Source organism: Paraburkholderia sp. BL25I1N1, from assembly GCF_003002025.1.
Lineage (GTDB): Bacteria > Pseudomonadota > Gammaproteobacteria > Burkholderiales > Burkholderiaceae > Paraburkholderia.
Window position 1 is genome coordinate 1 of sequence record NZ_PVZB01000031.1, and the last position, 104,562, is coordinate 104,562.

The window sequence follows — 104,562 nt, forward strand, 5'->3', positions numbered from 1 at the left end:
TCTTTGAGCCCGAGTATGGAGAAGTGGAACTGTCCCTTGCGAATGCGATGCATCAGTTCGATGCCGGAAATTGTGGTCACGGCATTCCTGAATCGTTTGAAGCCGAGCATTACGTTCGTTCTTGACTTGACGTTTCGATGGTCCTGCTCGATCAGATTGTTCAGGTACTTCGAGGACCGGATCTTCGTGTCATCTGGCAGCAGGCCATCGGTCTTCATCTCACGCACCGCCCGGTGTGAGGCGGCATATCCATCGAGCGTGATCGTCTCCGGCGGCTGGCCCTGATGTTTGATTGCGTTGCTGAAAAAGGCTTTGGCCGCGGCCACGTCGCGCTTCGCTCTGAGCATGAAGTCCACCGTCTGGCCGGCTCGATCTACCGCACGGTACAGATAAACCCATTTGCCACGAACCTTCAGGTAGGTTTCATCAACACGCCATGACCGCCCTGCGGGCATGCCAAAACGATTCCAGCGCTTGACGAACTCCGGCGTGAAGCGGTTCACCCAACGCATAATCGTGGTGTGCACCAACGACAAACCGCGCTCGGCCATCATCTCAACCAGATCACGCAGGCTGAGCTTGTAGCGCAGGTACCAGCGCACGCACTGAATGATCACCTCGCGGTTGAAGTGACGACCCGAGAACAGATCGTCCACGCTTTTCAGCTTGCGCATTATCGAAGGATGAGGTTGCGAAGGCCCCAGTCTAACCGAGTCAAATTCACTATTTGCACCAGAACCCTTGTTCCCAGGCGCGAGCACCGGGATCGGCGTGTCGTCCTCGTGGAGCTTGGCAGTCGCCATCGTGTAGCGGCGCAGTGCTTCAGTCAGCAGCCGGCAGAGTTCTTCGCATTGTCCGACCCAGCGCGCCATGGTGGCCCGATCGAGACGTACGCCGTCGCGCGCCGCGATCTCGGATTGCCGATACAGCGGGGTGTGGTTTGCATACTTCGCCACGATGATCTCGGCCAGCAAACTCGGATGCGCGATGCTGCGCTCGATCGGCAGCCCCGGCATGGGAGGTTGCGCGATATGGCCGCAACCGGTGCAGATCCGCTTGCGACGGATCGTGCGGATGACCTTGAACATCGCCGTGACGCGCGCGAGCTGCTCAGACACATCCTCGCCGAGCAACTCCATGGCGTTGTTGCACTTCGGGCAGATGGAATCGGGCTCGAGCTCGTGCTCTTCGCGTGGCAGATGGGGCGCCAAGGCTTCCTTCGGAGATGCTGCAGATACGCCAGCTCGATGCACGAGCGCGCGCACGGCGAACATCGGCAACGCCGCTGCCGGCTGCCAGATCCTCGAGTTGGGTTTCGAGCCGATCGATCTGCCGCTCCAACTGCTCGGATTTACGACCGAAGTGCATGCGCCTGAGCTTGTCGATCTGCGCTTTCAGGCGTTCGATTTGCTGGTCGCGTTCGACAATCTCCCGGTCGCGTTCGGCGATCTCCTGCTGCATCTTTGCGATCGATGCCTGCTGCTCGAGCACCAGGGCGTGGAGCTCGGCAACGGTTTGCGGAAGCGGCGCGTGATCGGGCATGTGCCGCAGTTTACGAGCCTTCGATGCAGTTTACAACATCGATAATGCCGCCGTGCGACGGGGCTGTCGCCAATCGATGCCTTCCAGCAACATCGACAGCTGTGCCGACGTCAGGAAGATCTTGCCGCCCTCCGCCTGGGGCCAAATAAACCGTCCATGCGAAAGCCGCTTCGCAAGAAGCCATAGTCCGTCATCTGTTGCCCATAGAATTTTTACGAGATCGCCGCGACGTCCCCGAAAAATGAACACGTCGCCGCCGAGCGGATTGTCTTCGAGTGCCGATTGCACCTTCGCGGCAAGAGCCGGGAAACCACTACGCATGTCGGTCACGCCTGCGGCGATCCAGATGCGAGTGCCTGCCGGCAAGCCGATCATCGGGATAGCTCCCGGATCAGCAGCCGCAGCATATCCGGTGACACATTGCCGCAAACCCTCAAGCGTGCCCGGTCGAACTCGATCTCGCAAAGATTCTCTGGCGACCGTGTCGCATCAACTGCCATCGGTGACGTATGTTCTGCCGCCTCAGCGACGACATTCACAGGCAACAGCGACGGCACCTCCTGTGCCCGCTTTGGCGTCGCGCCCTCAGGCAGCGTCGGCAAACCGTACTCTCCTGCCAGATAAAGCCGTCGCCATTTGAACAACGGGTTTGCATTGATATCGTTGCTGCGCGCGATCAACGCCACCGACGCGCCCGGCTCGAGAGATTGTTCAACCAGTTGCCGTTTGAACTCGGTCGGAAAGTTCGGCCGCTTATTTGCGCCGTCTGCGGCGCCATCGCCCCATGTCTTGTCCACTTTGGTACCCACCATAATTTGGTGGATACCAAACTACCCAAAACCTCAATCAGCACGCCAGAACGGCCACGGCGAGACGCTTACTCCTTTCTCCCGCAGGACCTTCCATCTCGCGCATCAGTCCCGTTCCGGCTCAGACGCGGATTGTGCCAAACCAGCGGCGAAGATGGGCTCGAAGAGATATCCCTGAACCCAATGCGCGCCACAGGCCTGGGATACGTGCAGGTCTTCCTCGTCCTCGACACGTTCGTCCACCACATGCGAAGCGCTTGTTCGCGCCAGATGGATCAGCGCACCCAAATGCACTCGTGCGCACCCGTTCGAGCGGGCCCGATGCAGATATCCACCATCGATTTTTGCAATGTCCACGCCCAGTTCCATAAGACTCCTCACGGAACTGTAGCCTGCACCGATGTCATCGAGAGCGACGCGACATCCGAGCTGTTGCAGCGCCCGGACGAAGTCCGCGACTGCGTCGATGTCGGTCAGCGGCGCGCTTTCCGTCAACTCGATGACGAGCCGTGCCGCGACCTGAGGCTCCCCGGCAAGGGTTTCGATCACCTTCGACCGCCAGCCGCCGAGCGCTGCACTCTGAATCGACACGTTACAGCCTAGCGACATGCCCGGATGCGCACGCAACGTATCGATCACGGTCGTCACCAGGATCGACTGTTCATCGGTAACAGGACTCTGAAGCAAAGCGAATACCGAATAACAAGCCGCATGCACGCCCTCCTCCGGCCGTGCGTGACATCGAATCTTCCCGGAGGCCCATCTTCATAACCGGGTACGCGCATATCGAAACGTCAGCCGCCGATTCCGACAATAGTCGGCTCTGCGCTAACACCCTCGCCGAACACCAACGGTGAGCCCGTTTCATCAACGTTTTTCCGCGCCAATGTCTGGTGCGGAAGGGCCTGAATAGAGATAGCCCTGAAGGCACGTCGCCCCGCACTCTCGCGCCTGTTGCGCGTCGTCCTCCGTCTCGATGCCTTCGACGATGACGCTCGCCGCGTAAGTCTTCGCGAACTGGATAAGCGGACGCAGACCTAGGGGACTTCGGGTGCCGCCTTCCTCCTGTCGGAGGCAACGCAGGTCGATCTTGACGATATCGACGCCAAGCCCGATCAGGGCGATCAGATTGTTGTGGCCTTTCCCCAGGTCATCCAGTGCCATCTGGCAGCCCAGCGCCTGGAACGTCCTGACGAAATTCCGCGCCTCCTCTGTTGTCGAAGTCATTGCGGCTGTTTCCGTAATCTCGATCGTCAGCCTAGAAGCAAGGTGCCTGTCTGCATGCAACTGTGAGGCGATGGGCGTCCACCACGCATCGAGTGTGGCGCTATGCGCGGACACATTGCAGCCGAGTCGAAGCGCAGGATTGCGGCGCAATGCGGCGATCGTCGAGTCGACGACCCATTCGTCGAGCCGCCTCACCATCCCCAGGCGCTCAATGGCCCCCACGAGACTACCGATACGGATGCGCTGGCCATTCCTTATCTCGCAAAGCAGTACCTCGTAGTACGTCACATCTTGCGAATCGCCTGCCGCGCAGACGGGTTCCCGATCGAAATCAAGCCTTTTCTCCTCCAGTGCCACGAAGACGGTAGCAGCCACCACCATATCGGCCTTGTACCGCTCACACCAGTGATGGCCCGCGGTCGCCAGGTTTGCCGCATCGATGAAATCCTGAAATGGCTGGTACCCGGAGCGCATCGCTGACGCGCGTACTACAGGCATGATGGCCGCGTCTCCCAGTGGTACGACGTGCGCGCCAAGTACCTTGACTACCCGGTGCTCGATGATGGGCCCGCATAACTGCTCCGACGCGTCGCCCTTGTAGGACAGGTAGGACAGGTCGAAGATAAAAACGATATGCGCACCGGTTGTTGCAACGGTAGCCCTCCCTGATCGTGAGAGCGCCCGGGCCCGCTCATAGACGGCATGCCGCACGCCAAGTGCAGTCGTCTCGCCATACACCTGCTCGATCTCGCGCAGATTTACGATCGTGGCGACGACGCAGAGCTCCCCGACCGATCCGGCAGGCTCCGCCTGCGCGTCGGTTCGTGTGGGCATCGACCACTGGTAAGAACGTGGACGATCTTCCGTCTGTCGCTGATCATCGAAACTCTCCTTGCACGCGTCGCACTTACTATCATCGCCCTCCTGCCCGGTAGGCCGGATCGACGCGGATCTGCTCAGCTCGTAAGCAGGATTTTTGGATGCCATAATCACCTCGGTATGCTAAACGTCCACAGTACCCTTCGCTGCACGCCGCGTAGCCACGCGTGGCGCGGAACACGCATTTACCGGTTCCCGATCGACACGTGTTCGATGATCGCAGCGAACCGGCCACGCAACCACGAATCAGGACGTGGAAAAACTGATCGCCATCAACGACGCTCACCCACAGCACACGAAGAAAGTCCCTGGCGCATCGTCGGTGGCGCCGAGCATGCTCCGAGCGTTCGGCCTAACGTTTAGTTTCACCGTGAGTCTCGGGCATACGAAACTTCAGCGATGCGCATGGCAGGTCTCTCTGGATCGGGTGGGAAAATGCACCATTTTCCGATTCGGTGTCGAAAAAAGAACATCGCCTTAGACCCGCTTCCGTTGTCTGCGACGACGCACACATATCGTCCCCTGCTGGATCGTCCGTAGTGGCTGACCCGAAACCCTCTCTTCGGGTCGGGCGCCAACCAGTCCTCCACCATATTTCTCAACGACATTCCCACAATCGTCATAGCTTCCTCATCGCTTTTGAAGGTTACGGTACGGCGATCCTGACGATCGAAGGTAGTGACCGGCTCGCTGCAACGCGCAGTCGACAGATCCACGCAGGCCTCGATTTACTTCCGACTTGCCCTTTTTCGCTTCCACGGCAAATCGGTACAAACGCCCTCGTACAGCTCGGCGGCCATCCCGATCGATTCGCCGAGCGTCAGGTGCGGATGGATCGTCTTGCCGATGTCTTCCACGTCCGGGTCCATCCCGACCGCGAGGCACACTTCGCTGATGAGCTCCCCCGCATCCAGGCCCGTGATCCCGCCGCGATCACGCGATGGGTTACTCGTCGAGCATCAGCCTCGTGAAACCCTGGCCGCGGCCATTCGAGATCGCGCGGCCCGATGCCGCCCCCGGGAACACGGCCTTGGCGTACTCGATGCCATCGGCCTTGCACTGCTTTTCGGCCTTGCCGGCCACGCGACTTCCGGATCGGTGTCGGCCACCGACGGAATCTGGAGCGCGTCGAAGTAGGCCTTCTCAACGTGCGCGCTTGCGGTGCTTCTGCACGTCAATCCGCGCTGCACGGCGACTGCGGGCAGCGAACGCAAGTTCAGATCTACGTAGACAGTCATTTCTAGCATCAGAAGTGCACCTAGCAAGGCTTTCAGACAGACAACCTTATCGTGAATCCGAAGTCACCGAGAACGCGACAGTTTTTGGCCCGAGTCAGGTAGGTCATTTGGCAAGCGTTCCCGGAATACTGTGTCGACCTACTCCAAGGCGGCCTTCGCTAATTGAAGAAGATCGAAAATGGGGACGGCCGTGAATCGACGAATGACGTTGCGGAAGTCCGGTACGAGCGTGCATTCAAGTATCAGTACGTTTATGTCACTAAGCACTCCGCCCTCGCCGAACGCTTACGACAATCGCTCTGCGAGTTCGTCGGCCATGCGCTCCTGCGTCCAATCGGCAGGTTCCCGATTGGTCCATGACTTCTGCCACTCTGGTAGCTGGGCAACAGCCAGAAGGCGTACACGTTCGAGTTCGGGGGACCACTCAGCAACCTATCGAGTGCCCGAACGCCCCAGGTGATAACTCCAACGGAACGCCCGGTGATGCGCAGAGCGAGATCGAGGAACTCGAGCCCGCTAGTGATCGTTGCCGCCGACGCCGTCCGGTAAGGAAGGTTGCGCGACGCCCACATGAACCCGCAGTTACCGATGATTAGTTGAACCTTACCGTCGAGCCGCCGCACTGCATCCACGATCCCACGGCTGGCCGCGTCAGTCGGCAGCTTGTTTCCGTGAGGCTCCGCACCGGTCGCTATCGCGTTGAGGAATGGCACCCTCCAAAACGATGGTTCCCCTACGCTGAACGGCATCACAGCGTGACGCGCTTCAAGTTCGGCTGACGATTCCAATACCGCGTCCTCAGTATCAAGATGAAGAATTCCCAGCCAATTCATGTGCCAACTCCGATTCAACCCACCGCCGCCTAGGCGACGGCTCTCCTGAGATGTCTACATTTCAACGACAACTTAGCCTCCGGTATCCTGGCCGCCGAACGCATACATCAGTCACGAACGCGCATAGGTTTTCTGACCGGCTGGTCTTCGCACTCAGCGGAATTCAAAGCGCCCCGCGGCGCGGTAATCGGAATCGCCTTCGAACCGAAATGACTCCGGTCGCAGATTCACGATCGCCGCTGGTTGCATCAATCTCCATAGACATCGAAGGCAAAGTATTTCTTCTCGATTCGCTCGTAGGTTCCGTCCTTTCTCACGTCAGCGATCGCCTGGTTGATTTTCTGTCTGAGCGCTGCGTCGTCTTTGCGCAAACCGATCGCATTCCCCTTCGAGCTGGACGGATCGACAATTTTGTCGCCGACAAATCCATAGCCAGCACCACGAGGCGTTCCCAAGAAGCCGAGCTGCGCCTGGATGTCGCCAATCAGCACTCCGTCAAGGCGCCCCACCGTCAAGTCATCGTAGACGAGATTCTGATTCTGATACGGGACGACTGTCGCTCCTTTCGGCGCCCAATTCTTCTTCGCGTAAGTTTCTCCAACTGTACCTTGCTGGACGCCAACCGACTTTCCGCGCAGTGCCTCGGGCGTTGGCAATACAGTGGAACCTTTTTTTGCCACAAGGCGAAGTGAGGAGTTCCAAAGCTTATCGCTAAATGAAATCTGTTCTGCGCGTTGGGCGGTTACGGTCATTCCCGACATGATTGCATCGAACTTTCGTGCTTTGAGCCCAGGGATCATTCCATCGAAGTCATTTTCAACCCAGGCGCACTTCGCGTGGATGCGAGCGCAAATTTCGTTACCGAGGTCGATCTCGAACCCCGCCAGCTTGCCGCTTGCATCCTTGGACTCGAATGGCGGATATGTGGGATCCACCCCGAATCGAAGGGTTGACACATCATTTGCATAAGAACAAACCGAGAACACTGACGCCAGCAGGAGCAGGACAACTGCTTTCATTACCGCCTCACAATTGAATAGGCCAGATATCAGGACATTCCAAGCCAGCTTCCGGGTCAAATGGCAGACGGTCTTACCCGACGCATTGGAATTGCATCGCATGGTGCGCCAATCGACCTAGGTCAAAGCTTGCGCGTGCTTGTGTAATGCAGAATACTAGGTATATCAACCATTCGTCAACCCACGTCAACCGTATTTCCAACGCGTCATAGGTATCGCGCCACATGTTGCAGAGGATTTTTTGTTTAGCGGTCGAGGCATCAGATGGATGTTGGGAGCCGGCGAGATCGGTCCGCGAGCGATAAATAAAAATCGCTTGTGCTAACCCGCTCCGCAAGCGTTCACTTCTATGGTGGGCATTGAATGAACGGCGCGGTGATTTGCGGTACCCGAGGGGTGGCCATCGCACGCCAAATGTGGGTGGTCTGACACAACCGGTCGCGCGAAGACAGTGAGAATGGGAGGGTCAGCGAGCAGATAGTGCGGAGTTTCGCGACATTGTGATGGTGCGAAGACGGCAAAGAACGAGTCGGTTTGCGTCAGCTGCATGGGGAAGACCAACGTGCTGGGGGCTGGTGCTGATGCCGGCCAGTGTCCATGGCTGGGATCAGGTGGAGAGAGGGTGCCAGGCACACCGCCTTCGATGCGGACCATGTGGCCCTTGTCGCACACGGGGCAATCGCGCAATGACCTGCCATTCTGCGCGCGACGTAACAAAATAACTCCGCGTCGGAGCATTCCGACTTCGAGACGAAGTGATGAAGCGATTGATGCCGGGCGCTCACGCGCTGAGGTTCCGGATGCGCCGCCAGCGGGTCGACACTCTTGCGCTGGATCGGGAGCATCAACCCCCGACAATAGCCAGTCAACCCGGAGTTCACGTGGCCAAAACGCGCCCGATCATCCGCGCCGCGCTAGCAGGCTAGCTTGATCCGCCGATGGATATTTCGTTATTCTAACTGATTCATTTCACCGAATTCGTGCAAGATCGACTTCAGCTGGGCTGTGGCGATAGCTCCCGCTGCGAAGCCGGCGAAACAAATTTCAACTCAACGCATCATCAATGACCGACGCCTCACCTGTCTAACGTTTGCTCGCAGGCACGCCCGTGCTTCCGTAAGATCTCGCTCTTAGAACGGTGCTTTGGAGACTTGAGAAGTCCGGGCGAAGTCACGCGAGCCATGGCACGACGGTCAGGGCGTGACAACCTGATATTGAAAGTACTTTTTTGCGATCTTATCGAGCGTTCCATCCTTTTTCAACGAGGCAATCGCCTCATTGAGACGGACTTTCAGTACCTGATCTTGCTTGCGGACGCCGAAAGACACTCCACGGCCACTTATCTTCTCATCGAGCAGACCTGGACCAACAAAGGTAAAGCCTTTGCCTTCAGGCGTTTTCAGGAAACCATCCTCCGCGCTTTGCTGTGATTGCAAAGCAGCATCAATTCGGCCACCTGCCAAGTCCGAGAACACCGCGCTTTGACTCGGATATGTGACGATGATTGCGCCATTCGGTGCCCACTTCGCTTCTGCATAGAGTTGCTGAGTTCCGCCTTGCTGAACCCCGACGCGCTTGCCTTTGAGCGATTCTGCGTTCGGTAAGATATGACTGTCCGCGCGCGCCACCAGACGCATCGGGGTCGCGTAAATGACAGATGTAAAATCAATTGCTTTTTCGCGCTGTGGGGTATCCCACATACCCGAATTGATAGCGTCGAACTTCTTCGCCATCAAGGCCGGAATGAGCCCATCGAACGAATTTTCAACCCACATGCATTTTAGCTGCAGTCGCGCGCAAACGGCATTGCCGATATCAATATCGAAGCCTGTCAATTCCCCGCTTGGTAGCTTATATTCAAACGGCGGATAGTCTGCCTCAATGCCGAAGCGCAGAGTATCTGTGGCAAACGCAGAAGACGCCAGCAAGCAAAGCACGGCGGAGGTCACCAGATGTTTCATCTCGGCTCCTTTATGGATCGATATTTACGGTTTGGTTAAGCTGATTCACTTAAAACAGGCTGCGTTTTGGAAGTGCTTTTGGCGCAATGTGAGCCGCGCAGGGACTAGAACAGGGGTACTTCTCATATCAGTGTCTCCGCCATTTATAATAAAAGATGCTGACTGCAATATCGGCTGTGATCAAACAGCCTCTGACTCAGACGAGCTGGACCTGATCGCTGCCGACTGCGCCAGATCCTCCGTGTGAGACTACTCGAGAGCTGCTTTGGCGAAATGCAGAAGGTCGAGCACTGGAATAGAAGTCACCGCACGGATGGTCTTCCGGAAGTCCGGGACCAATGTGCATTCCAGCAGCAAAACGCCGACATCATTCAAGACCCCGTCTTTGCCGAACGCCTTGATCAAACGCTCAGCTAACTGTTGGGCCATGCGCTCCTTGCTCCATCTGCATGGTTCTTGGTTGGCCCATGGATCTAAGCCCCAGCTCGCCCAATCCGGTAGGTCGCAGATACTCACGCAGCGAAGACGTTCAAAGCCGGGCTGATCAGCGAGTAGAGGCACGAGTGGCGTGGCGTCCCAAGTGATAATTCCGACCGGCTGATTGGTTATGCGCAGGGCAAGATCGAGAAACTCAAGCGCGCTGGTTAGCAGGGGCGTCGACGTCTGTCCGTAAAGGTGTTTGCGGGAGGCCCACATATAGCCGCAATTGCCGATAATGAGGTCGGTGTGTCCATCGAGCCGCCGAGCCGCTTGAAGGATGCCACGGGCGGCCTCGGGAGTCGGAACCTTGTTGGATACGGCATCCGCACCCTCGGCGACGGTCTTGCGCAGCGGCACTGGCCACAATGTCGGGTCGTCCACCATGAACGGCATCACGACGGCGTTATAGGCGTTGTCCGACCGTTTATCGGGTAAGTCGTCGGGATCCAGCATGATGACCCCCAAAGACGGCCTCTTCTCATCGGAATTCGCTGTTTCCATCTCGCTGTTATTGGGCTCGGGTCTGGACATTTTCACTTGATCCATGCGCTGAGTCGCTGATTCGACAACCATTTTTCTCATGGCCAGAATCTAGCTATCTCAAAGTAAATTGAGCGGCGAGCTCCATGGCACCCGCCGCACTTATCTTTCGGACCACGCCGTTAAAGGCCTATTTGGCTACCGGTCTGGCCGTCACCTCGAGCAATGGCGCGATTTCGCCGTTCAGGAGACTTGCGAAAGCATGGAGCAAGTCTTCTTGCTCCCTGTGATCCAGTACATAGCGCGTTGCCATCCGGAACTTGCCCTTCAGTTCATCCACCGACATCGGCGCGTCCGGGCCATAGGGAGGCGTTACCCTGGGCGACGAGTACGTTCCTCTGGTGGTTACAACGTCTACGCTATTGAACTCAAAGTCCGGATGTGATCCTTCGTCCGGCTGCGGCAGGTGTTGATACGCGTAGGCATGTTGGGCGCTGAATTCGGCGTTCGGGACGATTTCAACCTTTTCGGCAAGCGCGCAAATATCTTCTCGACCGATCAACGACTCGTCGATTGGCATGAGCGCTTCGGCGCCCAACATAGCCATGACAGCGATGCAGAAGGGAATGCTGTACTGGATATCGGAGAGATTTTCTGGGCGCGTCTTGTTGGACAGCTTCAGCGCATATTCGAATATGTTGACCCTGATTGCGGTAATTTCAGCCGGCTTAATGTCATGTTGGGAGACCAACGTTTCAAGTGCCTTGAGCGCGCCGTGGAAATGTCGGCATGTCGCGTACGGCTTGAAATAGTTCCCGTTAATCTTCATCTCCTCCTCACCTAACCCTCTGAGGATGCGCCGGGAGTTGTAAAAGGGTAAGTGATCGAAAATGTCGGCAAAGCCGATATGCCCCAGCTTGCCCAAGATCAACGAGGAATAGCCCGCCACGGTGCTCCAAGGGAGCCCTTCCTGTACATCTCCTCCGAATTGGCGGGTGTATCCCGTAGCGATCAGATTAGGGCTATAAACGCCCGACAACGCCAGGCCGTTTGCCAGCTGTTCAGGAGAACGCTTGAGTAGCCAGCCCGCCGCAGCGGCCACACAGAAGCCGGTCCAGACGCCGGTCTGGCCGTGCTCAAGTGGCTGCCCGTGACTGCCACGTGCGGCCTTTATCCGGGTTCCGACCTCGTAGCCGACAACGATTGCAGCGAGGACGTCGTCTGCGGACGCTCCGGTCTCGGCGGCAAGAGCCAGGACCACGGGAATTACCGCTGCGGCCGGATGTCCCCAAGCCTCGATCTGCCCATCGTCCATATCGAGGAAAGCCGCAGCAGAACTGTTGGCAAAAATCGCACCGGCCGCGGTTGTACGTCTGCCGTCAAACCAGATGGCCACTTCTCCCTTCCCGAACAGATCGATGGTGGCCTCACGCGCCGCGACCACACTCGGCGAATGGAGCGCGGCGGCAGCAGCGGCCAGGGTGTCGAGGACACACAGTGCGGCGCGGTGCTTGTCCGCGCCGAAAATGTCGGCTGCCTTCAAGTTGCACACATAGCGGGCCAGGAGGCCGACTGTCGAAACCGTTGAAGCGGTTGAAGCTGTGGACATTTCGTTGATTCTCCGTTGATAACGCCTGCGCAAGAGCTTTCTTAATATGCCTAGTATGCCAACTATATCATCGACAATATTGCTGTCAATAACTGCGTTGGTGCCCAGTTAGTGAAGCGGCCGACGATGAAACAGCCACCCCGCGTCGTCGGGAAGGGCGTTGAAGGTTCCGGACCGCGCTTTTTTGGTTTCGAAGATGGCTTCCAGTCCAGACATCGAAGCGGCGAGGTAGGACGACATCGGCTAGTTACAGTAATTCGCAGAGTGCAGCAAATACTTAGTACTACAGCCGTAGATCTGGGTAAACTGGAGGCACACATCCTCGTCTTCGGTAGTGGCACTGCTGGGCGCGGTACTGGTGTCGGCGCCGCCATGCCGACCAGGACAACACGTACGCGATAGAGTGGGCGCCGCGCCACAGGATGCGACAGAGCAGCCGGCGGATCTCCTGCACGCTGAGCGGCACCAAACCTTCAGGTGTTTTTTTTGCCGTGCACCCGCAGGGTGACGAGTACCGCATGGGCCAGCAGAGCCAGCGTGATGTGGCGATACCAGCCCTGCCATCGGCGCACCTCATACTGATCGAGTCCGCATTCGCCTTTGGTCGCCTCGAAGCCGGTCTCGATTTCCCACCTGCGGCCCGCCACGTTCACCAGGGTTTGCCGTGTGGCCTTGCTGCGCGGCGCGTATACGACGTAATACGCATGTTCGCGTTCCTCGTCCAGGCTGCGTCGCACCAGCAGGTAATGCCCGAAGCGACGCTCCTCTTCGGTGATCTGCAAGCGCTACAGCGGAGTCAGCGCCCAGTCATACAGGCGCTCGCCCTTGGCGCCGGCACCCGCTGACAGGCGGCGCCATGCCCTTGCCGGCAGGGCCTCGGCGATCCGGTCTGCCCGTACGTACTCTGGACCTTTCCACCATAGGGGTTCGTTCTTCGCAACGGCCAGCACGAAAGACTGGCCGCGCGACTCGAGCCACAGCCGCAGGTGACGGTCACCGCCGTAGACTTCATCCCCCGTGACCCAGCCGCACGGCACCCCTGCGTCCAGCGCCCGCTCAAGCATACGACGCGCAAGCTGTGGCTTCGTTGCGAATTCCACCGACCCGGGAATGCCCGCTGCCTCGCAGCGCACCCGGTCATCGGTCCACACCTTGGGTACATACAGTTCGCGGTCGATGAACGCACTGCCGCCACGACCGGCATAGCAGAGGAACACGCCGATCTGGCTGTTCTCGATACGACCTGCCGTGCCACTGTACTGGCGTTGAACACCGGCCGAATGCTGTCCCTTCTTGAGGAAGCCGGTCTCGTCCACAATCAGCACCGCGTCACGCTCGCCCAGTTCTTCCACTACATAGCTACGCAGCACATCGCGAGCGGCATCCGCGTCCCATTGCGCCCGCTCCAGCAGGTGCTGTACGCCATCGGGTGTCGCTTCGCCGATCCATTCGGCGAGTTGCCAGCCGTTCTTGCGCTCGACTGTACCCAGCAGGCCCTTCAGGTATGCGAGCGACCGCTGTCGGGGCTCCGGACGCCTGAACAGTTCCCCGAGCCGCTGGTGCAGTACCTCCAGTTCACGCTCCCACGCTTTTGCAGTCGAATGCATAGCCTTAACGTGTAGTAGTCCTTATTCATATAAGTATAATGAAAAATCTACGGCTGTAGTATTAGAAGCTGTTGCGAAATTAGTTAAACAGTGGCTTGAGACGTGTCCAGCAAATTAAGGCACAAGCCAGAGACAGGAAGGCTTCATGGATATGGGCATAACGTTCGTAGCGAATTTTCAGGCGTCGAAACGAGTGAAGCCATGCAATCGAACGCTCGACTGGCCAGCGCGTTTTGCCGAGACCACTTCCACGGGGCGAGCCAATTTGCGAGCACCGGCGTGATGCCGCGTTCTCTCAAACGTTGCCGATGTGGTTCGGAACTGTAGCCCCGGTCGCCCTGAACGATTTGTGGTTTATGCAAGGGGTGCCCCCGCTTGCCTCTGATGTGCGGAATTGCCTCAACCAGCGCATTGAGTTGGGTAATGTCGTGGCGGTTCGCTGCACTCAGGATGACCGCGAGCGGGATGCCTTGCGCGTCGACGATGAGGTGGTGTTTGCTGCCGAGCTTGCGCCGGTCCGTGGGATCCAGACGCCTGCTTCCTGCCATGCGACGAGCCGTCGCCAACAGGCAGTGCCTGAGCCGCACCCCATCTCCTGCGGCAGGAGATTCCCGCGATGCCTGAGCGCAGTACGAACACGATGCCTGTCAGTACCGCGCGGTCGGGTGTTGGCTTGCGCCCCGCATATTGCCGATTGCGAGGTGCTCGCGCAGGCAGAAGTGGTTCGATGAGTGACCACAGTTCGTCGTCTATGAGTTCTTTAGGCATCGCTTCCTGTCAGGCAAAACAAGACAGAAAGTTAACACCAAGCCAGAAAAGTTAACAGCCCCAGAACTTAATTTCGCAACAGCTTCTTAATACTACTGTGTCACAAAGAAATATTTGCAGCGAAGCGATACCTGGTAGTATTGAATAATACAGACTTCGGGCGATCGCGATGAGAGAAGATGTCGACGAATTTGACGCGTATCTGAATCATCTGGGGCAATCGTTAGGGCACGCCGATCGTCATGCCGGCCTCAAGGGTTACTGTTCAGGTCTGGTGTTGCCGCTGTCGCGCAAGAGCGTCGAGCCGATGGCCGCGCACATTGACCCGCTTCACGCGAGTGCGAAGCACCAGTCACTCCACCACTTTGTGGCCAAGGCAGACTGGTCTGACCGTGCGGTCCTGCAGCAGGTACGCGAATGGGTGATGCCCGCATTAGACACACACGCTGCTGAAGAAAGCGGTTATTACTGGATTATTGACGACACCGGTTTTCCAAAGAAGGGGCGTCATTCGGTCGGGGTGGCACGTCAGTACTGTGGGCAGCTCGGAAAGCAAGACAAATGTCAGGTTGCAGTGAGCCTGTCGATCGCGACGCAACGCGGCAGCCTGCCGGTTGCCTGGCAACTGTATGTCCCCAAGGAATGGATTGGGGACCGGGAACGTGCCTGTCGCGCTGGCATTCCCGACGATCTGGCTTTTCAGACCAAGCCACAGATTGCGCTGGCCCAGCTTCGCGAGGCTGTAGCATCCGGCGTTGCGCCGGGCATCGTACTGGCCGACGCCGGGTATGGCGACGAAACCGCATTCCGGGATGGCGTAACTGAATTGGGTTTGTTGTACGCGGTAGGGATCCGGCCGGGCACCTCTGTATGGGCGCCAGGTACGGCGCCGCTTCCGCCCAAGCCCTGGAGCGGGCGCGGCAAGCCACCGAAATTGTTGCGCCGTGCGCCCGGCCATAAACCGCTCGTGGTGAAGGAACTAGCCATGCAATTACCCATGAACGCCTGGCAATCCGTAACCTGGCGGGAAGGCAGCAACGCAGCACTTTCCTCGCGCTTTGCCGCCGTACGGGTTCGTCCCGCACATCGCGACTATTGGCGAAGCACCGTTCGCGACGAAGAATGGTTGCTTGTTGAATGGCCTGATGGCGATACGGAGCCGCTCAAATATTTTCTCACTACTGCCCCCGGGGAGGCGACACTTGAGCAGCTTGTGTTCGTGACCAAAATGCGCTGGCGCATCGAGCGCGACTATCAGGACCTGAAACAGGAGTTCGGGCTCGGTCATTACGAAGGGCGAGGCTGGCGTGGCTTTCACCACCACGCCACACTGAGTATCGCCGCATATGGGTTTCTGATGGCTCAGCGACTCAGAATGCGCTCGGATGAGCGCGATAAAAAAAACTTCCCCGAACGCGCGCTGCCTGCTCTTCCCCCGGATTACATCCCCCGGGGCAGTCCAGCGCGCTCAGCGTCACGTTCCTGATTCCATTTCCACGTTGCGCATCCTGCTTGGACTAAAGCTCATGCAACGATGGCATTCTTCCTGTACGGTAACAGACCGCGCAACTACTTATATGACACAGTAGTATTAAGATGTCGAATGAGAACTGTCCCACCGCTTCGCTCGGCTCGCGCTCTTTTCGCCTTGTCCCGGGAAACCCACATCTTGATTCGACGCGCGCGGAAGCTGCCCTGTGGTTTACAGGAGCCCATGCCGTGTAGCAACGTTGCGTGGCCCCACCAAAATCTGCGTCTTTAAGCTATGCGATGGTGCGCGTCGGTAACTCCCCTAGCTCGTCCAAACCACTACCGTAGGGTACGGGGTGATTTTTTTCGATTAATCAGGACGACAAGAATGTCAACATCCGCTCAATGTCGCGCCAAAGGTCCACGGGGCTTTCTAGTCCGATGCTGATGCGCAAGTAGATCGCATCCGGATTGTCAGACCCGTAGTTGCGTAGACCATCAAGCGACATTGGCGCCAGGAGGCTACGAGTCCCCCCCCACGAGGCGCCAATGGCGAACAGCTCAAGAGAACCAAGTGCGCGGTCGACAAGAGAGGCGTCTCGCGACCGGAGCTCAATCGTAAAGACGCCCGTACTTCCATGGAAGTCTCGCCGCCAGAACTCGTGCCCCGGAGACTCGGGAAACGCGGGGTGAATGACGCGAGCGACGCTGCGGTGGCTGCTTAGCCGTTGGGCAAAGTCGAGCGCGATCGACCCTACATGTGCCAGACGCACAGGCATGGTTTCGATGCCGCGCAAGGCGAGAGAGCAGTCATCTGGCGATACGCCTACCCCCAGGTTCGCCAGTTGCTCGCGCACTTTCACGTAAACATCCATCGATGCAAAACTCAGCGCGCCAAGCAGCAAGTCCGAATGTCCGCCTACATACTTCGTTAGCGCTTCAGCGACGATGTCGACGCCAAAGGATAAAGGCTTGCAGAATAGCGAGGTTGCCCATGTGTTGTCGCAAGCTGTCAACGCGCCGCATTCCTTTGCAACTCGCACGATGGACCGCATGTCGCAGACCTCCATCGTGGTGGAACCGGGTGCCTCCATCCAAATAAGTTTGGTCTGGCCGCTTTTTACCAAATCACAAAGCGACTGCAAGTTCATGGGATCGTAAACATCAAACGCCACACCATAGCGCGCTAGTACCTCCTGCGCGAACTGCTTGACGGGCGGATAGATGTTATCGGGAATAAGAACATGGTCGCCCTGGGAAAGCAGGGTCAGCATCACTACGGTTATTGCAGCCTGCCCAGACGGTACCAGGACGGACCTAACGCCGCCCGCGAGTTGCGTGAGCTGGCCCTCGAGCGCCCGAGTTGTCGGGGTTCCCATGAGACCGTAGCTGTATCCATCTGGGAATCGAAGGCCGCGTTCACGGTAGCTTTGTGCGTCCGGGAAAACAATCGTTGACGCGCGGTACACTGGCGTGGAAAAGCTCCGGAAGCCTTCTATCTGCGCCAGTTCCCTATGCACACACATTGTCGACGGTTCAAAAACCTGGTCAGTCATTTCACTTCCTACATGCGTCAAGAGAAAATTAGTGCACCGCTCCTCGAGCGGACTGTGGAGACTAGACGAAAAACCAGGCACCTTGCGAAGACATCGAGCAGGTCGCGCACCGGTTTCTGACGGCGTGTCCACGCTCCAGGAAATCGCAATTCGCGAAATTTGTCGCCCGCAGCGGACCCGGCTTCTCAAGAGTAGTCGCGTTGCCCGCGTGCAGCGCCTGGTTGCCGCACTCGCGGGCGATCGCAATCACGATGCGACGGCCGTTAGTCTCGATCTGCAACCGGCGAACTTGCTTACTAACGTTTGCAGATCGACCACTGCTAAAGCTGGCGGAAACCGGCCACACTATCGGTAGAACTGCCCGCAGAAATCCTTCACCGTAAGGCCCTTCGGAGCCACGTCTTCCGCCGTGAGGCCATAGCTCAGCATGATCTTTTTGATGGTACCGTTGGACTCGTTCTGTGCCAGGCTTTTGTTGAACAGGTCGCGAAACTCAGTGTCTTCAGGCCGAAAGGCAATCCCGCCAGAGTCCTTCTTCTCTCGCCCATTCACGACGAGTCCTTTGAATGGCACAGCACGCTCCAGTCCACCGAGGTTGGGGTCTCTGAGGAGCCCGGCCACGGTTCCGCTGGACAGCAACAAGGCATCAATCCGGCCTCCCTGCAGAGCGGCGATACCAGCGGTATTGTCCTGATACATCTGAATGCGTTCTTTTGAAATACCCGCCGCGACTGCATCGGCCGTTGTGGAGTCGCCACGAATATCGCCTACTCGAATCTGAGGATTCTTTGCGATTCCATCAAACCCATGGATATCCAAGGGACTGTCCTTCTTCACCATAGCAGTGACGCCACTGGAGTCGACCGGATGGGAAAAGATAACTTGCTCACACCGCGCCGGCGTAATGTATAGGCCTGCGGCGACAACGTCGATCCTTCTTGCCAGAAGACTGGGGATGAGAGCGCCCCAATCCATGACGACGAAATCAACTTTCTTAACCCCCATCGTACTGACCACTGCTTCAATCACGTCAGGATAGATGCCCGAAACTTCACCTGACTTACTGTCCACTCCCCAAGGCCACGTGTTTGCAATCCCGATCGTGAGCTCGCCCTCTTCAGATACCTTTTTTTTCAGCGTCTGCGCGTTAGCAGCGGGCACCATCGTCGTTGTCGCAACTGCGAATGCCAGTCCGAGCATTACCATGCGCCGCTTCAAGTCTATCGTCTTCATGCTTATCCAACTCCTGTCGATTCCAAACAATGGAATACCTTCGGATGATCTATTGAAGTCCGCGAATTACTGACAGACATGGACTGCCGGCCGCGGCGTCCCGACCCCGGTCGCCCTTCATCAAATGGCGGTCCGGAACAAGCGTCCCCAGCCGGGTACAAGGTCCTCACACCCCGAAAGACGCAGCGCATGCCAACATAGCGCCTGATTGGATGTGACAATCGCCTTGCCGGTCTCCGTTTCCAGATCCTCGATGATGGTGGCTGCCCGCATCTGCGTGCACGAGATAACGATAGTGTCCACGTCCGAACTTCTGACAATCTGCCGCACCGCATCTGCAATGCTATCCGGCGAGATAAACGGTGCATCATCTCTGACGGTGCCATGGCCATTGTCAAATTCGCCCACGGCACTCACCTGAAATCCCGCCTCTTCAATTTTTTCAATCGCAATATTGGCGACTTCTTTCGGGTATGGCGATATAAAGCCAACCCGAGCAGAGCCAAGAGCACGCAGACCTGAAAGGATCCCGGTGAAAGGATCCGTCACCTCCGCCTTCGGGTGAATAGCGCGTACGCAACGCTTCAGGTTCTCGGGACCGATTACCACCGCTGCCGACGTACAACCAAGCGCCACGACATCTGAAGCGAGCCGAGAGTTGATTTGGCGAAGTGCCACCTCGATGCCGTCGAACGTGTCCGCCAGAAGGTCTTCCGATATCGGCTGACTCTCCTCGTCCGGCGACGACGAGATCCGGCTTTCAAAAAGCGCCACACCGGGGATTGCCAACATGGCACGTGCTTCGTGGGACAGCGTTTGATCGCAGTCGATCACAACCATGCCAATCTGCGCCCGTGCGCCGAATCCTGCGTCCGTCCGGTAGGGAATAGCGGTCCAAGACATGCCGCCGGATTTTTCGTGTGTTTCAAGCATGACGTCTGCTCACAATAGAGAACCATGTAACTGAAAGACGCAAGTGATCTTTGCTCCGCGTCGTCGTCCGCGTGGAAAGAGTTTTCGAAGGATCCATAGCGCGCCGTCGTACCGTAGCGCATCGTGCAAGCAGCCCCGACGATGCCTCGCACCGATTCGTGCCTTCTCGAACACGGTGCGTTGGCCGGACTTGCGACTCCTTCGCACTATCAGAGTGCTCCGAGCATACACTGTAAAGTGTACCTGGCATACCTAGAATGTCAACCTCAGAAAGCGAGCACATCATGGGCAGTCGCCTCCCGTCGCTCACGCGCTTCCCGGCACTCGGCCGCTAGCGCATGTCCGCACAAAGCTTCATTTTCGACTAGCCACCGCAGGCGTTCGAGAACAGCCGCGGCGGCTAACAGTCGAGCATGCGCCACATCGAGCCACGAAGACTTTTAGAACTTATGGCGTATTGCGGCGCGGACCACTAGCTGATTCTGAGTCGACGAGACACCATTCGCGCCCGGTACGTATGCAACGTCTAAGACAGAACCGGTCGTATCACCACCGACGTGCTGGTAGGCACCCTGGAGGTAGACGTCAGTCCGCTTCGAAAGAAAGTAATCAGCCATGAGACCGATTGTCTGGTAGTTGGGATTACTCTCACCGGCGGCCGTGTGCAGTGTCGCGCGGGTATAGGTGTACAACGCTCCAAGATAGAATGCGGGCGTGAACTGATACTTGGCGTTCAGCTCAATGTTTTGGAACCGCAGGCTCGATGCGCTCCCGCCGGTCGGGGCGATAGGGCCAACGTAACCCGACGACACCGGATTCTTGACATCCGTGTTTGAGTAAGCAACCCCCAGCGTTGCACTGCCGATCGTGTAGTTGATACCGACACCGAAGATGCGAACCCGGTCTGCGACGAAGTTCTCGTCTCCGCCGTTATTGACGGCGCCGTATGCCGTTGCTGAGGGATTGTTCGCCTGGGAATACGAAGCCGCGATCAGAAGGCTGTCAGTGGAATATTGGGCTCCGATACTGTACTGACGGTTGTTCGCGAAGTTAACGTCATTCGAGAAGCTGTATGTTCCGCCGAACTGGAAGCCGCCGTAGACCAGGCTAGTGTACTTGACCGTGTTGTTCACTCGGAACGTGCCATCGGCGTTGTCATTGTCGTAAGGGTGGGAGAAAAGATAGCCCGCCCATGAACCATTCGCTGTGGTGTTGGCGAAATAGTCGACTACAGAATCGTATTGACGCCCAAGCGTCAGCTTACCCAGCGTTGGACTGGAGAGCCCCACGAACGCTTGTCGCCCAAACATCAGGCCGCCCTGGCCCAGACGGCCGGTGTTCACGTCGAACCCGTTCTCTATCTGAAACACCGCCTTCAGTTGTCCTCCCAGATCCTCGACGCCTTTCAGGCCCCAGCGACTACCTTGGACATAGCCACTTTGCAACTCATACGCTTTGCTGCCGGACGAGTTGTTGGTGAAGTCAAACCCTTCGTCGACGAGCCCGTACAGGGTGACTGAGCTTTGTGCATGTGCTGATATCGCCAGACCGGCCGAAATCGATGCCGCAAGAAGTTTCTTTTTCATTTAGACCCCAAAGTAGTACTTCGCCTCTTAGTAGTTCTAAGCTCATACAACGCTGCAAACATTGTTCGGCCGAGGACGCATGGAGCGAGCCTCCCTACCTGGGCGCATCACGAGTGCGCCCATAGCAGGCTCTTCAGTGCTCAAGGATTAATGCAACTCCAGACCAAATGTCACATGCTCTCGAACCAACACAACATGGACAAACTGGAACGCTCCTTTATGCATGCGACAACTGGCTGAGAAACTTCTGCGCTCTGGCATGTTCGGGCGCGCCGAAGAACGCCTCGGGCGCCGCGCATTCGAGAATCTGGCCACTGTCCATGAAGACGACCCGGTCTGCGACCTGCCGGGCGAAACCCATTTCGTGGGTCACGCAGATCATCGTCATGCCATCGTTGGCCAGGTTGATCATGACGTCAAGAACCTCCTTGATCATCTCGGGGTCGAGTGCCGAAGTGGGCTCATCGAAAAGCATGATTCTGGGTTTCATGCACAGTGCTCGGGCAATGGCCACACGCTGCTGCTGACCTCCCGACAGCTGGCTGGGATGCTTTTTCGCCTGGTCGGCGATTCGAACGCGCGTGAGATTCATCATGGCGACGTCCTCCGCTTCCGACCGTTTCATCTTGCGTGTGCGCATCAAAGCCAGCGTGCAATTATCGATAACTGTCAGATGCGGGAACAGATTGAACTGCTGAAATACCATTCCGACTTCGCGTCGAAGGCTAGGCAGGCCCCGCATCTTCACGTGCATTTCGTTGCAATCGACGAAAATGTGGCCTTGCTGGTGCGTCTCCAACTGATTAATGCAGCGTATCAGCGTCGATTTGCCTGATCCTGAGGGGCCGCAAATGACGATTTTTTCTCCGAAGCTCACATCCAGATTGACGTCTCGTAGTACCTGGAATCTTCCGTACCACTTCGATACGCCTTGCATACGTACGGCTACGCCTTCGCTTCTTTCTGGTGCGAAAGAATGCGTTTTCGGCTGCATCACTTCAGATGCCATGTCTCTCTCCATTACGACTCTGGTCCGGCAATATGCCTGCGACCGGTTTTATCCGTGGTTCCGAACGGTAATCCCGAAATATCGCTCCACCTTCGCAACGAGCCAGACTGCGATGAATGCAAGCAACAAAAAGAGAATTCCAGCAACAAGCATGGGTTCGGCATATCGGTATGTGTCCGAGGCGACGTCCATAGCACTGCCGAGCATTTCTGGAACGGCGATGACAGCCAGGTAAGGCGTCGATTTGAGAATTGCAATGGCATACGCCCCCAACGGTGCCGCGACGTTGCGGATCATCTGCGGCGCAATCACGAAGTACAACGCGTCCAACCAGGCAAGCCCGAGACTCTTGGCTCCCTCGCTTTGTCCGATTGGCACCGCATCGATACCCGCTTTGAAAACCTCGGCCATATATCCTGAGTAGTAGAAACTCACCCCGAAGATGCCAACAAACATCGCTGGCAACACGATGCCATACGAGGGGAGCACGAAGAAAAGGAAATAGAGCTGAACTAACGCAGGCGTTGATCGGATTGCATCAATGATAAATTGCGCTGCCGGCCGAACCACTTTATGCGATCGCCTCAGCATCTCCCAGAAAAAACCGAGGAAAAGAGCGCCGATGAAGCTTAAAATGGCGACCAAAACCGTATTGCCGATACCCATTAATACTAGCGGGACGATCCGCAAAGCGAAGGCAAAATCGAAAGTCATGTCCGACTCCGTGCGGTCCCAAAAAATCTTTCGAGGTAGCGACCGAAAATTGTCACCGGATAACAAATGATCAGATAGGCTAAAAGCAGGCTCGAATAAATAAGCAGTGGGTTGTAACTCAACTGTGATATCTCCTTAGCGCGAAATGTCATGTCGCTCAGCGTAATCAGGGATACGAGTGCAGTGCCCTTCATCAATTGGATGAGGTCGTTGATGAACGTTGGAATCATTGCGCGGATAGCCTGAGGCAGTTCGACTAATCGCAGGACATCGAAGCGGTTCAATCCGAGAGCCAGACCGGCTTCGCATTGTCCCCGGCTCAGGGACTGCAACGCAGCTCTGACAGCCTGGCTGCTGTAGGCGCCAGAGTTCATTCCTAGAACAAGTGCGCCCACTGTGATACCCGATAAAAAGATGCCAAAAGCCGGCAATGAGTAATAGAACGCATAGAGAAGCACGATCACCGGTGAGCTTCTCCATAATTCAATTACCGCAGTTACAGTCTTTCGAAGAAATCCCGTGGAAAAATGCTGCAAGACTCCACCCACAAGCGCAAAGGGAATGGCGTACAGGAGCGCGAAAATCGTTACCGTCGCAGTAACGCCGAAGCCCTTGTAAATCGCGAGCATAACTTCTGGAAATGTCATTCTGGCCTCCCGTCAAAAAAGTGCGGTTTCACCGATAGCTAGCGCCGCAGATCTGTTTCGCCGTCACGTCCTCCGGCGCGACCTCAGCTTCACTGAAACCATATTTTGCAAATACATGCTTGACGGTCCCATCGACCCTTCGCTTCGTAGGTCCGCTGTTGTAGACATCGCGGAGTTGAACGTCTTCTGGTCGAAATGCGATCGCGGCATAGTTCGCCACTGGACGGCCATTTGCGACCAGCCCTGTGAACGGCGTAGCTCGCTCTAGCTTATCGCTCACCTTGGGATCCCTGAGGACGTTGATCACTGTCGCACTTAATTCGGCATCGGCATCGATTCGACCAGCGAGCAACGCACCGACCGACGATTCCAGGTCTTTGAGCAAGACAATCCGATCTTTTGGAATGCCCGCTGAAACGGCTTGCTCGGTCACTCAACTCCCGCGTCCGCCGGCCATGCAGACCGCCGGATTCTTTGCGACGTCGGCGAATTTATGAACATTTAGGAGAGTGCCCTTTCTGACCAACACCGCGTCGCCAATCGCCAGGTCTGGGTTTGAAAAAACGACCTGTTGACAGCGCTGCGGCGTGATTGCGAGACCCGAGGCGACGGCGTCGATTCGCCCGGACAGCAAGCTGGGGATAAGAGCGTCGAAGTCCACGACCACGAAATCAATCTGCTTTACCCCCATTGGGCCGAGCACAGCGCGGATGATATCCGGGCCGAGACCTGCAACGCTGCCGTCTGTATTTTTATAGCCCCACAGCGCCTGGTTGTGAATACCAATCGTAATTTTGCCGTCCCGCAGCACTTTTCGTTCGATCGACTGGGCGTTTGCGCGTGAGACGCCGTCGCACGTCAACGCCATTGCAACGGCCAGACGTACCGCCGTCCCTCTGCCAGTCCCCCCTAGATTCATGCTTGCCTCTTCTTCCTAGTTGACGGATGAAGTATACTTGGTATGCTAGGTACGTCAAGCAAACAAAAGTCGCGCGCTGGCAGTGTTTTCCCGAAGAGCTCGATGTGCAGCAATATGTTGTGCATCCTTGACGCAGCTACCGGCTGGCAGGACGAAGACTTGATCTGAGCCGTATGTGATAGCTGGGCTTCCGCCCGCCTTTTTTTCGGAGACAAAGAATGACCGCGCCGCAACTAAACATTCCCAGCGTGTTTCGTACCCCTGCCCCTGCAGTGCCCATGGACGAGCTTCGTCAGCGACTTGCCAACATCCGACGTGAAATGAGCGAGGCAAATCTCGACATCATCGTTCTGACGGACAAAAAGAACGTGGACTACTTCACGGACTACCAGGAGCTGTCCTGGGACCATAAGGCTCGTCCCATCTTTGCTGTGGTCTCGATGCAGAACATCGCCATCTTTGGCAGCCTCGGAGAAGCCAGGACGGTCGAGATGAGACCGCGCGTTTTTAGCGCCGTCTATTACAACGGCTACCTTGATGAGGCGGTGGCCTCGGTCTCGGACTGGATAAAGGCAGCGACCGGTGGCAAGCACGTCCGCATCGCCGTCGACTACGGACAGGACATGTTTGGCCGGGGTTCACTCGGTTTGCTTGAGGCGCTTAGCGCGCTGGATTCCAGCGGGACTGTTACAAGCGCCACAGGAGCGATCTGGAAGGTCAGGCTCATCAAGTCGAGGTCCGAAGCGGAGCTGAATCGGGTTGCTTACGAGATCGTTAATACCGCTTGGGACCACATCATCCAGCAGGCGTACATCGGTATGCCCGAGTATGAGCTGTATTACCTGATGCAGGCGCAGATCTATCTGAATGGCGCAGAAAGCGCTGACCCTATCGCGATGCTTTTTTCACGTGGTGACTTCGACTACACGCGCACGGCCAAACAGCGCAAGCTTCAGGAAGGCCATTACGTTTGGACCGATTTCCGCGCCACCTATGGCGGATACCCGGCCGACCGCAACCGTATCGCGCGCGCCGGTGAGCCGGCCGATTGGGAGCGTAATACCTATGCGGCGGTGCGTTCTCTCACGCTCGACCTTATTAACTCAATCCGCCCCGGCATGAGGTGCTCGGACGTTTATAAACGGTTCGAGAATATGTGGAGCGAGGCAGATCTCGGAACGGTCTATAGCGCCGTTTCCCGTATCGGCCACGGAGGCGGACTGGACGTGACCGAACCACCTTCGTTATCCAGAGCGGATACGACTCTAATTCAACCAGGCATGGTTCTCCATATTGAACCCAAGCTCGAGCGCGATGGCGCAGTTTTCCAGTTCGAGGAAGTCGTCTTCGTGACTGAATCCGGTGTCGAATTCATTTGCGCCCAGTCGCCGGAAAATCTTCCGGTGATCCGTTGATCTCCTTCCGAAGGTCGCATATGTCAGGTACTACACGCATTTGGTCTCCTGTTGACTACAGCAAGGATGGAAAGCAGGTCGACTGCCTGCGCCTTCCTATATCGACGGATACGTCCGCTTACGGATGGATTCCAATCCCGATTATTGTCCTTAAGAATGGGGACGGCCCCACCGCGGTGCTCATAGCAGGTACCCACGGTGACGAATACGAAGGCCAGGTTGCGTTGATGCGACTGTCCCGACAGCTGCAACTGCATGACCTGAGAGGCAGAGTGATCATGCTGCCTTCCCTCAATTTCCCCGCCGTACGGGCCGGCCGAAGGGTATCTCCGATCGACGAAGGCAATCTAAACCGCGTTTATCCGGGGCACGCGCACGGGACGGCGACTGAGATGATCGCTCACTACGTCACCGAAGTCTTACTTCCGATGGCCGACCTGGTCGTCGATTTGCACTCGGGCGGGCGCTCGCTCGACTACGTTCCCTGCGCCCTGGTTCGAGGCGGTAAGACGTTATCCGAAAACAGGAAACTGCATGATCTGCTCGACGTTTTTGGAGTGCCCTTCGCCGAGTTCACTGACGGCACCGGTGGCGGCGGCAATACGACCCTCCCAGCTGCTGCTGCGCAACTAGGGGTGCCCGTGATCACGGCGGAATTAGGAGGGGCCGCGACGCTAAGAAGGGCTGGGTCGGATCTTGCAGAACAGGGTGTCTTGCGTCTTTTGAAGCACCTCGGCATGTTGCCTTCTTGCGAGGTGCCAGCCCCCGGACCGGTAAGGTTGATGAACGGGGACAACATGGACCTGTTTCTCTATGCGGACAGCGACGGGATCTTCGAGCCCATGGTCGACATTGGCGACGAGGTAGATGAAGGACAGCTCGCAGGCTTGCTGCACTCTATTGAAGCGCCGCATAGCCCGCCGACAGAGATTGTGTTCGTCCGTCGCGGAATGGTTGCCTTTAAGCGCCACCTAGCTCTGACGGTTCGCGGAGACTGCCTTTATGGCCTCCTGGAAGACGTCGAACCCTCACCAGATATCCGGCGGTGAGCGGTGGAGAGCATTCTCAACGCGAACATCGGAGGCATGCAATGCATACGTTGCGATGCTTTGCATCCAGTGGCCGATTACTTTGAGGGCTGTCCCTCCTGCCTCGCGAGCGGCAATCCCGCGAGCGTGGCACCTCGGTACACGACGCTTCCGCGTGAAGTCAGGTTCGAGACTCTCGGGGACTGGCTATGCTATTCCGGCACGTCCGGCCTTGGCGAGGGCGTGACCCCTTTGTCGTCGTTGCCGCGAGTCGCCGCGGAGCTGGACATACGCGCCCTGCACTCGAAAAACGAATTCACCAATCCAACGGGCTCCCAGAAGGACCGGATGGCCGCGTTGATCGTGCAACGCGCACTCGACATAGGTGCCAAGACCATCGCAGTTGCTTCAAGCGGCAACGCCGCGGCGTCAGTTGCCGCCTACGCGTGCCGGGCCGGCCTCCGGTGCGTTGTGGTAACCACACCGGACATCAGCTTGAATTGGCGCCGCGCAATCGAGATGTACGGCGCCGAAATCGTCGCGACGAAAAGCGCGGATGACCGATGGACGCTTATCAAACGGCATGCCCGGAATGGAGACTGGTATCCGGCCACGAACTACATGACTCCACCGGTCGGCAGCAATCCGTTCGGAGTGGACGGGTACAGGACTATAGCTTTGGAACTTTATCTGCAGCTATCCGACGCGCCGCCCACCGACATTGTCGTGCCAACATCTCGTGGCGACTTGCTGTGGGGCATCACCAAAGGCTACCGCGACCTGCAGACTGCAGGACTGCTTGCGGCAACTCCCAAAGTCCATGCGGTTGAACCATACCCTCGTGTAGCGCATGCGCACCATGGACGCGGCATGGTGATAAGCAATTATTCGGGTGATACAGCAATGGGCTCCATTGGTGGCAACACGGTTACCCATCAAACGCTACGGGCGCTCGACGAGAGCGGCTCGTCCGCGATCTCAGTCAGGGACGAGGACGCGCTGGAGGATCAGCGGGCCTTGGCGCGCGAAGGGCTTTACCTTGAACTGTCGAGCGTCGCACCGCTATCTGGACTGCGTCAACTCGTTGAGAACGGCAACATTGGCGCGAGCTCGCGTGTTGTTCTCGTTTCTACATCGCATGGCTATAAGGAACCTGCCAGCTTTACAACTGCGCTGAGACCCATCACGGTTTAGGTCCAGCGAGAAAGCAAGGACTAGTCGATGCTGATCATTCGCCCACACCTGCCTTGCAGAACATGCACGCGCCGCCGCGTCGCAAGCTGAGCGCACGCGCCGACTCCGTATCAAGCATGTATACTAGGGATACCGGATACGCTGCGGCTGCTCTAGCCGCGGCGATCGAAGGCAAGAACGGAGAAAAAGTGAACAAATCCCAACTGCAGTCCTCGCTGTCTCTTCACGAAACGGTTCGGGAGGAGATTCGCAGCCGCATCACGGCGGGAACGTATGACCCGGATGTGCCAATCCCCTCGACGGCAATGTTCAGTGAAGAGTTCGGCGTTAGCACCATTACGGTCAAACGTGCGTTGCGCGATCTCCAGGCCGCCGGCGCAATCGTGTCAATACCAGGCAAAGGAACTTACGTCAAGAAGCAGCGTAGGTTAATGCGGCAGCTTGATGTAAAGCAGCCCTTTCTCGACGACACAAGCATTCGTCCAATATCAGTGACGCGAGAGAAGATACTTGACCCGACCATGGCTTCGTTGGAACCGTCCGACCGTGTCATGCTGTGCGTTCGAAAGACGATATGGGCGGACGACGCTCCGCTAGTCTACGACACTACCTATCTTTCCACCGATTTGAGTGACCAGATCATCGAAGAATTTGCTGGCCACTTCGTCGTAGACGTATTGGAGCGGCACTCGATCCACGTAGTCAAGACACACGTCGTCATCGACGCCGCTCCGGCGTCGGGTGCCGTCGAGGAATTATTCGCGGTGCCTAATGGCTACCCCACACTACGTCGGCTCTACAAGATGGTCACGAGCGATCCCAACGTCACGGTCTATGGCGTGTTGCAGGCGCCGTTTGACCGGCTTGCGTGCAGGATTGAATTCACTTGAAACGGCGTACCGACGGTCGCACGCCGTGAATCCGACCGAGCTGTAAGCGGTGCAAACTCAGCCCTTAGCGTCGCGTCTAATCCACCTCTCAATGCGCCTGTTACGGGCCTTATCGAGAGACCAGCGAACACCTGATGCTTGAACTCAGGACCTCCTTCGCAACCGGATGCGACGCCCACAGCACTATCCCCACTGTTTGGGACGTTCAAAAAAGCAGGCGCTACGTACGGCTTGGCAGGACCGCCGAACGACAACCCGTTGCGTTTGACGACACCTGTTATACCAGCTATGCTTGATATACCATCACAAGGACTACACTGAGGAGACGCTGGCATGAGACTGAGAAAGGTTTTTAATACGGTCGCGGTTGTTGCGGCGCTTTTTGGCGCACAAGCAGTGCATGCTCAGGGAGTTCTGAGTAAGGCCAAGGAGACAGGAACGATACGGGTCGGCATCTTCAATCAGGCTCCTTGGGGATACGTTGACGCAAATCGAGACGTGAAAGGACAGACCGTCGATATCCTCAAGGCGGCATTTGCTCCGCTTGGAATCACGAAGATCGACGCGGTCGTGACTGACTTCGGGGCGCTCATACCGGGCCTGTTGTCCAAGCGGTTTGACGTCATTGCTGCCGGCCTGTATATCAAGCCGGAGCGATGCAAGCTGGTTGCTTTCGGAAACCCCGACATTCAGATGAGCGACGCTTTGCTGGTTCACAAAGGGAATCCAAAATACCTGCATAGTTACGCTGACATTGCAAAGGACAAGTCCGTAACGCTGTCAACGGGCAGAGGAAACGTTGAGTATCAGCATGCAATCGACGCAGGCATCCCGAAAGAGCGAATAAGTGCCTTCACGGACAACGATACCGAACTTGCCGCGCTGACGACCGGCCGTGCAGACGCCGTCGTCGAAACCGCAGCGACCGTCAGCGTTTGGGCAAAAGCGTCCGGCAACATTGAGCGTGCGTTGCCATTCGCGCAGCCGGTAAGCGCAGACGGGAGAACGCTCTACGGTTATCCGGCGCTTGCTTTCAGGCCGGCCGATGCCGACTTCCGTGATGCGTACAACGCCGAACTCAAGAAGCTTCGGAAAAGCGGCAAGATGCTGGAAATTCTCAAGCAGTATGGCTTCTCGGAGACGGATCTCCCGCCAGAGAACCTGACTGCGGCAGATCTGTGCAAGTAAGCGTGGGCGAACAAGCACCTGATCCAAACGTTCGGAGGCTGGCCCACGGCCTCCCCTTCCAATCTATAAGGCAAGTTATGGAAGCGCCAGACCGCCAGCCCCATCAAAGCGAATCCCCGTCGCGCGTCGACCACATCCTTTTTCCCAGCAAGCCGGTTCACCACGACGCCGGTGTACTGGCGCGGTTTCTCGCAGAATTGACTTACGAAGAAATTCCCGCCGACGTCGTTCACATGGCCAAACTCATCACGCTTGATACGGTCGGGTGCATTATCGCTGGAACCCAAACCGCATTAGGCAGAGAGATATTGGCCGCCTACGACTGCGGAAGTGCAGGTGGCGGGTGCTGTGTCCCCGGAACCTCTTTGCAGTTCCATCCGTCGCTCGCCGCGAAGATTAACGGGTGGCTTTCCGACGTTCTTGACTACGAGGACACTGCGAGCGGTCATCCGAGTGCAACGGTCATTCCTGCGGCATTGGCCGTAGCTGAGCGACTGAAGGCGACGCCCAGGCAGCTGCTCGCCGGTATTGTCGCTGGCTATGAAGCGGGCCTTCGCGTTCATGATGCGACGCGCGCGAGCCCGGAAGCGTACCGACGGTTTGCCGTTTATCACGCGTGGCATGGGGTGGCGGCTGGTGCTGCCGCCATGGTGGTCTCCGGAGGAACGGAAGAGCAGTTCCGCTCTGCCTTGGGGCATGCTGCCGCGAACACTAACATACCACTCTGGTATGTCCAATACGGTCGACCGGCGCACGCCTTGAAAGCTAACTACGGCCAGATGGCGTTGGGTGGTGTCGATGCCGCGCTCTGCGCCCGTCAAGGTATCATCGGTCCGTTCGCCATGTTGAGCGATTCCGAGCGAGGCTTTGCACGCGTTATCGGATCGGACCGATTCGACCCAGCTCAGTTTTCTTTGGCTCTGGGCGAGGATTGGCGGACAAGAAAGGTAATGCTGAAGAAGTTTCCGAGTTGTGCTTTCCTTCACACGACGATCGATGCGGTGTCTCAAATAACAAAGGCCAATGACATCGATCCAGATGACGTTGAAAAGCTTGAAATTCGTTGCTTCGAAAGAATTGTCGAGTGGTTCTCTGACAGGGCGCCGAAAACTGCGCTCGATGCTCAGTTCTCGGTGGAATACGTGGCTGCTATGGCACTTCACTCCATCGAACCCGGCCGCGATTGGTATTCGCCAGACGTCTTCAATGATGCTCAAATCACTGCATCGATGTCGAAGATGGACGTAGGAATTGACCCGGTGGCTGAAGAAGCGTTCTGGGGCGAGAAAGAACAATGCATGTCGACCGTTACCGCGTATATGAAAAACGGTAAGTCCTATTCGGCGAACGTTCGTTGGGCGCCGGGCGAATGGCAGAGGCCTCTAAGCGACGCAGACGTTGTAGAAAAATTCCTTAGTAACGTGAAGGGGACGTCGCTAGATCAACGGGGATCACAGGTTGTAGAGAAAATAATGCATCTCGATGAACTGCACGCGCTCAATGACCTCACCGACCTGCTTCGCGCCTCATAGGTCGCCAGCTATCTTTGTTCGCGTTTTTCCTCGAGCAGTTGATTGACGCTTGTAGGACGATCGCAAACCATCAACTCGACGATAGGCATTGCGTCATTCCTCCGGAAACGCCGACCGGAAATCTTCAAGGAACACCACCGACAGCAACCACAACCTGCCGGTCGCGCCGAACCTGCTGCAACGCGACTTCTCGCCCGCTCGCCCCGATCAGGCCTGGAGCACAGACATCACGTATATCTGGACTGACGAGGGCTGGCTGTACCTGACGGTTATCCTCGACCTGTTCAGCCGTCAGGTGGTGGGTTGTCGATGCAGCCGCACATGCGCACGGAGCTGGTGTCGGACGCGCTGCGTATGGCATGGTTTCGCCGCCGGCCGGAAGCGGGCCTGATCGTCCATAGCGACCGGGGTAGCCAGTATTGCAGTCATGACTTCCAGGACCTGCTTAAGGGCTACGGCATGCGCAGCTCGATGAGCCGTCGAGGCCTTGAAGCGGCGTTTGGTTTTCGCCTTGATGCCGTGCAGCTTCATGAGTCGCTGGACTCGATCCTTGCTGACGCGAATGCCTTGCGCAAACAGCTTCTTCCACACGCGCGGCCAGCCGTACTCGCCTTTGGATTGCGCGTGTACGGCCTTGATGTGGACCAGCAGGGCGTCATTGCTGATGCGTCGGCGCGGACGGTTCGTATCGACGTCCCGGGCCTTGCGGGCGTGGTAACCGCTGGGGCTGACGCCCAGCACCTGGCAGGTCAGGGAAACCGGCCATTGTCGGCTGTGAAGCTCAATCCAGGCGTACTTCATCCCGACACCTTTGCGAAGTACGCCGTGGCTTTTTCCAATATGTCGCGTTCCATCTTCACGCGTGCCAACTCCGCACGTAGCCGCGCAATCTCCATCTGTTCGGGAGAGGTCTGTTTGCCTGCGCCGTTCAGCTTGCCAGCGGCATCGGCCTTCACCCAGTTGTGCAGCGTCTTCGGGCTGATGGCCAGTATCTTTGCCACCGCCGCCATGCTCTGGCCGCCGCGGACCATGCGCACGGCTTCTATCATGAATTCCTGCGTATACCGTGCTCTTGGATTACCCATCGTTGCTACCTCCTTGCGTGAGTTTTACACACTCAGCAAGGGATCCATTTTTGCCGGGCAAGCTCACCGCGTCGAAAACGATATAGGCGGCCGTCGCCGGCATGGATCCATTGGGCCAGACCCCGCAGGCGATCAATGAATAGGCCGACCATGGTAGCCGCCATGCGAGATCGCTCCGGATAGCGCGCCTGGACTGCAACGATGGACACATGTGCCGCGGCCAGACTGCTCTGCGCCAATGCATCCAGTGAAGATCCCAAGCTGCTTTCGAACTGGCGTAGCGCACCACGGATGGCCAAGTAAGCGGTGAAATAAGCGCACATGGTTTCCTGAGTCTTGATCGCGCAGCATATGTCCACTCATTGACAGGTGGACATATGACGCAGAATCCCTCAGATCCGTTGAAGCTTGAGCCCGTCGGCGTAAGCAGTGATGGCCGACGGCGCTACTATGACGAAGAGGCCAAACAGAAGTTGGTCGAGGCCTGCCTGCAGCCGGGCGTGTCTTTGGCTGGCATGGCGCTCAAGGCTGGTGTGAACGCGAACTTGCTGCGCCGGTGGGTCAGCAAGCACCAGGAGAAGCGCGACGGCACCGTCGCGATGGACGTAATCGAAGGTACGCCGTCGGCGTTCGTGCCGGTCGTCGAGATTGGCCGCACCGACGCGCAGTCGAGGCAATCCGGAGCGCAATCGGAACTCCTGCCGGCGCGCGGCGAATCCGTGCGCCGCTCACTGCGCCCACCGGCCCCCTCACGGCTGACGGTGGAAATGCCCAATGGCATTACGCTCAAGCTCGAGTGTAGCGGGCAGGACACGACGTTGGTGTCGGCGATGATCGAAACGCTGGGGCGCTACCATGTTCCGGCTGGACGCTGAACTGCGGGTCTACCTGCACCGCGACGCGGTCGATTTCAGGAACGGGATTAACGGTCTCGTTATCCTGGTCGAGCAGTCCATGCAGCTTGACCCATTTGCCCGTGCGGTCTTCGCCTTCCGTAACAAGCGTGCGAACCGCATCAAACTGCTGTTTTACGAGCGCTCGGGTTTCTGGCTGATGATGAAACGGTTAGAGGCTGACCGTTTCGTCTGGCCACGTCGACAGCAGGCAGTGATGGAACTTACGAGCGAGCAACTTCACTGGTTACTCGACGGCATCGACATCGACGCGGTGCGTCGTCACCCTTCGAGGCAGTACCGACACGTGAGTTGAACGTTCAGTAGCCGCGCGCCGGGCGTGGTGCGCGCGACGCCCGGCGTGGTTGTTACACTTTGACGTAAACCCATTCGTTGTGCAGCTTCGCTACCGTGGGGCACATGAATAGCGACGCCCGCCCCCCGTCCGCTGAGGACGATCTCAAACAGCTCTCCCCCGAGGCGCTGATCGCGCGCATTCTCGAGCTTCAGTCCCATAACCAGCAACTGGCGCAACGCATCGGGCAACTCGAGGAGTTGTTCGGTCTGGCGCAGCTCAAGCGCTTCGCGCCGAGCAGCGAAAAACTCAGGGATCGCGTGTTCGACGAAGCCGAGCAGATCGCCGCGACCGAACCCGGTGACGATGATCCGGATGGCGCATTCGCGCTGCCCGATACGGGACTGCCGGAAGTTGGCAAATCCGAGCACGGTAAGCGGGGACGCAAGCCGCTGCCGGCCGCGCTGCCGCGCCGGCGCATCGAGTACGATCTGTCCGATGAGCAGAAGATCTGTGCATGCTGTCAGAACGCGTTGCACCGCATGGGCGAACAGACGAGCGAGCAGTTGCACATCGAGATCCAGGCGGTGGTGCTGCAACATGTGCGTTTCAAATACGCGTGCCGCCACTGCGAGCGCAACGCCGAACGCACGCCGATGGTAATCGCGCCGATGCCCGTGCAGCCGTTGCCGGGTAGCAGCGCGAGCGCGGCGATGATTGCGACGGTGACAACCGGCAAATATGTTGACGGCACACCGTTGTACCGGATGGAGCACGCGCTGGCCCGTGCTGGCATTGCGGTGAGCCGCGGCACGCTGGCGAACTGGATCATCAGGCCTGCCGAGCTGCACTACAGGCGGCTGTACGAAGCGATGCGCCAGACACTGTTGTCGCAGCCGCTGATTCACGGCGACGAGACGACGGTGCAGGTTCTCAAGGAAGAAGGCAAGACGCCGCAAAGCACGAGTTATATGTGGACGTACAGAAGTGCCGGGGACAGCGAGCAGCCGGTGGTGCTGTTCGACTACCAACCCGGGCGCGGGCAGCAATATCCGCAAGCGTTTCTCGCTGGCTACGAAGGCATGCTCATGACTGACGGCTACAGCGCCTGGCGCACGCTCGAAGGCGTGACCCATTTCGGATGCATGGCCCATTCGCGGCGCCTGTTTGTCGACGCGCACAAGGGGCAGAAGAAAAAAGCCGGTGGTCGCGCGCTGCAGGCGCTTGAGTACTTCAAGGCGCTGTATCAGGTCGAGACCCTGGCCCGGGCAGAACTGCCCGATGGCGAGACGCGAGCCGACTACACCTACCGGCTGCGGCAGCAGCACAGCGTGCCGTTGCTGGAAGCGCTCAAGGCATGGCTGGACACACAGGCGCCCCAGGTTCTGCCTGAAAGCCTGTTGGGCAAGGCGATCAGCTATACGAGAAACCAATGGAAATATCTAAGCCGCTACGTCATCGATGGGCGTGCCCCCGTGGATAACAACATTCTGGAAAGAGATATCAGGCCATTTGCAACGGCGAGACATTCGTGGCTCTTCTCTGACACAGTTGCGGGCGCGAAGGCGAGCGCCATGGTCTACAGCCTCGTGCTGACGTGCCGGGCCTGCAACGTCGAGCCCTATGCATATCTGCATCATGTGCTCAACGAGCTACCGCAAAGAGCGCCCGGGGCTGACATCGGCGACCTGCTGCCTTTTAACTTCGCCAAACGAGGGACGCTCGCTACAACCCACCCCTGAAGCACCCCAGTCTGGGGTCCAGTCCGCGTTCTCCACGAGCTCCGGTATAAGTCGATCATCGGTCGGCAACGTGCGCGTGCTCGCTCTCGCCGCGCGGGCGCCAACGCGGTGCAATCGCGACCTCGGCTAAAATAACGGGGTGCTCGCTCTCGCATCAACCAGCGGAAATCATCCCATGACCAGGACAAATCTCAGGTCCATCAGCATTGCTTCCGACCATGACAAGTCTAATCTGTCGAAGGGGCAAAAGGCGTTCAACGCGCTGATCAAGCAGATCGAAAAGCGGCGCGCCCGGCTGCGTGCCTGGGAGGCTGCATTGCCTGCCTTCCATCGGAAATATCTAAGCGAGTTCGCTCCCCTTGAGCAAACTTCCATCGACTTGCGGACCAAGCTCGTGCATCGCCTGGACCAGGCGTACGGTCAGAAGGGGCTGACCAAATCCGAGCGGCGCACGATTGCAGACCTGATCAGCGACTTGGCAGGTGAGCTGGTCGCCCAGAGTGATGATCTGGAGCTTAAAACGATTTACAACCGATATAGCGAATCTGACTTTGACAGTGAAGCCGCCGCCGAGTGGGACGACATGAAATCGGCGCTCGAGGCCATGCTCGGGGTCGAGCTGGGCGACGACGTTGATTTGAGTTCTCCCGAGGATGTACTGCAGCGCGCCCATGCGCAAATGGAACAGCTGCAGGCACAAGATGCACTCGAAAACCAGGCGCGGGAAGCGCGAAGCGCCAAACGAAAAAAGACGCCCAGGCAACTCGCAGCAGAGGCACGAGAACAAGTTGAGCAGGCCGAACTGAGCTTATCCATCCGCGAGGTCTATCGAAAACTGGCCAGCGCCTTGCATCCCGACCGCGAAACCGACCCGCAGGAGCGTGATCGGAAGACCGCTCTGATGCAAAGGGCCAACCAGGCATATAGCAAAAACAGCCTGTTGCAATTACTTGAGTTGCAGCTGGAGCTGGAACATATCGACCAAAGCGCCATCAACCACATCGGCGAAGACCGGTTGAAACACTACAACAAGATTCTGAAGGAACAGGCCGGTGAACTCGACCACGAAATCCTGCATGTCGAGAACGGATTCAAGCACAGCTACGGAATTCCGCCCTTCATCAGCGTGTCGCCCAGCACCATCATGCGCAATCTTGCCGCTGATATCTTCTCGCTGCAGGAGAGCCTCCACGCCCTTGAACATGACCTGCTCGTATTCGACGACGTCAAGCAACTTAAGGGCTGGCTAAAGTCCGTGAAACGGTCATTAGCCACGCCGCGTTTCGACGATATGCCGTTCTAGAAGAGCGCCGCTCCTCATGCTTCTTCCGTAGTGTGGAGAAAACACCGCTTACATGGCCAACTTGGCAGCATGTCCTTCCCCCGTCTCGCCGCCCACGCCATCGCTAAGCATGAAGCATGCGTCGTGCTCGCGGATGCGTACCCCAAGGACGTCTTCATTTGTGGCCCGCTCACCAGCATGGGAGCATTGTGCGGTGGTCAACTTCAGCATTGGGCTGACTCTTTGCGTCGTTGCCGATACAGCTCGACTTCCGCGTCATAGGCCGCCAAGAATGCGTTACCGAACACAGTGTTGAAATCGTCCTCCACCGCATCCAGCATAGATCGATGCAGGCTGCGGTACCGCCCCCAAGCCCGGTTCTCATTCATGTGCGAGATAAGCCGCTCGTACCAGCGACGCTGCGCAACTTGCTGGACGATATGTTCCGGGCTGACATCCTTCAACAGTTGATTCGGAACTCGTCAAGCTGGCAGACAGCCTGCTGGCGAATTACCAGAAGCCGCAAGACCTGTAGGCGAGAATGGCCTGCTCAAGCAGCTGACCAAGATGCTGGTGGAGCGTGCGTTAGAGACGGAGATGTCCGAGCACCTGGGCCATGGCAAGAGCGAAACGGTGACCAATGCCACGGGCAACACCCGTAATGGTCATAGCGCCAAGACGCTGCAGGGGGAGTTTGGCGCGTTGCCGCTCAATATCCCGCGCGACCGTCAGGGGGCGTTCGAGCCGAAGCTGGTGGAGCGCCATCAGACGCGCTGGACGGGCTTCGACGACAAGATCGTTTCGCTGTATGCGCGTGGCCTGAGCGTGCGCGAGATCCAGGGGCATCTGGAAGAAATGTATGGCACGGAGGTCTCGCCGACGCTGATCTCGGCGGTCACCGACGCCGTCAGTGACGAGGTGAAGGTCTGGCAGGCCGTGCGCTCGAGGCGCTTTATCCGATAGCTCTGTGTTGCCCTTCACCTTGAAACTGCCACTCAATTAGTATCGCGAATTGCTGCGCGGTCCATCCTTGTGCCGCTTCTGTGCCATGAGCATAAGGATGACCAAACTCCAGCCAGGTCAGTCATGTGGAGACCTTTCTTGATTGCGAGTGGTGGCCTTTGCGACAAACCATGCGCACTTGTCGCATGTGCTACGGAGGCACCGCCGAGCTATCCGACGGCAGCTGTGAACCGCCGCGGATTTGGTGGAGGCGCCAACTCTCGCTGAATGGAGCCATGGATAAGTCGGACGGCTTCCTGCCGAATTCCACCGGCGACGGAGACCGGACAGCGCCTTGAGCTTGGATATTGAGAACGGACCTGATCCTGAGGTCCTCAACGTTGAGAGCACGTAGCGCAGATACGGGCTGTAGATAAGGCGGCACGTTCAGACCACCTACCGATATGTCGCGAACTGGACAGCCTTGCCGCAGATATGGGCTTTGTCGAGCTCGCGACACAATGGTGCCTAGCCGGGTGCGCCACCGTGCTCTAGCCAACAATTTGTATGCAAGCGGAAAACTTTGTTGAATTTTTTCGCAGTTGGCCCGGTTGTTGCCTGTCTCTGCTGGCAGCCGGTGTCAGAGCTGCACATTGGAATTCGTTTGCATTTAGCCGGGCACTTCTCTGCGACCTGTCGTTCGAAATTTTGTGAAGAAGGATGGGCGCTCAGTCGGAAACGTTTGATCCAGCACGAACGAGTTGTCGCTCAGAAAGCAGTACAACCGCCGGAAACCGATCGCAGAACAGCGCCTTGCATGTGCGTTCACGGTACAGGGTTTCTTGGCGCCGGAGATTTCAAGTGTCCGAACGTGAATCATTTTCATTCAATTTGAAGCGCGATCTCTCCTTCTTCTTTTCAATCTGGGTTGGGCAACTGCTTGTAGTTGCCTACTCTGTTGCCGACGCCCTTATTGTCGGCAACAGCAGGCCAGATCTACTCGGTGGCCTGGCACTGGGGAACGCGATTTACGGTCCGCTTATTGTAACCATGACCGCGTTTTTTTCTTCGATCACCATAAACGCCACGAGGGTTATAGCGGAGAAGTCCGCAGCAACACTAAAACACATCGCTTACTATGGCTTTGCGTCGGGATTTTTTGTTGCTATATTCGTCTTTTTTGTTTTGAAGTACTTTTCGACAATCCATCATTGGTCAAATCAATCGTCTTATCTAGTAGCCGCAACTCAAGATTATCTTGACACTCTCACGTTTAGTGCTTTGCCGTCTGCTCTCTTTCGCGTTATCGCCTGCATCGCGAACTCGGTCCGGGCCACAATATATATTTCGCTACTGCAGGGTGTCGGTTTGATAGCAAAAGTGGCCCTATCTCTGGCCTTGGTCGACAGCCCTCACTTCCACCTTGGCCTAACTGGCTGTGCACTATCGACCACCATTGCCTTCTATATTATGTGCATAGCCGCTACACTTCTTTTTCTATTCGATAGACGGTTTTCCCTATTCCGATTTGATTTTGTTTTGTCTCGAGAACCATCTAAGTTGATGGCTCTCCTGAGAACTGGCCTCCCCGTTGCATTTTCGACGCTTTCCGAAGTTACAGCGTTCGGATACATGGCCATATTGATAGGCAAGTTCAGTGCCGACCAGCTGGGTGCGCATCAAATCGTCTCCAATCTCTATAACGTCGGCTATACGGTGATCTTTTCCCTCGCAGTTTTAGTTTCTGTCAAGGTCAGTCACGCATTCGGGCTCGAAGGACCAATTGGAGCGCTCCACAAAGCAAGAACAGCGATCTTCATCACGATCGCAGTCGGATTTTCACTTGGCATTTTATATATGCTTTTTGGAGCCGCTGTCCTCCGATTTAATACGGCCGACGAGAAAGTTTTGGCGGCCTCAAATAAAATTCTGATCTTCCTGTCATTAGTGATTTTCGTCGACTGCGTTCAAACTGGTGCCGCCGCGGCTTTGCGTGCGCTTGGTATTAATGCGTTTCCCATGTTTATGCAGATAATTAGCCTGTGGATAGGTGTTGCGATTCTGGGAGACGGGTTCTCGACGCATCGGCTTCGGCTAGGTGGCGTGGACCTGGTCTCAGGACCGGGGGTCTGGTGCGGCGTTTTTCTTGGTCTGCTACCGAGCGCACTAGTTATGTCACTGGTTGCGGTCGGTGGCGGTAAGTCAGTTCGAAGGCACCTACAACGAATTATTTCTCAATGTACTTTATGACGTCATGCTGCCATGCAGTTTGGCGATCGCTCCAGCAGCGTTGGCGAATAGAAGAAACATACAGCGGAAATTTTCAAGCTAGATGTCGCCTCAACGAATGGATTCAGGCGGCTTTTTGCTCCTGTTGGTGGGGGCGTCGAATGAGTTCAGACTTGTCGGTCTGATCGGGATTCAGATAGACCGTGTGTACGCGCGTCCAGTTTCGCGTGGGGCCTTTCCATCGTAGAGGGTTGCGCTGCCTTGCCGCCTCATAAAGCGTCGCGCGGCGATCCAGAATCTGCTGATCGAGGTTGGCGTGCCGCTGTGCCGGCGTGACGAAGCGGATCGCGCTGTGACGATGCTCGTGGTTGTACCAGCGCACCAGCCCGGTGACCCAGGTGCGCGCGGCAAATAGGGTGTCGAACGGCCTTGAGCGGATAAGCAGGCCGGTACTTCAGTGTTTTGAACAGCGATTCCGAAAACGGGTTGTCGTTGCTCACGCCCGGTCGACTCAATGACGGCATGACACCCAGAGCCTGCAGGGTGGCGAGCATCGTCGCACCTTTCATCGGACCGCCGTTATCCGAATGCAGAATCACCTGGTCGGGCTGTATCGCTTCGCGTGCGCAAAGGTCCCTGAGGACTTCGCTGGCCAGCACGCTGCTTTCCTCGGCATAGACCTGCCAGCCGACGATCATCCGACTGAATACGTCCATGAACAGATAGAGATAGAAATACTGCCCACGAACCGTCGTCGGCAAGTAGGTGATGTCCCAGCTAAACAGCTGATTGGGCGCGTCGGCACATACTGCGCGAGGCTTGCTGCGGGCGCGGGCTGGTCGTTCACTGCGCCGATGAGCAAGCTGATTCTCTTCACGCAGCACCCGGTAGAACGTCGATTCTGAGGCGATGTAGCGCTGTTGGTCGGCCAGGCGAGGCACGATCTGGCTAGGTGGCAGATGAGCGAATTCGGCTGAGTTGGCCACCGCCAGCAGTTCGGCGCGTTCCTCTGCAGACAGCTTGTGGGCGGGCTCATGGCGGCGCAAGGTGCGGCCATCGACCGCGTCAGGACCGCCGCCTTGCCAGCGCTGCGCGGTGCGCGCGCTCAGCCCCAGCATGGCACACGCACGTGCCTGGCGAGCCCCGGCTGTGGTCGCCTCGCTGATCAGTTCGTTCAATGTCGCGCGCTCTTCAGGGGAAGTCATTCGTCCTCGCCCCCGAACAGCGCCTGATACTTTTTTGAGAGCACGAGCAACGCGGCTGCCTCCGCCAGTGCGCGGTCCTTGCGCTTCAGTTCGCGCTGCAATTGCACATTGGCCTGTTTCAGCTCACGCACCTCTGAGGCGTTTGCGCGTGGGCTGCCGGCGGCGCCGGCAGAGCAGAACTGCGCGCGCCACTGGAACAGATGATGGACAAACAGGCCCCGTTCGCGACACCACGCGTTCAGTGCTTCGTCGTTCAGTCCATGGCTCTGTTGCAAGGCCAGCAGGCGCTCTTCCAAAGACCAGTCTTCCGGGCGCCGTGCATCGACTGCCCCCGTGTTGCGGCTTGCGGCGTTAGACACCCGGATCCACTTCCTCAAGGTTAATACGTTCATGTTCAGTTCCGCGGCAACCGTTCCTACGGACCGGTTGCCGCGTTGCAGGACCTTCGCGAGTGCCTGCTCCCTGAATTCAACAGAATACGTCTGTTTGGCCTTCAATCTGCACCTCTGAGTTTTTCATATTAAAAAATTCAGAGGCGACATCTATTGTGACGCCGGGGGTACAGTACGCCCAGCCAACGTAGCCCGCCCACATGGGGGTGAAGTTGCTTGAGCATGTTTGGAATGCAGGACCCGGTAGATTTGAAGTTGCGGTACCGGGGCATGCCCTTTCTCTGCTGCGAGAGAAAGTGAGCCGAAGCGGCGGTGACTTGCTGGACACTGGCAAGGTGACGAAGTCCGTGGGAAACGGAGCTTGCGGCGAAGCGGTTACGCCAAGATGAGCTTCTAGGCTGAGCATGGGACGGTTGAGGGACACGAACCTATTGAAACGCATCTGAGGGTTGAATCGTCACCCCTGCCTACACCGCTTAAGAGGCAGGACGCGGATCGGCACCGGTCATACGTATGGACTGGTGCCGCGAACGCTGGCTGGAGATGTATGCCGGCCAGTTGGAATCACGGAGCGCGCGCAGCTAGACCGTGGTGTCTGCGACGACTTGCGGCAAGCAAGGATAAAGACTGCGATAGGCAACCTCGCCCGTGCGCTGAGTCCAGCATGTGAACTGGGGAAGGCTTGCATAAATGTCAAGGGAGTGTGCCCCCGATGATATGCAGGCTGGCGGAGCCTCCGTACTAGTCCGAGGCCGGGAAAGCCGGCTACATGGCGAAGGGAGGCAGTTGAAGTGGTTTGCTGGGTTGATTAGCTGACCATAGTGAGGTGAAGACCTTTGATAATCAGTGAAAGGCAAAGCAAACTGCCGACATGGTCGACGGAGGACAAAGAACGCAAGTTCGATCGACTTCTGAGACTGATTGCCGACAGGGTGGCTGAGCGAAGCGGCTCGCATTACGCTGGCTTCCAGCGGGGCTCGCACGCCAGGCGTGGACGGTGTCAGCAAGCGCATGATGGAGGAGAATCTCCAGCATGAATTGACGACGATACGCGACGAATTGTTGGCGGGCTCGTATAGTCCGCTACCGGCGCGCCGCGGAGGATGTCGTCGAAGCCCGTCCAGCGCCTCTGATGGCGCTCCACCAGCTTCGGCTCGAACGCCCCCTGACGGTCGCGCGGGATGTTGAGCGGCAACTCGCCACCCCCCCCCCTGCAGCGTCTTGGCGCTATGACCATTACGGGTGTTGCCCGTGGCATTGGTCACCGCTTCGCTCTTGCCATGGCCCAGGTGTTCGGACATCTCCGTCTCTAACGCACGCTCCACCAGCATCTTGGTCAGCTGCTTGAGCAGGCCGTTCTGTAAGCGCCAAATCTGCCACACATCGTTAGGTCTCGCGTTACCGGGTAACATGTTTCACATCGATAGTTACCGGGTAACGACAGTGAGGAGGTGGGAGATGACGCAAACGACGGCGCAGCGGCAAGCGGCTTATCGGGCAAGGCGCGAGACGGCAGGCAAGGACGGCAACGGTGATCGACGTCTGGATATGTGGGTGAGTACAGAAGCCTATCTTGCTTTGACACGGTTGGCTTGCCGTTACTCGGTAACGAAGCGTCAGATGCTGGAACGACTGATCACGCGGGCAGACGACGCGATCGTGCGCCGACTCGATCCCGACTCGGAACAGTGGGGCCAATACTTCGGCCAAGCGCGGTAGCGACGTGCGTTACCCGGTAACGGGCTGCTGCTTGGCGAAGTTGAACGGTAGTAGGTCGCTAATATCGGCGTCCGGAGCACGCTGCGGCGGAGGTGTCAGAAATTTCGTGTGCTGAGGCCGGTTAAAAATCTCAGCTGATGGCGGCGGTGAATCGCTCACCGAACAGAATGGCGAACTGATTGACAGCTTGCCGCCAGGTGATAGGCGGCATCTTCCAATCCTTTTCAATGTTGCGCAAGGCCAGATACAGCAGTTTGCTGGCGGCTTCGTCGCTCGGGAAGTGGCCACGATTCTTGACGATCTTGCGCAACTGCATGTGCATGCTCTCGATGGCGTTGGTCGTATAAACGATTCGACGCACCTCGTGAGGATAGGCAAAGAAGGGAATCACCTGCTCCCATTGGCGTTGCCACATGGCCGGGACGGTAGGGAATTTGCGACCCCATTCGCTTTGCGCAAAGGCCTCGAGCGCCGCGGCCGCCGCTTCAGCCGAGGCGGCCTGATAGATCGGCCTGAGCGCGGTAGCCAGCGGCTTACGGTCCTTCCAGCTCGCCAGATTCAGCGAATTACGGATCAGATGCACGATGCAGGTCTGGATCTGCGCGGCCGGAAACACCGCCTCGATGGCCTCCGGGAACCCACGCAGGCCGTCGACCACCGCAATCAGGATGTCGTGCAAACCGCGATTCTTCAACTCGTTGAAAACCTTCAGCCAGAACTTGGCGCCTTCGGTTTGTTCGATCCACAAGCCCAGCACTTCCTTGCGGCCGTCAGCCCGAATGCCCAGCGCCAGGTACACCGCCTTGTTCCTGACCGTGCCCTCGTCGCGGATCTTCAGTCGAAGTGCGTCGAAATACACAATCGGATACATCGCCTCGAGCGGGCGTTGTTGCCACTGCTCGACCTCAGCCAGCACCTCGTCGGTGACCGTGGAAATCAGATCGGGCGACACTTCCAGGCCGTACAGCTCCAGCAGGTGAGCCTGGATCTCGCGTACGCTCATGCCGCGCGCGTACATGCTGATGACGTGGTCGTCGAATCCCGCCAGCCGGCGCTGGTACTTGCCGACCAGTTGCGGCTCGAACGTCGCCTGCCGGTCTCGCGGGATATCCAGCGTCAGTTCGCCGTTGGGTGTGAGCACTGTCTTGCGGCTCGTACCGTTGCGGTGGTTGCCGGCGCTGCCTTGCTCCGCCTCGCTCTCCAGGTGATGCGTCAGCTCCGCGGCCAACATGCGCTCAGCCAGTTGCTTCTTCAGTTGCCCGGCCAGGCCCGATTCCCCGAGAACCGACTCGGCGTTCCTGTTCTGCACCTGCGCCAGCAGTTGATCGATCAGCTCATCGGGGAACAGCTTCGGCGCCTTCGGGTTCTTGCTCTTCTTGGTCACTGTTGTTTCGGTCATTGGACGTTATTTCCGTTATCGTCTCATGACCTCGACACACTAAAAATCTGACAGGCTCGCTGCGGCAGTTCGGTCAGCACGTGCAGCAGATAGGCATGCGGCTCGACGCCACAGGCTCGACACGTGAGCATCAAGCTGTAGATCATCGCGCTCGCTTTCGCGCCGTCGACCGTATCGCTGAAGAGCCACGATTTTCTCGCGGTGGCAAACGGCCTGATGTCCCGCTCTTATCCACGTAACCGAATTATGCAGAGTCCTACTTTCTGCGCCTTGCCGTCAGTCGTGCGTCCGACCGCCCTGGGGCCGGACGTCTCTCTTGAGGAGCTTCAGCAACGCAATACGTTCATGCTGTACGGTTAATGAGGGCGACCCACCAAGCAAGCATAATTACAGTCCGTCAAGAAAGTCGAGAATGTCTTTCGGCGGACAAAACCGGTGCTGTTTGAATTGCGGTGCTTGAATGGAGTTCAGTGCCCGCTGTTTCATGGCGAGATCGGCTTCGATGTACATATGGGTGGTGGCGGTACTTTCATGGCCAAGCCACAAGGCAATCAACGTGACGTCTACACCAGACTGAAGCATATGCATGGCCGTGGCGTGTCGCCAATGTCGTTGAAGACATTGAGCAGAGATTTTTTTGGTTGGCGGTCGCGGCAACCAGCGCATCGCCATGTCGTCGGACCTGATCCGCGACCGGTAATCAAAAAAATGTTTGTGCTAAACCGCTCCACAGGCGGTGGCCGCTATGGGCATTGAATGACCGCCGCAGTAATTTGTGATGTCTTGCAGGGGCGACCACACACGGACTTCCGGAGAGAGTGGGAAGCATCACGTGTAAAGGAAGCGGGAATGTGCGGGTGAATTGGCAAATCACCCGCCATTTTGGAGTACGCTGGTGCGCGAGCAGATCGAAGGCACGAGTGCAGCCGCGTTGGCCTCGTCAGGAAAGGCGAACGTGTACGGAAACAGGTGCGGTGGCAACTAGCGCGCATGGGTGGGACCTGGCGGGGCTCGTGGAAGGCTGCCGGGTATGTCTTCGATGCGGAGCATGTGTCCCTTGCCACATACGGGACAGTCGCGCAGTGACTTTCCGGTGAGTCGCTGGTAGCGGTCACGGTAGTCTTCCCGGGGCTCGGCTGCGGCAGCGGCGGGAGCCTCGATACCGAGCATCTGCCTGCAGGTGGCGAGCTTGTCGGCACGGTGGCAGTTGGCGAGCCACCCGTAGCTGCGAATGCGCTTGAAGCCGTCAGGCAGCACATGCAGCAGGAAACGACGGATGAACTCGTCGGCCGTGAGCGTCATGGTCCTTTGTCTGGACTCGTGCCGGTAGTCCTTCCAGCGGAACTGCACGGTGTGCCCGTCGAAGGCGAGCAGCCGGTTGTTGGAGATGGCGACGCGGTGGGTGTAGCGGCCCAGGTAATCGAGCACGTGTTCGGCACCGCCAAAGGGTGGCTTGGCGTAGACCACCCACTCCGCCCGTGCCGCGGGTGCAAGCCAGGTTGCGAATTCGACGGGATCGCTCAGGGATTCGAACTGACCGTGCAGGCGCAGCCCACCGGCGTCATAAGCGCGGCGCAGCTGTTCGAGAAACAGGCGGCGAAAGAGCCGTGACAGGACCCGCACGGACAGGAAGAAGCCGGGACTGCAGGCGATCCAGCGCTCGCCGTCCGGGGAGATGCCGCCGCCCGGCACAACACAATGCACATGAGGGTGATGCTGCAGATTCTGTCCCCACGTATGCAGGATCGTGAGGAAGCCGATCTCGGCGCCCAGGTGCTTCGGATCGGCGGCGATCGTGCGCAACGTTTCGGCGCTGGCGCGAAACAGCAGATCGTAGAGCGTCCTCTTGTTCTGGAACGCGAGAGCGGCGATGGATTCGGGAAGCGTGAAGACGACATGGAAATACTCGGTCGAGGGGAGGAGCTCCCCATGCCGGCGTTCGAGCCATTGCGCGCGGGCGAGTGACTGGCACTTCGGGCAGTGCCGGTTACGACACGAGTCGTAACTGATGCGCTGATGGCCGCATGCATCGCACTGCTCGAGATGGGCGCCAAGCGCTGCGGTACGACACAGCTCGATGGCACTCATCACGCGTCGCTGTACACGACTGAGCCCCTCGGCATGGGATAGCCGAAAACTGGGCCCACACTGGCGGAAAATGTCCGCCACTTCGAGCGCCGGCCGCATGACTGCGCTCAGAAGTACTCGGGCGCAGGTGGCGGGGATGGAATGGGTGCAGGGTGCGGCAGCAGATCGAAGGGACTGGTGGTGGCGCACACAGTGCTGGTGGCCAACTTCAGGTACCGGGACGTTGTCGAAAGGGACCTATGGCCCATCAGCAGCTGGATCCGGCGCACGTCAGTACCGGCTTCCAGCAGATGCGTGGCGAACGCGTGTCGCAAAGAATGGGGTGTCACGGGTTTGGTGATGCCGCTGCGCTTGCGTGCAAGCCCGCATGCGTCGCCCACGGCATGGCGGGTAATGGCCCGCCCCGGAATGCTGCCTGGAAAGAGCCATTCCTTCGGATGGGCGTCCTGCCAGTACAGCCTCAGGATCTCGAGTAGCCTCGGCGAGAGCATTACATGCCATCCTTATGGTTCTTCCCCTGGTTCACACGAATAACCATGCGCTTGCTGTCGATATCGGTGACCTTCAGATGCACGACTTCCGACACCCGCAGTCCGGCGGCGTACGCGGTCATCAGGATGGTGCGGTGCTTGAGACTGGCGATCGACTCGAAGAAGGTGGTGATCTCCTCCAGGCTGAGGACGACTGGCAGTCGGAACGGCGTCCTCGGCAAGGGAAAGTCCTCGTCACTCCAGTCGCGTTTGAGCGTCACGCGGTAAAGAAAACGCAGTGCACCGATCGTTGCGCCGAGACTGGCGGGTGCCAGCTTGCGCTCTTCGAGGAGGTAGACGAGCCAGGCCCGGATCTCGTCGGGACCCAGCAGTTCGGGCGAGCGGCGGAAGTGCCGGGCGAAACTGCGTACCTGAATCAGATAGGACTTCTGGGTATTATCCGCAAGGTTGCGGATCTGCATGTCATGCAGCATGCGTTGGCGCAGTGGTGTCATGGCGAGCCTCCTGGAAGCAGTGGGTGGAATGCCCAACCGGGCGTTCACATACTGCTCCTGGCGACACCGCTCACCACCTCGCTGGGGTTCAGCGTCAGACAACCCTCTTCATGAAACGCCAGCCATAGACCTGTGCCCACCTCCCCCTACCGCGTCAGCGGTTTAGTACTATACGGAATATGTGATTTGGCTCATATCCCTTATTCCGAGTCGCTGTTCAAGACCCTGGAAGACCGGCCCGCTTACCCGCTCAAGGCGTTCGACACCTTGTTTGCAGCACGCGCCTGGGTGGGCGCACTTGTGCGTTGGTACAACCACGAACATCGTCACAGTGCGATCCGGTTTGTGACGCCGGCGCAGCGTCATGCCAACCTCGACCAGGACATTCTTGATCGACGCGTAGCGCTCTACGAGAGCGCCCGGCAGCGCAACCCGCTTCGATGGAAGGGACGCACGCGCAACTGGCAGCGTGTAGATGCCGTGCGTCTGAACCCGGATAGCATTGACAACCAGGGTGTCGCCCCGCAACGCCCTAACCAGGAGAGAAAGGCCGCCTGAAAATTTACTCGTTGAGGCGACAACTAGCTTGAAAATTTCCGGTCATGCAGCCAGAGTGCAGTCCCAGTCAAACGCGTTCGGTCGAGACAACGTCCCTGATAAGGTCCATGCCGACAAGGGCTACGACTACACTCGTTGCAGGCAGGCCGGTTTCGGCAAGCTGCAATCCGGTTCGAGCGAAGTCTCGATACCCACGTGGAATTGCTCTCATTCGCTTGCGCCATCATCTGCTCGAGATTCCTCGATCAGTTTTGTTGGAGACACCAAATGCCAGACGATCAAACGGGGATTCCGAGACTCCAAAGAACGAGAGCGATGGGTTGTCTGTCATTAGCTGATATGCGCGTCGGAGCGTCGGGAATCCGTCAGAGATTCCGAATGTAACCTTCGCCTCATCCGACGCAGGGCATGCGCCTACAAGCAATTTCACCTCGTCGAACTGTACTCCTTGTCCACGCAGCACCTCGCCAACCGACTTTCCCTCAAGTTCGTCAACTATTTTATCGCCAAAACAAAGTGGCACGTAAAGAACGTCATGAATGGTCGGCATTCCGTCGACCGCTATCATACTTCTCACACAGCGCATAGTTTCGTTTGGCGTGTCAAACTCGCGTAAAATCGGAATGGCGATTTTCCCTCGTGTCACCGAGGCTGCTGTAACCGATCGTTCAAGAGTATATCGCGACTCATCTTTGAAATTCGAAAATAAAAAGTCCTCAATATCAAAAACAAATCGTCGACTCTCTCGCACAAAAGTTCCACGCCCGGGCACCGCGTCGACGACGCCGGCGGACTGGAGATCGCACAATGCGCGTGCTATGGTTATCAAACTTACGCCGAATTCTTTTGCAAGTTCGGAAGCTGACGGCAAACGATCCCCCATCTCATATTGATGCTCCGCAACTCGCCGCTTTATCTCTTTTCGAATCCTTTCGTGCAATGCCCCAGCTATCGTCGTTCCAGGCATTCAGCTGTCCCCCAGAATGCGCAATACGGACCGCGAGTGCGGTCAAGGTCGGCCACTCCATTCGCGGAACACCTAGTCAACCATGCAGGAAGAATGAGGCGCTCTGTCGCATCCATGTGACGTGGCACTTCACGCGGCAAACCAATTAGAATTTCAACATTTACTAAAGACTCGTTCATTTAACATGTCTCTTCTGCTACTGGCGACCTGTCGGGCGCCGAATTCGACGAAATAGCGCGCATTTCTCTCACCCAACCTTATATTCGAGAATGTTTTGAATACCAATTGGGCCGCAGTATGTACCGCCTGTGTCTTGGAAGCCAGAGCTAAGATAAGCGCTTCTGGCTAGCACGTTGCGCGCATTGACGGCAAGCATGAGTCGGTCGATGGATGGTCGGTTCGACGCGATCCACCGAGCAGCCAGTTTGGTTGCTGCCTTACCGTATCCATTGCCTTGATATGATCGACCGATACGCAGGCTGTGCAACGTCACGACATTTGACGGTGCCCAATCCGGCAACGCGGCCTTTTCACGGAGGACAAAAAAACCAACTATTTCGTTCCGGGCCGCAATTGAAAACGGGTGCTCGAACTCGAGGTTTCGGCTGGTCTTTAGCTCCGAAAAGACCACGTACAACGGATCCACAAACTGACTTTGCTCATGCTCCAGTGCGAGATGGGCGACGGTGCCCCCGTCAAAGCGAGATAATGCTATCAGCCTCGTTTCACCTGCTTCGATGACAGCAGTAGTAGCCTCTCGAGACACTCCCTCTGGAGTACGTCTGCCTGCGTGCAGGAACGTCGACTGTTGGCGGGACTCGCTACAGATCGGAGACGACTTTTCAATAAGGCCAGAAAGAACCTCATCGAGGGTTCGCCTCCCCCAAGCGTAGCGCGACCAGCCACTCAATTTCTGTGTTGGCACCACAACCGTTGGTTCTTGCCGAATTTGCTCGGACCAGCCGCCTATGGATGAGAGCCTGTTCTTTTCATTGTCGTAGACGGTTTCGACATAGCGGCTCCCCTCGTCGGGGAAAATCGCCAAGACCTTCTTGCCAGGGTTCTTACGTGCCCACCAATCGGCCACTTTATATGCTGCACCACTGGTTGGGCCCATAAACAGAGCGTGTTCACGATGTAATCGACGAGTTGCATCAAGCACCTCTGCGGCCGTCAGCCAATGAACCTCATCAAACTGACGGTGATCTAAGCTGCCAGGAACAATTTCGCCGCCTAGCCCGCTGCCATCCTCTAGATCTCCACCGGGCTGCCCAAACAAAACAGAATTTGGAGTATCGATACCAATGACATGCAATTCATGGAATTGTTCTCTTAGAAATCTAGCTGTACCGCACATTGACCAATCTGATTCAATGGCAACTACCAAACAGTCAAGCTTTCCCACTCTGTCGATTAGCAAGTCCGCGAATTTCCTATAAGCGAGTGAATTGACCGAGTCGGAGTATTGTGACGGCCAAAATCCGTCGGGGAGCTCCTTCAGATACTGGGCCAGCCTGTTTAACCGGGCCTGCAGAAGTCGCCCGCGGGTCGCTGGTTCATTGACAATGTCTACATGCGCACCAAGCTCGATAAGGCGCCTTTTAAGATGTGGATCAATCGTCCAGTCGCTTATCAATATGAGTTTGTAACCATATTTCTCAGCCAACATCGCCAACGCAAGACCGAAAGTACCAGAAGGAGACTCGCAGATGGTGGTGCACGGCTTCAACAGTCCCTGCTCCGCGGCCCATTCCAGCATGAACCGTGTCGGCAAAAGTTTCATAAAGAAAAAACTGGCGCCGGATAGGTTGTCGCTCAACTCAACGATTCGAGGATTTTCAAAATCCTCCTGATTGTGCGCTACAGTTCCATTAGACATTTCTTTCCCAGAGTACGCTCATTCAGTATTAAAGTCAAAATATAGCCGATCGTGCTTTTCCGAAAGGAGTTTTTTGGATTCCACTCGCTTATAAATCAAGCATCAATCAAAAATCGCTCCACAATGGGCAATCTGTAATCCGGCCGCACCGTGCCGAATGCCAATTTTATAAAAGTCGTGCAGTTGCGCCTTGGGAAGTAATTTTTCGCTAAGCCGAATGCTTACCGTCGAATCGCGACCAAGTAACGTACTATCGGACAGTTCGACCGCCGTGCGTAACAGAGCTCGGAGCAAGCGAAACGTTCGAACTCCATAGGACGGTGGCAAAGCATAGAAACCACACCACAATGCATCAAACCAATCTTCTCTTCAAAGTCCCGTGGAGCAACTCCTGCGAAATCCAATGGCTTTGCCCGTTTCCGTATTCTGTGGAGGCGACGTACGCCCTCGCTTTGGGCGCGCCGCGACGCTTCAAGGCGTGAATCGGCCGTATCTCGCACGGACGAGAGTCGGTGACCGGTCGCCACGGCACGCTTCAGTAAGTTGAGAGTCGCAAGAGGCGCGCCATGTACCGAGCGGCTAGCAGGAAACCCAAGCTGGGCTCCGTAACGTCGCAAATGCGACGAAGCAGACGGAGGACGTGGCGGTTGTCCGACAATCATCCCGACAAGGCTTCCGATCAACCTGGATGGCGATGCCGTTTCGCGCCACAGATATATACCGTATGTATGTGCGGATGTGCCGCGTGCCCCAAACGGACGCGAGCCGCTTACGGAGTGCACCGGTCGAATACTGCCATCCATGCGACTCCATAGCGGTACCGGCCCAACGCTGCAACAGCGATGCCGATTATAAGGTTTCTTAATATGGCACGATACATGCAGCCGTTTATCCGAGAACACATTACTAACCGAGGTGAAGCCATTGTCGTCCGCAAAATTAATTTCTAGTTACACCGTAGTCAAAGTGCCTGTGCCGCAACTTCGACCAAGCGAGAACATTAATCCCGGCCGTGCTAGCACGCTAACCAAAATGATCGCCGAAAGCGGGCGGTGGACCGAGCCCATTCTGGTCGAACACCGCCATCTTGTTGTCATGGATGGCCATCATCGCCATTTTTGCGCCAAGGCACTAAGCCTATCGTATATTCCGTGCATCCTGCTTTCCTACGATGATCCAAATTTGGACGTGACCTACTGGTCCGATCCTGCGCCCGTTGCTGTCGACCAAATCATCCAGGCTGGCCTCTCCGGGAATCTGATGAGCTTCAAGACCACTCGACACAGGGTAAAGATCCCACTGCCAAGCTGCTCAATCGAGCTAGATGACCTGAGATGAGGGACCACCCATGATCCAAGAATACTTTGTCGACAGACCGGAACCCCTATTCAGCAAGTGGATGCGCGATTTGCTGAACGGCCAATCCGAACCAAGGCTTGGGTCGACGGGTTCCAACCGCCGTTGCGTATCGTATATCCAGACCAACCCACCAAAAACTACCTCCAATAGCGGAACGAATTGCACGAAAGCTATAGGAACAGTCACGTCCAGTTTGCGCCTAAGGCATGCAAGTCCAATTCGTTCCTGCGAGCAGCCGCAGTGGCTGGCGCCGGGGCTGACGCCTCATCGACCGAGGGAGATAATTTCGGCCGTTGTGAACTTGACTTCCGCGGAGCGTATGTCAATGACCGGTCCTGCAAAGTCCAATTATGAAAACAGTCTCCGCATATGTCATAAAGTGACGATTCACGTCGACCGCATCGGAGATGCTAAACGCATTCCCGTATTGACCGGCAAGGTTGGAACTGCCCGTTCGTTTGAATCCGTCCCGAAGGCGAACCAAGCTCGCGGTTTGGAATGTCCGCGGATTAACGGCCTGACGCCCGGTGGCATCGACATCGGCAAGGGATGCCAGATGTGCTTGTTCATGAACTCGGGACGGAGCGAAACACCCAGCTGCAGTGACCCAAACCGCGCATACCGAGTCGTCAGATCAAAGCTTTCTGCAGTACCACCTGCTCCCGGTCCTACTGTAGCCAGGACGACCACTTCTCGACCCGTGTGTGATCTGTGCCTTCGATGTGACCGACGTCGGGAATCTTGGAGGCAGTCGATTCGCAGAGGTTCTTGATGGCATGGTTCGGAAACTTGGTTTGGTGGCGGTTTCGTGCCTGTTCTGCGGCGAAGAAGCGAGCGGTGCCGCCATAAGACGCATCACTTTCTTGCCGGACGCAGTTGTCTGGAATCCGACATCATTCCGTGGCGCGGGCTGGCAATCTGGGGTGGCGTTGCCCCGAGCGATCTCGTCAGCTTCACGACACCGCCGACTATCAATGGATTCGAATGAAAATTCGTTTCACCAGATTCTCGTACTAAAAAAGGATAACCGCTTTCCGCCTCTTTTGAATTTTGAGTGGGTAGGTTTGGCGGGTGAAGGACGGACGTAAGGCCGGCGAAGCGAATCCTTGAGGCGCCCAGAATTGATAAGCTGAGCCGTGGCTGGTTGCGGCAGAATGCGGCAACCAGCCACGCAAGACAAAGCAACCATGACGAATCAACTGTTCGAATCCGCTCTTGGAATAACCGCGCCCTGGTACGTTCAAGGCGTTGACTTTGATGCCGCCCAGCATCAACTCACCATTGCCGTGGACTTCGTCGCGGGCACCCGGTTTGCCTATGCTGGAGTTGCCGGTGAGCATGCTGTCCACGACACGCAAATCAAGCGTCTGCGTCACCTGAATTTCTTTCAACACGAGTGCTTCCTGGAAGTGCGGGTGCCGCGTGTGCGCTTGCCCGATGGCTCCGTGCGGTTGGTCGAACCTGACTGGGTCGGTCAACTCAGCGGCTTTACGCTGCTGTTCGAGGCACTTGTACTGATGCTCGCCCAGCAGATGCCGTTTGCCGCTGTCGCGCGTGCCGTCAACCTGTCGTGGCATCGAGTACACACCATCTGTTCGCGGTATGTGGAGCTGGCACTCGCGGCGGCTGACCTGTCTGAGGTGACGGCAGTGGCGATTGACGAAACCTCGTATCGGCGCGGTCATGAGTATCTGACGCTGGTAGCCGATATGCAGGCGCGGCGGGTCGTGTTCGCCACGACCGGCAAGGATGCCAGCACGATTGAACGCTTTGCGGCCTATCTGGGCGAACACCGTGGCACGTCCGAACAAATCTGCTCAGTCAGCATCGACATGTCGCCGGCTTTCATCAAAGGCGTCAATGAACATCTGCCCGACGCGCGAGTGACCTTCGACAAGTTTCACGTCGTTGCTCACGCGTCCAAGGCGCTCGACACGGTGCGCAGGCAGCAACAGAAGGTCGACCCGCAACTCAAAGGCTTGCGCTGGACGCTGCTCAAAGACGCGAACAAACTGAATCTCGCCCAACTGACCGACCTCGAGGCGCTCGTCAGTCAGTACACCACCAAGCGCACGGCCCGGGCGTGGCTGTACCGAGAGCAGCTGCGCGACATTCTCGAGCGCAAGCAAATCAATGTCGTGTCGGCGATGTTGCACCAGTGGTGTACGAATGTCATGCGCTCGAAGGTCGAACCGATGAAGGACGTCGCGCGACTGATTCGCCGACACTTCGAGGGCATTGTTGCCTGGACTCAGACGCGCCAGACCAACGGCTTCATCGAAGCCATCAACGGCCTGTTTCAGGCCGCCAAACGCAAAGCACGCGGGTACGCTCGCTTCGAAACCATGCGTACTGTCCTGTTCCTCATCGCCGGGAAACTCGACTTATCGCGCTTTAACGAGCATGCCCGTTGAGCCCCGTTACCCACTCCGTTTTCAAAAGAGTCCGCTTCCGGCATCCGGTCGGATGGCATTTAGTAGTCGACAAAAACTTCCTCAAAGGGAGGATAAACAGATGATCGTTAATAGCATCCTTGATACTATCGGAAACACGCCGCTGCTGTTCATCTCTTTACGCGGCGGTGAGATCGATCTCTATCTCAAACTGGAAATGTTTAACCCAACTGGCTCTATGAAGGACCGCATGGCGCTAAGCATGATCAACAGCCGCCCAAATGAGGCCGTTGTTGACATTGTGGAATCCTCATCAGGAAATACGGCGAGTGCGTTGGCCATGATCTCAGCGGTACGCGGAATCAACTTCACCGCATTGATGGACTCCCATGCTAGCCCCGATAAGATCCTTACCGTGCGTGCATTGGGCAGCAACGTCCGGACGGTTGGCAGTGGCGATGGTGCCCTAGCCACGGACGTACGTGACCGAGAAGCTATGCGAATGTCGGCGGAAGAGGACGCCTACTGGACTGAACAACACAACAATCCGGCTAACTCTGCCGGTTACGTCGGGCTAGCCGCTGAATTGCTCGACGATCTCGGCCCAACAATTTCGCATCTTGTGTGCGCTATCGGTACCGGTGGGTCGCTTTGCGGTACTGCGCGTCACCTGAGGCGGCATATTCCTAGCATCCAAGTAATTGGTGTTGAACCAGCTGGAAGTGTCATTTTTGGCGGTCAGGGTGCGCAATACCACCAATCGGGCACTGGCACGCCTGAAGGCGCGGAAGTGGGCGTGGTGATTGACTACAACGTAATAGATTCGGGTCGAAAAGTGAGAGACGACATGGCCTTCTCGATTTGCCATCATTTGGCCCAGCGGCATGGCTTACTGGTCGGCGGATCGACCGGGGGGGCGATCTACGAGGCGCTTAGCGTGGCTCGCGAAGCACCGATAGGATCGCGCATCGTAACACTAGCGTGCGACAGTGGCACGAAGTACTTGGACACTATTTTCAATCAGGATTGGCTGTCAACTCACGATATTCAAATAATCGACGTTGAGAAGCACTTTGCAGATCTTTTCGCGGACGCGCCATCTTCACCGTAGTCCTAAACTGCAATAGCCTAGACTAAATCTGACAGTGGTCGGTTTCTGGTGCTGTTGCGCGTGGGCGCGGAGGACGTAGTCCGAAGCGGCGACGCGCGCGGCGAACCGCATGGAGTCCACCATGACTCAGGAACAGAAAGTCATCCGCGCCAAGGTCGGCATGCTCGAACTGGCGTGGCAACTGGGCAATGTCAGTCAGGCATGCCGGGTACCTGAACTGGTACAAGTGCGTTTCATACTGCCCAACCTCGCTATGTTATTGATAAATCTAGAGAGCCCTCGTTGGTATTGTGGAGTGTCCGCGCCGTGCGCGAGCCCGCCCGACGAGTTCCGTAACTGCGTCCCCGGTCAGCGGAGCGCGATTGAAGATCCACGGCCCGTTGGGGGTTCTGGTGCAGATAGGCGGTGCAGACGAGACTTTGTTATAAATAGGCTACCTAATCAAACGACAGGACGGCCTCCCAGACTGCGGGCGCAGCGGTATCTTTGAGGCCGAGCTTCGCGAGACTGAATTGGCCTTTGCGAATACGATGTACCAACTCAATACCTGAGAGAGTGATCGCTGCGTTCCTGAAACGTTTGAAACCAAGCATGACTTTCGTCCGGGACTTGACGTTGCGGTGGTCCTGCTCGACCAGATTATTGAGATATTTTGAGGATCGGACCTTCGTGTCCTCAGGCAGCAAGCCATCGGCCTTCATCTCGCGCACGGCGCGGTGCGAGGCCGCATAGCCGTCAAGCGTGATGGTCTTCGGTGGCTGGCCTTGATGTTTGATCGCCTTCCTGAAAAAGGCTTTTGCTGCCTCCACGTCGCGCTTTGCACGGAGCATGAAGTCAACCGTCAGGCCAGCGCGATCAACCGCTCGATAAAGGTAAACCACTTACCACGAATCTTCAGGTAGGTCTCATCGACACGCCACGACTGGCCAGTGGGCCTGCCAAAGCGGTTCCACCGTTTGACGAACTCCGGCGCAAAGTGCCGCACCCAACGCAGGATCGTCGTGTGCGCCAGCGCCACGCCCCGTTCCGCCATCATTTCGACCAGATCGCGCAGGCTAAGCTTGTAGCGCAGGTACCAGCGAACACACAGAATGATCACATCGCGGTCAAAGTGGCGGCCGGCGAACAGTTCGTCCAGCCCCTTCAGCTTGCTCATCGTCGGTTCTCAATTCGTTCAGCCCCACACCTTAACCGATTCGCCCCCGCGCCATTTGCACCGGAGCCAGCTCAGGCGCCCGCCCGGCGCTGCGGTACTGCCTTTGATGTTCGGCGCGGTCGCCAGAGAGATCTGACAGTTAGTTGCGTCTAGTCCTCTTTTGCCGATCGACAACGGCGAGATCTTCCCCGGATCGGGCAGGGCATCCACCACATTCGTAGCATGGTTTATTAGGCCGACGACCTGCGGAATTCGAGAATTGCGCTTTCCATTCGCAAGCGGCAAGCCCCTGCGCGGCATCGAATCCGTCATCGGCAGATCAATGCCGTCATCAAGCAGTAGCGCATTGATGAGGGACCCGAGATGAGCCTTGCGCGCCTATGTAGGCGCAAACGCCGTTGGGTCCATCGTCGACCGCCCGTCGCGCGTTGGGCCTTTTCGTACGCCGCCACCGCTTGTCGTGAGCGGGTCATCAAAAAGGGGGCGATTACAGATCACCCGCCGCATTCTGAGCCACGTTCTACCGTGGGGCCTCCAGCGGATCCCGCACCACGGTTTGTGGAGTGCACGTAGGCAGCAGCCCCAATTCGTCGTTTTCCTGCAACTGCCCGACGCGCCACCAATACCGCCCAATGTCCGCGTCGATCGCGTGACGGACTACCGCAACTGCCAGGGATCACTCACCAAGCAGGTCTTCGCGCGACTGATCGCTAATGCCCGTTGGAAAGTAGTGAAAAGAAACAGTGATTAAGAACCGACACTTATTGCTCGATTGCCCCGACACTTATTCGACTTTGCATGACTGTTGATGTGGACAAGGTTGCCCGACGACGCGCGCGAACACCGCAATGCTGCGGATTTCTGCGTTTGGATGTGCTGGATACGCGCTCACCGTGCCAGTCGGCCGCTGCACGGCCCATCCGGACGTGCCCGTTCCTCGCGGCAAGCGGGTCGTCAGAGAAAACACGTGAAGATAGAACTATCGGGGAGGTACCAGCTGCTGGCGCGCAAGCCTGAAACAAGCGTCACGGTCGAGGGAAGGATTGTTCTGCTTGATCTGGCCGGCCCGGATCTGAACCTGGCGCTCGAACTCGGCGGCAAGACCGGCGTCTCCGTCATCCGGCGCCGACCGCGCCGGGTCGGGGCATTTTGACACGCGATTTTTCAGGCTTTCGAGCCACAATTGGCCACGCGCATTTTCGCGCGTGTTGCGACGGCACTGTTTGGCGTCAGCGGCTGTACGCAGTTGCTGGCGCAGCGCAGCCTTGCTGCGCTCGTGCCGCAACCACTTGGCGAGGCCGAATGCGCCAAACAGTGCTTCCGATAGATATCTGATTGCGGCAAGCCCTTTAAAGCTACCGTCCTCCCCGCGCTCGCAGCGTGATCGCGCCGAGGTCAACCCCGCTGCCTGCAGGTCACGCGTCGCGCGCTCCGCACGACGCATATCAAGCCCGGCTTGCCCGGCGAGAAAGCGCAGCGTCACGTTCTGCATCCCGCGTCCCACTGACGGGACACCTACGCGCATGGTCACCAGATCGAGGTATTTGAGACTCGCGCGCAGCAGCTGCACGCAGGCAACGCTTCGTTCAGTCCGTTGCTGGCGTGTCGAGCCGTTTGCCCGGTTCAGACTCGGCAACCAGTCATCCGGCGCGTCGAGATAGCGTCCAAGGCGGTGCATGAGTTCGGTCAGCACACGTGGAATCCCGCCCGCCCCTGTCCTCGGAGGGGTGGGTAGCCCGGGCGGGAGTGCCGCGACCCGACGAGCATGCAGGTGACCGGACATTCCGGGGCAGATGCAGCGTAGGATCAGAAAACCGGGCAGCGAAACGCCCTTCGCCGGCGTCGCCTCATCGAGCGCAGTGTCGCAGACATTGCGTCAGGAACGGAAAGGCACCGTCTGGCCCCTTTGGGAAGTCGTCGATTCATGGGTCACTCATCTTTTGCGATCAAACGCTCACCGACGACGCTTGACACCGAATGAGTAATTGCTAGAATCGACTTCAGTCACTGAAGTTGATGCATCTAGCACTCTTTTCGGTGCTGGCTGTCGTCAAGAACTACCCTCGCTGCCAGGCGAGGGTTTTTCTTTTGTGAGTTCCGATTTGTCGTGCGCTATGCACTCCTGCTGAACATAGAAATAATTTCCGGTCGATGCGGAGTCAGCAAGCCGCTTCTCACCTTGCAGTCTCCTGTTTCGATGACGATGCGCCCGCGGACGCATAGACTTCGTCCAAAGCATCGGCTGGACGGCCTAACGGTTTCGTAGCCTGACCCAACGACGGCGGCGGCAACTCCGGCATCTCTTCGCCGGCACGCCAGATCCATGACGGCATATCGCTGTTGTCGAGCAAGCTCGACAAAGCATCCTCGTCTTCCTGTTCCACGCCGGGCGGCTGCACATACAGCGCAACGGGCTTCGGTAACACATCAGCCAGCACCGCGCAGGCGAGCGGCTTGTTTTCCTCCAGGTTGTAACGAAGGCCCTTTACGAAGCGGCGCTTGTGCGCCGTGAGCGCATCGAGCATCAGCTTGTCGTAAGCGTGCTCGAATGGAATCCAGTTGGACGACACGACCATGAGGGCCAGCGTCTCGATCGTTGCGATCCCGGTCGGACTTAGCCCGAACGTTGCAATTAACACGAGGTGCGCCTCCTCAATGCTGTCCCACAGCGCCAGTTCATTCGCAAAACGCTTCTGCAGTCGCCGATGCAGATCCTCACTCAGCATGAACGGAAAGTCAGGAAGGTGTTTTGCGACGATCTTGAAGCCATAGCGCGACTCCACAATCTCCTTCACTTCTCCGATCGCGATCATCAGTTTGCGGGCTTTCCTGTTGATGGCCAGCTCTGCCATGTGAGCGATGCGGCGCTGTGCAATGCCTTCCGCATGCTCCAGCGAGAACGACTCTGGCACATACAGTGACCGCCCCAGCGGCTCCCCCCTGGACACCTTGCCGGCCGCAGCCTGCAGCAGAAATTTGCGCACGACGTACCATCTGCGCTTGCCCTCCATCGCCGGATACCAGCGATTCAGCCCAGCTTCTTCCCAGAGGTAGTGCAAGGTGCCGCGCAACGTCAGCTTTGCGCCGTCTGTGCGAACCGTGTCGGCCGCTACGCCTGAAGGTGCCGCCGCCGTTTTACCACCGGACTTCGACAGGCTGAAATCGAGCCTGAGCGTGGTAATACCGTCCTCGATGTTCTCCCGAATAGCCTCACCTTTCACCTCGCCCAGTCCGGAGAGTTCCGCCGGCGGCTCGTAGGACGCACAGTCCGGCGCATGTGCACCTCCCGTATTCGGCATGCGCTTGATCACATAGTGTGCGCCGACTTTTGCGACATACATCGGGACGCCGACCGGCGTACACATGCACAGTGGCCGAACCTTCTCGCCGTGCGCATCGGCAAGATACGTCTGCAGGTCGCCGGCATCAGCCGCAACAATCACGTCGTCGAATCGAAACTCGCTCATGGCGTTACCTCTGTCGATGTCTCTACGACTGCGTTGAAGGAAGGGGCGCGCCGATGATGATTGCATTCGCCCAGGGTTCACCCTGCGAAGCAGGCGCTGGATTAACAGCTTCGGGAACAGCGGTTGACGGAAGAACGTCGCGCCGGAGTGCCTCGATGTAAGCAGGCACACGCACCGGATAGTCGCGCGCGCCGAACCGGATCTTTGCAAGAGGCCAATCCTTGCCGTATTTCAGGTAGCCGTTCAGGTCGGGCAGGTTCGATATCTGCGACGACGTGACGACATGCTCCGACTCTCGCCGGCGCTCGCGCGTATTGATACGCAGCTGTCCCTGCACGCCGATCGGATGGCGCTCCACTTCGTGCGTGCCGATCATCTTGGACATGCGTCTGGTCGTCAGGGCATTGGCGCCGCCCATCGCAAGCAGGCTGCGGAAGCACGACAGCACAGCCTTCGCGGGAAGTTCGCCCAGCTGCATGTCCATCTGGACGAGATCCTGAACACCTCCAACCACACACAGTCCATGTTTGCGCCCCTTCGAGACCGCAGCCTCGAAACTGTAGAGGCGGCCGAGCGAGGCGAGTTCGTCCTTGTATACCCACAGTCGCCGGTCGAAAGTCGGCGCTTCGCTGAGGATCATCGCGTAGATCAGATCGAGCCAAACCGGGATCGTCGGACCCAGCGCCGTGCGCTGATCCTCGCGCCACGTAAGCCAGATGTTCCCGCCGTTTTCATTGCCCATCCAGCGCCGGATTGAGAAATCGCCATCGGGAATGCGCCGCAGTGGCCGGATGTACCTGTTCAGCGTAAAGATGATGCTGGCCGTCGCCCGGTCTGCATCTTTCGCGAAGAACCCCACCGAATCCGTGTCTTCGAGATACTTCTGCAACACAGGGCGCTGCTCACGCACAAGCAGATCCGTCAGCGTCACCATGTCGCGCATGTCGTCCTGGTCAAGCTTGTTCATCGTGTCAGCGAGCACTGCACGCGCATACCCTGCCCATTCTTCGGCCTGATCCCCGTTCTGAGGCGGAATCGCCGAATGCGCGAGGCGTTCGAAGTCGAAGCCGTGATCGACCTCGTTGAACAGCGACCAGCCGACGCATCGAGCGTCGTACGGGTTGATCACCACATCGCCAGGCAGATAGAAACGCGACATGAGCGAACCGTTCGGATCGACCACCACCATGCGGTCACCACGGTGCAGTGCCGACGCGACCAGGCCATTGATTGCCTGACTCTTCCCGGTGCCGGGCGCGCCCACGATGATCAGGTTCTGCGTTTCCAGATCCGTCGGCATCTCGACACCACACACCGCGACTGGCGCGCGCGGTGCATCGCCATGCTTCACGGCCTGTTTGCGGTACTGGTTGTTATGTCGCGTGATCCGGTTGCTCAGCTGATGCCGGTTTTCCATCTTCGTGCCACGGATAAATCTGGCGTACCGGTAGCCTTCAAAGCCGTTGAACAGGTATTCATGGCACGCCCATGCGGCACCCGCTGCAAGAGCCACACCCGGCACAGCACCCCAGAAAAGCAGAGGATCACGCACGGCCGCCATGAAGCCATTGATGATTCCGGCCGGGAACGGAAACGGCGAATGACCTGCCAGGGTGAAGGACACGCAAAGGCCAAGAACGAGCGCGAGCACCGCGCCCGTCCACTGCATCATCACGATTTCGTGCTTTTGCATGATCAGCCGATCCCGTGCCCTTCACGTTGCTTTCCCGGCCTGACGGCCTCCTTGGCCCGTTCCGAGACTGCCTGCTTGCCATCGCGCGTAAAGCCGGCCGACTCGCGCAGGTTCCCGAAGAACTCGGCGCGACGCTCAATCTTTTCATGCGCATTTAACTCCGTAAATTTCTTACGCGGGCCCGTCTCTGCACGCACGACGCGGGCACCTTCCGCCTGCTGCGTCTTGCCAGCGTCAACCGAATTGCCGGCATCAGGAGCGCCCCGGTCGGCGGCGTCCTTCGTTTTGTTACGACCAGGTTTCCTGAAACCCGCAACCCCGTCGACGGACTTCTTGGCCTCCGGTGTCTGGCCGCTATTCTCAACTGGCGCAGCTGACGGCGTTCGCTTGCCGGCTCCCATTTCGATGACATTCGACTTTTGCGCCGCCGGCTTCTCCGCGGCCTTCTCTGCTACCTTCTCGACCGGCGCCGTGCTCTTCCCACTGCCGCGCGAGAAGAACGCATTGCGCGCAGCTTCGATCGCGGCCTTGTCAGGCGTCCCCACTGCAGGCGCCCTGCCCGCGTTGGCTTCCCTCATTTCGCGCAGCATTTCAAGTGTGGCTTTGGCCTGTTCCGCACTGACCCCCGAGGTCTTCGCGACCGTATCGACAGTCGCCGCAAATTTAGCCGGATCTTTCAGGGTCTCCAGCGACGTATCAATACTGATGCTCTCTCTCTCGCCCGCCGCTACAGCCTTGCCCGCCGCTACTTCGACGGTGCGGTCTGCGGTCTTCTGCGCGGCCTGCTCCGCGACGGGCTGGGCTGCGGTCTTCTCCGGTCCCTCGATCGCACGGCGCGCCTGCGCCCGCAATGCCTGCTCCTGCGCATCGAGCTTGATCTCGGCAAGCTCCAGCTCACGATTGCGGGCTTCCAGCGATTTCGCCCAGCCATCGAGCGTCTTGGGGTAGGTGTGCGTGGCGCCCTTGGCGTCGACGCGCGCCTGCGCTTTCGCGAACATGTCGGCAACTTCCTGCCGGCTCCACTCACGCTGCACATTCAGATCCCTGTTCGCGTGCAGGATCTCGGCGGTCTTCTTCGCGTCGATCAACGCCAGCTTGTTCAGACCCGACAGAAGCGACGCCCGATCGGTAATCTGCTCGGCCCGCTGTGCCTGCTCGACTTCTTTTTCGGCTAACGCCTGCTCGAGCGCACCCCGCATCGCGGCCGTGTCGATCAGATCACCTTCCTTCAGGCCGAAGCGTGTCTTGAGCGCCTTGGCATCCGTCGCGAGCTGCCTGTCTTCACGGCGCTGCTGGTCCTCGCGCTCGACCGCCTGCGCGACTGCGTGCGGCTCCCTTTTCAGCCAGTCCTGCCGGTATGCAAGATTCTTCTGACGCGCCTCGAGGCTCGCGCGACGCTGCGCAAGCGCCTGTTCCTGCTCCGCAAGCTGTTGCTGACGCTCCTTGTCGCTAAACCGCAATACGGTGTCTTCAAACATAAAAACCTCCGTCAGTTCGACGCCTGCCCGGACCAGGGGCGCCCTTGGTTAAACCGGCTTTGCCAGTGCTGCTGATACGCCCGTGCGACCACCGGCACATGCCACATCACCACAGCGTTTTCGCTGTTGTACCTGGCCGCCGACGTCGTGTAATTGAAGCTGCCCGTCTCGACCGATTCACCGTCGATCACCATGAATTTGTCGTGATGAATGGGATAGATATCGATCGTGCGCACAGGAACACCTGCGCCGGATAGCAGGTTGAGCGCCATGCGACCTTTGCCGCTGCGATCCTCAACGAGATTGCTTTTCTCATCCGCGACCACGGCCACATCGACGCCTCGCCCGTGCGCGGCGATCAACGCGCGAACTATCGCTGACGACGTGAAGCTATAGGCCGCGATGCGGATCGAGTGGCGTGCCGAACAGATGGCATCGAGCACCAGCCGCCCGGCGGAACCCTCCGGCGAAAAGCCCGTGTCGATCGCAGGACCGTCAGGGGCTATACATGCGGCCTGGGCATTGCTCGAGTAGGTCAGAAGGGGAAAGGCAAGAACCGCCAGGGCCGACGTGACGGCTGCACATCTGAGAGAACGATAGAGTCTGCTCATCCTCGCCCTCACCGGCCCTGACCCAATAACTCGACGTGCTTTGCGACGGCGACGTCAACACTACGAAAATTGCCATGCGTCTCGCCACCGTGCCAGAGCATGTGTCGAGGCTTACCCTGGATAATGCAGCTGGCAATCCGCCATCCGGTTGGATGAACCGGTTCATACGGACCCACCCGTGTCCAACCATGCGCTGCCGCGTAAGTCATCCCCGTCACCCAACTAGTAATGAATGCGTGTCTGGAACTGGCCGGCCTCGTACACGTCGACCGCATTCGGCGACTGCGGCGGTTGCCAGACGATGTGGTCATACACCGTGACGGTGACGGAATCGCCGTCGTCTCCGCCACCGTCACGCCCGCTTCGCCCATCTCGCCTGCTCACAGCGGATGCATCACCCGAGGGATCGCCGTACACCTGATACGCACCGACCTGGCTGCCTACACAGGCCTGCGACCCGTAATACGCGTTATCGCTGCTGAGATCCGCCACGGAAGGCCTCGGCGTTCCGACCAGTGCGAAACCACTCGTGCCACTATATGGACGAGCTCCGGCCTTGCGTTGCCCTTCGGCCACCCAGGCGCCGGCCGCCGCGGCCGTCGTGCCCGCAGGGCATGGATCGTACGGCGTGTTGTCCTGACGGACGGTCATGTCCGAGTCTTTACATTGCGGCCAGCCGCGCCCGTGGCGGAGATCGTTCATCAGATGATCCATTGCCGGCCCGCAGGTGGCGGGTGCCCACGGCCCGCCATTCGATGACGGGTTGCCCAGGCAGATCACAATGCGGCATCCGTAGTCGTCGTCGGCACGGGCCATACTGGCGTGACCGCCTGAAGCGAGAATCGACATGACCAGCATCAGCCTGCTTCCGTTTTTCATCGTCATACCCCACCTCCTTCCCAGGTAAGCGCCCTGCGTCCGACCCTCATCTATCGCCAGGCACCCCACGTGTTGCGCACGGCCAGACCCAGCAAACAGAACGGCGACGCGGCCACCGCACCCAACCACATCAAGACAAGCGCGGGCGGCAGCAGGACCCAGCCACTGCCCTCGCGCACCAGTCGCGCGATCAGATAAAAGGACATTGGCACCATGAGCGCCGCGAACTGCCCTCCGGCCCCAGGCTGGTGACGCCACCATTGCGACGCCGCCACGGCCGCCGTGACGGCATAGCCGTCCAGCACCAGGGCCGCAGCGAGCAGCCGATACCGGTTACTGATCATCAACGGCTCCGGTTGCCCGCACTGCCTTGCGCGTATCGCTCGCCTGGCCGTTGACCTGTCCATTGGGCTGCCCGTCTTCATCGTCCTCCCCGTAGGTCGTGAACCAGTCGTCTTTGGCCGCAGACCTTGCGGCGCGCCCCGGCCGTGCCGCCGCGCGTCGTGCGGCTCCGCCTGCAGGACGAACGTCGGGAACAACCTCGATCGGCTGCGCCTCCTGCACATCGGAGGCCGGGACGGCAGCCGCCACCTTTTGTGCATAGGCGGCGCCCCGAGTCAGATCGCCGGTGTAATAACAGGACAGCGCCGCACGTACCGCGCCATCAGCCTGCGCAAATTGCGGCTTCGCGCGGGCATAGCACGCCTTAAGAATCGCGGCGCCGGTCCTGAGGTTCGTGCAGGGCTCGAAAATGCTCTCTGCGGTCTGTCCGTAACGCTCCAGAGTGTGTACGTTGACCTGCACCAGTCCCATGCTGTAATTCCAGCCGCCGGCGTCAAGCGCCTTGACGGTGGCCAGGGCTTCCAGAAGGTTCTTTGGCTGTCGCGCAAGATGTCCACCGACGACGCCGATCGCGAACGGATTGCCGCTGCTCTCAACGGTGGCCACACGACCCAGCAGCGCGTGATGAACGTCAGCGGCGCACTCCTGGGCCAGCGATACAAAGGACGCCGGAACCGATGAAGACGCGGCCTGCGTATCCGCTTGTGACGCCTGAGCGGACAGCAGCATCAGGCTTAGCGACAGAGGTGCAACAAGCGATTTAATGGGCGACATAGAGCACCTTGCTGATTCCCCGCACCCCATCGTCATAGCGATGCATCTGCACCACGACGTCGATGAGACTGCGGGCATAGTCAATAATCTCGGCGCGCTGCAAGGTCGAACCAAAGCGCATGACCATCTGCGCTAGCCGTTCGAACATGTGCTCGGGGCTCGTTGCGTGCAGCGTCGTCATCCAGCCACCGTGACCGGAATTGAGCATTTCGAGTGCGACGTATGCTTCAGCGCCGCGCAGTTCGCCCGGGATCACGCGATCAGGCGACAGCCGCAATGCCCCTTCCATCAATTCAACTGGCGTTACCTGTGTCGTACCCTGATTACCACGCGAATACACCAGGTGCACCGCGTTCTGTTGCGGCGGCCTCAGCTCGAGCGCATCTTGAATGGTGACGATCCGTTCATGCGGCGAGATCTCCTTGAGGAGCATGTTGATGAGCTCGGTCTTGCCGGCGAAAGTCGGCGCGCTCACCACGATGTTCTTTTTCGTCTGGACTGCGAGCCGCAGGAAGGCGGGCCAATCGCCGTCGCGATACAGCATTGACAGCTTCCTCGCCGTGTCCTCAGAATCGGGCAATGGTTCATTGACCCGATCGAAGGCTCCCGTGTCGATGTAGTGCTGCATCGTCAGATCGAGCGTCGACGGTTTGCGAATCGCGATCGCGATCGTGCCGGGCGGCACAGCGGGCGGCTGAACCACCTGAATCCGGAAGTCGCGATTGCCTGCTCCCGTCAGCTCCGAGGGGATCGAGGCCGCAAGCAGCGGGCGCCTCGCGTCCGTCTCCTGGTCCGAGTGATGCGCGACCAGCTCGGCGAAGTCCCGCAACGTGCTCTCAGTCAGAACGGGGGTGTCTACGCGTTCCATGAAACGCTTGCCCCGCCTGGACACCCATACGGCGCCGGGCCCATTGACCACGATCTCCGAGACATCGGCGTCATCGAAGAGTGGCCGGATGGACGCAGTGCGATTAAAAAATGCCGGCACGATCGACATGTCAGCGCCCCCGGATGCGTTCGGCGCGAGCCACCGCGCCGGCCTGCTGAACGGCGGGACGATCCAGACACACCTGCGCATCGAAACATTGGCGGGCAACGGCCTTCAGCTTCGCCTGTGCGAGCATCAGATACCGTCCGCCATCCCGGGTGAAGTCCCTGAAGATCTGTGCCTGCAACGCGTCGGCAACCGCGTCGTCCAGCTGGCGGCGCAGTTCGTTAGCGGCGGCTTCACATTGAACGTGCGAGAGATCCGTTGCCATCAATCCTCCTCGGAACCTGGCTTGCAATAGTCGGAGAAGTCCAGCTCATGCTCCACCTGAATGCGAACGCGCGTGCCCTGGTCATTCCTGAGCGTCGGCGGGATGTTGACGTAACCGCCCAGTAACTGCTGCGACGACTGGGCCATCGACGACTGAACGTTCTCACGGTACATCGAAGATGAGTTATTGCGGTCCGAGGACGACACCCCATAATTCGATGCACCGGCGCCAAGGATTGCCAGCGCCGCGCTCATGCCGAGAATCTGGCCAACGTGGTTATCAACGTCGGCATCGATGCCAGCCGATCCGAGCTGATCGGCAACCGGAGAGTCCACACGGATCTTGACGCCGTCCGGACGCAAGGCGACGGCGCTCGCAATGAAGGTTCGCTCCTGCCCCTTGCGCACGGACGAATTGGGTTTGCCTGTAATGCGCGTGCCCCACGGCAGCAGTGGAATCCGGCCCTTCTCCCCAAAAGCGTCCCGATCCAGCATGATCGTGATTGAGCCTGGCAGGTCGGAGATAATTCGGGGCAGCAGGTGGCCTTCAAGGATGGCCCCCGGCTCCATCCTGCATTGCAGGTTCTCGATCTTTTGCGCCTTCACAGTCGAATCGTCGGCGTTCGCAACACCGCGCGCGAAAGCCGAATTCGGATCGGTCGGCCCGTCGCCGCCAGAACGACGGCCGAGGCCAGCCTCACCTTGCTGAGCATCAGCGGAAGCGGCACCTGCATCGTCCGAACCATCGCCTCCCGTGTCTGAACCAAACAGACCCGACTTCATCCGCGCCTCGCGCATTGCCTCGGCTTTTCTGCGAGCCTGCTCAGCCGCTGCGGCCGCCTGACGTTGACGCTCCGCAGCCCATCGCGCTTCGTCCGGATCAACGCCCGAGCTTGCCGCCGGTGCCGACGCAACTGCCGCCATCGACGCGGGAAGTTTCTGCCGGCCAGCATCCAGCGGCGCGGCCTTCGTCGTGTCTTCGTCAATCTTCGGCTTGTCGGAACTGCCCGACGGCGCCGGCGCGTCATGCTTTATCGCGTAGAACCCACCGGCACACAGCAGGAACAGAATCACGCCGGCGACCGTAAAGAAGGTCTGGCGCCGGCCGCGCGCAGGATCGGCCGCGAGCGACGTCTGCCGCAGCGCGTCAGCTGCGCGCCGGCGCTCGTTCAGGCTGTCGCCTCCATCGCCCGGCTCGCCTCCTGGCCGCCCGTTGCCACGAGGCAGATCATTCGGGTTATCAGGCGTATTCAATTTCCGCCTCCCCAGGGTGAACGCTGCGCCTGCGTCGCCATACCCTGTTGCGACCGGATCACGCACAAGGTGCGATCGCCATCACGCAGCGTGAACTTGTCGGCCATCTGCTCGACCACCAGGTACGGCCCTTCCCTGCGCATGGGTGCAAGCGCCTCGGTACCGTCCCGGTCCACTACGTAGATGCTCGGCTTGGGCTTGCCGATCGTGGTCAGAAAGTAAGTGAACTGCCCGTCGTCAAACACGCGCTGCAGCCCGAACGAACTCTCGTCACCCGACACCTGATAATTCCTGTTGACCATGCGGGGTTGCGAATAGGTTGTGTCGGAAACACCGCCAGAATCGTCGCTCCATACGTCGCTTCCGTCAGCCGGATAGATGAAGCGGACCGCATAGGTCGCGCGCTCCGGATTCTTCGAACTGGACAGGCGGAAGTAATAGACGTGATTGCTGGTCGTGACCGTCAGATTGGTTCTTGCATCAGGCTCGACCGGTTTGAGCACAAGATGATTGCGAAACTTCAGGACCTGCCAGCCAATTGAATCGCCGATCGCCTTGTTAAGGATCTTCTCCCCAGGCGCGAATTCGATCGTCGTCGCGTATCCATAGACACCGGTGATTTCGTAGACCTGGTTCGGATCGAACTGAAGCTGGCATACCCGGTTGTCCGTGATCACGCAGCGTGGATTTTTCGCCGCCTGTGCATTCACACCCACAAAGGCGCACGCAATCCCAATTGACCATCCCAGCATGCCGTGGCGAATCGCTTTCATGTCGTTCCCTCTCCTGGTTAGTACGCCGAGGGCGTCACGAAATGCACGATATGCGCGGCGCGCAACGCATCGTCGATCGACGCTATCTGCAGGTGATAAGTGCCGCGCGTCGTCGTGACGTTCAGTCCCATCTTTTCGCCCGGCCGGTCTGCCGTCACCTGCAGCGTGTCGCCCGTTCGTTGAACATGAAAGACCGGGGCCGTGCTTTGCGCGATGGCCTTGATGTGTTCGTCGCGCGGAAAGTCAATCGCCAGCAAGGTCCTGTCAGCAACCGTCAGGTCGTAGATCTGGTCCGGCATGTACGGCAGGCGCTGCACGTTGCCCTCCGTACCCCGCAGGACAGGATCAGCAGCGGTTACTGCATGAGCCACGGCCGACAGCGCCGCCGCTACCGCCACTGCCGTCAAGGCGCTCCTGACTGTTCGCATCTCAACCTCCAGATGGGGCCGGCGCTCCCGGCTCTGTGTTCGGCTCGAAGCCGGTCACCATGAATCCCGTCCCGTTGATGTAGCGGTTCTGCGGCGTCAGTGCCTGCTTCACGAAGTCGTAGCGGAACAGCACATGCCAGTACACCGTCCTGTTGTCGCCGTTCCCGTCGTTGCAGGTCGTGAACGTTGCTTCTGCCTTGTGATCATCCCTGTCGAGAATCCGCACGCGAACGTCCTTGACCCGGCGCACCGTCGTTTCGGCGATGCTGTAGTACGGGTTGTCCCTGTTCTTCGCGTCCATCTCGTGGTTGAAGCTATCCGCCACGTTCGATGCCGAATGCAGCCTGACGTAATCAATATGGTCCTGACGAAACGCGCGATCGAGCGTGTAGCGTTCCGTCACGTATCGGGCAAGTTCGCTTTCGATCACGGCATCTTTCGAACTGAGCACCGCAGGTGTGCCGATCTCGCTTTTTGCGACGTGGTTGTGCGCGTCAAGGGTGAGCACCACGGGCGGCACATACGCCTGATTGGCCTTGTCGTAGGCCAGCGAAGCCAGTGCGAGGCCCGCGATCGGCCACGCCACCAACGCAAGCAGATAGGCACGATTCCGGGATAAGCGAATCGCCTCATAGGATTCGGCTGGCGGTGCGTCAGGCGCTGGCACCTTGAGTACCCTGGATGATTTCTGGATCATCGCGCTCACCATTGACCTCCCTCAGATGTGCCGCTCGATGGCGCTGTGCCGCCTGGGCCGCCCGGTTGACCGGCACCCGATGGGCTCGACATGCCTGAAGGGCTCGTAGCGCCGCCCGAGGACAACGCCCGCTCGATTCGCGCAAGCTGGGTGCCGTGAGCAGTCTGGGTGTTGCTGATACTGGTCAGTGCAGTCGCCGCGCCTGGATTCGCGCCGGCGCTGCCTCGCCCACCACCGGAAAACTTCGACATGATCTGGGACATCATGAAGCCGCCGATCATGTCCGCCATGCCGCTGCCGGCGGCGCCGCTCGATGTCAGGGCGGACGCGAGGGGGCGAATCGTAAAGGCCATGAAAAGTGTGATGGCGCCGGCGATGACGATGGCGGCGAAAGCATCGTTGGCCGTCATCGCATTGGGATCCATCTTCGAGACAAACTGGTCGGTGATATCAAAGCTGAATTTCACGATGACACCGAGCAGGATGCCGACCAGTGCGAACTTCGCCATCGCCGCGAACCAGCTCATGCCGAATCCGCGCGTGCTGCTCCACATCAACGTTGGCACGAGCAGCGGAAAGAGCAGCATCGTGACCGCAAAGCCCATGTCTGAACCGACCTTCAGAACAAGCGCGACCAGGACCATCGCTGTATTGACCATCTGCAACACGAGCCCAAGAAGCACGATGCCAATCTTGAGCATCGACTGCTTCATCATCTGGCCAGATGCATCGGAAAACTTGTTGTAGTCGTTCTCCAGATACTGTGTCATCGACTGCCCGCCCATCAGCGAACTTACGGTGTCGTCGCGCAGCTCCTGGAATGAATGAAAAATCTGTCCGGCAAGCCCGCCCCAATTCAATGCCGCGAACACGAACATGATCGTCAGAAGCATTCTGACGAGAGGCCACACGTCCGCTGGATCCCGTCCGGAATGAACCCGGATTACCTTCACTGCCACCCAGATCATCGCGAGGTAGAGCGCCGGTTGCGTAACTGCGTGCCCCAGCACCGGGTAATTGGTGGACAGAAACGCTTCCGTTCGCGATGGGATGCTGTCGAACAATGTCTGAATGAATTGATCTACCGGATCAGCCATGTCACTTCCCCGGGCCAAAAAATATCTGCTTGGAGGCCTCCGCGGCGGCGTTGCAGTCGCGTGCTTCCGGGGTGTCAGCAAAGGGACTAATGCCGCGGTTTGTGCAATCGTCTTCGCGCGCTTTCATCTCAGCGCGATGCGCAAGGTAATACGCTTCCGTCTTCGGCTCGAACGCCGGCACAGTCTGCGCAGGGGGTTCGACAGTGCCGCCTCCCGTGCTGCTCGTATGCACGACGTACACGATCAACCCGCCGCTTCCAACAACTGCGACTGCGAGAAGGAACCAACTGAGTTTGCCTGTCCACGTCATATGCCTGTCTCCAGTTTCTTCACCCGTGAGCCAGCAGGCCCACGGCGCGCTGTCACGCCTGCTTCCCGATAGAATGAAAATCGCAGGCGCACGGTGACTTCGATATCGCGCCGGAATGTGCACAACCAGCCAGACACGCAGCGCCGGCGAACAGGAGGTAAAAAACGATACGTCGCATGTCACGCCTCACTTCGAAACGTTGCTGAAAAACTTCTCGCGCTCTGCGGTGGCCTGGTTACTCTCGTTGAGCTGGTTCGCCGTCAGATTCGCGTTGATGGCCTGCAATTTCGTCTGCGCGGACTGCGCCATGCCCAGCTCCGCCGACATGCGGTTCTGCAGATCGGCAGCGTCCTTGACGTTCTGCGTCGTGTCGACCTGCTGCGACAGGTTCTGGAAATTACGCAGGTGCGTTTGCGCCTCGTCGTACAGCGACTCTCCGCCAGCCAGTGCTGAGCGAACCGAGTCGGTACTCATCCTGTAGTTCGCGCCCTCGCTCTTGTCCGCGAAGTCATCGGGTGACATCGTGTTCATCACCTTTTCATACGTCGCCTGCCGGCTGCCGTAGATGCCACTCTTCTGCTGCGATACAACGTCCTGCCAGCTGCCAGGAACAATTGACGACGCGTCAATTGCATCGCTCAACCCCTGCCCGCCGCGCCCGTATGAACCGGTTACCGCGCCGTATTGCTGCTTGAGCGTGTCGTATTCCTGCTTGAGCTGGGCCAGCTGCGCGGCCAGCGCGGTCCACGTCCCGGCGTCACCGACGGGAACGCCCGTTGCAAACGCTGACGTCGATATGGCCATCGCCGCGGTGGCCGCCACAAATGCACCTTTCATCTCTGCACCTCCGTTTCCTGTTGCACGGTCGACACCCGGACGAAAACGCGCAAAGCATCACGCTGCAGGTCGTCGAGTTCGTTATCCGCCACCACGCGATGGTCAGCGATCGTCTCGCCGTAAAGTCGCGCCAGCGCACATCCCACGGCGCTGCCGGCAAACCCGGCATCCGATGACGCGCGCACACGCCACCAGTGGATCGCCCCTTCGATTTCACCGAGCGTGAACTGCATGCCGCCGCTCCTGGTTGTCCATCCAGTACATCCTGAAGCCTCGCGCCCACGACCATGCATACACAAAACAAAGCGCGAGTACGCCGTACTGCTGCGATTCCCACGCCATCCAGAACCAAAACGGTTGCCCTGCAAGTCCACAGATGCAGGCCCACTTCCGCCAGTGTTCGCGCCGGTCCTGCGACAGGAAAACGCTCGCGGCACCAAGTACGCCGATTGCAATCTGTCCGATCACAGGGTCACCTCCACGTCTCAGGTCAAACGTTGTGCGTCCGTTCAGCGAGCGCCCGCGCCATGAACACCGGAACCCACCGGCTCGGGTCCGTTGTGCCCAACTCGGCGCGAACACGATTCATCAGTTCAACCGACCTGTCATTCGACGACAGCACGGCAACGAGCTCAGGCATGTCCGACATATCAAACGAGGCGCGCACACTGACTCCGTTGCCCTTCTTGATAAGCACCTTGAACTCCTCCGGCACGGCGCGCTCGATAAACTCGAACTCGCTCTGCGAAAAGTCGAGGTTATCGATGTAGTCCCGTCGATCGGCCTTGTCGTTCGCCAGATAGAAACTCGTCACCGCCTGGTTCTTCACAGCCGCCACGGGTCGATAGAGCGCGCTGGGCTCCGGCGTAATGAAGAGCGTCGCACAGTTGCGCCGGCGGAATGTTTCCCGGTATGTTTCGATCTTCTGTTGCCAGAATGCGTTACGGATCAGCATCTGGGCTTCGTCCCACACGATGATTGCGGGTGATCCATCGAGCGACTGTTCGATACGATGCGTCAGATAGTTGAGCAGGACAGGAAGCTCCGGCTTCGCTTCCTTATCCTTCATCAGTTCCCGCATCTCATACCGGTAGTGACGGTGCGTTGTCACGTCGAGCGTGTCATGCTCGTTATCGAACACTGCGGCATTCGCGCCACCGCTGTGCCATACCGCAATCGCCTGGTACAGGGCTGAATTCTTCGCGCCGAACCGCCAGGCGAGATTCCGCAGGCGCCGGTCTTCGAATCTGGTCAAGTGGTCGTTGAAGTTGTCATTGACCGCCGTCGCAATGCGTTCGATATCATCGACAGTAAGCACATAGCCGTAGCACGTCGCCATCATCTGCAGCAGCTCGCGCAGCATCGCGCGGTTCTGTTCGATGTCGGGCATCTTGCAGGGATTGCCAAGGGATCGTGACAGGCTGAGTACGATGTCGGCGCCGCCCATCGCCTGCATGAACACGGTGCTCCCGTTCTCCCGGTCGAACCAGTGCACCCGCGGCTCGAACTTGTCGGCCTGGCTGGTGATCGTCGCGACAAGCAACGTTTTACCGGTCCCCGTTTTCGCGCCGAAGTTGCCGTGCGCGGGCACCATTCCTGGGCGCTCCTCATGCAGATTGAGGAAGTACCCGGTCTGCCCTTCCGTCGGCAGGACCATGAGGCATTCGCCCCAGAGGTTTCCGTCGAAACGCCCTTGCGGAAAGCTGTGCAGCGATGCAAAGCAGGCGAACTCGATCGTCTCGATCTTGCCGACGCGGCCGTTATGACGCTTCGTGGCGCCCGGTATCTGCGACCAAACGGCACGCTCCATGCCGGTCGTCTCGACAACCGGTTTCACGCCCCAGCTCTTGAAACACTCGCCGGTTTTTCCCACGGCATCGTCCAGCGCTTCGAGCGCCTTCAATGCGGCCGCCTGCGAGCGCCCTTCTACCGGCACGTGAACGAGGACACTCATGTGATGCGTGCCGAGCACGGCCTTGTTGGCCGCCTGCCGCATGCGCAGCGCGGTAATTTCCGCCGACATGCTGGCGGTCGTCCGGTCATGCGACAGCCGGGCCTCACTGGTCGACGTCGCCATGCTGGCGTCAAGCTTGTCGATCGGGAAAAACTTCTGCGTAACGATCAGTTCGGCGGGCAGCCGCTGGAACCGGTCAGCCATCCCGGCGACCGCGCCATCGGGCCAGCGCGACATGGCGAGCACCTGTCCGATGCGTCGATGGTTGATCCCGTTGACCTCAAAAACGTCTTTCCCCAGGATCGGATTGCGGCCGAAGTGCAGATACGAACTTGCAATCGCCTGGGCCAGGTTATATGAATCAACAAGCACGGGGCCGTCTTCCTGCGTGAGCAGATAACGCAGGAAACGCGCCATCTCACAGCAGGGTCCGATGTCCGTTTCGACGCGGCCCAGCCGGCGAGGCGCGTAGTGCGCCAGCGATTTCATCAGTGAGTTGACCTTCTCTTCGAGGTCACGTACCTGCCGCGACTCCGTTTCAAGCTTGTCGTTGGCGCCGGAGGGATTGAACGCATTGAATACGCGATCGAGCTGCCCCACTACTCCGCTGTAGTGCCGGTAGCGCACGATGGCGATATAGATTTCGTGCTGATACAACGACCGCGTCTGGAAACGCGCCTTCAGCTTTTCATTGAGGAAATTCGGAAACCAGTTCGAATACTTGCCGGCGGGCCACCGGTTGGCCTTGCGCCGGATCTCGTACACGTAGATGCCCACGTTGCTGTCAGCGATCGACTCCAGCGCAGTGTTCCGCTGATGCTTGTACGCATCGACGCCGATGTCATCCAGCATTTCCGCGTAGAGCCCCTGCAGACGCACAATCTGCACCAGTCCGCTGTCGAGCGTGCGCAACGTATGGGCGTTGTAGTACGCGTTCAGGCCGAACGGAAGTTCGCGCGAGGCGTGCAGATCGGCCGCATCATCCTTGTCTGCCTCGCTCCGCTGAACGAATGGCGACGCGCCGAAATGACGATCAAGAAAGTCACCGAGGGGCATAGGTCTTCGCTCCGCCCCAGTATTTGAGGCTACGTGGCTTCGCCGTCGCGCCAAAACTCTGATACGCGACCGAGAACGCGAACATATCTTTCGCGGTGATCAGATAGGCGCCGATGACCAGGAAGGGCACGGCGAGCATCACCGGCCACCATTTGAGGAACATGAAGACAACCGCGGGCAATACGAACGAGCCGAGGAACAGCTCAGCCAGGCAGCCCCATATCATCCAGGGTTGCACCATGCCTTTCGGGATTTCGTGAACTTCACGCATGACCTCACCTTAGATCTGCGAGGAAGCGACCGATGCCGCATAGCGGACGATGGAAGGGACCGCGAAGAATACAAATGAGCAGATAACTGCGATTACGGCACCCTTCATCGGAATCCAACCCTTCGGCACCCCGAGCACGCAGATGCCGAGAATCGCCATGAAGACATAGGGACCCGCGTCGACGAACAGCCAGCTAACGAAATCGCGAACCAGGCCAGTGCCGGTGCTGTAGTCCATCGCATAGGCAAATTCAGGGAAAGTAACTGCGCACAGCAGAGTAATCAGCAATGACATGCGCCGCGATGTGCTCGCTTCGACACTGCAGAAAACCGCCTGCGCGTCGCGCGTCTTCGCGCAAATGAAGGACAACAGGCTCTTCGCAACACCCTTACCCGCAACGGCATCTGCCATATCAAGCCTCTTCAGTGATTCGTGGTTAGGCGGATACCGCGCCTTAACTCCTACCTCCGCGCGTCATCCAATGGGATGAAGATTACCTACTGCGTCACTTTACTAGCCATATAGCGCGTGTCAAGTCATGTTTTGCAAAGAATTACTCAAACATTGCGTGTCAGGTCAGTTATGGATAAAGTCAGCAACCAAAGGAGGGTATCGAGATATGCCTGATAACGACATTCAGACGGATTCAATGGCCATTGCCAGCCGCGTTCGCAATTTGATGGAGCGGCACGGCGTCACAAAACGGGCCCAGGCAAGCGAGCTAAGCCGGATACTTAATCTCAGCTTCTCGGCTGCGAGCCGCAAGATGAAAGGCCAATTGCCGTGGGATCTGAAGCAACTCGGGGCGGTTGCTACGCACTTCGGTGAAACGCCGAGCGTTCTGGTGGAAAGCAACGAAGGTTTTGAAGATTCGATTGCGGGAGAAGGGATGCTGATGGTGAGCCCGCGCCCGCTGCCCTGCTCAGTGTGGATTGGCGCCGAGCTGAGCGGTGATCGATCAGCCGATCTGGTAGCGATCCAGTCGGGCAACGCATGGAATATCTACCCGGCCGAAATTGCTCCGGCCGGCCGGATCTTCAATGTGCTGTCGGTCGAAATACGCCCCAACCTGCCGCATCTTGAGAAGCCGGCTATCGCGGTCCTCGACGACGATACTGAAACGCAGGCGGCCAACAACGTTTGTGACTATCTCAACGACCACGGCTTGAACGCCACGCCGTTTTACGATCTGGCCAGCTTTCGCGAGAGCCTGAAGAGCAATGCGTTCGACGCTTTTATAATCGACTGGCTCGTCAACGATGACACCGCCGAGGCCGCGATTCTCGATATCCGGAAGGCGGAGAATGCAACGGCGCCGATTTACCTGCTGACCGGGCAGTTGCAAAGCGGGAAAGCCCGCGTTGATGACATCGCTAGGGTGATTAAGCAGTTTGGCTGCAAGTGGATCGAAAAACCGGTCCGTATGCCCATCTTATTTTCGGAAATCTCTCACGAGCTGAGCCGCTCATCGAGCTAATCGCGAAGGTGCAGCGCCCAGTTGCTCGCAATCAACTTCTGATACGCGCGGTCGACAATCTCAAGATCGCCGGCTCGCCCACTTGCCTGGATTCCCTGAATTTCCGGAAGAGGAAGGTTTATAGCTTTGCACGACGGATAGTCGCGCACGCGCAACTCAGACGCGATCGTAGTGAAAAATGCCACTGTCGGCACGTCAAATCCAGCTGCGATGTGAACGGCGGCCGTGTCAGACGTCACAACAAAGCGGGCATTTTTCACCCATGCAAGAAAGGTGGCCGTGTCCGTCGATAGGCTCTTAATGTCTGTGTAGTGCTGGTGGTCGACCTTGCCGAAGCCAAGTACGGGAACGTGAAACCTTTCCCACAGCCGATTTACAGCCTCGGCTCGAAACGAGTGCGGAATGCTGCGCACAGGCGTGCTGGCTGTCGGACAGAGCAACGTATATTCCTTCGATGACCCCTCCGCGCCCAACGCCGGCAGAGCTACACGCTGAAGCCAGTCATTCGACTTGTGGTCCGGGTCAACGTCAGCCGGTGTGATCCCGAGCGCCCACAGGAAAAAATCTATCATGGGCATCGCCGAGAAGTTCGGCCAGAACAGATGGTTACCCAGATCGACCCGGAGTTCATCGTCGGGCAGAGAATCGATATCGACTGGAAGATCCAAAACAGCCCCAAAGATCGGCGCCGCCAGTTCGTATAGCTGCCTGACGTACGCAGGGGCGCAACTCGGACGGTAGATAACAAAGGAAATTTCCGGGTGCCGCCTCTTGATCGCCGCTAGCGCCGTTAGTCCAATAATCGAGTCCCCCAGCGTGACGCCCATTCCGTTGATGACATGAACATGCGTTAAACGCGAGTAGTCGACTTCAAACGGTGCAACGTTTGCATTCTTGATTGCCTGCACGGCAGAAAGCGCGCGAAAGCCTTCTGCCGCCACGTCGGATACCTCAAGGTCATAGGAGGCAACAATCTCACCATCGCGCGATAGCAGGGAACCCGCATTCGTAAGCGCCGATACCTCATCTAGGATAGTCATTGATCAATCACGTTCGGTTGAATTCAGTGTGGCTTGTCAGCTGCAAGCGCATCCAGTAGCGCCTGCTTTAATACCGAGTTTCGCACAGGCTTGTGCAGGTGTTGGGTGAAGAGTTCGGCTCCACCGTCTTTCAGCAGCTCCCTGGAAAACGCACTGATGCCGATGATAGGAACATCCCTATTCGGTCCCGGCGTCGCTCGCACCTTTCGAGCGACGGCAATCCCGTCTTCGCCTGGCATCTGCACATCCAGCAATACTGCGTCATACGTAGCCTCACTCAATGCAGCCAAAGCTTCGCCCGCGTCGGCAGCAACATCCACATGCGCGCCAAACGATGACAGCACATCCGCAAATGACTCTCTTGCAGATTCCTGGTCATCTACGATAAGTACCCTCTTCCGTTCGATGATCGCCGTAACTTGCAGCTCTGTTCCATCGGCCTCTGTAGCAGCCGCGGCTGCCTTGACGGGCAGCGACACTGAGACTTTCGTTCCGCGCCCCGGTTCAGTGTCGATGTTGATCGATCCGCCGAGCAGATCGACCAGCCCCTTGACGATCGCGAGGCCAATGCCTGCGCCGTCGTGTTTCCTCGTATTGGACTGGTCCAGTTGCGTGAAAGGCTGAAAGAGCTGACTAGCGGACGCCGCAGGTATGCCGGGCCCGGTGTCTTCAACGGTGATGTCCAGGACGGCCCCATCCCTGGACGGCGTCACGTCGAGACGCACAAGAATTCGACCGGCATCCGTATACCGGACCGCATTTGATAACAGGTTTCCAACTATTTGCCTGATGCGATCGGGGTCCGACAGATACCAGCCATCACCATTGTTGACCAGCGCGACGACCTCCAACCCCTTGCTCCTGGCAGACGTCGTCACGTCGTCAATCATCGATCCAATAACGTCGGCGGGTTGAAATTCCCGCTCCCTCAACGTGAGGCCTCCGGCGTCCAGTCGAGCGAAGTCGGTAAGATCTTTCATCTGTGTTTCTAGCCTACTTGCAGCCACCGCCAGCCGCTTGATCAACGTCGCGTCTCTTTCGGCAAATCGCCGATCCAAAAGGGTATCGGCCACACTAACGATACTTTGCAGAGGCGTCCGCAGTTCGTGCCCGATCATTCCGAGGAATGCATTTTTGGCGCGTACCGCGTCCTGTTCTGCTTTCATCGCGGCGTGTTGCTGGCGCGCCAGCCGTTTGCGATCGACGCCCAGTGTCAAGGCGAGGACAGCCGCTCCCGCCAAGAGTAGCAACAGCAGCAGGCTGCTCAGGAAAAAAAGGTGCCGCTTTTCGATCAGGTCGTCGTAGACGGTATCACGCCGGGCTATCTCGGCCTCACTCACGTGATCCGTGATGACTGCCATAGGGTCGTCTATTTGTCCCAGACGAAGCGACAGGTCCACAGCCTTGCCAGGATCTTGCGGTAGCTGTTCGATAGCAGGCTTCGCCTTCTCGATCACAGCACCTATTTGGACGATCGCATCTCGAAAGGAAACATTACCGCTGAAAATCTGGGTGGAATCGGATGGTGCGGCCAACACGGCGTATTTCGACTGCAGCACATCGAAGCGCAGTTGCACCGATCGGTAATCCGATCGGCCTGCGCCGTACAGGAGAAGGGTGTTTTTTGCCTTGTTGACCGCGATTTCCAGTTGTGCCACGGGCCAGTAGTAATTCTCTTGAGGACCAGTCAGCGCCTTGAGACTCGCTGGCGACAGGAGCAGCGAATACGCGAAATAGAGCCATACCCCGGATACGGACAGTAGGAGAGCGATCGCGACGCCGAGGACTCTTTTGACACCAAGTCGGCGAAGGAAAATCATTCAACGACAATCTTATAAATTTGCCACACAAATCGAGCCTCGATCGACGCCCGGTTCAGGTCCTCCTGATGGTCATCGCGCGGATAGATCAGCATCAGCGGCCCAAAACCCTTGGGTTCCAGGGCCTTCCCATCCCGCTCATACGCCATGACCACTCCGTACTGCACGGCGTCGCTCACGGGAATATCGTGGCGGTAGTCATCTAAAGCGTAGACGTGCAGTACCTTTCCTTGCACGCCGACCTTTTCGAGGATGCTCTGCAGTGTCGGACCGCGCCATGTACAGACGGGCGTCCAGTTGGTGGAGGTTTTGATCGTCTTGCTGCCGAGCGCGAGCAGATCCTTCCGTTTGAAATGATATGTATGCGTTGCCGGATCGGTGAAATTCTTGATGTTTCCACTGACGTCGAGAGAGAAATCCATCTCCTGGGCGTAAGCAGATGACATGCACACAAGCGCCAGCGTTGCTATGATCGGTCGCAGCGTTCTCAATGTTCGCTCCGGTTACGGTATTCTTCGAACTTCCGGTCAGAAAATCATTTTCTCTTAGTGACGACCGCAGGTCGAAGCAAATTTACTTTTTTCAAGTATGACAAACGATAAACCTTCTACCGTCGCGCGCCTAACCGACCTCCTTCAGGCGCTCCACCGGTGCCAGGAAGTTATCCAGTCCGGTAGCCTCGCGACAGATGGCGCGCAGAAATCATCGATGCTTTCGCGTATCGATGAACTCGCGCGTGAGGCGCACTCGCTCTGGCCGCAGGGCACTGAGGACGCCGATCCCGAGTTTCTGGAAATCATGCGCGTAAAGCAGGCGATCCAGAATCTGGTAGTCAATTGCCGAGCGTCGCTCGCATCCTGATTTGGGGCCGGATGATTCAGGTCAAGAACCTATAATACCGTACGGCTGAAACGCGAGTCATCCCACAGCGCATTGGTTACCGCGCCGTCACGCTCGGGGACAGCTGTATCCCGACGTCCGATCAGAACATTCGATAACCGCTACCAGCGGCAGGCTCGCCGCGGAACATTTCCTTATGAAGTATTTCTCGATCGCTCTCGCCTGCAGCCTCCTGTCTGTGGGCGCCGTGCAAGCCGATCAATTCATGCCGCTGATCATTAACGGCAAAGTTTCCAACGTCAACGATCCGGCCACGCATGGCTACCGCTTTTCGCAAGCAGAATTGATGTCAACGGCTTCCGCGACCATCGTTACTTCGACAAACTGGACGAAGAGGGAATCGTTTTCCGGCCCTCTGCTCTCCGCGCTTTTGAAGCGCGTCGGGGCCGGGGGTTCAATGTTGTCAGTCTGTGCGGTTGACGATTACTGTCACGATGTGCCCGTAGCAGATGCTGAGAAATACGGGGTTATCCTCGCGCTGACAGCTGATGGCAAGCCGCTGCCTCCTTCGACCTTTGGACCGGCTTGGCTTATCTATCCTCGCGACAAATACCCTGGCGAACTAAACACTGCAACCTACGATGCACGCTTCGTCTGGCAAGTCACCCGGATAACCGTTAAATGAACCCGGCGCCCGGTGTTCGTCGGGGCAATCGTGTCCTCGCATTTCTGTTGCCTTGCGTTCTGGTCGCGGCTGCTGGATGGACATACGCGTTGTACGACCTGTTGCTCTCGCCTAGCAGCATCATCTCTACACTGGGTCCGCAGGAGAATCATTACTGGACAGTTGCAAGGTTCCAGATCGCGGCACTCAACACTGAACAGCAGGTGCTCCTTTACGAGCGGGGCACCGCACCAGACTTCGATGCCGTCACAGCGAAATTCAATGTACTGCGCTCCCGCTATGCGCTAATGGCGCATCGCTCCGAAGCCGCAGATATGCTCGCCGGGCTGCCTTCGTTCCAACCGGCCATGGAGCGACTCGGCACCGCGTTGAGACAGATGGAGCCACTTCTGCTGCAGCTGCATACCGATCGCCGCTCGGCCGATGAGCTTATCCCGTTGTTCGAAAATATGAAGGTGGATAGTGGGCAGCTGGCATACGAAATCGGCGATCTCGAAGTCGCCCACCGCGATAGCGTCTACGGGGACTTCGTCCGCAAACGCAGAAACATCTTTATCGCCAGCGTTGGTGTCGCCGTGCTGGCTTCGATGATGGGTGTACTCGCCGTCGTCTATGACAGGAGACGCCGCGCGTTTGTCGCACAGCAATCCGCTGCTCTTGCGGCGGAGCAGCGAGCGAACCATGCGGCAGCCGAAGCCATCGGCGCAAAGAACGCTTTTCTCGGCGCGGTAGGGCATGAGTTGCGAACTCCGCTTCAGTCCATCACGTCATCCATCGAGTTGCTGGTCGCCAGCAACCCCGATGAGGCGAATGCACGGGTAATGAGCCGTCTTGACCGCGCCGCGAGACAGCTCGAATCACAGATGCGTGACCTGACCGACTACGCTCGGCTTGATTCGGGAAAACTGGCGCTTTGTCCGGCGCGTTTCGATGCGGCCGAGGTTCTCTACAGTGTCTGTGACGATATGTTGCCGCTGGCCACGGGCAAGGGGCTAGAGCTCACAGTCGGTGCCGACGTAGAGGCGGATGAGTACATGGCGGATGCGGCGCGCCTGCGTCAGATCATTGTTAATCTCATTTCGAATGCGATCAAATACACTAACAAGGGAACAATTGATGTTGCAATGACATCGAGATCTAAATGGGACCACTCCGTCCTGCATATCAGGGTGAGCGATAGCGGTGTAGGCATCCCGGCTGATCGCATTGACGACGTATTCAATGCCTTTACACAGATCAGGCCCGAAGGCGCCGCCCGTCAAGATGGTGTAGGCATGGGTCTCACCATCGTCAAGGGTCTAGTTGACCTGATGGGTGGAGAGATCAGCGTGACAAGCGAATTCGGGCGCGGAACAGTATTTTCCGCATCGCTCCCGGTCGCGCATGTCGAGCACCAAGCCCCTACGACGCCTGCTCGCATGCGGCCGATGAGTGCAGCAGGAAAGCCGCGCCGCGCCATGGTTGTCGACGATCAGGAATTCGCGCGTGAAGCCATTCGTGATTTGCTGGTAGCGCTGAATTACGAATGTGCTGTTGCCTCCAATGGTATCGAGGCAATGATCAATCTTGCGACCATCCGCCAAGACGTTCTTCTGTTTGACATCCAGATGCCCAGCATGGACGGCCCCGAGCTTGCACGTAAACTTCGAACGACGCCGGGCCCCAATCAGCATACTCCGATCGTATGGATCAGCGCTATGCCGCGGGAGACGATTACGCCGTCAGACGCTGAGAGTTTCCGTCACTACCTGATGAAGCCTGTGCGCGTCGATCGTTTGAGATCGACGCTCGAGGATGTGCTTCGGTCCAGCGCGGTCGACCTACTCTGAAAAGGAGGTCGGAACCCGTGGATGTCAACGAGTTAGGCCGCGGACTGATTTAGAAAGTAGCGCTGGGTGAATGCTCCAGGCGACAGGTAGTCTACTCGCGCCTGCGCGTGTTGCCGGTTGCCGGTGGCAGAACCTCTTGAAGTATTCGCTGCTCTCGCAGCCGTTGACTCACGGCGACGAGACGATGACGCAGATGTCGTTACTCAGTCGCCACGATTGGCTGATCGTCTTTTACAGTGATCTGGTTGAGCGTCGGGTCCGCAGTATGCACGGCAATGATGTTCAAGCGACCGGCCGGAAAAACACGGTAGCCGAGGCCTACAAGAAATTTCTCGATTGCCACCCTATCGGATTTGAGAATTTCGACGATCATGATCGGACGGTGCTTCGCCAGCATCGACCGGCCACCGTCCAACACCTCGAGCTCCATTCCTTCGATATCCAGCTTCAGCAGGTCCAGACGCTCTAAACAAAGGGAATCGAGGCTCATCATCGGAATGATATTGCAGGACGCGGCATCGTAGGCAATGTGCTGTCCGATGAATTCGTTGTCAGGCTTCGGACGCAGTTCCAGACTGCCGAAGCTCGCCGGCGTGAAATAGTCCGGCTGCGGTACAACCAGTTCCCCGCACTGCGCGCCGAGAGCGGCAAGCCTCACGCGCGCATTCATGCAGTTATTCAACGCCACGTTCCCCGCCAAGGCGTAGTACAAAGCCTCTTGGGCTTCGAAGCCTAGAACGTGCCCCCAGCCGTACATGTGTCGCGCCCACTCAATCGTATGCACGCCGATATTGGCCCCTCCATCTATCGCGACAACATCGTTACCGAAATGTTTGCGACGGCAGTCGAGCAATGCCAGCACCAAGCTTACTTCGCTCTCGTCAAAGCTTGAAGTGTCGAATATCTGGAAGCCAACCCCGTAGGGGCGGCTACTGGAGTCAATGTGATGGTCATTGCGATTCACAATCATGCTCCCATGATTCGATGCAGCCAGAACGAAGGCAATGGGGCGGAGTGGCAAGGGCATGACTTGTGATCCTGAAAATGTTCTCGTGATGAGGCGCTGATCTGGTGGCAACATTATCGCGGTGCCGTCAGGACTTGCGCTTACGTACGCCAGCTGTGGGCGTTTGCGTTCGAAGCGCCGCACTCACTTGGGCTACCGTTCTCTGACGTCTTCGGTCGCCATTGGGAAACGCCGACGCGCGAATTCAGTCTGGCGCGCGTTGGCTGTGTACACCTGTTTGTTGGCGAGTCGCAAGGTTTCGTGCCGGTCGCACAAGATCAGTCCACATCAGAAGCGCGAGCAGTTCCAACGCTGCGCCTGTCCAGTTCGGCCCGTGTCCGCTCCAGTTCATGCGCGATTAGTTTCTCATCTGGCAGCACGGTCTGGTACTCCGCTGCGAGAATTTTGTTCGACAGGTTGTCGAGCGCATAGTGCGCTTCGGCAGCGCCCTTCTCCGCACACAGAATCAGACCTACTGGCGGGTTTTCACCAGGCTTCATCCAGTGTTCACGTGCGTAGTTCAGATAGAGGTGCATCTGTCCGGCATCCGCGTAGCTGAATCGGCCCACCTTCAGGTCGATCACCACGAGACATCTGAGTCGCCGGTGAAAAAACAGCAGATCCACCCTGAACCAAGCGTCGTCGATCCGCAACCGTCGCTGTCGACCGAGAAAGGCGAAGTCGTCACCAAGCTCCAACAGGAAGTCAGTCAGATGACGGATCAGGCCGTCTTCGAGGTCGGATTCCGAGTACTCGTCCTTCAGGTCCAGAAACTCCAGCACGAACGGATCCCGAATGGCCTGTTCAGGCGTAGGAGCGTCGTCAGCATCGGCCTGCCCTGCCTTTCGCAGCATCGCCGCCTTGTTGTGCGAGAGGGCGACGCGCTCGTAGAACTGACTGCCGATCTGCCGATCAAGCTGCCGGACTGACCAGCCGCAGCGCAGCGCTTCGGCTTCGTAGAAGCTGCGGGCCGCGGGATTCCTGAGCGACAGCAGGCGCACGTAGGCCGACCAAGGCAAGGGAAACGCCTGTGCCACGGCGGTCAGGTCAGGAGAGTTCCGCGCAGGTGATTCAGAAAAGTGTCGTCCGGCAGAAATTGCAGACAGTGTCGGGACTATTTTTGAGGACGGGGATTTTGCAGACAGCGTCTGCAAAATCTGCTCCGCCGGTCTGCTCAGATAAAACGCGCGCATCTGCGAAAGGTTGCGCCAGCCGAAACCTCGCCCGAACCTCTGGGACAGATCGGCGCCGAGTCGCTTGATCAGTGCTTCGCCGTAAGCGGCCCGGCCCTCACCACCCTGCTCGAATTCCACGATGCGTCGGCCAATCTCCCAATAGGTTGCCGTCATCAACGCGTTGATACTGCGGGCTGTCGCTTCGCGCGTGGACTCCACCACGTCAGCAATTTCGCGTTGCAGGCCCGCATAAACGGCTGCCGCGATGTCGGACTTCGTCATGACGCGTTCACCGCCTCCCTGAACATCTTGCAGGCCGTGAACTTGGCCGTCTTCGCAGCTGGAATCTGGATTGCTTTGCCGCTTGCCGGCCTACGCCCCACGCGCGGGGCGCGCTCACCACTCGAGAACGAACCGAAACCGATCAGTTGCACGATTCCGCTCCCTGCCACCGCAGTGGTCACCGCATCGATAAGCGAGTCGATCGCCATCTTGCTTTCACTTTTCGCGGCGACGACCGTATCAACCAGTTCCTGCTCAGTCATCGTTTATCCCTTTCGAGTCGTAATGGACCGTTCCCGCGGACCGCAGCCGCCGGTTACGCCCACCCTACCGCATGGCGCCGCATCCGCGCAAACGGGACGCTTCCTTTAACCCCAGATATCCCACAGGCTGCCGGTGATTCAAAAAGGTCGTGAGCGCGGACCGCTTCGAAACGCGCAGATGTCCATGCTGACACTCACGCCGATGAGCGAGACGAATTCATGCGCCCAAATACGAATTGCCCCAGGTACCAAACCAATTCCGTATTCGCAACGATGTCCTCCTCCACTACAGCTGCGGCCTCGAGCTTCATACGACGCAGCATCAGCTTGCCCTCCCTCGACGCAACCCACGCGCGGACCAGTTCCTTGCGGGTTTTGGCGTCCGCCGCGTTGAAGTGTTCGCGGCCCTTACGCGACTCCTCATTCATGCGTGCACGGACTTCTTCTTCGCGCGAAGCGAGGCTGCGTGCGACCGAACTCTGGGTTTCGGCTTTTACGACATCCGCTTCAGTTTCTTCGGTAAGTAGCTTCGCCTGAACCTCGACCATCTTGCGCTCGGCTTCAGACATCTTCCAGTTATCGCGTAGGGCTCGCATCAGGTAGCCGGCGGGACTCCGTTTTATCTGTCCACGATTGAGCTTGAATCGCGTGTATTCGACAGCCTGCTGGATGTGCGCATCGGTCCAGACTTCGCGGTTCTCGGAAATCTCGCTGAACTGCTTGGTAGACAGGTTGAATTCTTCGTTGAGAATTTTGTACAGATGACTGGCGTCAGCCAAGCTGGCCAGCGCAGCGTCGGCGGTATCCTTGCGCTTGAGCAGGAACCTTATACGGTCGATTTTTTTCGACGTGCTGGACTCGGTCCTGGTCTCGTAGGACAGCTCGATGTCCGACACCTCATTGATTTCACGCACAGCTGGTTCTAGCCAGTCGCGCTTGAAGTATTTAAAGATGGCAGCGTTCGCTCCCATTCTGCCGGGCCAATTTCGCATGTCTTCCAGCGGTATCCATTCCGTTCGGCCATTTGGGACACTGGGGAGGACCTGGTCATAGATCGCGCGCGCTAGGCTGCGTGTAAAAGCCGTCGATATGCGTAGGCTCAACCAGTGGGATTTTTTTGGGTCACGGATTTGCGGGACCAGCCGAGGGTGCACGTCGAATCGAATGCGCCCCCTGTGGAAGCCGACCATGCCCATCAACTGGACTGATACCCACAGATCGTTTTCGGTGGGGTCCCGATCGATCGGTGTATCGGTAACCTGGATTTTCGCGTCTTGAGCTTCTTCCGCGATAGTGCGCAAGTGCTTGAGATTGCGGCTGTCATAGCGCATTAACCACTTGAAGTAGTTCAGCTCAACGTCGTACTGGTCTCGTGCTTCCTGCTCCTGGGCGACAATGAAATACGCGGCGTCAAGAAAGCGCCGCGCTGGCAGCCCCATGTTAACGACTTGGGTGAAGAAGTTGTTACGCTGGTATCCGATTTCACGATTGGCTTCGCTGATGGGCAAGCCCAAGTCGAACATGTCCTCGAACAGCGCGAGCGCCATCTGTCGCGGTGTCACCTTCGACTTGCCTTCCTCCGGATTGTCCTCCGCCGCCATATTCTCATCCGCTCTTCATTTTCGCTTTCGGAAATGTAGCATTCGTGGGTGAGCTGTCAACACATACAACCTCACCATCATCCGATCGTACTGGCTGTCTGCCGGCTTCGCTCATCTGCCATGCACAATGAACCTCACCCCAGCACAATCAACCTCACCACGATGAACCGTATTTCCCCTCAAACCCTTGCCCCGAGTGATTGGAGTTAGATCCTGCGCGACTATGCACAACTAACCTCACCTTGGTACGCGCGAGCGAATCTCGCACATCTAACCTCACCTTCGTGTGGAACCGGCCTCACCTTGCCCACACAACGAAACTCACCTTCGTGCACATCCGACCTCACCTTTGTCACAACGAACCTCACCTTTTGAAGGTTAAGTGTTTGAAAATAAACTAAGTCACATGCCTCTGTTGGTTTGTTGGGTTGTTTGATTTTTAGAAAAAGCAAACCAACCCGTTACCAGGAGGTAACTTGGCGAGCGTCCCTTAAGGTGAGGTTGATTGTGCGAAGCAGCAGTTTCGCTCCAGCTTGTGTTCCGCTTCAGCAGAAACACGTTTTAGATCCGCAAAGAAGCATCCGATTGAAGGTGAGGTCCATTGTGCAAGCCTGTGCACAGACACCAGTATAAAAACCTCTGCTCGTGCGAGGCGGTGAAAATTGGAGAGGAAGGTGAGGTCAATTGTGCTGCGTGAGAAAGCTCGTAACGCGCTGATGTGTTCGTAGCACAATGAACCTCACCATTTGCCGTATTTTTGTGCAAAGGCCGTTTGGGGGGCGATCCTTCTTTCAGAATTAGCACAAGCGACCTCACCATGAACGACCGTCTGGCGACCGGCTCGGGAATAACAGTGCCCAATCGACGAGAATGCGGCAGAGTGACAGCGGTCGGGGAAGAGCAGGAAATGCCTCCTCTAAGTTTGTCGGCCGTACTCCAGTCAACCGGAAACGTGCAATCACGTGCGATTTTTCAGAAAGTCTTCACGAAAACAGTCATTTATAGAGTAAATTTCATGTAATTCATGTATTCTGAGGTTCATCGAAATTTACGGACAAACCTCAGAATGGTGAAAACGAGCCAACTTCCCGCTGTAGACCGAACGGTCCCTCTTGAGCAGATTAGCCAGTTCGCTGAAAAGGTCTCAATTTTTACGGATGAGCTGCGTAACACCATTCTTGCACCTCGCCCGCGAAAAGCTGCTCCTGTTTTCAAAACAGGGGAAATTGCTGAGATGTGCAACATCTCTCATTCCCAGGTCCAATACCTCGCAACCAAGAGCGACGGAGAGTTGCCGGCAGGTACTGCTGCCGGTACCGGTAGGACCCGCACATTCACTCTGGAGGAAGCACGCCTTTGGGTCCAGAAAGTCTCCGACATCTATCAGACTCCACTCGTTACGGGAACGCGTGAACCGGAAGGGAAAATCGTCATTACCGCCCAATTGAAGGGCGGCTCGGCCAAGACAACCACAACTATGTGTCTCGCACAAGGGCTGACGTTGCGCGGGCGCAAGGTGCTTGTCATCGACCTCGACCCTCAGGCCTCGCTTTCCGAACTATGCGGCTTGTACGCGGAAAAGGATGTGACGCCGGACGACACCGTGTTGCCGTATATCTACGATCAGGACGTCGAGGGTGGCCTGGAAACAAGGGTTCAGTCGACTTACTGGGATGGGCTTGACGTGATCCCTGCTCACACCGAATTGATTGGTGCGGAGTTCCATCTGCCGGCGATGCAGAAGATGCGGCCTGGCTTCCGGTTCTGGACGGTGCTTCGGCAAGGTCTCGAGCCATTGCGCAAGCGCTACGACTACATCCTCATGGACACGTCGCCTTCGCTGTCCTACCTCAACCTGAATGCACTGTTGGCGGCGGATGCCATGGTCATGCCGATGGTTCCCGAAAATCTGGACTTCATCAGCTCGCTATCGTTCTGGCGACTGTTTTCAGATGTATCCAAGAGTTTCATCAAGTATGAGCAGGACAAGAAGTACGACTTTATTTCGCTCATGCTTTCGAGGGTCGACTACGGGCGCACCTCGTCCGCACCTATCGTGCGCGCATGGGCACAGAGCGCATACGAGAGTTGGCTGCATTCGATTGAAGTGCCGGCCAGTTCAGTGATGAGCACAGGAGCGCTGGCATTTTCGACGGTATTCGACGTAAGCAGTACCCATAGTGCGGCCAAGTCGTTGCAGCGTGTACGACAGCCCCTTGTCGATTACTGCCGATGGGTGGACGAAATCTATGCAGAAAAATGGAGGAACGCGCAATGAGCAACATGCGAGAGCAGCTGCTGGCCAAGACGTCCGGTATCCGGACGACCTCATCTATCAAGGAAGAAGAGGTCAAGCGTAGCAACCGAACGCAGACGGCACCGGGCCTTGCGGGTGCGCTTGCGGTAGCGCAACTACGTGTCCAAGAGCTGGAGTCCACTGGCGCCGCGTCGCAATTGTCTGTGTCTGACATCGTACCGAACCCCTGGCAGCCGCGGAGAGTATTCAACGAGGCAAAGCTGTCGGAACTGGCCGAGTCCATTCGCGAAGTCGGGCTTATGCAGCCGATCGTGGTCCGCCGAGCCGACGATATCTATCAGATTGTGGCGGGCGAACGTCGGTGGCGCGCACATAAGATGGTGGGACTCGATGCCATCAAGGCTGTCGTGGTGGAGTGCTCCGACGAAGACATGGCTGTGCTAGCCCTAGTGGAAAATGTTAGTCGTGACGACCTATCCGACTATGAAGTTGCAATGTCCATGCGGCAGACGGAGAAGGAGTTTCCTGACCGTAAACGGATGGCCGAGGCCCTAGGTATGTCCCGCAGCGGGCTGTACCAATTCCTCTCGTTTGAAAATCTGCCGGACTTCATCAGGAAGGACCTCGACATACAGCCGCGGCTGCTTGGCGGGACTGCTGCTCAAGCGATTGTTGCGGCCATCAAGAAACACGGCGAAGACGGTGTTAGCGCAGCAATGGAACTCTGGCCGCTGGTTGTGAAGGGCGACATGGACCAGGGGAAGGTGGCCGCGGCGATTAAGGCGTTGGCAACTCGCCGAACGACAACGTCGAATTCTGCACGCGAGCGGAGCATCGACAAGTTTTTCTCTGGCAAGGAACACGCCGGTTCCATTACCAAGGACATCAGTGGTATCACGGTGAAGATTAAGGCCGGCGCGCTCACCGACGCGCAGGAGACGCAGATTCGGGAGCTTATCAGCCAGATGTTCCACGCTCATCCGAAAACAAACTGAGGAGCGCTTCACCCTTAAGCCCGCCTTGCGCGGGCTTTTTTTCGTCCAGCCGTTCCCAAAGTGTCTAGAGTCTAGACACACCGCTGGCTGGGTCGCTATCCTTCCAAGAGCATGCGTGTCTAGACTCTAGACACGAGATTGGGCAGCGGTTAGCGGCTTCATGCGGCCACCTCGATGCCCGTCCAGAGTCTAGAGACGCAGGAGAATCGCGGTCGAAATCTCAGCAGTTCACGGCTCCTGAAGCGACGATCGAGGTGGACGAGGTGTGAACATGTCTAGACTCTAGACACGCATCCGATGGAATCAGACAGGCAGGAGCTAAGCTGCTATAGAGCAGCGTGGCACGGAAGTCAGCGCTGGCGCCACAGCCTGTCAATTTGAATGCGAAAAGACTGGAACTCAGACGCTCTTCGTGCCAGACCCAAAGCCCGCGACAAGCATTCATCTCAACGGCAAGTAAGCATCCCTGTTCACCTTCGGCCTGAAAAATCGCTACTTGTTAAGCAAAACTAGCTCTAATAACAGGCGTCAGATGCGAGAAGATGTATCAGTGCGAACATCCATTACAACATGTACGTCCGGTGCCCTTGCACCTTTTGACGGACGAAACCTCGCCTCACGGCAGCCCCTACGGTCGAGGCGAACCACACCGTAGGGGTCACCAATGTGACTAGTATCTCCGCGGCGCGCGCGACCATCTTCCTGATGTTGTTCCATGTCATGGTATTTCCTCTTGCAATTGCGCCCCTCGCCTGTGTGGTCCACAGAGGCGTGATCGTTTGGCGACGTGTCTATATCTCGGCGTGCTCAAGTGGCATTGCGCTAGAACTCCCCTACTTCCTCTCGCCGCCGCCGCTACCTGACAGATCACCTCACACTGGGTCTATACGCCAATCAACTTCCTCTCGAAGCACGGCCGATTTCAGTCATCAGGTACAGGCCGGGCAGATTGCTGCCCAACAGGCGAGGCGCCAGCAGCGGGACGCTTCCGCGGTGTTCAGCGCACTGGCTAGTTGCGCGGGGGACGGTTTCTTCGACGGAAGCGGTGAGCGCCGGATCGTGATCGGCGAGGGCATCCCGGAAATGACAGTTCGTGACTGCCCTGCGTGCCAGCCGTATTCGCAGCGCTGATCATCGCGATGAGGAGACCTTGATCGGCGCGACGGCACCCGGCAGTCTCGCAAACGCGCCGAACGTTAGCGTGTCACGCGCGTACGGGCCAGTTGCGTCGCCAGCGCGCGTCTCAGTGGTTCGTCGTCGACGTACTGGCGAAAGGTACGCAGATCACTGTGGCCCATGTTCTCGAGCGCCGCAGAGGCGTCCAGACCATCGCGGACCGCCTGCGCGAGCCCTTTGGCGTAGGTATGGCGCAGCCAGTGCGTGGATGCGCGTTCAAACCGGTCGGCGTCGACGCGCCGGCCGTGAGCGCGTGCGTAGGCGAGTGCCTCGCTGCACAGCCCAGTGACCAGTTTCCAGATCGCAGTGCGGCTGCGGACGCCCTTGAGTTCACCCCAGCGGGAGCGTCGCACCGACAGCAGCAGCGGCAGGTCTTCGTCCGGCAGCGGCACAGGTGGCAGGCCAAACGCGATCCGGTAGGCTTGCAGCGACAGTGAAATCTCGTCGCATGGTACCCAACGGGCCTTGCCGCCCTTGCCGCGCTCGACGCGCAGCAGCCACTGGAAGGGCGGGGCGTCCGGAAACTCGCGGCGCAGTGCCTGCGGCACCGGTTCGATGCGTACATGGCCCATCCGGCATTGCACCACCTCGGTGGTGCGCAGGCCGGTCCGTTCAAACAGGTCCACCGCGAACAGGTCGCGCGCATTCGTCAGGCGCGCCTCGCGGCCGGACTCGGCGCCCGAGCGGGCAGCAATCGTCTCGCGCAGCAGCGCCGTGTCGTCCGGGGACAGAAAACGCGCCTGCTTTTCCGGCTCGCGCCGGCCGACCTTCGGCAGCCCGGTGGCCGGATTCAGTTGCAGGTAGCCGACGTCGCGCAGCCAGTCGAACAGCGATGTGACGATTTTCTGGGTCTGGCCGGCCGAGCGGTCGCTGAGTGGTCGGAGAAAAGGTCGCCAGCCGGGTGAGCCGCGCCGTACGCCAGGCTTGCGAATCGCCCACGGGGCGGCGCCTGCAGGAAGCCGATGTAGGCGGAAAACTCATCCAGCCCCCAGCACGAGATCGGCGTGCCGGTCTGTCGCGCAAACCAGAACAGACGCTCGGCCTCGGTGCGGTACTGCGCAAGTGTGGTTGTGGCAAGCCGCCCGCGACCGGTCGCCTTGGCCGCAAGCCAGCGGCCGACCACCTCCTCGTCGGACAGGCACGGCGGCAGGATCGGGCTCTCGAGCCGATTGGGCCGGTGGCCGACGACCGCCTGCGGAACGTTGGCCGGGACGACGGAGTCCGGCTCGATGCGGCCCACCGCGTTCATCGGAATCCTCCTGCGCGAACATGAGTGCCGCGCACGACGCAACTAACGGTCTGCGCGCAATCCGCCCGCCCTTGCCCGCTCGCGCGGGCGAACGGCGATTTGTAGGGGAGGGCGGTCGGTTCGGACCGCGGGACACAAGCGCTCACGACGCGTCCTCCGGCGTGGTGGCGGTGACATACACCTGCAGCGAGTTCGCCAACGGCGGACTGCAGAGAATCCCGAAGAAGCCGCACACGTTGTACGGATGCACGAGAAAACGCCGCGGCCGTTCGTTTGACGGCAGTGTCACGTCAAGCATCCGGCCGAGCGTGGTCAGCACGACCGAGTGGGCGACGAAGCGATAGGGGCGGTGCGTGTCCGGATCGCCCTCGGCATCGAGCAGCCAGCCGCGCAGAACCAAGTCGCCCCGGTGATCGTTCACCCAGCGGTCGGCATTGTCGTGACACTGGTTCGGCACTGGATGGAAACCGAGCAGCTGGTCGCCGCACAGCATCGGAAAATCCGCCTGCTCCGTAGCCAGCCTGGCGAGCAGGGCGGCGCCCAGCGCGTCGAACGGATTGCCGGGCGGGGTGGTGCGTAGGAGAGGGGTCACGGCGATTCCCCGCTCGCGGGCGCCGCGCTGACGTTGTCGTCAAGCTCGAGTGGCAGCTGTCGGTCGTCGGTGGCCTCGACCTCGATGGAGGCGAGTGCTTCGGAGTTCAGGGACGTAATGCAGGCATTCGCGGCGAGCTGCTTCTGCTGCAGGGTTGTCAGCAATGCAGTTCCCCGGCCAATGTTGTCTCGCGCGTAGCGTCTGCCTTTCAGCCACTTGATGTTCAGGTTCGCAATGAAGAGCCCCGACGTGACCGCGGCAATCGCCGAGCTGATGGCCGCGCCGGAGTCACCGCGGACCGTACCCCAGCCGTTTTTGAACACAGTCACGCCGTGGTCGATCAGCGGCAGGCACAGGTCGATAATCTCGAACACGTTGTCCGTTGCACCTTCGAGCATGGCGTTGATCTGCCGGGACAGGGCGCCTTTCGCTTCCGGTGTGGTTGCGCTTTCCCGCTCGCCGATGAGCCGGATGACCTCTTCGAATTCGCGCGCATCCTTTTCGAACAGCACGCGCAACAGGGGATCGATCTCGACCATGCGGTCGCGGATGTGGCGCAGCGTCGCTTCCGCAGAGCGGCAGCTTTCCTTTTCGAGGCTCTTGAGACACACCGTGCAGATCAGCTTCACGGCGAGCAGCCCCATCATGGCGGCCGCGCTTCCGGAGCCGGGCGACGCCCTGCCGGAGCCGAATGCGTCGAGCAGTTGATTGGCCGACTGGGCCAGCAGTGTCGGTCGTCGGTTGAAGTAATAGAAACAGCACCGTCGGAAGCGCGACCGTCCTATTTATATGGCTTCGGCGGCACCTTGCTTCCAGATTTGCCTGCGGTCGAAACGAAGCAAAAGTTCGAAATCGCAAACAGTCGAAGTAAATGTTATAAAGTTAGGACTATTAAATGCCGGTTGCCGAGCGATGACCTCGACTCGCGCCTCCGCCCGCATTGCTCCAGACGGCTCGCGGGCCCGTGAAACATTGGTGAACAAAAGATGTATCCGCCAGATCGCCGTCGATCAAGGCTTTGCCGGGCGATCGCGTGAAAATGTTTCACGGAAAAATCGGCATACCGCCACCTGGACGCGTTTAGTTGCGGACTTTCCGGCGAGCACAAGCTATGCGGCGGGAGTCGTCACACCGAACGTATGATTCATTACGTAAAGTGTAGTATCCGTACATCAATGCTTTTTGCACCTTCCGGGATATAGGAGGGTCCGCGCGCTGCCGGCAGCGCGAGTGCGCGCGCTATCGGCGGGGCGGGGCGTCGACTCACTCCTTCTCGCTTTCCCTCGTTTTTGTACTACAACTCCATAGTCGTCTCAGGAAACTGGGGGCCGCAATGGCCAACCCGCGGTACGTCTGTCCGGTCGACGATGCGCGTCCCTACGGAGTGCATCGCTACGATGTCTATGGCCTGAAGATTGACCGTCGCCTGACACTGTTCGGCCATCGAGCGTTGAACGCGTGGCTGCAGCTTGAGTTCGATCCCGATATCGTCAGCTATTGCGAACGCCCGCTGCGTGCTCGTGGTGCGTTCCCGGCTCGTCGGATAGATTTCTGGGCGAAAGCCAATGACACCGAGCGCCTCGTCATCCTGCTTCGGACTTCGGAACTGCAATGGGCCACGATGCCCCCGCGCTGGTTCGCGGCGTTCGAAGCGTGGGCCGCGAAGTCCCGAATGGAGGTTTGTCTTGTCGAGCCGGAAGAAGCTGCGACAGGTGAGGTACTGCGTCGCAATCAGGCCGCCATACTTCACCACGTTGCGGCAGGGCACGCTTTCGTCTCGGAGAGGATGAAGCAGCACGCGCTTGACTCGAGCGGGGGAGGCGCGAGCCTGCTTGAGCTCGAAGGCAGACTGTGCCCCCAAGACCCCGTGCTGGCACGGACTGTCGCATTCATGCTGGTCCTCGACGGTCGCCTACGCTGTCCAACTCTTGCCCTTGAGCCAATCGGTCGACATACCCTGCTGGTGCGCGGATGAAGATGATGGCCTTCGGCGACCTTCGCTTCGACCGGCAATCGGTACCAGAGGAATTGAGCGATATTGCGAAGTGGCCATCCGCAGATGACAGCGGCTTGTCCAGTGCCGATCGTGATCTGCTGCGAAGGCGCATTCAGGCGATAACGCTCTTTATTGACCGGCAGACGTCGTTGCGCGAAATCGGTCGCTTGACTGGAGTACGGTTCAACGACCTCTACAGGCTGTTCGAGCGGTGCACTGCGGTCCATGACGACGGAAGGATTTTCGGTGTGCGCGCGCTGATCCCCTACAGCCATATTCGCGGGTACCAGCGCACGGCCGTTGTCGTTCTTTCCCGCGATGGTGTCCGAGGCGGGGCGACCGGGGCGTTCGCACAACTGTTGCAACGATATCCGGTGATCTCGCAATGGATCGAGCGCAAAGTCGACGAGCGTGGCCGAAAGAACGGCGGACGACGCGAGGTACTGAGAAGTCTCCGGCGTCTGCATCGCGACTTTCTCGACCAGTGTCGGCGGTCAGGTGTCGGCGCAAACGACTATCCGTTTAACCAGCAGCATCTCGGCGAGCGTTCGCTGGCGACTCACATTCGACGCCTCGCAGACCGGCATTTTGATGGGTCGGCGCAGGCAGCCGGCGCAGCACAGATCGGCCATCCCTGGAACGATACTGGCGAACATGTGCGCAAGTCCGCTGCCCGGCCATTTGATGTTGTCGAATTCGACGGTCACAGGATCGACCTGCGCATCACGCTAAGAATCGATGACCCGCTCGGCTTCGAAACCCTTCTCGCGCTTCACCGGATCTGGATCCTGATTCTGCTTGATGTCGCGACGCGTGCAGTGATCGGCTACAGCCTTGCGTTAGGTAGGGAATACAACAAGGACGATATTGCTGAAGCGTTGCAGGCGACCCTGAAGCCGCACGAAACGCGGGCGTACCGCATTCCCGGCCTGCGCGTGCGCGCAGGCGGCGGGTTCCCCTCAGAAACCATCCCCGCGACTGCGTGGGCGTGCTGGAGCACCTTGCGATTCGACGCTGCAAAGGCGCATTTCGCGAAGGCGACGCTTGATCGACTGACTGGCGTGGTCGGCTGCTGGACCGATAACGGGCCGCTTTGCGAAAAAAATGAGCGGGCGTTCGTCGAGCGGTTCTTTGACCACATCGCGTCTCACTTTGCGCATCGGCTGCCCGGAACAACGGGACGGGCGCCGCAGGCGGTGGAACGCGCGCTCAATGACGTGGGCGGGAATTTGTCGTTGCTGATGAGCCTTGATGAACTCGAAGATGTCATTGATGTGGTGCTCGCCGATTACAATGGCGAGCCGCACACCGGCCTGGGTGGTCGCACACCGCTCGAGGCGATGCGTTTTCTTCTTGAACGCGGTTCCGGTCTCATCCAGACCTTACCCATTGCCCGCCGCAGCACATTGTGCCTGCTGCAGGAGGCTCGCGTCGTCACGATACGCGGCAGTGCGAAGCGGGGCGTGCGTCCGCACATCAACTTCGAGTATGTACGCTACTCCAACAGTGTCCTCTCAAGTAATGCATCGCTGATCGGTCAGCAATTGCGTGTCTACTTCAATGTGAAGGACATCCGGCATATCCATGCCTTTTTCATGGATGGTTCTGAAGTGGGCATGCTGACCGCAGTACGGCCATGGTGTTTTTCCCAGCACTCGTTGCGTGTGCGACAGGAGATCTTCAGGCTCGTCCATCAGCGCAAGATGGCGTACCGGGATGGAGAAGACCCGGTCGAGGCGTGGTTCGCCTACAAGAAGTCCGAAGCGACCCATCACCAGCGCAGTGCAAACGATCTTGCCCGCATGCTTACGGATCGGGCGAAGTCACACACGACGGGAACGGCTTTCTCCGCCCCCCCATCACCGGACACGCTGCCGCAACCTTTGGCGACTGAGAGGCAAAGGCAATCACGTATCGCCCGGCCAGCGCTCCGACTGACGCAGATCTTCACGTTTTCCTGACGGCATGCTTCTCTCGACGACGCGTCCTCTTGCGCCCGACGCCCATCCGCTGCTGAACAGGGGCTACATGGTGCCGACGCCGTCGATCGGCGCGATGTACATGTGTATTCTCCGTTGCATCCGGCGTGGCGTATCCGGCGCCATGATCTACGGGCATACCCGTTGGGGGAAAACGTACGCGATCCGGTATTGCGAGCGCCTGCTGCGCGACGAGTTACCCCGAGTCGCGATCTTCCATCTGGGCATGCCGCAAAACCCAAGCCGTTCAGAAAGCCTGTTTTTCGGGATGCTTCTGGCGGCCGCCCGGCATGAACGTCCCGATAGTGGCTCGGCCCTGCAGCGACGTTTCCGTCTTTACAACAGGTTGACCGAAATCGTGGAGCGTGCATCGGGCAAGTCGCTTGTCGTGTTCGTTGACGAGGCCCAACGTCTTGAACTCGAACACTATGAGTGGCTGCGCGACGTGCAGGACGAGATGGAGCGCCGGGGCATCCGGATGTACACGTTCCTGGTGGGTCAGCCGAGCATCCTGAATCGCAAGACTTCATTCCGACAGAGCATCGATACATCGCAGATCGTGTCGCGGTTCATGATCGAGGAGATGCGCTTCCAGGGCTTCCAGTCCGCCGCTGATCTCGAAGTATCGCTCAGCGCGTACGACGAGTCGGTGTTTCCGGAAGGAAGCGACTGGACGTTCACCAGGTTTTTCCTGCAGCATGCGTACGACTCAGGCTTCCGGCTCGGACACCAGAGTGAACTGGTTTGGGAAGCGTTCGGTCAGGCGCACAGGAACGCGCGCTTCGACTTCACGATGGAACTGCCGATGGAATATGTCGCCCGTGCGGTGGAAATCGTGCTTGGCGATAACCTGGAACATGATGCGCCGGGATTCGCGCTTAGTCCGGCGTTGTGGGCGCTGGCCGTGGAGGAGTCGGATTATGCCGCGGCGCTGGAGGATCTGCGCATCGTGTTCGTTGACAGCCCGGCCGGTCCATGAAACGGCGCTTCGAGATCCTGCTACCACTCGCCAATGAAACCTCGTCGGCGGAATGGTGCTGGCGGGACGACTGGAATGTATCCGGACAGTCAGCCTTCATGCTGCTCGCCAAATTCCAGCAGCTCAACAGCCTGTCATGTACAGCGGTCGCGATGATGTTCCTGCGTAACCCTGGTACAACGGGACTTCAGCGTGATGTCGATTTACACGATGCGGAGAAGTTCGATCTCGTTCAGATGTCGAACCTGATGCACATGTCCCTATCGGATGTCGCCGCTGCCTTTCCGCCACGCTTTCAACGGACCGGTGCGACGCGCGGTCCGTCACTGCGCTGGTGTACGCAGTGCGCGTCGAAAGGTGTCCACCTTACCGCATTCCAGTTCAGCGGCTGCAATACGTGTCCTCTTCACGGTTGCGCCCTTCGTGATCGCTGTGCGCAATGTGGGGAGGCGATGGCCGTGTATCGCCTGCGGGCCAGCCTTTTTCGTGCGCCGTTCAGTTGTCCGTCGTGCGGACATGATTGGGCGCCGGCGCTTCGTAGGCTTGACGACCACGCTTTACGATTGTCTTCCGCCTATCGGCAGAGCCTGGCACAGGGTCTCTGCCGGGGCTGGTTTGGACGCCGGTCTCCAAACGTAGTGCGACTGTTGCGATTGCCCGGTCAAACCGCGGAACGGCTTTCATGGCTCGCTTCAGCGCCGCATTGTGGGAGCCGCCTGGATACCGGTGGGGACTTCTGCGAGCGGCTCATTCGGGACGATACAGACGCCAGCCTGCATGTACTGGCACGATATTACGACCGTGACGGCGCGTCCGGGAGCGGCGCGCCTCGCTCACATCCCGGCGAGGACATTACGATCGACGCGCTCGCCTGCTATAAGGCGATAAAGCGGTACGTCGTTCGCTGTGTCGGAGGCGGGCATCGCTCCTGTTCTGTCAGCGCAGCCCGCCATTTGACCTGGTGCCTTGATGCCAGAACAACGACACTATTCTGTCCGGTTGCGCACGCGATGCTCAGATGGCGAACAAAATGGGAAGGCGTTCGCATTCCATCCCATCTGTTAGCTCGGAGTGAACACGGGCCGCTGGGAATTCTGGCCTGGCTCTCGCTTCTTGCGCCAGTCGGCCTCGCACATTGGAGCACGGCGGCAGATCGCTGGGTAATTCTCCATGCGCTCGCTCGCGCGTGTCTTGACAGCTTTTTTTGCTATCTGCGTGAAGCCGACGACGTCACCGGCAGATCGAGGCCTGTGTGGATGCCGTTTCCCGTGGTGGACTTTCCGGAACGGGAATGGGTGGTGCTGGACCGGGATTCGGAAGGGAAGGCCGAGCCTCTACGATTAGTCGTCGCCCGTGGTCGAACGGACCGCATCGTTAAAAAAGCACAGCCACAGCTCAATGGCGAACATCACCGGCAGCGGCATCTGTGCGTGCTGAATGAAAACTTGGCGCCATCAGAACGGCTGACGCCCACGGGGCGCAGGCGCGATGTGAGTTCTGATAGCGACCTTGCAGTGACCGACCCCTTGCGTGTGCATCGTAGTGGCGACATCAGTGTTACTGCGATGGTGGTCGCAGTCCTGTTGGCATCAGATACCGAATAGGGCAGGCGGGGAGACTGCCTGGACGCCGTGCCTTTTTTTGCTTCCAGGGCGGAGAGATGAGCGCTGGAGCAATCGGTCGCTGAGATCGACACCGATTGCCGGCTCGGGGAGCGGTACCAATCATACTGAACAATCTGCACGCCGACCGTATTGGCATTGCACGGCAGTCATAATTAAGGATTCCGAATTATTTGCATGGTCGTTCGTGCTTACACGGATAGTCCAGATAGTCGGCCCCAAGCCTATCCTTTCCGCAGCGGCACGCACAGAGGTCCGGCCGGAGCCGTCTCGCTTTACCGTGAAATTGCTGTCCGGCCCGAAATCCGCACTTCACCAGTCCAGACGATGCTTCTCTTCTGTCTCGCGGTGACGGGTATCGTCGTCGCTATGAAGATAGATGCTCGTCGTCGAAATCGATGCATGTCCAAGGTTGTCTCGCACGAGTCGCAGATCGAGGTTGCCGTCGGCCATGTGCGACCCGGCACTGTGCCTCAGCCAGTGTGCGGATGCGCGCTCGAGATGCGTAGCACGCGCGGCATAGTCTTCACCGCGAAGCCTTAATTTGTCCGCTGCGCCAGCAAAGATGCCTTTGATGATCGAGTGCAGCGCGGCCCGCGTGAGAGGCTTCATGGATTTGCCGAGCGGCAACACCAGCGGCGTGTCCTCGCGCGAGGACGGGAGCGGTGCGAGCCCGCGCGCGCGCCTATAGCGCGCGAGTTCGACCATCATCTCGACGGAGGCGGGGACGAGTCGCTCCTTGTCACCTTTGCCAAGCACCTCCAGCCACCACCGTTCGCGCCCCTCGTTGTCACGCCGGCAAAAAAACTTGCCCATCGTGTTGCCACCGACCTCCGAAATCCGCAGGCCGCCCAGGTAGAGCAAAGTAAAGAGCCATCGAGCGCGCCAGTAACGTTCCTGTTCCCGATCGCTATCACGGGGCAGGCCGTCGATATAGACCTTGACCTCCTGCCAGAGGTCGCGTTCGAGGTATCGGGTGATGCGAGGCGCCAGACGACGGGACCGCTGGCGCGATAGCGACAGCGGGTTGCCGGCCAGGTAGCCAGCTTCGACCAGCCACGCAAACAGCGCATTGAGGATCACCATCGCCTGGCGCTGGCTTGAGATTGCCAGCGGCCCGTAAAACGGCCGCCAGCGCGGATCGTGACGCGGGAACTTGCGCCCGCCATCCGACACCCAGCGCGAACACGGTTGTGGATCCTCCAGGAACAGCCTGTAGGCGAGCAGGTCCTCGTGCGTGAGCGATGACAAAGGCTTGCCCAGCTGTACGATGGACCACAACAGGAGCCGCTCGGCTTCCTTCCGGTAGTTTTCGAAAGTGGTCTTCGTATCGACGACACGGGCGAGCCACGCACGTATCGCGCTCAGGTCGTCTGCTGCGGTGATCTGCTTACGACCGTTCGCCCGGTTGACGCCGTGGCGACCGTCAAGGTCGGGCGGCAGGTCGAGCGCGTCGAGCGGGCGCGGAGCGATCAGGGTCGTCGTCATGGTCTGAACGTGGATCGGGTGGGAGCACAGGTCACCGCAATTGTCGCACGCGCGGAAGAGCCTTTGACACTACAGCCATAATGTCCAAAAATCGAAACGTAGCATCGAGCCGTCAGTGGGCAGCGTGAGCGACTCCTACGATAACGCACTGGCTGAAACGATCAACGGCTTGTACAAGGCAGACGTGATCCATCGCCTCGGACCGTGGCGCAATCTGCAGGCCGTTGAAATCGCGACGCTCGAATGTGCGGACTGGTTCAACAATCGTCGACTCTTCGGTCCCATCGGCAACATTCCACCTGCCGAGGCAGAAGCCGCTTATGATTCAAAACTTGCTTGGTCCGCCATCGGGGCGTGACTCAGGCCGTTTATAGGCATGCAGTCTGTCTCGCCGCCGTCCACACCACCAACGTCTCGAAGGACACCGGAGCTTGACCAGTGACGCATTAAAACCCGCTTGTCAAAATGGGGAAGTCCTTATAGGCGGTTCAAGTTTGCCACCAATTTTGACGTCAACTGATATAAGCGTCGAGTTGCTTCTGATCCATGTTGGCGAGGAACACGCGGCCGCTGGACGTGCAGTGTAAAGGCGTACGATGCCCTTTCTGGAAATTGAGTGTCAGAGGCGAGTTGCCGATTGCGCTATCGACGTAGACCACCTCCGAGCCGCGCATGACGCCAAGACTCACGGTCTCCGAAGTCCGCCTTGAAAGCTCCATGAGAAGTGCGTGGACGGGGCCGTGCGAAAACGCAGTGGTGAGTACGTTGGTCGCGAGTTCCAGCAATCGCGGACCAACCTGATAGCGCCCGCGTTCGATGCCGTGCTCGAGAAAGCCGAGTTCCTCAAGATTGCTCACGAGACGGTGAGCCGTCGTCTTCGGGATGCCGAGTGCAGTGATGATATCCACGGTCGACACACGTCCCAGTTGAGCCGTCATCTCGATGATGTGGAAAGCTCTCTCGGTAGGGGAGACCTCGGGTTCTGCCATTTTCGGAACGGGATTTCAACCTTGCGCATGGCTGCCTTACGCCGTTTGCCAGACGTCGACGCCTGGTACGAGACTGGCTAATGTGAGGATAGGGACGCGTAAGGATACATGAATCAACTGGGTCACGTAGAACGTATTAAATCTGTCTCTATTGCGTAATTAAAAGTGTCACTTTGCGTTGGCGACGCTTTAACGCAACTAACCGTCAGCCGGCACAGGGCGTTTCAACTGCTTCGCTATAAACCGTTTGGCAAAAGGGAGGTGCAGCCCGCCACCCCGCGGCCGGCACCGAAATGCGACTATTACCCGTTCGACCCACGCGAGGCATCACTGCGTAGTCGTAGAAGCACTCGATCCTGGAGCGCGAGGCGGTCCCGCCGTCGCATCGCCGGCACCGTTGAACGGACCGGGAGGAGCCCATAGCAGAAATGTGAACGACACCAGACGCAGCGAAATGGCGCTTCGATCACACTGCTTGGTGCGCGACAATTGGAAAGTCCGCTCGTGTTGCCTCACGGGATAATGTTACTCCCGGCTAATTGTCATCGACGAATCGTTTGTTGGTGAAGGCTGGCGCTGCGTAGCAGCGTCAGCCTTC

88 protein-coding genes and 13 pseudogenes are annotated in these 104,562 nt (G+C 58.3%); 30 read left to right on the top strand and 71 right to left on the bottom strand.

The genetic code is table 11. The features are described from left to right. The 15 genes and pseudogenes from B0G73_RS33575 to B0G73_RS33655 all read right to left on the bottom strand — a co-directional run. Nucleotides 1–665, bottom strand: a 665-nt coding sequence (locus B0G73_RS33575; protein ID WP_374957045.1) for an IS6 family transposase, incomplete at its 3' end; no start/stop codon positions are given. Nucleotides 666–800: 135 nt separating this feature from the next. Next, nucleotides 801–1,139, bottom strand: a pseudogene (locus B0G73_RS41485) (transposase); the annotation flags it as partial. Further along, the gene (locus tag B0G73_RS41490; RefSeq protein ID WP_243856928.1) at nt 1,111–1,542 is read right to left on the bottom strand and encodes a transposase; all 432 of its coding nucleotides are present in this window, start codon (nt 1,540–1,542) and stop codon (nt 1,111–1,113) included. The pseudogene B0G73_RS41485 and the gene B0G73_RS41490, both read right to left, overlap by 29 nt. A gap of 30 nt (nt 1,543–1,572) precedes the next feature. Continuing rightward, nucleotides 1,573–1,917 (bottom strand): IS66 family insertion sequence element accessory protein TnpB, encoded by a 345-nt coding sequence (tnpB, locus tag B0G73_RS33585; protein ID WP_106285434.1) that lies wholly within the window; start codon nt 1,915–1,917, stop codon nt 1,573–1,575. Continuing rightward, nucleotides 1,914–2,339 carry a transposase gene (locus B0G73_RS33590; RefSeq protein WP_258194088.1) on the bottom strand — a complete coding sequence of 142 codons (426 nt, stop codon included), beginning with the start codon at nt 2,337–2,339 and terminating at the stop codon, nt 1,914–1,916. Before B0G73_RS33590 ends, tnpB (B0G73_RS33585) begins: the two co-directional genes overlap by 4 nt. Before the next feature lie 117 nt (nt 2,340–2,456). Next, nucleotides 2,457–2,990 carry an EAL domain-containing protein gene (locus B0G73_RS33595; RefSeq protein WP_134143978.1) on the bottom strand — a complete coding sequence of 178 codons (534 nt, stop codon included), beginning with the start codon at nt 2,988–2,990 and terminating at the stop codon, nt 2,457–2,459. 228 nt (nt 2,991–3,218) lie between these two features. Then, a complete protein-coding gene (locus B0G73_RS33600; RefSeq protein WP_181196705.1) occupies nt 3,219–4,412 on the bottom strand; it encodes an EAL domain-containing protein in 1,194 nt (397 codons plus the stop codon). Between the two features lie 773 nt (nt 4,413–5,185). Further along, nucleotides 5,186–5,614: pseudogene (locus B0G73_RS33610) on the bottom strand (dihydrolipoyl dehydrogenase); the annotation flags it as partial. A gap of 1,162 nt (nt 5,615–6,776) precedes the next feature. After that, nucleotides 6,777–7,547 (bottom strand): ABC transporter substrate-binding protein, encoded by a 771-nt coding sequence (locus B0G73_RS33620; protein WP_106285513.1) that lies wholly within the window; start codon nt 7,545–7,547, stop codon nt 6,777–6,779. A gap of 701 nt (nt 7,548–8,248) precedes the next feature. Beyond that, nucleotides 8,249–8,428: pseudogene (locus B0G73_RS33630) on the bottom strand (transposase); the annotation flags it as partial. 312 nt (nt 8,429–8,740) lie between these two features. Next, a complete protein-coding gene (locus B0G73_RS33635; protein ID WP_106285440.1) occupies nt 8,741–9,508 on the bottom strand; it encodes an ABC transporter substrate-binding protein in 768 nt (255 codons plus the stop codon). 249 nt (nt 9,509–9,757) lie between these two features. After that, nucleotides 9,758–10,534 (bottom strand): hypothetical protein, encoded by a 777-nt coding sequence (locus B0G73_RS33640; RefSeq protein WP_243856930.1) that lies wholly within the window; start codon nt 10,532–10,534, stop codon nt 9,758–9,760. A 124-nt stretch (nt 10,535–10,658) separates the two neighbouring features. Next, a complete protein-coding gene (locus tag B0G73_RS33645; RefSeq protein WP_106285441.1) occupies nt 10,659–12,077 on the bottom strand; it encodes an MmgE/PrpD family protein in 1,419 nt (472 codons plus the stop codon). Between the two features lie 482 nt (nt 12,078–12,559). Continuing rightward, nucleotides 12,560–13,684 (bottom strand): annotated as a pseudogene (locus B0G73_RS33650) (IS701 family transposase); the annotation flags it as partial. Between the two features lie 79 nt (nt 13,685–13,763). Continuing rightward, nucleotides 13,764–14,452: pseudogene (locus B0G73_RS33655) on the bottom strand (IS5 family transposase). Nucleotides 14,453–14,621: 169 nt separating this feature from the next. Here B0G73_RS33655 and B0G73_RS33660 point away from each other — a divergent pair. Continuing rightward, nucleotides 14,622–15,938, top strand: a complete 1,317-nt coding sequence (locus tag B0G73_RS33660; protein ID WP_106285442.1) for an IS701 family transposase — start codon at nt 14,622–14,624, stop codon at nt 15,936–15,938. Nucleotides 15,939–16,296: 358 nt separating this feature from the next. Here B0G73_RS33660 and B0G73_RS33665 read toward each other — a convergent pair whose 3' ends face one another. The 9 genes from B0G73_RS33665 to B0G73_RS33710 all read right to left on the bottom strand — a co-directional run bounded on the left by B0G73_RS33665 (nt 16,297) and on the right by B0G73_RS33710 (nt 24,519). Beyond that, a complete protein-coding gene (locus B0G73_RS33665; protein ID WP_208328657.1) occupies nt 16,297–17,478 on the bottom strand; it encodes a PLP-dependent aspartate aminotransferase family protein in 1,182 nt (393 codons plus the stop codon). Between the two features lie 345 nt (nt 17,479–17,823). Next, entirely contained in the window at nt 17,824–18,711 is an 888-nt protein-coding gene (gene ehuB / locus B0G73_RS33675; RefSeq protein WP_106285444.1) for an ectoine/hydroxyectoine ABC transporter substrate-binding protein EhuB, read from the bottom strand. 120 nt (nt 18,712–18,831) lie between these two features. Then, the gene (locus B0G73_RS33680) at nt 18,832–19,644 is read right to left on the bottom strand and encodes an Asp/Glu/hydantoin racemase (protein ID WP_106285445.1); all 813 of its coding nucleotides are present in this window, start codon (nt 19,642–19,644) and stop codon (nt 18,832–18,834) included. A 440-nt stretch (nt 19,645–20,084) separates the two neighbouring features. Beyond that, the gene (locus tag B0G73_RS33685; RefSeq protein ID WP_106285446.1) at nt 20,085–21,230 is read right to left on the bottom strand and encodes a porin; all 1,146 of its coding nucleotides are present in this window, start codon (nt 21,228–21,230) and stop codon (nt 20,085–20,087) included. A 217-nt stretch (nt 21,231–21,447) separates the two neighbouring features. Then, nucleotides 21,448–22,224, bottom strand: coding sequence for an amino acid ABC transporter ATP-binding protein (locus B0G73_RS33690; RefSeq protein ID WP_208328664.1), 777 nt, complete (start codon nt 22,222–22,224; stop codon nt 21,448–21,450). A gap of 63 nt (nt 22,225–22,287) precedes the next feature. Further along, nucleotides 22,288–22,953 carry an amino acid ABC transporter permease gene (locus tag B0G73_RS33695; protein WP_106285448.1) on the bottom strand — a complete coding sequence of 222 codons (666 nt, stop codon included), beginning with the start codon at nt 22,951–22,953 and terminating at the stop codon, nt 22,288–22,290. After that, nucleotides 22,950–23,600 carry an amino acid ABC transporter permease gene (locus B0G73_RS33700; RefSeq protein ID WP_106285449.1) on the bottom strand — a complete coding sequence of 217 codons (651 nt, stop codon included), beginning with the start codon at nt 23,598–23,600 and terminating at the stop codon, nt 22,950–22,952. The genes B0G73_RS33695 and B0G73_RS33700 overlap by 4 nt, the downstream gene beginning before the upstream one ends. A 28-nt stretch (nt 23,601–23,628) precedes the next feature. After that, a complete protein-coding gene (locus B0G73_RS33705) occupies nt 23,629–24,033 on the bottom strand; it encodes a hypothetical protein (protein ID WP_106285450.1) in 405 nt (134 codons plus the stop codon). Beyond that, nucleotides 24,034–24,519, bottom strand: coding sequence for a transporter substrate-binding domain-containing protein (locus B0G73_RS33710; protein ID WP_106285451.1), 486 nt, complete (start codon nt 24,517–24,519; stop codon nt 24,034–24,036). Nucleotides 24,520–24,737: 218 nt separating this feature from the next. Here B0G73_RS33710 and B0G73_RS33715 point away from each other — a divergent pair, with 218 nt between their 5' ends. The 7 genes and pseudogenes from B0G73_RS33715 to B0G73_RS33745 form a co-directional block, all read left to right on the top strand. Beyond that, the gene (locus tag B0G73_RS33715; protein ID WP_106285452.1) at nt 24,738–25,934 is read left to right on the top strand and encodes a M24 family metallopeptidase; all 1,197 of its coding nucleotides are present in this window, start codon (nt 24,738–24,740) and stop codon (nt 25,932–25,934) included. Between the two features lie 20 nt (nt 25,935–25,954). Beyond that, nucleotides 25,955–26,983, top strand: coding sequence for a succinylglutamate desuccinylase/aspartoacylase family protein (locus B0G73_RS33720; RefSeq protein ID WP_106285453.1), 1,029 nt, complete (start codon nt 25,955–25,957; stop codon nt 26,981–26,983). Nucleotides 26,984–27,019: 36 nt separating this feature from the next. Then, nucleotides 27,020–28,156 (top strand): pyridoxal-phosphate dependent enzyme, encoded by a 1,137-nt coding sequence (locus B0G73_RS33725; protein WP_106285516.1) that lies wholly within the window; start codon nt 27,020–27,022, stop codon nt 28,154–28,156. A gap of 188 nt (nt 28,157–28,344) precedes the next feature. Further along, nucleotides 28,345–29,046 carry a GntR family transcriptional regulator gene (locus B0G73_RS33730; RefSeq protein WP_243856931.1) on the top strand — a complete coding sequence of 234 codons (702 nt, stop codon included), beginning with the start codon at nt 28,345–28,347 and terminating at the stop codon, nt 29,044–29,046. Between the two features lie 333 nt (nt 29,047–29,379). Next, complete coding sequence (gene ehuB, locus B0G73_RS33735; RefSeq protein ID WP_106285455.1) at nt 29,380–30,234, top strand: ectoine/hydroxyectoine ABC transporter substrate-binding protein EhuB; 855 nt, start codon at nt 29,380–29,382, stop codon at nt 30,232–30,234. Between the two features lie 77 nt (nt 30,235–30,311). Continuing rightward, entirely contained in the window at nt 30,312–31,766 is a 1,455-nt protein-coding gene (locus tag B0G73_RS33740; protein WP_106285456.1) for an MmgE/PrpD family protein, read from the top strand. 133 nt (nt 31,767–31,899) lie between these two features. Beyond that, a pseudogene (locus B0G73_RS33745) lies at nt 31,900–32,252 on the top strand (IS3 family transposase); the annotation flags it as partial. Here the strand turns inward: B0G73_RS33745 and B0G73_RS33750 are convergent. Together B0G73_RS33750 and B0G73_RS40745 are read right to left on the bottom strand one after the other, a co-directional pair. Then, nucleotides 32,244–32,851, bottom strand: a pseudogene (locus B0G73_RS33750) (IS3 family transposase); the annotation flags it as partial. The pseudogenes B0G73_RS33745 and B0G73_RS33750 overlap by 9 nt on opposite strands. Nucleotides 32,852–32,883: 32 nt before the next feature. After that, nucleotides 32,884–33,174, bottom strand: a complete 291-nt coding sequence (locus tag B0G73_RS40745) for a hypothetical protein (RefSeq protein ID WP_166679217.1) — start codon at nt 33,172–33,174, stop codon at nt 32,884–32,886. Between the two features lie 54 nt (nt 33,175–33,228). On the opposite strand from B0G73_RS40745, the gene B0G73_RS33765 reads away from it, so the two are divergent. The 4 genes from B0G73_RS33765 (at nt 33,229) to B0G73_RS33780 (ending at nt 37,084) form a co-directional block, all read left to right on the top strand. After that, a complete protein-coding gene (locus B0G73_RS33765; protein WP_106285457.1) occupies nt 33,229–33,726 on the top strand; it encodes a transposase in 498 nt (165 codons plus the stop codon). Continuing rightward, a complete protein-coding gene (gene tnpB / locus B0G73_RS33770) occupies nt 33,707–34,060 on the top strand; it encodes an IS66 family insertion sequence element accessory protein TnpB (RefSeq protein WP_106285458.1) in 354 nt (117 codons plus the stop codon). Before B0G73_RS33765 ends, tnpB (B0G73_RS33770) begins: the two co-directional genes overlap by 20 nt. Before the next feature lie 104 nt (nt 34,061–34,164). Beyond that, nucleotides 34,165–35,781: an IS66 family transposase gene (locus tag B0G73_RS33775; protein ID WP_106285459.1), complete on the top strand. Its 1,617-nt coding sequence runs from the start codon at nt 34,165–34,167 to the stop codon at nt 35,779–35,781. A 175-nt stretch (nt 35,782–35,956) separates the two neighbouring features. Further along, on the top strand, nt 35,957–37,084 hold the full coding sequence (locus B0G73_RS33780) for a J domain-containing protein (RefSeq protein WP_106285460.1): 1,128 nt from the start codon (nt 35,957–35,959) through the stop codon (nt 37,082–37,084). A gap of 203 nt (nt 37,085–37,287) precedes the next feature. Here B0G73_RS33780 and B0G73_RS33785 read toward each other — a convergent pair whose 3' ends face one another. After that, on the bottom strand, nt 37,288–37,527 hold the full coding sequence (locus B0G73_RS33785) for a type VI secretion system-associated FHA domain protein (protein WP_106285461.1): 240 nt from the start codon (nt 37,525–37,527) through the stop codon (nt 37,288–37,290). A 23-nt stretch (nt 37,528–37,550) separates the two neighbouring features. Here B0G73_RS33785 and B0G73_RS33790 point away from each other — a divergent pair. Then, a pseudogene (locus B0G73_RS33790) lies at nt 37,551–38,025 on the top strand (transposase); the annotation flags it as partial. An 841-nt stretch (nt 38,026–38,866) separates the two neighbouring features. After that, complete coding sequence (locus tag B0G73_RS33795) at nt 38,867–40,255, top strand: MATE family efflux transporter (protein WP_258194091.1); 1,389 nt, start codon at nt 38,867–38,869, stop codon at nt 40,253–40,255. Nucleotides 40,256–40,358: 103 nt separating this feature from the next. On the opposite strand, the pseudogene B0G73_RS33800 reads toward B0G73_RS33795, so the two are convergent. Beyond that, a pseudogene (locus B0G73_RS33800) lies at nt 40,359–41,936 on the bottom strand (IS3 family transposase). Between the two features lie 996 nt (nt 41,937–42,932). Further along, a pseudogene (locus B0G73_RS33810) lies at nt 42,933–43,192 on the bottom strand (transposase); the annotation flags it as partial. A 97-nt stretch (nt 43,193–43,289) separates the two neighbouring features. On the opposite strand from B0G73_RS33810, the gene B0G73_RS33815 reads away from it, so the two are divergent. Beyond that, nucleotides 43,290–43,550 carry a hypothetical protein gene (locus B0G73_RS33815; protein WP_106285463.1) on the top strand — a complete coding sequence of 87 codons (261 nt, stop codon included), beginning with the start codon at nt 43,290–43,292 and terminating at the stop codon, nt 43,548–43,550. A gap of 130 nt (nt 43,551–43,680) precedes the next feature. Here B0G73_RS33815 and B0G73_RS33820 read toward each other — a convergent pair whose 3' ends face one another. The 6 genes and pseudogenes from B0G73_RS33820 to B0G73_RS41500 form a co-directional block, all read right to left on the bottom strand. Beyond that, the gene (locus B0G73_RS33820) at nt 43,681–44,949 is read right to left on the bottom strand and encodes an IS256 family transposase (RefSeq protein WP_106285464.1); all 1,269 of its coding nucleotides are present in this window, start codon (nt 44,947–44,949) and stop codon (nt 43,681–43,683) included. A gap of 23 nt (nt 44,950–44,972) precedes the next feature. Further along, a pseudogene (locus B0G73_RS33825) lies at nt 44,973–45,176 on the bottom strand (transposase domain-containing protein); the annotation flags it as partial. A gap of 160 nt (nt 45,177–45,336) precedes the next feature. Further along, on the bottom strand, nt 45,337–45,621 hold the full coding sequence (locus B0G73_RS33830) for a tyrosine-type recombinase/integrase (protein ID WP_106285465.1): 285 nt from the start codon (nt 45,619–45,621) through the stop codon (nt 45,337–45,339). Nucleotides 45,622–45,930: 309 nt separating this feature from the next. After that, complete coding sequence (locus tag B0G73_RS33835) at nt 45,931–47,136, bottom strand: IS91 family transposase (protein ID WP_106285466.1); 1,206 nt, start codon at nt 47,134–47,136, stop codon at nt 45,931–45,933. 8 nt (nt 47,137–47,144) lie between these two features. After that, entirely contained in the window at nt 47,145–47,528 is a 384-nt protein-coding gene (locus B0G73_RS41495; RefSeq protein ID WP_258194092.1) for a tyrosine-type recombinase/integrase, read from the bottom strand. Then, nucleotides 47,528–48,022: a site-specific integrase gene (locus B0G73_RS41500; RefSeq protein WP_258194093.1), complete on the bottom strand. Its 495-nt coding sequence runs from the start codon at nt 48,020–48,022 to the stop codon at nt 47,528–47,530. The genes B0G73_RS41495 and B0G73_RS41500 overlap by 1 nt, the downstream gene beginning before the upstream one ends. A gap of 198 nt (nt 48,023–48,220) precedes the next feature. Between B0G73_RS41500 and B0G73_RS33845 the strand changes: the two are divergent. Further along, nucleotides 48,221–48,580 (top strand): annotated as a pseudogene (locus B0G73_RS33845) (integrase core domain-containing protein); the annotation flags it as partial. Between the two features lie 223 nt (nt 48,581–48,803). Here B0G73_RS33845 and B0G73_RS33855 read toward each other — a convergent pair. Then, a complete protein-coding gene (locus tag B0G73_RS33855) occupies nt 48,804–49,547 on the bottom strand; it encodes a GntR family transcriptional regulator (protein ID WP_106285468.1) in 744 nt (247 codons plus the stop codon). A gap of 247 nt (nt 49,548–49,794) precedes the next feature. Further along, nucleotides 49,795–51,426, bottom strand: a complete 1,632-nt coding sequence (locus B0G73_RS33860; protein WP_106285469.1) for a pyridoxal-phosphate dependent enzyme — start codon at nt 51,424–51,426, stop codon at nt 49,795–49,797. Between the two features lie 972 nt (nt 51,427–52,398). Between B0G73_RS33860 and B0G73_RS41955 the strand changes: the two genes are divergently transcribed. The 3 genes from B0G73_RS41955 (at nt 52,399) to B0G73_RS33875 (ending at nt 56,289) form a co-directional block, all read left to right on the top strand. Beyond that, complete coding sequence (locus tag B0G73_RS41955) at nt 52,399–52,764, top strand: ParB N-terminal domain-containing protein (RefSeq protein WP_374956943.1); 366 nt, start codon at nt 52,399–52,401, stop codon at nt 52,762–52,764. Between the two features lie 1,208 nt (nt 52,765–53,972). Beyond that, nucleotides 53,973–55,199, top strand: coding sequence for an ISL3 family transposase (locus tag B0G73_RS33870; RefSeq protein WP_106285471.1), 1,227 nt, complete (start codon nt 53,973–53,975; stop codon nt 55,197–55,199). A gap of 100 nt (nt 55,200–55,299) precedes the next feature. Then, nucleotides 55,300–56,289 (top strand): PLP-dependent cysteine synthase family protein, encoded by a 990-nt coding sequence (locus B0G73_RS33875; RefSeq protein ID WP_106285472.1) that lies wholly within the window; start codon nt 55,300–55,302, stop codon nt 56,287–56,289. 437 nt (nt 56,290–56,726) lie between these two features. Here the strand turns inward: B0G73_RS33875 and B0G73_RS33885 are convergent. From B0G73_RS33885 to B0G73_RS40750, 21 genes are all read right to left on the bottom strand, one after another. Further along, nucleotides 56,727–57,436, bottom strand: a protein-coding gene (locus tag B0G73_RS33885; protein ID WP_374957046.1) for an IS6 family transposase whose coding sequence is annotated in 2 segments (ribosomal slippage) — nt 56,727–57,166 and nt 57,166–57,436 — 711 coding nt in all. Because the reading frame shifts where the segments join, the coding sequence is not laid out codon by codon here. A gap of 988 nt (nt 57,437–58,424) precedes the next feature. Further along, the gene (locus tag B0G73_RS33890) at nt 58,425–59,138 is read right to left on the bottom strand and encodes a hypothetical protein (RefSeq protein ID WP_258194097.1); all 714 of its coding nucleotides are present in this window, start codon (nt 59,136–59,138) and stop codon (nt 58,425–58,427) included. Nucleotides 59,139–59,619: 481 nt separating this feature from the next. Next, nucleotides 59,620–60,912, bottom strand: a complete 1,293-nt coding sequence (locus tag B0G73_RS33895) for a DUF1173 domain-containing protein (RefSeq protein WP_106285474.1) — start codon at nt 60,910–60,912, stop codon at nt 59,620–59,622. Between the two features lie 22 nt (nt 60,913–60,934). Next, entirely contained in the window at nt 60,935–62,605 is a 1,671-nt protein-coding gene (locus B0G73_RS33900; protein ID WP_106285475.1) for a type IV secretion system DNA-binding domain-containing protein, read from the bottom strand. A gap of 2 nt (nt 62,606–62,607) precedes the next feature. Beyond that, complete coding sequence (locus tag B0G73_RS33905) at nt 62,608–64,083, bottom strand: hypothetical protein (RefSeq protein WP_106285476.1); 1,476 nt, start codon at nt 64,081–64,083, stop codon at nt 62,608–62,610. An 11-nt stretch (nt 64,084–64,094) separates the two neighbouring features. Continuing rightward, nucleotides 64,095–64,694 (bottom strand): phospholipase D family protein, encoded by a 600-nt coding sequence (locus tag B0G73_RS33910; protein WP_106285477.1) that lies wholly within the window; start codon nt 64,692–64,694, stop codon nt 64,095–64,097. 222 nt (nt 64,695–64,916) lie between these two features. Then, nucleotides 64,917–65,579, bottom strand: a complete 663-nt coding sequence (locus B0G73_RS33915) for a hypothetical protein (RefSeq protein ID WP_106285478.1) — start codon at nt 65,577–65,579, stop codon at nt 64,917–64,919. Between the two features lie 44 nt (nt 65,580–65,623). Beyond that, nucleotides 65,624–65,917: a hypothetical protein gene (locus tag B0G73_RS33920; protein WP_106285479.1), complete on the bottom strand. Its 294-nt coding sequence runs from the start codon at nt 65,915–65,917 to the stop codon at nt 65,624–65,626. Beyond that, a complete protein-coding gene (locus tag B0G73_RS33925; RefSeq protein ID WP_106285480.1) occupies nt 65,907–66,689 on the bottom strand; it encodes a lytic transglycosylase domain-containing protein in 783 nt (260 codons plus the stop codon). Before B0G73_RS33925 ends, B0G73_RS33920 begins: the two co-directional genes overlap by 11 nt. Next, nucleotides 66,676–67,686, bottom strand: coding sequence for a P-type DNA transfer ATPase VirB11 (gene virB11 / locus B0G73_RS33930; RefSeq protein ID WP_106285481.1), 1,011 nt, complete (start codon nt 67,684–67,686; stop codon nt 66,676–66,678). Before virB11 ends, B0G73_RS33925 begins: the two co-directional genes overlap by 14 nt. A 1-nt stretch (nt 67,687) precedes the next feature. Further along, nucleotides 67,688–67,948 carry a hypothetical protein gene (locus B0G73_RS33935; protein ID WP_106285482.1) on the bottom strand — a complete coding sequence of 87 codons (261 nt, stop codon included), beginning with the start codon at nt 67,946–67,948 and terminating at the stop codon, nt 67,688–67,690. Beyond that, nucleotides 67,948–69,201 (bottom strand): TrbI/VirB10 family protein, encoded by a 1,254-nt coding sequence (locus tag B0G73_RS33940; protein ID WP_106285483.1) that lies wholly within the window; start codon nt 69,199–69,201, stop codon nt 67,948–67,950. The genes B0G73_RS33935 and B0G73_RS33940 overlap by 1 nt, the downstream gene beginning before the upstream one ends. Next, nucleotides 69,198–69,974 carry a TrbG/VirB9 family P-type conjugative transfer protein gene (locus tag B0G73_RS33945; RefSeq protein ID WP_106285484.1) on the bottom strand — a complete coding sequence of 259 codons (777 nt, stop codon included), beginning with the start codon at nt 69,972–69,974 and terminating at the stop codon, nt 69,198–69,200. The genes B0G73_RS33940 and B0G73_RS33945 overlap by 4 nt, the downstream gene beginning before the upstream one ends. A 17-nt stretch (nt 69,975–69,991) precedes the next feature. Continuing rightward, entirely contained in the window at nt 69,992–70,402 is a 411-nt protein-coding gene (locus B0G73_RS33950; RefSeq protein ID WP_106285485.1) for a TrbG/VirB9 family P-type conjugative transfer protein, read from the bottom strand. A gap of 1 nt (nt 70,403) precedes the next feature. Then, complete coding sequence (locus B0G73_RS33955) at nt 70,404–71,099, bottom strand: type IV secretion system protein (RefSeq protein WP_258194100.1); 696 nt, start codon at nt 71,097–71,099, stop codon at nt 70,404–70,406. Between the two features lie 5 nt (nt 71,100–71,104). Then, complete coding sequence (locus B0G73_RS33960) at nt 71,105–72,277, bottom strand: type IV secretion system protein (protein WP_146142577.1); 1,173 nt, start codon at nt 72,275–72,277, stop codon at nt 71,105–71,107. Nucleotides 72,278–72,692: 415 nt separating this feature from the next. After that, complete coding sequence (locus B0G73_RS33970; RefSeq protein WP_106285489.1) at nt 72,693–73,343, bottom strand: type IV secretion system protein; 651 nt, start codon at nt 73,341–73,343, stop codon at nt 72,693–72,695. Then, nucleotides 73,340–73,576 carry a DUF3717 domain-containing protein gene (locus B0G73_RS33975; protein ID WP_106285490.1) on the bottom strand — a complete coding sequence of 79 codons (237 nt, stop codon included), beginning with the start codon at nt 73,574–73,576 and terminating at the stop codon, nt 73,340–73,342. Before B0G73_RS33975 ends, B0G73_RS33970 begins: the two co-directional genes overlap by 4 nt. A 257-nt stretch (nt 73,577–73,833) precedes the next feature. Then, complete coding sequence (locus B0G73_RS33985) at nt 73,834–76,353, bottom strand: hypothetical protein (RefSeq protein ID WP_106285492.1); 2,520 nt, start codon at nt 76,351–76,353, stop codon at nt 73,834–73,836. Next, nucleotides 76,340–76,624, bottom strand: coding sequence for a VirB3 family type IV secretion system protein (locus tag B0G73_RS33990; protein WP_091810183.1), 285 nt, complete (start codon nt 76,622–76,624; stop codon nt 76,340–76,342). Before B0G73_RS33990 ends, B0G73_RS33985 begins: the two co-directional genes overlap by 14 nt. 9 nt (nt 76,625–76,633) lie before the next feature. Further along, nucleotides 76,634–77,035: a mating pair formation protein gene (locus tag B0G73_RS40750; RefSeq protein ID WP_181196707.1), complete on the bottom strand. Its 402-nt coding sequence runs from the start codon at nt 77,033–77,035 to the stop codon at nt 76,634–76,636. Nucleotides 77,036–77,243: 208 nt separating this feature from the next. Here B0G73_RS40750 and B0G73_RS34000 point away from each other — a divergent pair, with 208 nt between their 5' ends. Then, on the top strand, nt 77,244–78,101 hold the full coding sequence (locus B0G73_RS34000; RefSeq protein ID WP_181196708.1) for a helix-turn-helix domain-containing protein: 858 nt from the start codon (nt 77,244–77,246) through the stop codon (nt 78,099–78,101). Here B0G73_RS34000 and B0G73_RS34005 read toward each other — a convergent pair. The 3 genes from B0G73_RS34005 to B0G73_RS34015 are packed head-to-tail and all read right to left on the bottom strand — an operon-like array spanning nt 78,098 to nt 81,407. Further along, nucleotides 78,098–79,141 (bottom strand): glycosyltransferase family 9 protein, encoded by a 1,044-nt coding sequence (locus B0G73_RS34005; RefSeq protein ID WP_106285494.1) that lies wholly within the window; start codon nt 79,139–79,141, stop codon nt 78,098–78,100. The two genes, B0G73_RS34000 and B0G73_RS34005, sit on opposite strands and share 4 nt — an antisense overlap. A 23-nt stretch (nt 79,142–79,164) precedes the next feature. Beyond that, nucleotides 79,165–80,961 (bottom strand): hybrid sensor histidine kinase/response regulator, encoded by a 1,797-nt coding sequence (locus tag B0G73_RS34010; protein WP_106285495.1) that lies wholly within the window; start codon nt 80,959–80,961, stop codon nt 79,165–79,167. Beyond that, entirely contained in the window at nt 80,958–81,407 is a 450-nt protein-coding gene (locus B0G73_RS34015) for a molybdopterin-dependent oxidoreductase (protein WP_106285496.1), read from the bottom strand. The genes B0G73_RS34010 and B0G73_RS34015 overlap by 4 nt, the downstream gene beginning before the upstream one ends. A 262-nt stretch (nt 81,408–81,669) precedes the next feature. Between B0G73_RS34015 and B0G73_RS40755 the strand changes: the two genes are divergently transcribed. The 3 genes from B0G73_RS40755 to B0G73_RS34025 all read left to right on the top strand — a co-directional run bounded on the left by B0G73_RS40755 (nt 81,670) and on the right by B0G73_RS34025 (nt 84,315). Continuing rightward, nucleotides 81,670–81,822, top strand: coding sequence for a hypothetical protein (locus B0G73_RS40755; protein WP_166679222.1), 153 nt, complete (start codon nt 81,670–81,672; stop codon nt 81,820–81,822). A 175-nt stretch (nt 81,823–81,997) separates the two neighbouring features. Further along, nucleotides 81,998–82,486: a molybdopterin-dependent oxidoreductase gene (locus B0G73_RS34020; protein ID WP_106285497.1), complete on the top strand. Its 489-nt coding sequence runs from the start codon at nt 81,998–82,000 to the stop codon at nt 82,484–82,486. Beyond that, nucleotides 82,483–84,315: a hybrid sensor histidine kinase/response regulator gene (locus B0G73_RS34025; RefSeq protein WP_106285498.1), complete on the top strand. Its 1,833-nt coding sequence runs from the start codon at nt 82,483–82,485 to the stop codon at nt 84,313–84,315. The genes B0G73_RS34020 and B0G73_RS34025 overlap by 4 nt, the downstream gene beginning before the upstream one ends. Nucleotides 84,316–84,514: 199 nt before the next feature. Here the strand turns inward: B0G73_RS34025 and B0G73_RS34030 are convergent, their stop codons facing one another. The 4 genes from B0G73_RS34030 to B0G73_RS34045 form a co-directional block, all read right to left on the bottom strand. Then, nucleotides 84,515–85,342, bottom strand: coding sequence for an FkbM family methyltransferase (locus B0G73_RS34030; RefSeq protein WP_106285499.1), 828 nt, complete (start codon nt 85,340–85,342; stop codon nt 84,515–84,517). 257 nt (nt 85,343–85,599) lie between these two features. Then, nucleotides 85,600–86,778, bottom strand: coding sequence for a YhcG family protein (locus tag B0G73_RS34035; RefSeq protein ID WP_106285500.1), 1,179 nt, complete (start codon nt 86,776–86,778; stop codon nt 85,600–85,602). Then, complete coding sequence (locus B0G73_RS34040) at nt 86,775–87,041, bottom strand: HU family DNA-binding protein (protein ID WP_106285501.1); 267 nt, start codon at nt 87,039–87,041, stop codon at nt 86,775–86,777. Before B0G73_RS34040 ends, B0G73_RS34035 begins: the two co-directional genes overlap by 4 nt. Before the next feature lie 194 nt (nt 87,042–87,235). Beyond that, nucleotides 87,236–88,642: a replication initiation protein gene (locus B0G73_RS34045; RefSeq protein WP_106285502.1), complete on the bottom strand. Its 1,407-nt coding sequence runs from the start codon at nt 88,640–88,642 to the stop codon at nt 87,236–87,238. Nucleotides 88,643–89,708: 1,066 nt separating this feature from the next. Between B0G73_RS34045 and B0G73_RS34050 the strand changes: the two genes are divergently transcribed. Continuing rightward, nucleotides 89,709–90,920: a ParA family protein gene (locus B0G73_RS34050; RefSeq protein WP_165848159.1), complete on the top strand. Its 1,212-nt coding sequence runs from the start codon at nt 89,709–89,711 to the stop codon at nt 90,918–90,920. Next, a complete protein-coding gene (locus tag B0G73_RS34055) occupies nt 90,917–91,894 on the top strand; it encodes a ParB/RepB/Spo0J family partition protein (RefSeq protein WP_106285503.1) in 978 nt (325 codons plus the stop codon). The genes B0G73_RS34050 and B0G73_RS34055 overlap by 4 nt, the downstream gene beginning before the upstream one ends. A 1,196-nt stretch (nt 91,895–93,090) precedes the next feature. Here the strand turns inward: B0G73_RS34055 and B0G73_RS34060 are convergent. The 4 genes from B0G73_RS34060 to B0G73_RS34075 all read right to left on the bottom strand — a co-directional run bounded on the left by B0G73_RS34060 (nt 93,091) and on the right by B0G73_RS34075 (nt 95,696). Next, on the bottom strand, nt 93,091–93,696 hold the full coding sequence (locus tag B0G73_RS34060; protein WP_106285504.1) for a site-specific integrase: 606 nt from the start codon (nt 93,694–93,696) through the stop codon (nt 93,091–93,093). A 164-nt stretch (nt 93,697–93,860) separates the two neighbouring features. Further along, a complete protein-coding gene (locus B0G73_RS34065; protein ID WP_106285505.1) occupies nt 93,861–94,319 on the bottom strand; it encodes a hypothetical protein in 459 nt (152 codons plus the stop codon). A gap of 142 nt (nt 94,320–94,461) precedes the next feature. Further along, nucleotides 94,462–94,911 (bottom strand): hypothetical protein, encoded by a 450-nt coding sequence (locus B0G73_RS34070; RefSeq protein ID WP_106285506.1) that lies wholly within the window; start codon nt 94,909–94,911, stop codon nt 94,462–94,464. Next, complete coding sequence (locus tag B0G73_RS34075) at nt 94,908–95,696, bottom strand: cyclodeaminase/cyclohydrolase family protein (protein ID WP_106285507.1); 789 nt, start codon at nt 95,694–95,696, stop codon at nt 94,908–94,910. The genes B0G73_RS34070 and B0G73_RS34075 overlap by 4 nt, the downstream gene beginning before the upstream one ends. Before the next feature lie 548 nt (nt 95,697–96,244). Here B0G73_RS34075 and B0G73_RS34080 point away from each other — a divergent pair. Genes B0G73_RS34080 through B0G73_RS40240 form a run of 4 tightly spaced genes read left to right on the top strand, consistent with a single transcriptional unit; the run spans nt 96,245 to nt 101,469 of the window. Beyond that, on the top strand, nt 96,245–96,886 hold the full coding sequence (locus B0G73_RS34080; RefSeq protein ID WP_106285508.1) for a hypothetical protein: 642 nt from the start codon (nt 96,245–96,247) through the stop codon (nt 96,884–96,886). After that, nucleotides 96,883–98,868, top strand: a complete 1,986-nt coding sequence (locus B0G73_RS34085; protein ID WP_181196709.1) for a hypothetical protein — start codon at nt 96,883–96,885, stop codon at nt 98,866–98,868. The genes B0G73_RS34080 and B0G73_RS34085 overlap by 4 nt, the downstream gene beginning before the upstream one ends. Nucleotides 98,869–98,872: 4 nt before the next feature. Continuing rightward, nucleotides 98,873–99,865, top strand: coding sequence for an ATP-binding protein (locus tag B0G73_RS34090; RefSeq protein WP_106285509.1), 993 nt, complete (start codon nt 98,873–98,875; stop codon nt 99,863–99,865). Continuing rightward, nucleotides 99,862–101,469, top strand: a complete 1,608-nt coding sequence (locus tag B0G73_RS40240; protein ID WP_146142578.1) for a hypothetical protein — start codon at nt 99,862–99,864, stop codon at nt 101,467–101,469. Before B0G73_RS34090 ends, B0G73_RS40240 begins: the two co-directional genes overlap by 4 nt. A gap of 330 nt (nt 101,470–101,799) precedes the next feature. Here the strand turns inward: B0G73_RS40240 and B0G73_RS34095 are convergent, their stop codons facing one another. Beyond that, nucleotides 101,800–102,975 (bottom strand): tyrosine-type recombinase/integrase, encoded by a 1,176-nt coding sequence (locus B0G73_RS34095; RefSeq protein ID WP_106285510.1) that lies wholly within the window; start codon nt 102,973–102,975, stop codon nt 101,800–101,802. A gap of 91 nt (nt 102,976–103,066) precedes the next feature. Between B0G73_RS34095 and B0G73_RS34100 the strand changes: the two are divergent. Next, nucleotides 103,067–103,333, top strand: a pseudogene (locus B0G73_RS34100) (integrase core domain-containing protein); the annotation flags it as partial. Between the two features lie 154 nt (nt 103,334–103,487). Here B0G73_RS34100 and B0G73_RS34105 read toward each other — a convergent pair. Continuing rightward, nucleotides 103,488–103,964 carry an IclR family transcriptional regulator gene (locus B0G73_RS34105; protein ID WP_106285519.1) on the bottom strand — a complete coding sequence of 159 codons (477 nt, stop codon included), beginning with the start codon at nt 103,962–103,964 and terminating at the stop codon, nt 103,488–103,490. Nucleotides 103,965–104,562: the final 598 nt, after the last annotated feature.

Coding starts and splice junctions, on each gene's coding strand:
- B0G73_RS34050 (WP_165848159.1), top strand. CDS start 89,709: ATGGTGAAAACGAGCCAACTTCCCGCTGTAGACCGAACGGTCCCTCTT.
- B0G73_RS33725 (WP_106285516.1), top strand. CDS start 27,020: ATGCAATGCATACGTTGCGATGCTTTGCATCCAGTGGCCGATTACTTT.
- B0G73_RS33685 (WP_106285446.1), bottom strand. CDS start 21,230: ATGAAAAAGAAACTTCTTGCGGCATCGATTTCGGCCGGTCTGGCGATA.
- B0G73_RS33910 (WP_106285477.1), bottom strand. CDS start 64,694: ATGAGCAGACTCTATCGTTCTCTCAGATGTGCAGCCGTCACGTCGGCC.
- B0G73_RS40240 (WP_146142578.1), top strand. CDS start 99,862: ATGAAACGGCGCTTCGAGATCCTGCTACCACTCGCCAATGAAACCTCG.
- tnpB (WP_106285434.1), bottom strand. CDS start 1,917: ATGATCGGCTTGCCGGCAGGCACTCGCATCTGGATCGCCGCAGGCGTG.
- B0G73_RS34020 (WP_106285497.1), top strand. CDS start 81,998: ATGAAGTATTTCTCGATCGCTCTCGCCTGCAGCCTCCTGTCTGTGGGC.
- B0G73_RS34040 (WP_106285501.1), bottom strand. CDS start 87,041: ATGACTGAGCAGGAACTGGTTGATACGGTCGTCGCCGCGAAAAGTGAA.
- ehuB (WP_106285455.1), top strand. CDS start 29,380: ATGAGACTGAGAAAGGTTTTTAATACGGTCGCGGTTGTTGCGGCGCTT.
- B0G73_RS33900 (WP_106285475.1), bottom strand. CDS start 62,605: ATGCAAAAGCACGAAATCGTGATGATGCAGTGGACGGGCGCGGTGCTC.
- B0G73_RS40750 (WP_181196707.1), bottom strand. CDS start 77,035: ATGGCAGATGCCGTTGCGGGTAAGGGTGTTGCGAAGAGCCTGTTGTCC.
- B0G73_RS33765 (WP_106285457.1), top strand. CDS start 33,229: ATGACGCAGAATCCCTCAGATCCGTTGAAGCTTGAGCCCGTCGGCGTA.
- B0G73_RS33950 (WP_106285485.1), bottom strand. CDS start 70,402: ATGCGAACAGTCAGGAGCGCCTTGACGGCAGTGGCGGTAGCGGCGGCG.
- B0G73_RS34025 (WP_106285498.1), top strand. CDS start 82,483: ATGAACCCGGCGCCCGGTGTTCGTCGGGGCAATCGTGTCCTCGCATTT.
- B0G73_RS33620 (WP_106285513.1), bottom strand. CDS start 7,547: ATGAAAGCAGTTGTCCTGCTCCTGCTGGCGTCAGTGTTCTCGGTTTGT.
- B0G73_RS34055 (WP_106285503.1), top strand. CDS start 90,917: ATGAGCAACATGCGAGAGCAGCTGCTGGCCAAGACGTCCGGTATCCGG.
- B0G73_RS33955 (WP_258194100.1), bottom strand. CDS start 71,099: ATGATCCAGAAATCATCCAGGGTACTCAAGGTGCCAGCGCCTGACGCA.
- B0G73_RS33895 (WP_106285474.1), bottom strand. CDS start 60,912: ATGAGCGAGTTTCGATTCGACGACGTGATTGTTGCGGCTGATGCCGGC.
- B0G73_RS33680 (WP_106285445.1), bottom strand. CDS start 19,644: ATGCTTGAAACACACGAAAAATCCGGCGGCATGTCTTGGACCGCTATT.
- B0G73_RS41495 (WP_258194092.1), bottom strand. CDS start 47,528: ATGCTCTCGCCGAGGCTACTCGAGATCCTGAGGCTGTACTGGCAGGAC.
- B0G73_RS34015 (WP_106285496.1), bottom strand. CDS start 81,407: ATGTCATCTGCTTACGCCCAGGAGATGGATTTCTCTCTCGACGTCAGT.
- B0G73_RS33640 (WP_243856930.1), bottom strand. CDS start 10,534: ATGGATCAAGTGAAAATGTCCAGACCCGAGCCCAATAACAGCGAGATG.
- B0G73_RS33645 (WP_106285441.1), bottom strand. CDS start 12,077: ATGTCCACAGCTTCAACCGCTTCAACGGTTTCGACAGTCGGCCTCCTG.
- B0G73_RS34065 (WP_106285505.1), bottom strand. CDS start 94,319: ATGAACGCGGTGGGCCGCATCGAGCCGGACTCCGTCGTCCCGGCCAAC.
- B0G73_RS33635 (WP_106285440.1), bottom strand. CDS start 9,508: ATGAAACATCTGGTGACCTCCGCCGTGCTTTGCTTGCTGGCGTCTTCT.
- B0G73_RS33835 (WP_106285466.1), bottom strand. CDS start 47,136: ATGCGGCCGGCGCTCGAAGTGGCGGACATTTTCCGCCAGTGTGGGCCC.
- B0G73_RS33920 (WP_106285479.1), bottom strand. CDS start 65,917: ATGATCAGTAACCGGTATCGGCTGCTCGCTGCGGCCCTGGTGCTGGAC.
- B0G73_RS33820 (WP_106285464.1), bottom strand. CDS start 44,949: ATGACCGAAACAACAGTGACCAAGAAGAGCAAGAACCCGAAGGCGCCG.
- B0G73_RS33870 (WP_106285471.1), top strand. CDS start 53,973: ATGACGAATCAACTGTTCGAATCCGCTCTTGGAATAACCGCGCCCTGG.
- virB11 (WP_106285481.1), bottom strand. CDS start 67,686: ATGTCGATCGTGCCGGCATTTTTTAATCGCACTGCGTCCATCCGGCCA.
- B0G73_RS33690 (WP_208328664.1), bottom strand. CDS start 22,224: ATGCAGCCGAAAACGCATTCTTTCGCACCAGAAAGAAGCGAAGGCGTA.
- B0G73_RS34085 (WP_181196709.1), top strand. CDS start 96,883: ATGAAGATGATGGCCTTCGGCGACCTTCGCTTCGACCGGCAATCGGTA.
- B0G73_RS33855 (WP_106285468.1), bottom strand. CDS start 49,547: ATGCCTGGAACGACGATAGCTGGGGCATTGCACGAAAGGATTCGAAAA.
- B0G73_RS41500 (WP_258194093.1), bottom strand. CDS start 48,022: ATGACACCACTGCGCCAACGCATGCTGCATGACATGCAGATCCGCAAC.
- B0G73_RS33860 (WP_106285469.1), bottom strand. CDS start 51,426: ATGTCTAATGGAACTGTAGCGCACAATCAGGAGGATTTTGAAAATCCT.
- B0G73_RS33715 (WP_106285452.1), top strand. CDS start 24,738: ATGACCGCGCCGCAACTAAACATTCCCAGCGTGTTTCGTACCCCTGCC.
- B0G73_RS40745 (WP_166679217.1), bottom strand. CDS start 33,174: ATGTGCGCTTATTTCACCGCTTACTTGGCCATCCGTGGTGCGCTACGC.
- B0G73_RS34090 (WP_106285509.1), top strand. CDS start 98,873: ATGCTTCTCTCGACGACGCGTCCTCTTGCGCCCGACGCCCATCCGCTG.
- B0G73_RS34045 (WP_106285502.1), bottom strand. CDS start 88,642: ATGGCGGCGGAGGACAATCCGGAGGAAGGCAAGTCGAAGGTGACACCG.
- B0G73_RS33780 (WP_106285460.1), top strand. CDS start 35,957: ATGACCAGGACAAATCTCAGGTCCATCAGCATTGCTTCCGACCATGAC.
- B0G73_RS33695 (WP_106285448.1), bottom strand. CDS start 22,953: ATGACTTTCGATTTTGCCTTCGCTTTGCGGATCGTCCCGCTAGTATTA.
- ehuB (WP_106285444.1), bottom strand. CDS start 18,711: ATGAAGACGATAGACTTGAAGCGGCGCATGGTAATGCTCGGACTGGCA.
- B0G73_RS34030 (WP_106285499.1), bottom strand. CDS start 85,342: ATGCCCTTGCCACTCCGCCCCATTGCCTTCGTTCTGGCTGCATCGAAT.
- B0G73_RS33830 (WP_106285465.1), bottom strand. CDS start 45,621: ATGGCGATGCGCTGGTTGCCGCGACCGCCAACCAAAAAAATCTCTGCT.
- B0G73_RS33905 (WP_106285476.1), bottom strand. CDS start 64,083: ATGTTTGAAGACACCGTATTGCGGTTTAGCGACAAGGAGCGTCAGCAA.
- B0G73_RS33665 (WP_208328657.1), bottom strand. CDS start 17,478: ATGACTGACCAGGTTTTTGAACCGTCGACAATGTGTGTGCATAGGGAA.
- B0G73_RS33775 (WP_106285459.1), top strand. CDS start 34,165: ATGAATAGCGACGCCCGCCCCCCGTCCGCTGAGGACGATCTCAAACAG.
- B0G73_RS41490 (WP_243856928.1), bottom strand. CDS start 1,542: ATGCCCGATCACGCGCCGCTTCCGCAAACCGTTGCCGAGCTCCACGCC.
- B0G73_RS33945 (WP_106285484.1), bottom strand. CDS start 69,974: ATGAAAGCGATTCGCCACGGCATGCTGGGATGGTCAATTGGGATTGCG.
- B0G73_RS34105 (WP_106285519.1), bottom strand. CDS start 103,964: ATGGCAGAACCCGAGGTCTCCCCTACCGAGAGAGCTTTCCACATCATC.
- B0G73_RS33740 (WP_106285456.1), top strand. CDS start 30,312: ATGGAAGCGCCAGACCGCCAGCCCCATCAAAGCGAATCCCCGTCGCGC.
- B0G73_RS34035 (WP_106285500.1), bottom strand. CDS start 86,778: ATGACGAAGTCCGACATCGCGGCAGCCGTTTATGCGGGCCTGCAACGC.
- B0G73_RS33925 (WP_106285480.1), bottom strand. CDS start 66,689: ATGTCGCCCATTAAATCGCTTGTTGCACCTCTGTCGCTAAGCCTGATG.
- B0G73_RS33970 (WP_106285489.1), bottom strand. CDS start 73,343: ATGAAAGGTGCATTTGTGGCGGCCACCGCGGCGATGGCCATATCGACG.
- B0G73_RS33710 (WP_106285451.1), bottom strand. CDS start 24,519: ATGAATCTAGGGGGGACTGGCAGAGGGACGGCGGTACGTCTGGCCGTT.
- B0G73_RS33600 (WP_181196705.1), bottom strand. CDS start 4,412: ATGCCCACACGAACCGACGCGCAGGCGGAGCCTGCCGGATCGGTCGGG.
- B0G73_RS33990 (WP_091810183.1), bottom strand. CDS start 76,624: ATGCGTGAAGTTCACGAAATCCCGAAAGGCATGGTGCAACCCTGGATG.
- B0G73_RS34095 (WP_106285510.1), bottom strand. CDS start 102,975: ATGACGACGACCCTGATCGCTCCGCGCCCGCTCGACGCGCTCGACCTG.
- B0G73_RS34080 (WP_106285508.1), top strand. CDS start 96,245: ATGGCCAACCCGCGGTACGTCTGTCCGGTCGACGATGCGCGTCCCTAC.
- B0G73_RS33935 (WP_106285482.1), bottom strand. CDS start 67,948: ATGGCAACGGATCTCTCGCACGTTCAATGTGAAGCCGCCGCTAACGAA.
- B0G73_RS33985 (WP_106285492.1), bottom strand. CDS start 76,353: ATGCCCCTCGGTGACTTTCTTGATCGTCATTTCGGCGCGTCGCCATTC.
- B0G73_RS33815 (WP_106285463.1), top strand. CDS start 43,290: ATGACGCAAACGACGGCGCAGCGGCAAGCGGCTTATCGGGCAAGGCGC.
- B0G73_RS34000 (WP_181196708.1), top strand. CDS start 77,244: ATGCCTGATAACGACATTCAGACGGATTCAATGGCCATTGCCAGCCGC.
- B0G73_RS34010 (WP_106285495.1), bottom strand. CDS start 80,961: ATGATTTTCCTTCGCCGACTTGGTGTCAAAAGAGTCCTCGGCGTCGCG.
- B0G73_RS33915 (WP_106285478.1), bottom strand. CDS start 65,579: ATGACGATGAAAAACGGAAGCAGGCTGATGCTGGTCATGTCGATTCTC.
- B0G73_RS33660 (WP_106285442.1), top strand. CDS start 14,622: ATGAGAGAAGATGTCGACGAATTTGACGCGTATCTGAATCATCTGGGG.
- B0G73_RS33700 (WP_106285449.1), bottom strand. CDS start 23,600: ATGACATTTCCAGAAGTTATGCTCGCGATTTACAAGGGCTTCGGCGTT.
- B0G73_RS33720 (WP_106285453.1), top strand. CDS start 25,955: ATGTCAGGTACTACACGCATTTGGTCTCCTGTTGACTACAGCAAGGAT.
- B0G73_RS34005 (WP_106285494.1), bottom strand. CDS start 79,141: ATGACTATCCTAGATGAGGTATCGGCGCTTACGAATGCGGGTTCCCTG.
- B0G73_RS33975 (WP_106285490.1), bottom strand. CDS start 73,576: ATGCAGTTCACGCTCGGTGAAATCGAAGGGGCGATCCACTGGTGGCGT.
- tnpB (WP_106285458.1), top strand. CDS start 33,707: ATGTTCCGGCTGGACGCTGAACTGCGGGTCTACCTGCACCGCGACGCG.
- B0G73_RS40755 (WP_166679222.1), top strand. CDS start 81,670: ATGCTTTCGCGTATCGATGAACTCGCGCGTGAGGCGCACTCGCTCTGG.
- B0G73_RS33875 (WP_106285472.1), top strand. CDS start 55,300: ATGATCGTTAATAGCATCCTTGATACTATCGGAAACACGCCGCTGCTG.